General features: G+C 73.0%; 113 protein-coding genes, 2 tRNA genes and 2 pseudogenes (2 of these 117 cut by a window edge). 82 read left to right on the top strand and 35 right to left on the bottom strand.

Annotated features, from left to right (window positions below; translation table 11 throughout):
• The 6 genes from gatB to ASG94_RS03360 form a co-directional block, all read left to right on the top strand.
• Positions 1-500: the 3' portion of an Asp-tRNA(Asn)/Glu-tRNA(Gln) amidotransferase subunit GatB gene (gatB, locus tag ASG94_RS03385; protein ID WP_056924994.1), read on the top strand. The gene continues 994 nt to the left of window position 1, outside the view; only the last 500 of its 1494 coding nucleotides appear in the window; the start codon falls outside the window, past its left edge; it ends in the stop codon at positions 498-500.
• A 185-nt stretch (positions 501-685) separates the two neighbouring features.
• The gene (locus ASG94_RS03380) at positions 686-2107 is read left to right on the top strand and encodes a terpene cyclase/mutase family protein (protein WP_056924993.1); all 1422 of its coding nucleotides are present in this window, start codon (positions 686-688) and stop codon (positions 2105-2107) included.
• A gap of 11 nt (positions 2108-2118) precedes the next feature.
• Positions 2119-3075, top strand: coding sequence for a hypothetical protein (locus ASG94_RS03375; RefSeq protein ID WP_056924992.1), 957 nt, complete (start codon positions 2119-2121; stop codon positions 3073-3075).
• The gene (locus ASG94_RS03370) at positions 3072-4169 is read left to right on the top strand and encodes an energy-coupling factor transporter transmembrane component T (protein WP_056924991.1); all 1098 of its coding nucleotides are present in this window, start codon (positions 3072-3074) and stop codon (positions 4167-4169) included. The genes ASG94_RS03375 and ASG94_RS03370 overlap by 4 nt, the downstream gene beginning before the upstream one ends.
• Positions 4166-5761 carry an ABC transporter ATP-binding protein gene (locus ASG94_RS03365; protein ID WP_056924990.1) on the top strand — a complete coding sequence of 532 codons (1596 nt, stop codon included), beginning with the start codon at positions 4166-4168 and terminating at the stop codon, positions 5759-5761. The genes ASG94_RS03370 and ASG94_RS03365 overlap by 4 nt, the downstream gene beginning before the upstream one ends.
• On the top strand, positions 5758-6609 hold the full coding sequence (locus tag ASG94_RS03360) for an ECF transporter S component (protein WP_056924989.1): 852 nt from the start codon (positions 5758-5760) through the stop codon (positions 6607-6609). Before ASG94_RS03365 ends, ASG94_RS03360 begins: the two co-directional genes overlap by 4 nt.
• Here the strand turns inward: ASG94_RS03360 and ASG94_RS03355 are convergent.
• Together ASG94_RS03355 and ASG94_RS03350 are read right to left on the bottom strand one after the other, a co-directional pair.
• Positions 6593-7732, bottom strand: coding sequence for a PQQ-dependent sugar dehydrogenase (locus ASG94_RS03355; protein ID WP_056924988.1), 1140 nt, complete (start codon positions 7730-7732; stop codon positions 6593-6595). The genes ASG94_RS03360 and ASG94_RS03355 overlap by 17 nt on opposite strands.
• Positions 7732-8670: an alpha/beta fold hydrolase gene (locus tag ASG94_RS03350; protein WP_056924987.1), complete on the bottom strand. Its 939-nt coding sequence runs from the start codon at positions 8668-8670 to the stop codon at positions 7732-7734. Before ASG94_RS03350 ends, ASG94_RS03355 begins: the two co-directional genes overlap by 1 nt.
• Before the next feature lie 115 nt (positions 8671-8785).
• On the opposite strand from ASG94_RS03350, the gene ASG94_RS03345 reads away from it, so the two are divergent.
• Positions 8786-10459, top strand: coding sequence for an alkaline phosphatase D family protein (locus ASG94_RS03345; protein ID WP_056924986.1), 1674 nt, complete (start codon positions 8786-8788; stop codon positions 10457-10459).
• A gap of 20 nt (positions 10460-10479) precedes the next feature.
• Here ASG94_RS03345 and ASG94_RS03340 read toward each other — a convergent pair whose 3' ends face one another.
• Together ASG94_RS03340 and ASG94_RS03335 are read right to left on the bottom strand one after the other, a co-directional pair.
• Positions 10480-11325: an EamA family transporter gene (locus ASG94_RS03340; protein ID WP_056924985.1), complete on the bottom strand. Its 846-nt coding sequence runs from the start codon at positions 11323-11325 to the stop codon at positions 10480-10482.
• The gene (locus tag ASG94_RS03335) at positions 11322-11891 is read right to left on the bottom strand and encodes a PadR family transcriptional regulator (RefSeq protein WP_056924984.1); all 570 of its coding nucleotides are present in this window, start codon (positions 11889-11891) and stop codon (positions 11322-11324) included. Before ASG94_RS03335 ends, ASG94_RS03340 begins: the two co-directional genes overlap by 4 nt.
• 57 nt (positions 11892-11948) lie before the next feature.
• On the opposite strand from ASG94_RS03335, the gene ASG94_RS03330 reads away from it, so the two are divergent.
• Positions 11949-13058, top strand: coding sequence for a WD40/YVTN/BNR-like repeat-containing protein (locus ASG94_RS03330; RefSeq protein ID WP_056926257.1), 1110 nt, complete (start codon positions 11949-11951; stop codon positions 13056-13058).
• 15 nt (positions 13059-13073) lie between these two features.
• Positions 13074-13532, top strand: a complete 459-nt coding sequence (locus ASG94_RS03325; RefSeq protein ID WP_056924983.1) for an SRPBCC family protein — start codon at positions 13074-13076, stop codon at positions 13530-13532.
• A gap of 69 nt (positions 13533-13601) precedes the next feature.
• On the opposite strand, the gene ASG94_RS03320 is transcribed toward ASG94_RS03325, so the two are convergent.
• Positions 13602-14366 carry a nucleotidyltransferase domain-containing protein gene (locus ASG94_RS03320; protein ID WP_056924982.1) on the bottom strand — a complete coding sequence of 255 codons (765 nt, stop codon included), beginning with the start codon at positions 14364-14366 and terminating at the stop codon, positions 13602-13604.
• Positions 14367-14667: 301 nt separating this feature from the next.
• Here ASG94_RS03320 and ASG94_RS03315 point away from each other — a divergent pair, with 301 nt between their 5' ends.
• The gene (locus tag ASG94_RS03315; protein WP_156411396.1) at positions 14668-15225 is read left to right on the top strand and encodes a helix-turn-helix domain-containing protein; all 558 of its coding nucleotides are present in this window, start codon (positions 14668-14670) and stop codon (positions 15223-15225) included.
• A 43-nt stretch (positions 15226-15268) separates the two neighbouring features.
• The gene (gene ilvD / locus ASG94_RS03310; protein ID WP_056924980.1) at positions 15269-16981 is read left to right on the top strand and encodes a dihydroxy-acid dehydratase; all 1713 of its coding nucleotides are present in this window, start codon (positions 15269-15271) and stop codon (positions 16979-16981) included.
• Positions 16982-17200: 219 nt separating this feature from the next.
• Here the strand turns inward: ilvD and ASG94_RS03305 are convergent, their stop codons facing one another.
• On the bottom strand, positions 17201-17785 hold the full coding sequence (locus ASG94_RS03305; RefSeq protein WP_156411395.1) for an ABC transporter substrate-binding protein: 585 nt from the start codon (positions 17783-17785) through the stop codon (positions 17201-17203).
• A 187-nt stretch (positions 17786-17972) separates the two neighbouring features.
• Between ASG94_RS03305 and ASG94_RS03300 the strand changes: the two genes are divergently transcribed.
• Entirely contained in the window at positions 17973-19223 is a 1251-nt protein-coding gene (locus ASG94_RS03300) for a kynureninase (RefSeq protein WP_056924978.1), read from the top strand.
• On the opposite strand, the gene ASG94_RS03295 is transcribed toward ASG94_RS03300, so the two are convergent.
• On the bottom strand, positions 19210-19662 hold the full coding sequence (locus tag ASG94_RS03295) for a DUF6973 domain-containing protein (RefSeq protein ID WP_056924977.1): 453 nt from the start codon (positions 19660-19662) through the stop codon (positions 19210-19212). The two genes, ASG94_RS03300 and ASG94_RS03295, sit on opposite strands and share 14 nt — an antisense overlap.
• Before the next feature lie 48 nt (positions 19663-19710).
• Here ASG94_RS03295 and ASG94_RS03290 point away from each other — a divergent pair, with 48 nt between their 5' ends.
• From ASG94_RS03290 to ASG94_RS03260, 7 genes are all read left to right on the top strand, one after another.
• Positions 19711-20178, top strand: coding sequence for a CAP domain-containing protein (locus tag ASG94_RS03290; RefSeq protein WP_056924976.1), 468 nt, complete (start codon positions 19711-19713; stop codon positions 20176-20178).
• A gap of 33 nt (positions 20179-20211) precedes the next feature.
• Positions 20212-20625: a VOC family protein gene (locus ASG94_RS03285; RefSeq protein ID WP_056924975.1), complete on the top strand. Its 414-nt coding sequence runs from the start codon at positions 20212-20214 to the stop codon at positions 20623-20625.
• Positions 20622-21272 (top strand): 4a-hydroxytetrahydrobiopterin dehydratase, encoded by a 651-nt coding sequence (locus ASG94_RS03280; RefSeq protein ID WP_235537110.1) that lies wholly within the window; start codon positions 20622-20624, stop codon positions 21270-21272. The genes ASG94_RS03285 and ASG94_RS03280 overlap by 4 nt, the downstream gene beginning before the upstream one ends.
• A 274-nt stretch (positions 21273-21546) precedes the next feature.
• Positions 21547-23346, top strand: coding sequence for an acetolactate synthase large subunit (locus ASG94_RS03275; protein WP_056924974.1), 1800 nt, complete (start codon positions 21547-21549; stop codon positions 23344-23346).
• Entirely contained in the window at positions 23343-23885 is a 543-nt protein-coding gene (gene ilvN / locus ASG94_RS03270) for an acetolactate synthase small subunit (protein ID WP_056924973.1), read from the top strand. The genes ASG94_RS03275 and ilvN overlap by 4 nt, the downstream gene beginning before the upstream one ends.
• A 50-nt stretch (positions 23886-23935) precedes the next feature.
• Complete coding sequence (gene ilvC / locus ASG94_RS03265; protein WP_056924972.1) at positions 23936-24964, top strand: ketol-acid reductoisomerase; 1029 nt, start codon at positions 23936-23938, stop codon at positions 24962-24964.
• A gap of 63 nt (positions 24965-25027) precedes the next feature.
• A complete protein-coding gene (locus tag ASG94_RS03260; protein ID WP_235537109.1) occupies positions 25028-25777 on the top strand; it encodes a DsbA family oxidoreductase in 750 nt (249 codons plus the stop codon).
• A gap of 16 nt (positions 25778-25793) precedes the next feature.
• On the opposite strand, the gene ASG94_RS03255 is transcribed toward ASG94_RS03260, so the two are convergent.
• Positions 25794-26369, bottom strand: a complete 576-nt coding sequence (locus ASG94_RS03255) for a YdeI/OmpD-associated family protein (protein ID WP_056924970.1) — start codon at positions 26367-26369, stop codon at positions 25794-25796.
• Between the two features lie 70 nt (positions 26370-26439).
• Between ASG94_RS03255 and ASG94_RS03250 the strand changes: the two genes are divergently transcribed.
• Complete coding sequence (locus tag ASG94_RS03250) at positions 26440-27960, top strand: purine-cytosine permease family protein (RefSeq protein WP_056924969.1); 1521 nt, start codon at positions 26440-26442, stop codon at positions 27958-27960.
• A complete protein-coding gene (locus ASG94_RS03245) occupies positions 27957-28616 on the top strand; it encodes an SDR family oxidoreductase (RefSeq protein WP_056924968.1) in 660 nt (219 codons plus the stop codon). The genes ASG94_RS03250 and ASG94_RS03245 overlap by 4 nt, the downstream gene beginning before the upstream one ends.
• A 12-nt stretch (positions 28617-28628) precedes the next feature.
• On the opposite strand, the gene ASG94_RS03240 is transcribed toward ASG94_RS03245, so the two are convergent.
• A complete protein-coding gene (locus ASG94_RS03240) occupies positions 28629-29753 on the bottom strand; it encodes an MFS transporter (protein ID WP_235537108.1) in 1125 nt (374 codons plus the stop codon).
• A gap of 113 nt (positions 29754-29866) precedes the next feature.
• Here ASG94_RS03240 and ASG94_RS03235 point away from each other — a divergent pair, with 113 nt between their 5' ends.
• Positions 29867-30430, top strand: coding sequence for a CGNR zinc finger domain-containing protein (locus ASG94_RS03235; RefSeq protein WP_056924967.1), 564 nt, complete (start codon positions 29867-29869; stop codon positions 30428-30430).
• A 123-nt stretch (positions 30431-30553) separates the two neighbouring features.
• Positions 30554-32143, top strand: coding sequence for a phosphoglycerate dehydrogenase (serA, locus tag ASG94_RS03230; RefSeq protein ID WP_056924966.1), 1590 nt, complete (start codon positions 30554-30556; stop codon positions 32141-32143).
• Positions 32144-32282: 139 nt separating this feature from the next.
• Here the strand turns inward: serA and yczR are convergent, their stop codons facing one another.
• On the bottom strand, positions 32283-33725 hold the full coding sequence (gene yczR / locus ASG94_RS03225; protein WP_056924965.1) for a MocR-like transcription factor YczR: 1443 nt from the start codon (positions 33723-33725) through the stop codon (positions 32283-32285).
• A gap of 61 nt (positions 33726-33786) precedes the next feature.
• Between yczR and yczE the strand changes: the two genes are divergently transcribed.
• Positions 33787-34464 (top strand): membrane protein YczE, encoded by a 678-nt coding sequence (yczE, locus tag ASG94_RS03220; RefSeq protein WP_056924964.1) that lies wholly within the window; start codon positions 33787-33789, stop codon positions 34462-34464.
• On the opposite strand, the gene ASG94_RS03215 is transcribed toward yczE, so the two are convergent.
• Positions 34438-35004, bottom strand: a complete 567-nt coding sequence (locus ASG94_RS03215) for an O-methyltransferase (RefSeq protein ID WP_056924963.1) — start codon at positions 35002-35004, stop codon at positions 34438-34440. The two genes, yczE and ASG94_RS03215, sit on opposite strands and share 27 nt — an antisense overlap.
• Before the next feature lie 369 nt (positions 35005-35373).
• Between ASG94_RS03215 and ASG94_RS21580 the strand changes: the two genes are divergently transcribed.
• The 5 genes from ASG94_RS21580 to ASG94_RS03195 are packed head-to-tail and all read left to right on the top strand — an operon-like array spanning position 35374 to position 40231.
• A complete protein-coding gene (locus ASG94_RS21580) occupies positions 35374-35511 on the top strand; it encodes a hypothetical protein (protein ID WP_156411394.1) in 138 nt (45 codons plus the stop codon).
• Between the two features lie 9 nt (positions 35512-35520).
• Positions 35521-36624 (top strand): 3-isopropylmalate dehydrogenase, encoded by a 1104-nt coding sequence (locus tag ASG94_RS03210; RefSeq protein WP_056924962.1) that lies wholly within the window; start codon positions 35521-35523, stop codon positions 36622-36624.
• 22 nt (positions 36625-36646) lie between these two features.
• Complete coding sequence (locus ASG94_RS03205; protein ID WP_056924961.1) at positions 36647-37726, top strand: branched-chain amino acid aminotransferase; 1080 nt, start codon at positions 36647-36649, stop codon at positions 37724-37726.
• A gap of 57 nt (positions 37727-37783) precedes the next feature.
• Complete coding sequence (locus tag ASG94_RS03200) at positions 37784-38572, top strand: AMP-binding protein (RefSeq protein WP_162260780.1); 789 nt, start codon at positions 37784-37786, stop codon at positions 38570-38572.
• A gap of 9 nt (positions 38573-38581) precedes the next feature.
• On the top strand, positions 38582-40231 hold the full coding sequence (locus tag ASG94_RS03195) for a serine/threonine-protein kinase (RefSeq protein WP_156411393.1): 1650 nt from the start codon (positions 38582-38584) through the stop codon (positions 40229-40231).
• On the opposite strand, the gene ASG94_RS03190 is transcribed toward ASG94_RS03195, so the two are convergent.
• Positions 40209-41261: an FUSC family protein gene (locus ASG94_RS03190; protein ID WP_235537107.1), complete on the bottom strand. Its 1053-nt coding sequence runs from the start codon at positions 41259-41261 to the stop codon at positions 40209-40211. The two genes, ASG94_RS03195 and ASG94_RS03190, sit on opposite strands and share 23 nt — an antisense overlap.
• Before the next feature lie 205 nt (positions 41262-41466).
• Between ASG94_RS03190 and cimA the strand changes: the two genes are divergently transcribed.
• Together cimA and ASG94_RS03180 are read left to right on the top strand one after the other, a co-directional pair.
• A complete protein-coding gene (gene cimA, locus ASG94_RS03185; RefSeq protein WP_056924958.1) occupies positions 41467-43047 on the top strand; it encodes a citramalate synthase in 1581 nt (526 codons plus the stop codon).
• Positions 43048-43068: 21 nt separating this feature from the next.
• On the top strand, positions 43069-43431 hold the full coding sequence (locus tag ASG94_RS03180; protein ID WP_056924957.1) for a hypothetical protein: 363 nt from the start codon (positions 43069-43071) through the stop codon (positions 43429-43431).
• Between the two features lie 13 nt (positions 43432-43444).
• On the opposite strand, the gene ASG94_RS03175 is transcribed toward ASG94_RS03180, so the two are convergent.
• The gene (locus tag ASG94_RS03175) at positions 43445-44035 is read right to left on the bottom strand and encodes a TetR/AcrR family transcriptional regulator (protein ID WP_235537106.1); all 591 of its coding nucleotides are present in this window, start codon (positions 44033-44035) and stop codon (positions 43445-43447) included.
• A gap of 93 nt (positions 44036-44128) precedes the next feature.
• Here ASG94_RS03175 and ASG94_RS03170 point away from each other — a divergent pair, with 93 nt between their 5' ends.
• From ASG94_RS03170 to ASG94_RS03160, 3 genes are read left to right on the top strand one after another with little or no spacing between them, the layout of a single operon-like run.
• Complete coding sequence (locus tag ASG94_RS03170; protein WP_056924956.1) at positions 44129-44674, top strand: NAD(P)H-dependent oxidoreductase; 546 nt, start codon at positions 44129-44131, stop codon at positions 44672-44674.
• A gap of 24 nt (positions 44675-44698) precedes the next feature.
• Entirely contained in the window at positions 44699-46090 is a 1392-nt protein-coding gene (locus ASG94_RS03165) for an amidase (protein ID WP_056924955.1), read from the top strand.
• A 43-nt stretch (positions 46091-46133) separates the two neighbouring features.
• A complete protein-coding gene (locus ASG94_RS03160) occupies positions 46134-46520 on the top strand; it encodes a VOC family protein (protein ID WP_056924954.1) in 387 nt (128 codons plus the stop codon).
• 123 nt (positions 46521-46643) lie between these two features.
• Here the strand turns inward: ASG94_RS03160 and ASG94_RS03155 are convergent, their stop codons facing one another.
• From ASG94_RS03155 to ASG94_RS03145, 3 genes are read right to left on the bottom strand one after another with little or no spacing between them, the layout of a single operon-like run.
• Positions 46644-47252: a CbiQ family ECF transporter T component gene (locus ASG94_RS03155; protein WP_056924953.1), complete on the bottom strand. Its 609-nt coding sequence runs from the start codon at positions 47250-47252 to the stop codon at positions 46644-46646.
• Positions 47249-47938, bottom strand: a complete 690-nt coding sequence (locus ASG94_RS03150; RefSeq protein WP_056924952.1) for an energy-coupling factor ABC transporter ATP-binding protein — start codon at positions 47936-47938, stop codon at positions 47249-47251. Before ASG94_RS03150 ends, ASG94_RS03155 begins: the two co-directional genes overlap by 4 nt.
• On the bottom strand, positions 47935-48546 hold the full coding sequence (locus ASG94_RS03145) for a biotin transporter BioY (protein ID WP_056924951.1): 612 nt from the start codon (positions 48544-48546) through the stop codon (positions 47935-47937). The genes ASG94_RS03150 and ASG94_RS03145 overlap by 4 nt, the downstream gene beginning before the upstream one ends.
• Before the next feature lie 125 nt (positions 48547-48671).
• Between ASG94_RS03145 and ASG94_RS03140 the strand changes: the two genes are divergently transcribed.
• Positions 48672-49262 carry a TetR family transcriptional regulator gene (locus ASG94_RS03140; RefSeq protein WP_056924950.1) on the top strand — a complete coding sequence of 197 codons (591 nt, stop codon included), beginning with the start codon at positions 48672-48674 and terminating at the stop codon, positions 49260-49262.
• Here ASG94_RS03140 and ASG94_RS03135 read toward each other — a convergent pair.
• A complete protein-coding gene (locus ASG94_RS03135; RefSeq protein ID WP_056924949.1) occupies positions 49252-49860 on the bottom strand; it encodes a pentapeptide repeat-containing protein in 609 nt (202 codons plus the stop codon). The two genes, ASG94_RS03140 and ASG94_RS03135, sit on opposite strands and share 11 nt — an antisense overlap.
• A gap of 83 nt (positions 49861-49943) precedes the next feature.
• Between ASG94_RS03135 and ASG94_RS03130 the strand changes: the two genes are divergently transcribed.
• Positions 49944-50585 carry a hypothetical protein gene (locus ASG94_RS03130; protein ID WP_056924948.1) on the top strand — a complete coding sequence of 214 codons (642 nt, stop codon included), beginning with the start codon at positions 49944-49946 and terminating at the stop codon, positions 50583-50585.
• Here the strand turns inward: ASG94_RS03130 and ASG94_RS03125 are convergent.
• Positions 50573-51466: a 3-methyladenine DNA glycosylase gene (locus ASG94_RS03125; protein ID WP_235537105.1), complete on the bottom strand. Its 894-nt coding sequence runs from the start codon at positions 51464-51466 to the stop codon at positions 50573-50575. The two genes, ASG94_RS03130 and ASG94_RS03125, sit on opposite strands and share 13 nt — an antisense overlap.
• A gap of 66 nt (positions 51467-51532) precedes the next feature.
• Here ASG94_RS03125 and ASG94_RS03120 point away from each other — a divergent pair, with 66 nt between their 5' ends.
• The 7 genes from ASG94_RS03120 (at position 51533) to ASG94_RS03090 (ending at position 56905) form a co-directional block, all read left to right on the top strand.
• Positions 51533-51910 (top strand): nuclear transport factor 2 family protein, encoded by a 378-nt coding sequence (locus ASG94_RS03120; RefSeq protein ID WP_156411392.1) that lies wholly within the window; start codon positions 51533-51535, stop codon positions 51908-51910.
• Positions 51911-52007: 97 nt separating this feature from the next.
• Positions 52008-53372 carry a pyridoxal phosphate-dependent decarboxylase family protein gene (locus ASG94_RS03115; protein WP_056924946.1) on the top strand — a complete coding sequence of 455 codons (1365 nt, stop codon included), beginning with the start codon at positions 52008-52010 and terminating at the stop codon, positions 53370-53372.
• 9 nt (positions 53373-53381) lie between these two features.
• Entirely contained in the window at positions 53382-54191 is an 810-nt protein-coding gene (locus tag ASG94_RS03110; protein WP_056924945.1) for a fumarylacetoacetate hydrolase family protein, read from the top strand.
• The gene (gene gltX, locus ASG94_RS03105) at positions 54188-55660 is read left to right on the top strand and encodes a glutamate--tRNA ligase (RefSeq protein WP_056924944.1); all 1473 of its coding nucleotides are present in this window, start codon (positions 54188-54190) and stop codon (positions 55658-55660) included. The genes ASG94_RS03110 and gltX overlap by 4 nt, the downstream gene beginning before the upstream one ends.
• 11 nt (positions 55661-55671) lie before the next feature.
• Positions 55672-56622: a CPBP family intramembrane glutamic endopeptidase gene (locus ASG94_RS03100; RefSeq protein ID WP_056924943.1), complete on the top strand. Its 951-nt coding sequence runs from the start codon at positions 55672-55674 to the stop codon at positions 56620-56622.
• Positions 56623-56676: 54 nt separating this feature from the next.
• Positions 56677-56748, top strand: a tRNA-Gln gene (locus tag ASG94_RS03095).
• A gap of 84 nt (positions 56749-56832) precedes the next feature.
• A tRNA-Glu gene (locus ASG94_RS03090) sits at positions 56833-56905 on the top strand.
• Between the two features lie 80 nt (positions 56906-56985).
• Here ASG94_RS03090 and ASG94_RS03085 read toward each other — a convergent pair.
• Positions 56986-57438 (bottom strand): hypothetical protein, encoded by a 453-nt coding sequence (locus ASG94_RS03085; protein WP_056924942.1) that lies wholly within the window; start codon positions 57436-57438, stop codon positions 56986-56988.
• 132 nt (positions 57439-57570) lie between these two features.
• On the opposite strand from ASG94_RS03085, the gene ASG94_RS03080 reads away from it, so the two are divergent.
• Together ASG94_RS03080 and ASG94_RS03075 are read left to right on the top strand one after the other, a co-directional pair.
• Positions 57571-59055 carry an AlkA N-terminal domain-containing protein gene (locus tag ASG94_RS03080; protein ID WP_056924941.1) on the top strand — a complete coding sequence of 495 codons (1485 nt, stop codon included), beginning with the start codon at positions 57571-57573 and terminating at the stop codon, positions 59053-59055.
• A gap of 1 nt (position 59056) precedes the next feature.
• The gene (locus ASG94_RS03075; protein ID WP_056924940.1) at positions 59057-59539 is read left to right on the top strand and encodes a methylated-DNA--[protein]-cysteine S-methyltransferase; all 483 of its coding nucleotides are present in this window, start codon (positions 59057-59059) and stop codon (positions 59537-59539) included.
• Positions 59540-59551: 12 nt separating this feature from the next.
• Here ASG94_RS03075 and ASG94_RS03070 read toward each other — a convergent pair whose 3' ends face one another.
• Positions 59552-60274, bottom strand: a complete 723-nt coding sequence (locus ASG94_RS03070) for an IclR family transcriptional regulator (protein WP_056924939.1) — start codon at positions 60272-60274, stop codon at positions 59552-59554.
• A 143-nt stretch (positions 60275-60417) separates the two neighbouring features.
• Here ASG94_RS03070 and leuC point away from each other — a divergent pair, with 143 nt between their 5' ends.
• The 3 genes and pseudogenes from leuC to ASG94_RS22625 form a co-directional block, all read left to right on the top strand.
• The gene (gene leuC / locus ASG94_RS03065) at positions 60418-61827 is read left to right on the top strand and encodes a 3-isopropylmalate dehydratase large subunit (protein WP_056924938.1); all 1410 of its coding nucleotides are present in this window, start codon (positions 60418-60420) and stop codon (positions 61825-61827) included.
• Positions 61828-61930: 103 nt separating this feature from the next.
• On the top strand, positions 61931-62536 hold the full coding sequence (leuD, locus tag ASG94_RS03060) for a 3-isopropylmalate dehydratase small subunit (protein ID WP_056924937.1): 606 nt from the start codon (positions 61931-61933) through the stop codon (positions 62534-62536).
• A 107-nt stretch (positions 62537-62643) separates the two neighbouring features.
• Positions 62644-62946: pseudogene (locus ASG94_RS22625) on the top strand (HU family DNA-binding protein); the annotation flags it as partial.
• On the opposite strand, the gene ASG94_RS22620 reads toward ASG94_RS22625, so the two are convergent.
• Together ASG94_RS22620 and cofC are read right to left on the bottom strand one after the other, a co-directional pair.
• Positions 62937-63380, bottom strand: coding sequence for a hypothetical protein (locus tag ASG94_RS22620; RefSeq protein WP_442938477.1), 444 nt, complete (start codon positions 63378-63380; stop codon positions 62937-62939). The pseudogene ASG94_RS22625 and the gene ASG94_RS22620 sit on opposite strands and share 10 nt — an antisense overlap.
• Before the next feature lie 86 nt (positions 63381-63466).
• On the bottom strand, positions 63467-64123 hold the full coding sequence (gene cofC / locus ASG94_RS03050) for a 2-phospho-L-lactate guanylyltransferase (RefSeq protein WP_082623893.1): 657 nt from the start codon (positions 64121-64123) through the stop codon (positions 63467-63469).
• A gap of 61 nt (positions 64124-64184) precedes the next feature.
• Here cofC and ASG94_RS03045 point away from each other — a divergent pair, with 61 nt between their 5' ends.
• A complete protein-coding gene (locus tag ASG94_RS03045; RefSeq protein ID WP_056924935.1) occupies positions 64185-64943 on the top strand; it encodes a lysophospholipid acyltransferase family protein in 759 nt (252 codons plus the stop codon).
• Positions 64940-65941, top strand: coding sequence for an NAD(P)H-dependent glycerol-3-phosphate dehydrogenase (locus tag ASG94_RS03040; RefSeq protein ID WP_056924934.1), 1002 nt, complete (start codon positions 64940-64942; stop codon positions 65939-65941). The genes ASG94_RS03045 and ASG94_RS03040 overlap by 4 nt, the downstream gene beginning before the upstream one ends.
• A 347-nt stretch (positions 65942-66288) precedes the next feature.
• On the opposite strand, the gene ASG94_RS03035 is transcribed toward ASG94_RS03040, so the two are convergent.
• Entirely contained in the window at positions 66289-67386 is a 1098-nt protein-coding gene (locus ASG94_RS03035) for a trans-sulfuration enzyme family protein (RefSeq protein WP_056924933.1), read from the bottom strand.
• Positions 67387-67418: 32 nt separating this feature from the next.
• On the opposite strand from ASG94_RS03035, the gene ASG94_RS03030 reads away from it, so the two are divergent.
• Positions 67419-68534, top strand: coding sequence for a D-alanine--D-alanine ligase family protein (locus tag ASG94_RS03030; RefSeq protein ID WP_056924932.1), 1116 nt, complete (start codon positions 67419-67421; stop codon positions 68532-68534).
• A gap of 13 nt (positions 68535-68547) precedes the next feature.
• Here ASG94_RS03030 and ASG94_RS03025 read toward each other — a convergent pair whose 3' ends face one another.
• Positions 68548-68967 (bottom strand): DUF3515 domain-containing protein, encoded by a 420-nt coding sequence (locus ASG94_RS03025; protein WP_162260779.1) that lies wholly within the window; start codon positions 68965-68967, stop codon positions 68548-68550.
• A 71-nt stretch (positions 68968-69038) separates the two neighbouring features.
• The gene (locus tag ASG94_RS03020) at positions 69039-69275 is read right to left on the bottom strand and encodes an Lrp/AsnC ligand binding domain-containing protein (RefSeq protein WP_056885646.1); all 237 of its coding nucleotides are present in this window, start codon (positions 69273-69275) and stop codon (positions 69039-69041) included.
• A 66-nt stretch (positions 69276-69341) separates the two neighbouring features.
• On the opposite strand from ASG94_RS03020, the gene ASG94_RS03015 reads away from it, so the two are divergent.
• Positions 69342-70304: a thiamine-phosphate kinase gene (locus ASG94_RS03015; RefSeq protein ID WP_056924930.1), complete on the top strand. Its 963-nt coding sequence runs from the start codon at positions 69342-69344 to the stop codon at positions 70302-70304.
• A 77-nt stretch (positions 70305-70381) separates the two neighbouring features.
• Here the strand turns inward: ASG94_RS03015 and rpmB are convergent, their stop codons facing one another.
• Positions 70382-70567 carry a 50S ribosomal protein L28 gene (gene rpmB / locus ASG94_RS03010; protein WP_056885645.1) on the bottom strand — a complete coding sequence of 62 codons (186 nt, stop codon included), beginning with the start codon at positions 70565-70567 and terminating at the stop codon, positions 70382-70384.
• Positions 70568-70746: 179 nt separating this feature from the next.
• Here rpmB and ASG94_RS03005 point away from each other — a divergent pair, with 179 nt between their 5' ends.
• The 9 genes from ASG94_RS03005 to ASG94_RS02965 all read left to right on the top strand — a co-directional run bounded on the left by ASG94_RS03005 (position 70747) and on the right by ASG94_RS02965 (position 78568).
• A complete protein-coding gene (locus ASG94_RS03005) occupies positions 70747-72381 on the top strand; it encodes a DAK2 domain-containing protein (protein WP_056924929.1) in 1635 nt (544 codons plus the stop codon).
• A 4-nt stretch (positions 72382-72385) separates the two neighbouring features.
• Positions 72386-74593, top strand: a complete 2208-nt coding sequence (locus ASG94_RS03000) for an ATP-dependent DNA helicase RecG (protein ID WP_056924928.1) — start codon at positions 72386-72388, stop codon at positions 74591-74593.
• Positions 74590-75195, top strand: coding sequence for a 16S rRNA (guanine(966)-N(2))-methyltransferase RsmD (gene rsmD, locus ASG94_RS02995; RefSeq protein ID WP_056924927.1), 606 nt, complete (start codon positions 74590-74592; stop codon positions 75193-75195). The genes ASG94_RS03000 and rsmD overlap by 4 nt, the downstream gene beginning before the upstream one ends.
• An 8-nt stretch (positions 75196-75203) precedes the next feature.
• Entirely contained in the window at positions 75204-75692 is a 489-nt protein-coding gene (gene coaD / locus ASG94_RS02990; protein WP_056926251.1) for a pantetheine-phosphate adenylyltransferase, read from the top strand.
• Positions 75693-75784: 92 nt separating this feature from the next.
• Positions 75785-76360 carry a YceD family protein gene (locus ASG94_RS02985; RefSeq protein WP_056924926.1) on the top strand — a complete coding sequence of 192 codons (576 nt, stop codon included), beginning with the start codon at positions 75785-75787 and terminating at the stop codon, positions 76358-76360.
• Between the two features lie 43 nt (positions 76361-76403).
• The gene (gene rpmF / locus ASG94_RS02980) at positions 76404-76589 is read left to right on the top strand and encodes a 50S ribosomal protein L32 (protein WP_056924925.1); all 186 of its coding nucleotides are present in this window, start codon (positions 76404-76406) and stop codon (positions 76587-76589) included.
• Positions 76510-77325: a ribonuclease III gene (rnc, locus tag ASG94_RS02975; protein WP_082623892.1), complete on the top strand. Its 816-nt coding sequence runs from the start codon at positions 76510-76512 to the stop codon at positions 77323-77325. The genes rpmF and rnc overlap by 80 nt, the downstream gene beginning before the upstream one ends.
• Positions 77326-77334: 9 nt before the next feature.
• Positions 77335-78294, top strand: a complete 960-nt coding sequence (gene mutM / locus ASG94_RS02970) for a bifunctional DNA-formamidopyrimidine glycosylase/DNA-(apurinic or apyrimidinic site) lyase (protein WP_056924924.1) — start codon at positions 77335-77337, stop codon at positions 78292-78294.
• A gap of 70 nt (positions 78295-78364) precedes the next feature.
• Complete coding sequence (locus tag ASG94_RS02965) at positions 78365-78568, top strand: hypothetical protein (RefSeq protein WP_056924923.1); 204 nt, start codon at positions 78365-78367, stop codon at positions 78566-78568.
• A gap of 16 nt (positions 78569-78584) precedes the next feature.
• Here the strand turns inward: ASG94_RS02965 and ASG94_RS02960 are convergent, their stop codons facing one another.
• Positions 78585-79016 (bottom strand): hypothetical protein, encoded by a 432-nt coding sequence (locus ASG94_RS02960; protein WP_056924922.1) that lies wholly within the window; start codon positions 79014-79016, stop codon positions 78585-78587.
• Positions 79017-79142: 126 nt separating this feature from the next.
• Between ASG94_RS02960 and ASG94_RS02955 the strand changes: the two genes are divergently transcribed.
• The gene (locus ASG94_RS02955) at positions 79143-80399 is read left to right on the top strand and encodes an MFS transporter (protein ID WP_056924921.1); all 1257 of its coding nucleotides are present in this window, start codon (positions 79143-79145) and stop codon (positions 80397-80399) included.
• A gap of 54 nt (positions 80400-80453) precedes the next feature.
• Entirely contained in the window at positions 80454-81842 is a 1389-nt protein-coding gene (locus ASG94_RS02950; RefSeq protein WP_056924920.1) for an FAD-binding oxidoreductase, read from the top strand.
• A gap of 11 nt (positions 81843-81853) precedes the next feature.
• Here ASG94_RS02950 and ASG94_RS02945 read toward each other — a convergent pair whose 3' ends face one another.
• Positions 81854-82678, bottom strand: a complete 825-nt coding sequence (locus ASG94_RS02945; protein ID WP_056924919.1) for a class I SAM-dependent methyltransferase — start codon at positions 82676-82678, stop codon at positions 81854-81856.
• Between the two features lie 162 nt (positions 82679-82840).
• Here ASG94_RS02945 and smc point away from each other — a divergent pair, with 162 nt between their 5' ends.
• The 4 genes from smc to ftsY all read left to right on the top strand — a co-directional run bounded on the left by smc (position 82841) and on the right by ftsY (position 88529).
• On the top strand, positions 82841-86416 hold the full coding sequence (smc, locus tag ASG94_RS02940; RefSeq protein ID WP_056924918.1) for a chromosome segregation protein SMC: 3576 nt from the start codon (positions 82841-82843) through the stop codon (positions 86414-86416).
• A 192-nt stretch (positions 86417-86608) separates the two neighbouring features.
• Complete coding sequence (locus tag ASG94_RS02935) at positions 86609-87061, top strand: acyl-CoA thioesterase (protein WP_235537104.1); 453 nt, start codon at positions 86609-86611, stop codon at positions 87059-87061.
• A 96-nt stretch (positions 87062-87157) separates the two neighbouring features.
• Positions 87158-87337 (top strand): hypothetical protein, encoded by a 180-nt coding sequence (locus ASG94_RS02930; RefSeq protein WP_056924916.1) that lies wholly within the window; start codon positions 87158-87160, stop codon positions 87335-87337.
• Positions 87338-87368: 31 nt separating this feature from the next.
• Positions 87369-88529 carry a signal recognition particle-docking protein FtsY gene (ftsY, locus tag ASG94_RS02925; RefSeq protein ID WP_056924915.1) on the top strand — a complete coding sequence of 387 codons (1161 nt, stop codon included), beginning with the start codon at positions 87369-87371 and terminating at the stop codon, positions 88527-88529.
• 107 nt (positions 88530-88636) lie between these two features.
• Here the strand turns inward: ftsY and ASG94_RS02920 are convergent, their stop codons facing one another.
• The 4 genes from ASG94_RS02920 to ASG94_RS02905 are packed head-to-tail and all read right to left on the bottom strand — an operon-like array spanning position 88637 to position 95577.
• Positions 88637-91555, bottom strand: coding sequence for a glycosyltransferase (locus tag ASG94_RS02920; RefSeq protein WP_156411390.1), 2919 nt, complete (start codon positions 91553-91555; stop codon positions 88637-88639).
• Between the two features lie 7 nt (positions 91556-91562).
• Positions 91563-93680 carry a glycosyltransferase family protein gene (locus ASG94_RS02915; RefSeq protein ID WP_056924913.1) on the bottom strand — a complete coding sequence of 706 codons (2118 nt, stop codon included), beginning with the start codon at positions 93678-93680 and terminating at the stop codon, positions 91563-91565.
• A complete protein-coding gene (locus ASG94_RS02910) occupies positions 93677-94507 on the bottom strand; it encodes a hypothetical protein (protein WP_056924912.1) in 831 nt (276 codons plus the stop codon). Before ASG94_RS02910 ends, ASG94_RS02915 begins: the two co-directional genes overlap by 4 nt.
• A complete protein-coding gene (locus ASG94_RS02905; RefSeq protein WP_056924911.1) occupies positions 94504-95577 on the bottom strand; it encodes a glycosyltransferase family 2 protein in 1074 nt (357 codons plus the stop codon). Before ASG94_RS02905 ends, ASG94_RS02910 begins: the two co-directional genes overlap by 4 nt.
• Before the next feature lie 237 nt (positions 95578-95814).
• On the opposite strand from ASG94_RS02905, the gene ASG94_RS02900 reads away from it, so the two are divergent.
• The 3 genes from ASG94_RS02900 to ASG94_RS02890 all read left to right on the top strand — a co-directional run bounded on the left by ASG94_RS02900 (position 95815) and on the right by ASG94_RS02890 (position 99824).
• Entirely contained in the window at positions 95815-97143 is a 1329-nt protein-coding gene (locus tag ASG94_RS02900) for an ammonium transporter (protein WP_056924910.1), read from the top strand.
• Complete coding sequence (locus ASG94_RS02895) at positions 97140-97478, top strand: P-II family nitrogen regulator (protein WP_056924909.1); 339 nt, start codon at positions 97140-97142, stop codon at positions 97476-97478. Before ASG94_RS02900 ends, ASG94_RS02895 begins: the two co-directional genes overlap by 4 nt.
• A gap of 84 nt (positions 97479-97562) precedes the next feature.
• Positions 97563-99824, top strand: a complete 2262-nt coding sequence (locus ASG94_RS02890; RefSeq protein WP_056924908.1) for a [protein-PII] uridylyltransferase — start codon at positions 97563-97565, stop codon at positions 99822-99824.
• A gap of 72 nt (positions 99825-99896) precedes the next feature.
• Here the strand turns inward: ASG94_RS02890 and ASG94_RS02885 are convergent, their stop codons facing one another.
• The 3 genes from ASG94_RS02885 to ASG94_RS02875 form a co-directional block, all read right to left on the bottom strand.
• Positions 99897-101267 (bottom strand): MFS transporter, encoded by a 1371-nt coding sequence (locus tag ASG94_RS02885; RefSeq protein WP_056924907.1) that lies wholly within the window; start codon positions 101265-101267, stop codon positions 99897-99899.
• 54 nt (positions 101268-101321) lie between these two features.
• On the bottom strand, positions 101322-102101 hold the full coding sequence (locus tag ASG94_RS02880) for a 3-hydroxybutyrate dehydrogenase (RefSeq protein ID WP_056924906.1): 780 nt from the start codon (positions 102099-102101) through the stop codon (positions 101322-101324).
• An 86-nt stretch (positions 102102-102187) separates the two neighbouring features.
• Positions 102188-104014 (bottom strand): helix-turn-helix domain-containing protein, encoded by a 1827-nt coding sequence (locus ASG94_RS02875; RefSeq protein ID WP_082623890.1) that lies wholly within the window; start codon positions 104012-104014, stop codon positions 102188-102190.
• A 127-nt stretch (positions 104015-104141) separates the two neighbouring features.
• Between ASG94_RS02875 and ffh the strand changes: the two genes are divergently transcribed.
• The 12 genes and pseudogenes from ffh to ASG94_RS02820 form a co-directional block, all read left to right on the top strand.
• Positions 104142-105719 (top strand): signal recognition particle protein, encoded by a 1578-nt coding sequence (ffh, locus tag ASG94_RS02870; RefSeq protein WP_056924904.1) that lies wholly within the window; start codon positions 104142-104144, stop codon positions 105717-105719.
• Positions 105716-106105 (top strand): hypothetical protein, encoded by a 390-nt coding sequence (locus ASG94_RS02865; RefSeq protein ID WP_056924903.1) that lies wholly within the window; start codon positions 105716-105718, stop codon positions 106103-106105. Before ffh ends, ASG94_RS02865 begins: the two co-directional genes overlap by 4 nt.
• Before the next feature lie 34 nt (positions 106106-106139).
• On the top strand, positions 106140-107225 hold the full coding sequence (locus ASG94_RS02860; RefSeq protein ID WP_056924902.1) for an amidohydrolase family protein: 1086 nt from the start codon (positions 106140-106142) through the stop codon (positions 107223-107225).
• A gap of 43 nt (positions 107226-107268) precedes the next feature.
• Positions 107269-107925: a GNAT family N-acetyltransferase gene (locus tag ASG94_RS02855; protein ID WP_056924901.1), complete on the top strand. Its 657-nt coding sequence runs from the start codon at positions 107269-107271 to the stop codon at positions 107923-107925.
• A 185-nt stretch (positions 107926-108110) separates the two neighbouring features.
• Positions 108111-108641, top strand: a complete 531-nt coding sequence (rpsP, locus tag ASG94_RS02850; RefSeq protein ID WP_056924900.1) for a 30S ribosomal protein S16 — start codon at positions 108111-108113, stop codon at positions 108639-108641.
• Positions 108642-108646: 5 nt separating this feature from the next.
• The gene (locus ASG94_RS02845) at positions 108647-108889 is read left to right on the top strand and encodes an RNA-binding protein (RefSeq protein WP_056924899.1); all 243 of its coding nucleotides are present in this window, start codon (positions 108647-108649) and stop codon (positions 108887-108889) included.
• A 120-nt stretch (positions 108890-109009) separates the two neighbouring features.
• Positions 109010-109600, top strand: a complete 591-nt coding sequence (gene rimM / locus ASG94_RS02840; protein WP_200958005.1) for a ribosome maturation factor RimM — start codon at positions 109010-109012, stop codon at positions 109598-109600.
• Positions 109597-110265: pseudogene (gene trmD / locus ASG94_RS22520) on the top strand (tRNA (guanosine(37)-N1)-methyltransferase TrmD); the annotation flags it as partial. The gene rimM and the pseudogene trmD, both read left to right, overlap by 4 nt.
• The gene (locus ASG94_RS22515) at positions 110266-110748 is read left to right on the top strand and encodes a GNAT family N-acetyltransferase (protein ID WP_268788589.1); all 483 of its coding nucleotides are present in this window, start codon (positions 110266-110268) and stop codon (positions 110746-110748) included. It begins immediately after the preceding pseudogene.
• 207 nt (positions 110749-110955) lie between these two features.
• Positions 110956-111306: a 50S ribosomal protein L19 gene (rplS, locus tag ASG94_RS02830; RefSeq protein ID WP_056924897.1), complete on the top strand. Its 351-nt coding sequence runs from the start codon at positions 110956-110958 to the stop codon at positions 111304-111306.
• Positions 111307-111365: 59 nt separating this feature from the next.
• Complete coding sequence (gene lepB, locus ASG94_RS02825) at positions 111366-112184, top strand: signal peptidase I (RefSeq protein WP_056924896.1); 819 nt, start codon at positions 111366-111368, stop codon at positions 112182-112184.
• A gap of 29 nt (positions 112185-112213) precedes the next feature.
• Positions 112214-112813, top strand: partial view of a ribonuclease HII gene (locus tag ASG94_RS02820; RefSeq protein WP_056926248.1) — the 5' portion only. 126 nt of this gene lie beyond the right edge of the window; only the first 600 of its 726 coding nucleotides appear in the window; its start codon is at positions 112214-112216; its stop codon lies off the right edge, out of view.

Raw genomic sequence — 112813 nt, 5'->3', positions numbered from 1 at the left:
GGGGCTTCTCGGACCTGGAGATGCGCGACACCGTCGGCGCGGGGGCGTTCGGCCTGGTCGAGGAGACCATCGCCGCCGGTGCCGCCCCGCAGGTCGCGCGCAAGTGGTGGCTCTCCGAGCTGGCCCGTCGCGCCAACGACACCGGCACCGACATCGCCTCGCTCGGCGTCACCCCGGCCGACGTCGTCGCCGTCCAGCGGCTCATCGACGCGGGGAGCATCAACGACAAGCTGGCCCGCCAGGTGTTCGAGGGCCTGTACGCCGGCGAGGGCACGCCCGAGCAGATCGTCGAGGCGCGTGGGCTGGCCATCGTCTCCGACGACGGTGCGCTCGGCGCGGCGGTCGACAAGGCGATCGCGGACAACCCGGACGTCGCCGACAAGATCCGCGACGGCAAGGTCGCGGCCGCCGGTGCGCTCATCGGCTCGGTGATGAAGGAGATGCGCGGGCAGGCCGACGCCGGGCGTGTGCGCGAGCTCATCCTGGAGAAGCTCACCTGAGGGATCCCGCGGGGGCGCCGTGGCTGTAGGGTGCGCCGAGGAAACCATCATCCGTCTGCGACGGGGAAGCCGGTCCAACTCCGGCGCTGACCCGCAACCGTAGGCGTCCCGGCCCCAGGGCCGTGGCGCGAGCCGGACCGCCCGTCGCGGGCATACCTGACAACCACGCTGCGAGGAAACAGCGGGTGTCGTCCCCCGAGGGCGCCTCCCGCTTCAACAGCGGGAAGGACAGCATGTCTCACGCACTGCGCCTCCACACCCGAGGCTCCCACACCTGGCGTCGCGCCGCCGGGCTGGTGGCCGCCTCCACCCTGGCGCTCAGCGTCGTCGCCCCCTCGGCCACGGCCGCGCCGCCCGCCACGAGCGGCAGGACCGACGACGGGGCCATCACCCTCGCCGGCACCTGGCTCAAGGGCGAGCTCACCGACGGGCTCGTCGACGCCGGCGGCTTCACCGACTACGGCCTCACGCTCGACACCGGCTTCGCCCTCGACCAGGCCGGCGACAAGGCGGGCGTGGCGACGATCAACCGGGCCTTCCAGCCGGTCATCGGCGACTACATCTCCGGCGACGCCTTCGGCGACGCGGGCAGCACCTACGCCGGCGCGGTCGCCAAGGCCGCGACCTTCGCCCGGGTCGCCGGCGCCAACCCGACGTCGTACGGCGGGGTCAACCTCGTCACCCGCCTCGAGCAGCGCGTGAGCGCGACCGCCCCGATCGTGGGCCGCCTCGAGGACACCTCGACCTACGGCGACTACGCCAACACCCTGGGCCAGTCGTACGCCGCCCGGGCCCTCACCGAGGCCAAGTCGCAGCGCGCCGCCGACGCGGTCGCCTTCCTGCTCGCCCAGCAGTGCACGTCCGGCTTCTTCCGCCAGGACTTCACCAAGGACAAGGCCGCCGCCGCCCAGGGCTGCACGGAGGGCCAGGCCGGCTCCGAGCCCAGCGTCGACGCCACTGCGCTCGCCGTCGTCAACCTCGTCCAGGGGGGCGCCAAGGGCCCAGGGGTCAACGAGGCCGTCGACAACGCCACCGACTGGCTGGTGAGCCAGCAGAAGAAGAACGGCTCGTTCGCCGGCAACACCAACAGCACCGGGCTCGCCGGCTGGGCCCTCGGCCTCGTCAAGGCCCGCTCCGCCGCCGGCAAGGCCGCCACCTGGGTCCGCAGCCAGCAGCCGGTCGACAAGTTCCGCTGCCGCAGTGCGCTGACCAAGGACACTGGGGCGATCGCGTACGAGGCCAAGGCCGTCAAGGCGGCCCGCAACAGCGGCCTCACCGACGGCGACGTGCGTGGCCAGTGGCGTCGCGCCACCGCTCAGGCGATGGCCGTGCTGCAGTGGGCGCCGGCGGCGACCGCCGACCTCGGCGTGACCCTGACCCGCTCCTCCGCCGAGTCCGGCGACAAGGTCCGCGTGAAGGTCGTGGGCCTGGCCCCCGGCGAGCGTGCCTGCGTCTCCATCAAGGGCGACACCAAGCGGATCGTCGGCAAGGCCTCCACCCGGCCGGTCACCCGCAAGCTCACGATGCCGACCGGCAACAAGACGCGCACCGTGAAGGTCAAGACGGCCGACGAGTCCGCCAAGACCCGCATCTCGGTCCGCAACTGAAGGTCCCTCCCGTGACGAGAGCACCTCTCGCACGCCTCGTCGCCGCGGCCACCCTGGTGGCCGCGGCGGCGGGCGTGCTCGCCCCGGCGGCGCCGGCCTCGGCCGCGCCCTGCACGTCGGGCTCCGGCGTCACCGTGGTCGTCGACCCCGGTGCGCTCGGGGGTGCCCTCACCGCGGTGTGCGACAGCGGCTCCGGGCAGGCGGCATCGGCTCGGTACGCCGACTCCGGAGTCACGATCACCTACGTGCAGCGCCAGCCCGGCTTCGTGTGCCGGGTCGACGGCGTCCCGGCCAGCGACCCGTGCGTCAACACGCCGCCGGCCGACGCCTACTGGGGCCTGTGGTGGACCGACGGGGAGAGCGGCACCTGGACCTACTCCTCCCTCGGTGTCACCGGCCTCCAGGTGCCCGAGGGCGGAGCGGTCGCCCTGGCCTGGCAGCAGGGCAGCACGCGTCGTACGCCCGGTGTCGCCGCCCCCGTCAACGCGGCGCCCGAGCCCTCCCCGAGCCCGACGAAGACCCCCACCAAGACTCCCACCACGTCGCCGACGACCTCGCCGAAGCCGGCGCCCACCCCGGCGCCGACCGCCACGCCCACGCCCTCCAAGACACCGTCGTCGCCCGCCGCCCCGTCCTCGTCGGCCACGCCGAGCGCCGCGCCGAGTGCCTCGCCCAGCGCTTCGTCCGGCGGCTCGCCGAGTGCCTCGCCGTCGCGGTCCCCGCGTCGCGGCCCGGGCACCGGGAAGCCGAGCTCCTCGCCGTCCGAGCGCCCCGGCAGCGCCCCGTCCGGCACCGCGAACCCCGAGACTGCTCCCGACGACAGCACCTCGTCGGAAACCACCGCGGAGCCGGCGCAGGACGCCGCCCGCGTCCCGACCTGGGTGACGCTGCTCGTGCTGGTGGCGCTCGTGGCGGCGCTCGCCGTGATGACGCTCGCCGCCCGACGCCGCCGCGGCGACCGGCCGTGAGCGCGCGGCTGGCCCGCGACCTCCACCCCGTCGCCTGGTGGGTGTGGGCGATCGGCCTCGCCGCGGCGGCGACCCTCACCACCAACCCGCTCCTGCTCCTGCTGCTCGTCGCCGTGGCCGCCGTGGTCGTGCAGGCCCGGCGCTCCGACCAGCCGTGGGCGCGGTCCTTCCGGCTCTACCTGTGGCTCGGCCTGGCCATCGTCCTCATCCGGGTGGTCTTCCGGATCCTCTTCGGCGGCGTGGACGGCGGGCACGTCCTGCTCGACCTCCCGAGCGTGCCGCTGCCCGACTGGGTCGCCGGCGTCCGACTCCTCGGTCCGCTCACCCTCGAGGGCCTGCTCGCCGGCCTGTACGACGGCATGCGGCTGGCCACCATCGTCATCTGCATCGGCGCGGCCAACTCGCTGGCCAACCCCAAGCGGCTGCTCAAGTCCGTGCCGCCCGCGCTCTACGAGGTCGGCACGGCGCTGGTCGTGGCCGTCACGGTGTTCCCCCAGCTGGCCGACAGCGCCCGCCGGGTCCGGGCGGCGCAGGCGCTGCGCGGGGGAGTGGACGGCCGGGTCGGTCGGCTGCGGCGCTTCCTCGTCCCCGTGCTGGAGGACGCCCTCGAACGGTCCCTGGCCCTGGCCGCCGGCATGGACACCCGCGGCTACGGTCGCGCCGGCGACGCGACCCGTGCCGAGCGCCGCCTCAACGGTGCGCTCCTGCTCGGTGCCCTGTGCGGCATCGGTGTGGGGACCTACGCCGTGCTCGACACCACCGCCCCCCGCTGGCTGGCCACGCCGATGCTGCTCGCCGGCGTCGCGGTGGCGGCCGTGGGCCTGGTCAGCTCGGGGCGGCGGGTCCGGCGCTCCCGCTACCGACCCGACCCCTGGCGGATCGAGGAGTCGCTCGTCGCGCTCTCCGGCACCGCGGTCGGGGTCATCGTCTGGTGGATCGCGGGCCACGACCTCGCGGTGGCCCACCCCGGCGTCGAGTCGGTGCCCTACCTCGACGTGGCCGCGCTGGGCGCAGTCCTGGTCGGACTCGTGCCGGCCGTCGCGGCACCCCCGCCGCGCCTCGCCGTCGCCCCGGCCCTGGCGGTGGGTGCGTGATCGAGCTGCGCAACATCCACGTCACGTACGACGACGCGGCCGCGCCCGTCCTCGACGGCATCGACCTGACCCTCGACGAGGGCGAGCTGGTGCTCGTCTCCGGCCGCACCGGGGTCGGCAAGTCGACCCTGCTCGGCGTGCTCACCGGGCTCGTGCCCCGCTTCAGCGGGGGCACCCTCACCGGCGACGTGCTGCTCGACGGCACGAGCATCATCGACACCCCGCCCCGCGAGCGCGCCCACGTCATCGGCTACGTCGGCCAGGACCCGGCAGCCGGGTTCGTCACCGACACCGTCGAGGAGGAGCTCGCCTACGGCATGGAGCAGCTCGGGGTCGCCCCGGACACCATGCGACGTCGCGTCGAGGAGACCCTGGACCTGCTCGGCATCGCCGACCTCCGGGCCCGTGACCTGCGCACGCTGTCCGGCGGCGAGCAGCAGCGGGTCGCCATCGGCGCCGTCCTCACCACCCACCCGCGCCTGCTCGTGCTCGACGAGCCCACCTCGGCGCTCGACCCGACTGCGGCCGAGGACGTGCTCGCCACCCTGACCCGGCTGGTGCACGACCTCGGGCTCACCGTCGTGCTGGCCGAGCACCGTCTCGAACGCGTCGTGCCCTTCGCCGACCGGATCGCCCTGCTCACCGGGGACGGCGGACTCGTGGTGGACGAGCCCGCGACCGTCCTGGCCACCTCCCCGGTCGTGCCGCCCATCGTCGAGCTGGGCCGGGCGGCCGGCTGGTCGCCGCTGCCGCTCAGCGTCCGCGAGGCCCGACGCCACGCGCGCCACCTGCGCGTGCTGCCGGCACCGGAGGAGCACCCGGCCACGGGCGGCGAGATCCTGCTGACCGCCCAGGGCCTCGTCGTCACCCACGGCCGGCACGTGGCCGTCCGCGACGTCGACGTGGAGCTGCGGGCCGGTCATGTCACCGCACTGATGGGGCGCAACGGCTCCGGCAAGTCGACGCTGATCTGGACGCTCCAGGGGGCCCACGAGCGCCGCTCGGGCTCCGTCGCGGTCGACGGCGCGGACCCGGCCCGGCTGGCCGCCGACCGGCGGCGTGCCCACGTGGGGCTCGTGCCGCAGACCGCGGCGGACCTGCTCTACCTCGAGACCGTGGGCGAGGAGTGCGCGGCCGCCGACCGGGGCAGCGACGCGGGACCCGGCACCTGCCGCGCCCTGCTCGACCGGCTCGCGCCGGGCATCGACCCCCGGCACCACCCCCGCGACCTCTCGGAGGGGCAGCGCCTGGCCCTGGTGCTCGCCATCGTGCTGTCCACCAGCCCACGCGTGCTGCTCCTCGACGAGCCGACCCGCGGGCTCGACTACGCCGCCAAGCGCCAGCTCGCCGCGATCGTCCGCGACCTGGCCGACGACGGGCACGCTGTCCTCGTCGCCACCCACGACGTGGAGTTCGTCGCCTCGGTCGCCGACGACGTCGTCGTGCTCGCCGAGGGCGAGGTGGTCTCCGCCGGCCGCACCCGGGAGGTCGTGGCCGCGTCGCCGTCGTACGCCCCCCAGGTCACCAAGATCCTCGGCGCCCCGTGGCTGCGCGTCGACGAGGTCGTGGCAGCGATGGAGGCGGCCCGATGAGCATCGACGCGTCCCGTCCGACCCGCACCGCCGAGCGGCCGTCGCCGGACCCGTCACGCTCCGCCGCGGTCCCGATCCGGTTGCGGTCGGCGCTGGTGCTGACCGCCGCCTCGGTGGCCGGGATGATGATGCTCTGCTGGCCGCTGCTGCTGCGCGTGCCGGAGAGCGCCCGCGTGGACCCGCCGTTCCTCTTCCTGGTCCTGCTGCCGCTGGTGATCGTGGTCGTCCTGGCCGAGTTCGGGGAGGGCGGGATGGACGCGCGGGTGCTGGCGATCCTCGGGGTCCTCAGCGCCGTCAACGCGGTGCTACGGGGGCTCGGTGCGGGCACGGCCGGCATCGAGCTGGTCTTCTTCCTGCTGATCCTGGCCGGGCGGGTATTCGGCCCCGGCTTCGGCTTCGTGCTCGGCTGCACGTCGCTGTTCGCCAGCGCGCTGATGACCGCCGGCGTGGGGCCCTGGCTGCCGTTCCAGATGCTGCTCTCGGCGTGGATCGGGATGGGCGCCGGGCTGCTGCCGCGGCGGCTGAGCGGTCGCGCGGAGATCGCCGTGCTGGTCGCCTACGGCGTCGTCGCGTCGTACGCCTTCGGCATCTTGATGAACCTCTCCAGCTGGCCCTTCACCCTCGGCATCGCGGTGCCGGGCCACGAGGGGTCGCTGTCGTACGTCGCCGGCGCGCCGCTGGTGGAGAACCTGCACCGCTTCGGCGTCTACACGCTGCTGACCTCGACCGGCAGCTGGGACACCGGCCGGGCGATCACGACCTCGATCGCGCTGGTGGTGCTCGGGCCGGCGATCCTCACCACGCTGCGCCGCGCGTCGCGGCGCTCGGTGGTCACCCGGACGGCGTGACCCGCAGGATCCGGTCGTCCTCGTCGGCCGGCGTGCCGCGCCCGTCCCGGTTGGACGTCGTCACCCACAGGTCGCCCCCGGGCGTGGCGACGACCGTGCGGAGCCGGCCGTACTCGCCCTCGAGGTAGGGCACGGGCTCGCCGAGGCGGTTCCCGAGCACGGGCACCCGCCACAGCCGCTCGCCCCGGAGGGCACCGACCCACAGCTGCCCGTCGGCGTAGGCCATCCCCGACGGGGACGCCGCAGAGGTCGGCCACGTGACCAGTGGGTCGACGAAGTCGTCCCCGCCCCCGGGCCCCTCGACCAGCGGCCAGCCGTAGTTGGCGCCCGGCTCGATGAGGTTGATCTCGTCGTACGTCGACTCGCCGAACTCCGAGGCCCACAACCGGCCCTCGTCGTCGAACGCGAGGCCCTGCACGTTGCGGTGGCCCAGCGACCAGACGGGGGAGCCGGGGTCGGGGTTGCCGGGCGCCGGCTCCCCGTCGGTGGTGATGCGCAGGATCTTGCCGGCCAGCGAGTCCGGGTCCTGGGCGAGGTCGCGGTCGCCGGTCTCGCCGGTGGAGACGTAGAGGAAGCCGTCGGGACCGAAGACGAGACGGCCCCCGTCGTGGATGAAGCCCTTCGGGATGCCGTCGAGGACCACCTCCGCGGGCCCGAGCCGCCCCTCGTCGAGCTCGGCGCGCAGCACCCGGTTGTCGTCGGCGGTAGTGGCGTACAGGTAGACGTCGCGGCCGTCGCTGGCCGGGTCGACCGCGATCCCGAGCAGGCCACCCTCACCCTCGGGCTCGGCCTCGCTCACCTCGCCCACCTGGCTGACCTCGCCCGAGTCGTCGACCGAGAGCACCCGCCGGCTGTCCCGCTCGGTCACCAGCGCGGTCCCGTCGTCGAAGACCTCGATGCCCCACGGCACCTCCAGCCCGGACGCCACCGTCCCGGTGACGCGCGGTGCCTCGCCCCGCGCGGACCCCGACCCGGACCCGGACGGCGTGCTGGCCGGTCCGTCGGGTGTGGCGTCCGTGGGCTGGGTGACGCTGGGGATCCGCGGCTCGGCGCCGTCGTCGGCACAGCCCGACAGGACGGAGACGCCGAGCAGCGCGGACGCCGCGGCCAGCCGGGCCCGCATCAGGAGGCCCGGGCCAGCAGCTCGAGGAGCAGCCCGTGGACCGTCTCCGGGTGCTCCATGGGGACGAAGTGGCTCGCCCGCAGCTCGACGTAGGTCGCGGAGGCCATCCGGGCCGCGGCCCGGCGCATGTCGCGGGCGCCGGCCAGGACGTCGTACGACGCGGCCACGAAGGTGGTGGGGACGTGCACGCCGCTCAGGGAGACGCGGGCGTGCTCGCTGGTGCGCAGTGCCAGGTGGAAGTACCACTCGACCGGGGTGGCCAGGAACTCCTCCACCGCCCGGGCAGCCAGCACGGGGTGGCGGACCGGCCGCATGAAGCCTGAGTGGGAGAGCGCACCGATGGTCAGCGGTGTCACGGGCACCCGGGCGACCACCGGGGAGAGCAGGCGCCCGGTGCGCTTGAGGACGTGCGAGAGACCCACGGCGGCGCCGCGGGCGGCCCACCGGGGCAGGTGCAGCGGAGCGAGCATGGTGGCGAACGTGTCGCCCGGAACGCCGGCGACCGCCAGGATCCCGCTCACCCGCTCGGGGTGGGAGACCGCGAGCTCGAAGGCCGTGTTGACCCCCATCGACCAGCCGACCAGGACGGCGCGCTCGATGCCGAAGTGGTCCATCACCGACAGGCCGTCCTCGACGAACTCGTCGATGCCCACCCGGTCGGGATCGTCGGGTCGGGCGGAGCCGCCGACGCCGCGGTGGTTCCACGACACGACCCGCACCCCGCACCCCGGCTCGAAGAACGCGGGCCAAACCCAGGGCGCCGTGCCCAGGCCGTTGCACAGCACCACGGTCGGTCCCTCGATGGTGCCGTCGGGGTCGTTGGTCCAGGCCCGGATCCGGGTGCCGTCGTCGGACAGCACGTCGACGTAGCCGATCCGCGGCGGGGTGGTGACGTCGGTCGCGCCGGGGGTCGAGCCCGGCGTCAGGGTGGGGGACATGGTCCCGATTGTGCCTTCCGGGTGATGACGCGGGACCGAAGGGCCCCGGGCCGGTCATCCCGCCTTCATGCCCGCGTCGCCGGCCCGTCGACGGAGCCTGCGCACCCTTCGGGGCATGGAGACCTCTCGGCGAATCCTGCTCAAGACCGGCCTCGTGACGGGCGGTGCGGCGCTGGCCGCCACGCCCGTCCTCCTCGACCAGCGGCCCACCGCCGCTGCGCCCCCGACCCGCACCGACCCCTTCACCCTCGGCGTCGCGAGCGGCGACCCGCTGCCCGACGGCTTCGTGATCTGGACGAGGCTGGCGCCCGAACCGCTGGCCGACGACGGCGCCGGCGGCATGCCGTCGCGGCACCAGCAGGTCGCCTGGCAGGTCGCGACCGACGAGCGCTTCACCGACGTCGTCCGGGCCGGCTCGGTCCGCACCGGCCCCGAGCTCGGGCACGCGGTGCACGTCGAGGTCGGTGGCCTGCTGCCCGGTCGCGAGTACCACTACCGCTTCCGCGCCGGCTCGCACCTCTCCCCGGCCGGACGCTCGGTGACCGCGCCCGACCCCCTCTCGATGCCCGCCTCGCTGTCGATGGCGTTCGCCTCCTGCTCGCAGTTCGAGCACGGCTGGTTCACCGCCTACGGCCGGCTCGCCGAGGAGCGGCCCGACCTGGTCCTGCACCTCGGCGACTACCAGTACGAGTACAAGGCGGACAGCTACACGATCCCCGGCGGCAACATCCGGGACCACCAGGGCCCCGAGACGGTCGACCTGGCGGGCTACCGACAGCGCCTGGCGCAGTACAAGACCGACCCCGACCTGCAGGCCGCGCACGCTGCCGCCCCGTGGCTGGTGGTCTTCGACGACCACGAGGTCGACAACAACTGGGCTGACGAGATCGCCGAGAACGCCGCTTCGCAGCTCGGCTTCCTGGACCGCCGCGCCGCCGCCTTCCGTGCCTACTACGAGAACATGCCGCTGCGGCGTACCTCGATCCCCGCCGGACCGGACCTCCAGCTCTACCGCTCGGTCCAGTGGGGCCGGCTGGCGAGCTTCCACATGCTCGACACCCGCCAGTACCGCGACGACCAGGCCTGCGGCGACGGGTACGACGACTGCCCGCCCGCCGCGGCGCCGGAGCGGTCGCTGCCCGGCAGCACCCAGGAGGCGTGGCTGGCGGAGCGGTTCGCCGCGTCCACCCAGACGTGGGACGTGCTGGGCCAGCAGGTGTTCTTCGGGCGGCGCGACAGCACCGCGACCCCGGACGACACGGTGTCGATGGACGCCTGGGACGGCTACCCGGCCTCGCGGGACCGCGTGGTCCGGTCGTGGGTCGACGCCGGGGTGCGCAACCCGATCGTGCTCACCGGGGACGTGCACGCGCACTGGGCCTCCGACGTCCTGGGGGACTGGACCGACGGCTCGTCACCGGTGCTGGGATCGGAGTTCGTCTGCTCCTCGATCACCAGCGGCGGCGACGGCTACGACAAGGCCGACGGCACCCACCCGTGGGCCGCCCAGAACCCCAACCTGAGGTTCTGGACCAACCTGCGCGGCTACGTCAGCACGACCATCACCCCCACCTCGTTCACCGCCGACTACCGGTGCGTGCCGCGCGTGTCGGTGCCGGGCGAGCAGGCGTTCACCCGCGCGACGTTCGTGGTCGACGACGGGGTGCGCGGGATGCGCCAGGTGGCCGACAACCCGCTGCCCACCGCACGCCTCGACCGGTCGTTGCGCGCGCCTCGCAGCGACGCCGCGATCATCGCCGACACGATCGAGGCGGAGACGGGGCACTGACCCGACGCTCGCGGTGAGCCTCAGTCCGGGGCCGGCTCGGTGTGCACGGGCCGGCTCCGGGTGGCGCCCACGCTGGCGGCGATCACGCAGGCGATCGCGACCCCCTGCAGCGGGGTGAGCAGCTCGTCGAGCACGACGATCGCGGCCAGCGCGGCCGCGGCGGGCTCGAGGCTCATCAGGATGGAGAAGACCGAGGGCGGCAGCGTCCGCAGGGCCACCATCTCGCAGCTGTAGGGGATCACCGAGGACAGCAGCCCGATCATCGCGCCGACGAGCAGCACGTGCCCGTCCAGCAGGGTCTCGCCGCCGGTCACGATCGCGGGGACGGTCAGCAGTGCGGTGGCCAGCAGGCTGGCGACCGCCAGCCCGTCGAGGCCCGGCCACCGGGCGCCGGTGCGGGCACTGAGGAGGATGTACGCCGCCCACGCCGCCCCGGCGAGCAGGGCGAAGGCCATACCCGCCACCGTCAGGTCCGCGGGCTCGAAGCCCAGCAGCAGCACGCCGAGGGCCGCGAGGCCGACCCAGACGAGGTCGCGGGCGCGTCGCGAGCCCAGGACGGCCAGGGTGAGCGGCCCGATGAACTCGATGGTCACCGCGATGCCCAGCGGGATGCGGGCGAAGGACTGGTAGATGGCCCAGTTCATCAGCCCGAGGCTGAGGCCGAAGCCGACGACGACCGCCCAGTCGGACCGGGTCCGGCCCCGCAGGCGCGGACGGGCCAGCGCGGCCAGGACGAGCGCGCTGGTGGCCAGCCGCAGCCAGACGATCGCGGTGGGGGAGATGGTGTCGAAGAGGTCCTTGGCGAAGGCCGCTCCGACCTGGACCGAGACGATGCCGACGAGCACCAGCCAGACGGCTCGCCTCACGCGTCCCCCTCCTCCTGCAGCTCCTCCTCGTGCAAGCGCTCGATGAGGCTGGTGACGATACGGCGCTCGTTGTCGAAGTAGTCGAGCCCCCAGTCCGCCACCAGGCCGGGGTGGCGGAACCTCTGGCCCGGGGCGTCGGCGCCGCGCAGTCCCTCGCGCACCTGCACCAGCGCCTCCCGCTCCGCGTCGAGGGCGGCGACGTGGGCCTCGAGCATCGCGATGGTCGTCGGCGTGTCCACGACGTGCCCGAGCAGCAGGCGCAGGGCGACTGGGTGCTTCAGCACGGAGAAGCCCGGGTCGGTGCCCCGCATCCAGGACTCGAGCGCGCGTCGGCCCTTGGCGCTGAGGCGGTAGGTGGTGCTGCGCTCGCCCCCACCCCGGGTGAGCACCAGGCCGCGCTCGGTGAGCCGGGCCAGCTCGCTGTAGACCTGGCTCATCGCGGGGGACACCCAGTAGAACCGCAGGGTCGCGTCGGCGCGCTGCTTGAGCTCGTAGCCGGTCAGCTCGTCCCCGAAGGTCAGGAGGCCGAGCAGGGCGTACGACGTGACAGGAAGGTCTTGACCCATGGTGGGAAGAGACTACTGTCTGTTCCTATTAGGAATACGGGGACGGGAGTCGTGGACATGGCACGCACGCTGGTGATGGTCGGGACCCGCAAGGGCCTGTGGATCGGCACCTCCGACGAGGCCCGGACGGCCTGGGACTGGTCGGGGCCGCACTTCGCGATGGAGGAGGTCTACTCCGTGCTCATCGACGGCCGCGGAGGCACGCCGAGGCTGCTCGCGGGTGCCTCGTCGAGCTGGCTCGGGCCGCAGGTCTGGCGCTCCGACGACCTCGGCGCCTCGTGGCAGGAGACGCCCAACGGCGCCATCCGCTTCCCCGAGGACGCGACGCTGCCCGACGGCAGCCCGGCCACGTTGGCCCGCGTGTGGCAGCTCGCGCCGGGAGTCGAGGACGGCGTCGTGTGGGCCGGCACCGAGCCGGGGGCGATCTTCCGCTCCACCGACCGGGGGGAGACCTTCGAGCTGGTCCGTGGGCTCTGGGACCACCCGCACCGCCAGGAGTGGAACGAGGGCTTCGGTGGGCAGGCGTTCCACACGATCCTGCCGCACCCCACCGACGGCGACTCGGTCCTCGCCGCCATCTCCACCGGCGGCGTCTACCGCACCTCCGACGGGGGCACGTCCTGGACCGCGTCCAACACCGGCGTCAAGGCGGAGTTCTACCCGGGGGAGCGCAACTACCCCGAGTTCGGCCAGTGCGTGCACAAGGTCGCCCGTGACGCCACCGAGCCGGACCGGCTGTTCCTGCAGAACCACGGCGGCGTCTACCGCTCCGACGACGGCGGGGCCTCGTGGCAGGACATCGCCCCCGGGCTGCCCTCGGAGTTCGGCTTCGCGATGGTGACCCACCCGCACCGCGCCAACACGGCGTACACCTTCCCGATCGCGGACGCCGGCGCCCGGTGGCCGGTCGACGGCAAGGCCCGCGTCTGCCGTACGACGGACGGCGGCGCGACCTGGGAGGCTCTGGGCGAGGGCTCGCTCCCCGACGGCTACTACGCGGCGGTGATGCGCGACGCGATGTGCACCGACGACCACGCCGTGCCGGGCCTCTACTTCGGCGGCCGCAACGGCGGGGTCTGGTGCTCGCCGGACACGGGCGAGACGTGGCAGGAGATCCACAAGGACCTGCCCGACGTCATGTTCGTGCGCGCCGCCGCGCTCGACTGAGCCCCGAGGGCTTCGATGACCGACTTCTCGATGTCGCGCTCGACGACGGTCGACGCGCCCGCCGACCGGGTCCACCGGCTCGTCGACGACTTCCACCACTGGCCGCAGTGGTCCCCCTGGGAGGGACTCGACCCGGCCATGCAGCGCACGTACGCAGGACCCCCGTCCGGGGTCGGCTCGATCTACCGCTGGTCGGGCAACAGGAAGGCCGGAGAGGGCGCGATGGAGATCGTCGAGTCCACCCCGGCGCGGGTGGCAGTCGACCTGGAGTTCCTCAAGCCCTTCAAGGCGCGCAACCTCACGACGTTCGAGCTCGAGCAGGTCGGGGGCGGCCACACGCGCGTCGTCTGGACGATGTCGGGCCGCCGCAACCCGGTCATGGCGATCGCGGGGCGGCTGTTCTTCGACCGGGCCATCGGCAAGGACTTCGACCGGGGACTCGCCTCGCTCAAGGCCGCGGCCGAGGCCCGCTGACGAGGCGGTCGACGCGGCCGCCTCGGGTTGTGGGCCGGCCCCGCTCCCGACCTCTGCTCCCGACCGTCCTCAGGTCGCTCTGGCGCTGCGGGTCGCTCTGGCGCTGCGGATCGTGCGCACGGTGTCCCCCAGTGCGATGACGCCGCTGACCGGTGCGAGCACCACGGGGGAGCGGCCGCCCTCGCCGGTGCGGTGGGCGCGGATCGCACGCCCGAGCCAGGGGGGTGCCGCCAGGTCGTCGAGGACGGCGGTCTTGGACACGAGCTCCCCGTCGGCCAGCGCGCGGCGGGCACGGGCCATCGTGACGATGGCGAGCTCCTGGAGGTCCCGATCGAGCCACAGCCAGGGACGACGCACCGCCCAGGTCCAGTAGCCGGCCAGCTCGGACCGCACGGCACTGCGCACGGCTGCCGCGTCCGCCGGGGGCAACACGTCGGCGGGTGATCTCTCCCGCAGTCCGCGGCCGGTCAGGGCCCACCCGTGCTGAGCCAGCTCCGCGCGCGCAAGGGGCGACAGGGCGCGCTCGACCATCCGGCCGTGGGTCCATGTCGGGTGGCGCTCACCGACGACCGGCAGCACCCCCGCGTCGACGTACACGCACCCGAGCTGCAGCCCGCGTGCCACACCCGCGTCCAGGGCGACGTGCAGCGAGCGCACGGCGGCGACGCGGCCGGCGCCCATGGGCCCGTCGACCAGGGCGACGAGGTCGACGTCGCTCACACCGATGCGGTGGTCACCGGTGGAAACGGACCCCCCGACCCACACGTCGGTCACCCAGCCGAGCTCCACGAGACGGGCGGCGAGCTCGTCGATCGCCTCGCTGACCCGGGTCACGTACCCATCTTGACCTGTCCGCGCCGGGAACGCTCGGCGTCACGCCGGTCGCCCCGCACGACTGCCGGCTCCGTGCTGGCACCTGCTGCGCCCAGCGCAGCAGCTCGCACCACGCGGTGGGCCTGTCGGCGCGCTGGCACCTGCTGCGCCCTGAGCAGCAGCTCGCACCACGCGGAGGCGCCGACGTCACGGGCCGGTATCGGTGGCACACGGAACGCTGTGTCGGTGGCACGTGCTTTCGTCCAGGACCTCGGCCGAGCGACGTGGTCGACCGGGCACGGGACCTGACAGGAGTGGCGAGATGGGGGAGAGCAGGAGCATGGAGGAGCCGATCGCGACGTCGCACGACGCCGGGGTCGACCACGAGCAGGTCGGCGGCCTGGTCCGGCGGGTGCGGCGGGTGCTCGACTGCTCGCAACGCGGGCTGGCCGGTCGGCTGGGCGTCGACAGGTCCAAGGTGGCGCGGTGGGAGACCGGTGCCCTCGCCATGGGTGTCGCCGACCTGGAGTCGGTGCTCGCCCTGGCGGGGTTCAGGCTCGTGGTGGTCGACAGTGAGGGTGCGGTCGTCGGGACCATGCGTGAGGACGCCGTCCGCGACCGGGCGGGTCGGCGGTACCCGGCCCACGCGGACCCGAGGCCCGGGGGATGGTGGACCCCGCGCGACAGCTGGCTCACCGCGCGCGAGCTCGACGAGGAGCGCCGGTCGGCCGCGTTGGGAGATCCGCGGATCTTCTACGGCCTGGGGTGGCTGCGGGACCTCGAGCGTCACTTCTACGGAGTGCCGTACGACCATCCGACGCTCGCCGACGTGGTCGCCATCCTGAGGGTCCAGGACGCGGAGCACCCTCGTGCCTGCTGAGACGGGGGCGGGGTCGGTGACGCCGCCGGACTAGCCTGACGCCATGACCCAGCCGACCAGCCAGACGACGGGACAGCAGCCCGACATCAAGCCCCGATCCCGCGACGTCACCGACGGCCTCGAGAAGGCCGCGGCCCGCGGGATGCTCCGCGCCGTGGGCATGGGCGACGACGACTGGGTCAAGCCCCAGATCGGCGTCGCGTCGAGCTGGAACGAGATCACCCCGTGCAACCTGAGCCTCGACCGGCTCGCCAAGGCCGTGAAGAACGGCGTGCACGCCGGCGGCGGCTACCCGCTGGAGTTCGGCACCATCTCGGTCTCCGACGGCATCTCCATGGGTCACGAGGGGATGCACTTCAGCCTGGTGAGCCGCGAGGTCATCGCCGACTCCGTCGAGACCGTGATGATGGCCGAGCGCCTCGACGGCTCGGTGCTCCTGGCCGGCTGTGACAAGTCGCTCCCCGGCATGCTCATGGCCGCCGCGCGGCTCGACCTGGCCAGCGTCTTCCTGTACGCCGGCTCGACCATGCCGGGCCAGGTCGACGGCAACGACGTGACCATCATCGACGCCTTCGAGGCCGTCGGAGCCTGCCTGGCCGGCAAGATCACCGAGGAGGAGGTCACCCGCGTCGAGAAGGCCATCTGCCCCGGCGAGGGGGCCTGCGGCGGGATGTACACCGCCAACACCATGGCCAGCGTCGCCGAGGCCCTCGGCATGAGCCTGCCCGGCAGCGCCGCCCCGCCGGCCGTCGATCGGCGCCGCGACGGCTTCGCCCACCGCTCGGGCGAGGCCGTGGTGGAGATGCTCCGCCAGGGCATCACCGCCCGGCAGATCATGACCAGGCCCGCCTTCGAGAACGCGATCGCCATCGTGATGGCCCTCGGCGGATCGACCAACGCCGTGCTCCACCTCCTCGCGATCGCCCGCGAGGCCGAGGTCGACCTGACCCTCGACGACTTCAACCGGATCGGCGCCAAGGTGCCGCACATCGGTGACCTGAAGCCGTTCGGGCGCTTCGTGATGAACGACGTCGACAAGATCGGCGGCATCCCGGTCGTGATGAAGGCGCTGCTCGACGCCGGCCTGATGCACGGCGACACCCTCACCGTGACCGGCCGCACGATGGCCGAGAACCTCGAGGCCCTCGCCCCCCAGCACGTCGACGGCGAGGTGTTGCGCCACCTGGACCGCCCGATCCACGCCACCGGTGGCCTCACCATCCTGAAGGGCTCGCTGGCCCCCGAGGGCGCGGTCGTCAAGAGCGCCGGCTTCGACGACTCGACCTTCACCGGCACGGCGCGTGTCTTCGACGGCGAGCGCAAGGCCCTCGACGCCCTGACCGCCGGGGAGATCAAGCCCCGCGACGTCGTCGTGATCCGCTACGAGGGACCGAAGGGCGGCCCCGGGATGCGCGAGATGCTGGCCATCACCGGCGCCATCAAGGGCGCCGGACTCGGCAAGGACGTCCTGCTCATCACCGACGGGCGCTTCTCCGGTGGCACCACCGGGCTCTGCGTCGGCCACATCGCCCCCGAGGCCGTCGACGCCGGTCCGATCGCGTTCATCCGCGACGGCGACCAGATCACCCTCGACGTGGCCCACCAGACCCTGGACGTCGAGCCTGCCGAGGGGAGCGAGTCCTGGGAGGACCGCAAGGTCGGCTGGGAGCCGCTCCCGCCGAAGTACACGCGCGGTGTCCTCGGCAAGTACGCCAAGGTGGTCCAGTCCGCCGCTCACGGGGCCGTCACCAGCTGACCGCTCCGGCACGGCCGGCCACGAGCGCAAGGCGGTGAAGCCGCAAGGCGGTGAAGTCGCAGGGCCGTGAAGTCGCACGGGCCGTAAATAGGACACAGCCCCAGATCGCCGGGGGGTTGATCGGGGCTGTGGTCCAAGGCGCGTGGCGCCTCGCCTCCAACTGTAGGGCAGTGCGGGACCTGTGCAAAGGTCCCGCACTGCCCCGAGGTGCGGGTCGGCTCAGGCAGGCAGAGCCAGACGCCCGAGGATCTGGTTGAGCAGGTCGGTGATCTGACCCAGCAGGTTGCTCAGCAGGCCACCGCCGTCGAGCAGGCCGGCCACCGCGCAGAGCAGGTTGCCCAGCAGGTTGCCGGCGCCGGAGACGGCGACGATGTCGAGCAGCACGCGGTTCAGGCTGACCGTGAGGCCGAGCACGTTGAGGTCCAGCGGGCCCAGCACGAGGTTGAGGACGTCGCAGTCGGCGCGGTTGGCGGCGCGGGCGTTGAGCAGGGTGCCGTTGGCCTTCTTCACCGGGACGAGGCGCTTGACCTTGAACGTCTTGGTGGCGCCCGACTTGGTCTCGAACGCTCCGCGGATGACGCCCTTGGCGAAGACCTTGCCGTCCTTCTCGACGAAGCGCTTCGGCGTGAACGACCCGGTGACCTTGCGTCCCGTGGACGTCTCACCGACGAGCTTGCTCTTCATCTTGCCCTCGGCCGTCTTGGCGACGGTCGTCCAGTCGCCGGGTGCGGCGGTGGCGGGGGCGATGCCGACGGTGCTGAGACCGACGGCCATGGCGATGGCCGCGACGAACGTGACGGTCACGGTGCGAATGCTGGTGATCATTGAATCCCTCCCAAGATTCGGCCACGCTGACAGCGGAGCCTCCGACCGAACTTACGTACCTATTTGTGAGGAGGGACAGTGGTTCCCCTCCCTGCGGGTGGAGTCACCGCCGGGATGCCGCGGCGCGGAGCACGTCCGGTCGGGCACGTTCTGAGAAGGTGTCCGCATGAGCGACCTCGCCACCGACACCACCGCGGCGTACGCCGCAGCGCTCGACGCAGCAGATCCGCTGGCCGCCCACCGGTCGGAGTTCGTCGGCGCCGACACCTCCCTCGTCTACTTCGACGGCAACTCGCTCGGCCGTCCGCTGGCCGTCACCGGCGAACGCCTGCGCGCCTTCGTCGAGGAGGAGTGGGGCGGGCGCCTCATCCGTGGCTGGGACGAGCGCTGGTACGACCTCCCGCTCACCCTCGGCGACGAGATCGCCCGCGTCAGCCTGGGCGCCGCGCCGGGCCAGACGACCGTCGGGGACTCGACCACGGTGCTGCTCTACAAGCTCATCCGCGCGGCGGTCGACGCGCGCCCGGGCCGCAGCGAGATCGTCATCGACTCCGACAACTTCCCCACCGACCGCTACATCGTCGAGGGCATCGCCGCCGAGCGCGGCCTGACCGTGCGGTGGATCGAGGTGGACCGCGCCGCGGGCGTGACCCTCGAGCAGGTCCGGGGGGCCGTGGGGGAGCGGACCGCCGTCGTGGTGCTGAGCCAGGTCGCCTACCGGTCGAGTCACCTGGCCGACGTCGAGACGATCACCCCCGTCGTCCAGGACGCCGGCGCGCTCATGGTCTGGGACCTGTGCCACTCCGCCGGCTCCGTCCCGGTCGAGCTGGACCGCTGGGGTGTCGACCTCGCGGTCGGCTGCACCTACAAGTACCTCAACGGCGGACCCGGGTCGCCGGCCTTCGCCTACGTGGCGCAGCGCCACCTCGACGGCTCGGCGGGTGGGCCGGCCCTCCAGCAGCCGATCCAGGGCTGGATGGGCCACGCCGACCCGTTCCTCATGGGTCCCGGCTACCAGCCGTCGGGCGGCGTCCGTCGCTTCATCTCCGGCACCCCCGCCGTGGTCGGCATGCTCGCCATGCAGGACATGCTCGCCCTGCTCGAACGCACCGGTATCGACGCCGTGCGTGCCAAGTCGCAGGCGCTCACGTCGTACGCCGTCGACCTCGCCGACGTCTGGCTCGTCGAGCACGGCGTGACCCTGGCCTCTCCCCGCGACCCCGCGCTGCGCGGCGGGCACGTCACGTTGCACCACGAGCGGATGCGCGAGGTCACCGCGGCGCTGTGGGAGCGGGACGTGATCCCGGACTACCGCGACCCCGGGGGCCTGCGGATCGGGCTGTCGCCGCTGTCGACGTCGTACGCCGAGGTGCACGCCGGCATGTCGGCGATCCGCGACCTGCTCAGTGGGACCTGACCCAGATCAGCTCGTCGGCGGCCCACTTCTGCGTCGCGACGACGGCCAGCCGTCCGAGGGCGTCGGGCATCGAGCCCTGGCCGATCTCGGCGCTGTGGGCGACGCCCCAGGCCCGCCCGACAGCGTTGTTGTGCAGGTCGACCCGGGTGTCGTGCGGGGTGTCGCGACCCTCCTCGTGGGCGGCCGCGACCGCCTCGGCCACGGCTGCCCCGTGGCGCCCGGCGATGTAGGCCTGCCACACGAAGTGCCGGATCGCGTTCTGCATCCCCGGCGTCCCGTCGGTGTGCGACGCCGCCACCTGGACGGCCGCGGCGGAGGCGGCCATCACGTCGGCGGCGGCCGAGCTGCTCGCGCCGGCCGCCCGGGCGGCGTTGAAGACGTGCGGGGCGCCGGCGACGGCCTGGGCCGCCTTCTTGAGCCGGTCGAGGGGCGAGGTCATCGGACCACCGTGCCAGACGTGGCCGCTCGCCGCTCCTACGATGGCCCGATGTCCCGGATCCCCCCGCTCCTCGGCACCGCCCTGCTCGCCCTCGTCCTGGCCGTCCCCGCGACCGCCGCGACCGCCCCGGCCGCCGCCCGCGCCGACGGTGCGACGTCGTACGCCGCCGACGCGGTGCGCGCCACCAACGCCGCCCGCGCGCGTCACGACCTCCGGGCACTCCGCAGCACCCGCTGCCTGCGCCGCGCGGCCACCCGCCAGGCGCGCGCGATGGCGCGCCGTGAGTCGATCTGGCACCAGGACATCGGTGCTGTGATGAGCACCTGCGGCCTCGGCTCGGTCGGGGAGAACGTCGCCGCCGGCTACCCGAGCGGTCGCGCCGTGGTCACCGGCTGGATGGGCTCGGAGGGGCACCGGGCCAACATCCTCGAGCCCCGGTACCGACTGGTCGCGGTCGCCGCCCGGCGCGGCGGGTCCGGCACCTGGTACGCCGCGCAGGTCTTCGGTCGGCGGTAGCCAGTGTCGGTGCGCGCTGGCAGGGTGGGGCGCATGGACCAGAGGATCTCCTTCGTGACCCTCGCCGTGCGCGACCTCGGCGCCTCCCGCACGTTCTACGTGGACGGGCTCGGCTGGGAGCCGGCGGTCGACGTGCCGGGGGAGGTGCTGATGTTCAAGGCCGGCGACAGGCTGGTGCTGTCGCTGTGGGACGTCGACGCCTTCACCGCAGAGGTGGGGCAGGCGCCCGGGGGAGGGCTCGCCCCGCTGACGCTCTCCCACAACCTCGCCACCACCGACGGCGTCGACCGGGTGCTGGAGCAGGCCCGCGTGGCCGGCGCCCAGCACGTCAGCGACGCGGTCGAGCGCGAGTGGGGTGGCTACTCCGGCTACTTCGCCGACCCAGACGGCTTCCGCTGGGAGATCTGCTTCAACCCAGGACCCATCGGCCAGGAGGTGCTCCCGTGAGCGACAGCACGAGCGATCGAGTGACGTACGACGACGTGGCCGCGGCCGGCCTCGACGACTGGCGGATGCTGGTGACCGGGATCCACGCTCGGTTCCGCACCGGCAGCTTCGCGGCCGGGGTGCGCCTGGTCGACGCCATCGGTGCGGCGGCCGACGAGGCCGACCACCACCCTGACGTCACCCTGACCTACCCGCGCGTCGACGTGGCCCTCGTCAGCCACGACGTCGGCCGCGTGACGGACCGCGACCTCGCACTCGCCCGCAGGATCAGCGAGATCGCCGCCGAGCAGGGCCTCACGGCCGACCCCTCCGGGCTGCAGCAGCTCGAGCTGGGGCTCGACTCCCCGGACCAGTCGGCGGTGCTGCCCTTCTGGCGCGAGCTCCTGGCCTTCCGCGCCGGCGACGACGACATCACCGACCCCCACGGACGGCTTCCCGCGGTGTGGTTCCAGGAGTCGGGCAGCGACGAGCCGCGACAGCGCTGGCACCTCGACGTCTGGGTGCCCGGCGACCAGGTGCAGGCCCGCATCGACGCGGTCGTCGCGGGCGGGGGCCGGCTGGTCGCGGAGTATCCCGAGCACTCCTTCTGGGTGCTGGAGGACGCACAGGGCAACCGCTCGTGCGTCTGCACCGCGCAGGGACGCTGACCGCGGAACCTGCGTCAACGGGTCACATCCCGAGACGGGCGTACCAGATAGTGGGACAGGTGGCAGACTCGGTTGACGTCGGATCGACTCGACGGCGACGGTAGGCGCATGCGCTCCCAGACATCCGCACGGATTCTTGTACGCACGCGACGCGTGAGCTGACAGCCCCAGGCTGAGAGCTCCACGCGTCACCCCTCGTTGCCCACCGGGCCGAGGGGTTTTTTGTTGGCAGGACACAGTTGTTGGCCAGGATCATCACGACGAAGGAAGCACCATGAGCGAGACGGGCATCACGGGAGTCCCCACCACGGGGAAGCCCACGTCGGGCGAGGGCATGACGGGCGCGCAGAGCCTCGTGCGGTCCCTCGAGAGCGCGGGTGCCACCGACATCTTCGGCATCCCGGGCGGCGCCATCCTCCCGGCGTACGACCCGCTCATGGACTCCACCCGCATCCGCCACATCCTGGTCCGCCACGAGCAGGGCGCGGGGCACGCCGCCCAGGGCTACGCCGCGGCGACCGGCCGGGTCGGCGTCTGCATGGCCACCTCGGGTCCGGGCGCGACCAACCTAGTGACCCCCCTCGCCGACGCGCACATGGACTCCGTGCCGCTGGTGGCGGTCACCGGACAGGTCGGGGCCAGCATGATCGGTACCGACGCCTTCCAGGAGGCCGACATCCGGGGCATCACGATGCCCATCACGAAGCACAACTTCCTGGTCACCGACCCGCGCGACATCCCGCGCACGATCGCCGAGGCCTTCCACATCGCCTCGACGGGCCGCCCCGGCCCGGTGCTGGTCGACGTCGCCAAGTCGGCGCTGCAGGCGCAGACCAGCTTCACGTGGCCCACCGAGCTGCAGCTGCCCGGCTACCGGCCCGTCACCCGCCCGCACAGCAAGCAGATCCGCGAGGCCGCGCGGCTGATCCTCGAGGCGCGCCGCCCGGTCCTGTACGTCGGCGGCGGCGTGATCCGGGCCCGCGCCTCGCAGGCGCTGCGCACGCTGGCCGAGGCCACCGGGATGCCGGTGGTGACCACCCTGATGGCCCGCGGCGCCTTCCCCGACAGCCACCCCCAGCACCTCGGCATGCCGGGCATGCACGGCACCGTGGCCGCCGTCGCGGGCCTGCAGAAGAGCGACCTCATCATCAGCCTCGGGGCCCGTTTCGACGACCGGGTGACCGGCAACCTCGACTCCTTCGCGCCGGGCGCCAAGGTCATCCACGCCGACATCGACCCCGCAGAGATCGGCAAGAACCGGCACGCCGACGTGCCGATCGTGGGGGACTGCCACGAGGTGATCGCCGATCTCGTCGCGCTGCTGGCCACCGAGGCCGACGCGGGGCACACGGGCGACTACGAGGCGTGGGTGGAGTTCCTGGCGGGGGTCAAGAAGCGCTACCCGCTCGGCTACGACACCCCGGCCACCGGCCTCGCCCCGCAGTACGTCATCGAGCGGCTCGGCGCCATCTCCGGGTCCGACACGATCTTCACCTCGGGCGTGGGCCAGCACCAGATGTGGGCGGCGCAGTTCATCGGCTACGAGAAGCCCAACACCTGGCTCAACTCCGGCGGCCTCGGGACGATGGGGTACGCCGTCCCGGCCGCGATGGGCGCCAAGGTCGGCATGCCCGACAGCGTGGTGTGGGCGGTCGACGGCGACGGCTGCTTCCAGATGACCAACCAGGAGCTGGCCACCTGCGCGATCAACGACATCCCGATCAAGGTCGCCATCATCAACAACGAGTCCCTCGGCATGGTCCGGCAGTGGCAGACGCTCTTCTACAACGAGCGCTACTCCAACACCGACCTGCACACCGGACCCGACCGACGCATCCCCGACTTCGTCAAGCTCGCCGACGCCTACGGCTGCGTGGGCCTGTCGTGCGAGTCGCCCGAGCAGGTCGACGCCACCATCGAGAAGGCCATGGCCATCGACGACCAGCCCGTGGTCGTGGACTTCCGCGTCCACCGCGACGCCATGGTGTGGCCGATGGTCGCCGCCGGGACCAGCAACGACGAGATCAAGTACGCGCGCGACCTCGCGCCCGAGTTCGACGAGGACGACCTGTGACCAGCACGCACACCCTCTCGGTCCTGGTGGAGAACAAGCCGGGCGTCCTGGCCCGCATCGCCGGGCTCTTCAGCCGCCGCGGCTTCAACATCGACAGCCTCGCGGTCGGCCCCACCGAGCACCCCGAGGTCTCCCGGATGACCATCGTGGTCAACGTCGACGAGTCCCCGCTCGAGCAGGTGACCAAGCAGCTCAACAAGCTCGTGGAGGTCATCAAGATCGTCGAGCTCGACCAGGCCGGCTCGATCGACCGGGAGCTGATGCTGGTCAAGGTCCGCGCCGACGCGGCCACCCGCGGCGCCGTCCTCGACGCCGTCCAGCTGTTCCGGGCCAAGGTCGTCGACGTGGCCCCGGACGCCATCACCATCCAGGTCACCGGCAACTCCGACAAGCTCGGCGACTTCCTGCGGGTGCTGGAGCCCTTCGGCATCCGCGAGCTCGTCCAGTCGGGCATGGTCGCCATCGGCCGCGGCTCCCGCTCGATCAGCGAGCGCAGCCTCCGCCCGGTGCCGGTCCCGGCGCCCGTCGCGGCACCCTGATCCACCAGACACGACCTGCGCACCACCCAACCCATGAAGGAGAGCCACCAGTGGCTGAGATGTTCTACGACGACGACGCCGACCTGTCCCTGATCCAGGGCAAGAACGTCGCCGTCATCGGTTACGGCAGCCAGGGCCACGCGCACGCGCTGAGCCTGCGCGACTCGGGCGTCGACGTCCGCATCGGCCTCGCGCCCGACTCGAAGAGCCGCGCCAAGGCCGAGGCCGAGGGCCTGCGCGTCCTCGACGTCGCCGAGGCGGTGGAGGAGGCCGACGTCATCGTCATCCTCACCCCCGACCAGGTGCAGCGCCACGTCTACGCCGAGTCGATCGAGCCGCACCTGACCCCGGGCGACACCCTCGTCTTCGGCCACGGCTTCAACATCCGTTTCGGCTACATCACCCCGCCCGAGGGCGTCGACGTCTTCATGGTCGCCCCCAAGGGCCCCGGCCACCTCGTGCGTCGTGAGTACGTCGACGGCCGCGGCGTCCCCGTCCTCGTCGCCGTGGAGGAGGACGCGTCCGGCACCGCCTGGGACCTCGCCCTCTCCTACGCCAAGGGCATCGGCGGCCTGCGCGCCGGCGGCATCCGGACGACCTTCGCCGAGGAGACCGAGACCGACCTCTTCGGTGAGCAGGCCGTGCTGTGCGGCGGCGCCTCCCAGCTGGTGATGTACGGCTTCGAGACCCTCATCGAGGCCGGCTACCAGCCCGAGGTCGCCTACTTCGAGTGCCTGCACGAGCTCAAGCTCATCGTCGACCTCATGTACGAGGGCGGCATCGCCAAGCAGCGCTGGTCGGTCTCCGACACGGCGGAGTACGGCGACTACGTCTCCGGGCCGCGGGTCATCACCCCGCAGGTCAAGGAGAACATGCAGGCCGTCCTCGAGGACATCAAGAACGGCGCCTTCGCCAAGCGCTTCATCGACGACCAGGACGCCGGCGCCCCGGAGTTCAAGGAGCTGCGCGCCAAGGGCGAGCAGCACCCCATCGAGTCGACCGGTCGCGAGCTGCGCAAGCTCATGGCCTGGGTGAAGTCGCACGACTCCGACTACGTCGAGGGCACCGCGACCCGCTGACGGACGATGTGACGTGACGGACCCCCGGGAACATCCGGGGGTCCGTCGCGCGTTCGGGCCACCATGACATCCCCCGCCCCCACGCCCGTGCGCATCGACATCTGGTCCGACGTGGTCTGCCCCTGGTGCTTCATCGGCAAGCGCCGACTCGAGACGGCCCTGGCCGGCTTCGAGCACGCCGACGACGTCGAGGTCGTCTGGCACTCCTTCCAGCTCGACCCGGGCGCACCCGACGTACCCGTCGAGACGGTCGCCGAGGCGCTCGGCCGCAAGTACGGCGGCGGGGCCGCCGCCGGCAACGACATGATCGACCGGGTGGAGGCCGTCGCCGCCGAGGAGGGCATGGTCTGGCGCCACCACGACTCGTTGCGGGTCGGCACGATGGACGCCCACCGGCTGCTGCACCTGGCCCACCACGAGGGCGGCTCCGCCCTCCAGGGCGTGCTCAAGGAGGCGTTGCTGACGGCGTACTTCGTCGAGGCGCGCAACGTCGCCGACCACACCGTGCTCCGCGAGGTCGCCGTGGGCGCCGGCCTGGACGCGACCGCGGTCGAGCGGGTGCTCGGCAGCGACGAGCTCGCCGACGAGGTCTGGGCCGACATCGAGCAGGCGCAGCGCTTCGGCGCCACCGGCGTCCCGTTCTTCGTCATCGACGAGAAGTACGGCGTCAGCGGTGCCCAGCCGGCCGACACCTTCACCCAGGTGCTGGAGCGGGCCTGGTCGGAGCGGACGCCGGCTGTGCAGATGGTGGCCGGCGCCGGGGAGTCGGGCGACGCGTGCGGGCCCGACGGCTGCGCCGTGCCCCAGCCGTAGGTCCGGCTCTGCCGGATCAGCCGAGGGCCTTCTCCCCGAGGGCGGCGGCCTCGGCGATCGCGGCGATGCGCTGGGCGCGCGTCGCCGGACGCTTGGCCATGACGACCCAGGCCAGCATCTGCTTCTGTGCCGAGGGCGAGAAGCCGTCCCAGTGCTCGCGCGACCCCGGGTGGGCGGCGAGGGCCGCTGCCAGGTCGTCGGGCACGATCCGGTCGTCGACGGCGTCCATGAGGGTCCAGTTGCCGTTCGCCCGGGCCGCCTCCACGGCCGCCCGGCCCGGTGCCTCGAGACGTCCCTCGGCCTCCAGGCGGGCGATCCGCGCCTTGTTGGGGCGGGTCCAGATGCTCCCCGGCCGCCGGGGTGCGAACCACATCCGTGAGTGCTCGTCGTCGACCGGCCTCTGGGTCGAGTCGACCCATCCCCACCGCAGCGCCTCGATGACGCTGTCCTCGTAGGAGAAGGCCCGGTCGGCGGCCCGCCGGCGGGAGACCAGCCACACGCCGGCGCCACGGTCGTGGTGCTCGTCGAGCCACGCCGACCACTCCTCGACGGTCTGCGGCTCGACGTCCTCCGCCTCGTCCTGCACGCCCATCCGGGCAGCCTCGCATCGGCCGTGGGTCGGCGTCGAGGCCCGACGCCGCGGCGTACGGCACGATGAGCACATGAGCGACCGCACGCTGCAGCAGACCCGCGCCCTCGGAGTCGAGACGACGGGCATCGAGATCATCGACGAGGCGGACCGCACGGCGCGTCCGGCCGACCTCTTCTGGCCGTGGTTCGCGGCCAACGTCAGCGTCTTCGGCATCAGCTACGGCTCGTTCGTGCTGGGCTTCGGCATCTCCTTCTGGCAGGCGGCGGTCGTCACGGTCGTCGGCATCGTGGTCTCGTTCGCGCTCTGCGGCGTCATCGCGATCGCCGGCAAGCGCGGCTCGGCGCCGACCATGGTCCTGAGCCGGGCGGCGTTCGGGGTCAACGGGCAGAAGGTGCCCGGCGTCGTCTCGTGGCTGGTCTCGATCGGCTGGGAGACGTTCCTCGCCATCCTCGCCGTGCTCGCCACGGCCACGATCTTCGACCAGCTCGGCTGGTCGGGAGGCACCCTCACCAAGGTGGTGGCCACCCTCGTCGTGGCCCTGCTGATCGTCTCCGCCAGCGTGGCGGGCTACCACGTCATCATGCGGATGCAGTCGTGGCTGACGTGGATCACCGGCATCGCGACGATCGTCTACGTCGCCCTCACGCTCGACGAGATCGACTGGGCGGCCGTGAGCGACCTGCCCAGCGGCAGCACCCAGCAGATGGTGGGCGCCCTGGTCATGGTGATGACCGGCTTCGGCCTCGGCTGGATCAACATCGCCGCCGACTGGTCGCGCTACCAGCGCCGTGACGCCAAGGGCTCGGCCATCGTCGCGTGGAACACCTTCGGTGGCGCGATCGCCCCCGTGCTCCTCGTCGTCTTCGGGCTGCTGCTCGCCGGCTCGTCGGAGGAGCTCTCCGCGGGCATCGTCTCCGACCCGATCGGCACCCTCGGCACGCTGCTGCCGACGTGGTTCCTCGTGCCGTTCCTGCTCGCCGCGATCCTCGCCCTGGTCAGCGGCGCGGTGCTGGGCATCTACTCCAGCGGTCTCACCCTGCTCAGCCTGGGGGTCAGGATCCCGCGCCCCGCCGCCGCCGGGGTCGACGGCATCATCCTGACCCTGGGCACGATCTACGTCGTCTTCGTCGCGACCAGCTTCATCGAGCCGTTCCAGAGCTTCCTGATCACGCTGGGCGTGCCGCTGGCCGCGTGGGCGGGGGTCATGATCGCCGACATCGCGCTGCGCAAGCGCGACTACGACGACGAGTCCCTCTTCGACGCCTCGGGCCGCTACGGCTCCGTCGACTGGGTCTCCCTCGGCACCATGGTCGTGGCGTCGGTGCTCGGCTGGGGGCTGGTCGTCAACAACTTCGCCACCTCCGCCTCGTGGAACAACTGGCAGGGCTACCTGCTCGAGCCCCTCGGCCTCGGCACCTGGATGGAGGCCGACGGCTACTGGGAGGGCAACTGGCCCTACGCCAACCTCGGCGTCCTGCTCGCCCTGGTCCTCGGCTTCGCCGTGACGTACGTCGCGCGCCGGGGGACCGTCGCGCGCCAGGAGGCCCAGCCGGCCGGTGCCCTTGACCCCTCTGGCACGGTGGACGCATGAGTCGCATCGCCGTCGTCGGAGGCAACGGGCAGATCGCCCGGTTGCTGCACCCCCTGCTCGTGGAGCGGGGCCACACGCCCATCGCCCTGGTGCGCTCGGAGTCCTACCGCGCCGACCTCGAGGAGGCCGGCGCCGAGGTGCGCCTGCTGGACATCGAGCAGAGTGACGAGGCGACCTTCGCGGCCGCGTTCGAGGGTGCCCACGCGGTGGTCTTCGCCGCCGGCGGCGGTGCGGACGGCAACATCGAGCGCAAGCGCACCGTCGACCTCGAGGGCTCGCTCAAGTCCATCGCGGGGGCGAAGGTGGCCGGCATCACGCGCTTCGTCCAGGTGTCGGCGATCAACGTCGACGAGCCGCTCCCCGACGACACCGCGCCCGTCTGGGCGGCGTACGTCGAGGCCAAGCGCGACGCCGACGCCGCGCTGCGCGACAGCGGGCTCGACTGGACGATCATCCGTCCCGGCCGCCTCACCGACGACGAGCCCACCGGCCGCGTCGAGCTGGGGGAGGACGTCGCCCGCAGCGAGGTGCCCCGCGCCGACGTCGCCGCCGTGCTCGCCGAGGTCATCGACTCGGGCGCCGGGATCGGTGCCCAGTGGGACCTCGTCTCCGGCGACACCCCGGTCGCCGACGAGGTCGCCCGCCTCGGCGCCTGACACCGCGGGGCGTCATGCCCGGGTCGATCCCTGCGTCTCCTGGCCCATGGCGTCCGCCAGCAGCGGCTGGACCGCGGCCAGCACGAGGGCCAGGCCGGCGGAGCACCCCCACAACCACGCCGGGTCCACCGCCAGCAGCCGCGTCCCCACCACGGGCGCCAGCACCGCCGCGACACCCCAGCACGTGCCGTACGCCGCGAGGTAGCGCGCGCTCCCGCCCGGGGGCGCCAGCCCCGCGACCACCGCGAACGGGTGCCCGAGCAGGAGCAGGTCGCCGACGCTCCACACGGCCACGGCGAGGACGAAGCCGCCGGTGCTGCCGGCCGCCCCGGCGATCCCCATCCCGACGGCCAGCAGGACGTAGCCGATCGCCATCGCCCGGAACGGGCTCGGTGACCAGTCCCGGGTGAGGCGCTGGACGAGGACCATGACCAGGGCGGAGACCGCGAGCAGCCAGCCCATCCGGCTCGCCGGCAGGCCCCGCTCGAGCAGCGTCAGCGGGAGGCCGACCATCGCCTGCAGGTAGAGGCTTGCGAAGGCCGTCCCGGCCACCCACATGAGCAGCAGCCGCCTGTCCCGCCACGGGCTCCCGGTGTGCCTCTCGTCGACCGGGGCGGGTCGGTCCGCGGGCACCACCAGGGCCACGACGACGGCGGCGGCGAGGCAGGACGCCGCATCGGCCACGAGCAGCCAGCGCAGGTCGAGGGTCGCCAGCACCGCCGCGAGGAGGCCGGCCACGACACCGGCCACCGCCAGCGCCGTCCCCAGCAGCGAGTAGGCGCTGGGGCGCTGGTCGGGCGGGCACAGGTCGGCGACGATGGCCTGGCTGGGTGGCTCGTACAGCTCGAAGGCCAGGCCCAGCAGCGTCACCGACACCGCGGCCACGAGCAGCGTGGGCGAGGCGGCGAACGCCAGCAGGGCGACCGCGCACCCGACGAGCCCCAGCAGCATCGTCGGCCGCCGGCCCCAGCGGTCGGCGAGTGCTCCGCCGGCCAGGCGGGAGGGGATGGAGGCCACGCCGAAGGAGGCCACGACGAGCCCCGCCGTCGTCACCGACGTGCCGAAGTCCTCCACGAGGATGGCGGCGGTGAAGGGCAGGGCGAAGGCGCCGAGCCGGTTGACGGCCCGTGCGGCCACCAGGGCTCGGACCGCACGGGGGAGTGGGGGCGTCAGTCGTGTTGCGTGACTGGTGTCTGCGCTATCGTCAGTGATCACCGGACGACCGTACGACGACAGGAGTGACTGGTCAAATGTTGTTCGACAGTCATGTCTCGATCTTGCTGGACACCGGCGCGGCCCTGGTCAACGCGACCACGCCCGGCCACGACGGCACCGAGCCGGTCGGTGCGCCGACCGGGCGAGCCCTCCAGGACGCGGTCCGCGAGGCGATCTCCCGCGACGACTACGAGGCCACCGTCTCCCCGGCGACCGCCCGCGCCCTGGCCCAGGTCGGGACCGACGTCCGCGCGGTGTACGCCGCCACCGACGCGGGCGACCTCGACCGGGCAGCCGGGCTGGTCAACGAGCTGCTCGAGCGCACCGGGGCCCGCCCGCGGCTCACCCACACCGAGACCGGGTGGGACCTGCACTTCCACGGTCCCGACCAGACCGTCGCCCGCGGTTGGGCCGCCGGCCTCGCCGCGGGCCTCGCCCTCGCGCTGGGCAGTGACCGGGGAGGACGGCTGGGCGTGTGTGCGGCCGATCCGTGCGACCGGGTCTTCGTCGACACCTCCCGCAACGGAGGGCGCCGATTCTGCTCCACGCGGTGCCAGAACCGCGTCAAGGCCGCCGCTCACCGCCACCGCGAGCGATGAGCCCGGCGGGTCGTCCCGACCGGCTCCGAGACGATGTCCGGGGCTCACCGGAGGTGGGCTAGGGTCGGGGGCGCACAGCGTCGTGCAGGCCCTCACCGCACCCGATCCACGAGGAACACAGCTGTGACTTCACGACCCGTCGTACTCATCGCCGAAGAGCTGAGCCCCGCCACCGTCGAGGCGCTCGGCCCGGACTTCGAGATCCGCCACTGCAACGGCGCCGACCGCGCCGAGCTCATCCCCGCCATCGCCGACGTCGACGCGATCCTGGTGCGCTCCGCGACCAAGGTCGACGCCGAGGCGCTCGCCGCCGCGCGCAACCTCAAGGTCGTCGCCCGCGCCGGGGTGGGCCTCGACAACGTCGACGTCAAGGCCTCCACCCAGGCCGGCGTCATGGTGGTCAACGCGCCGACCTCCAACATCGTCTCGGCCGCCGAGCTCGCCGTCGCGCTGATGCTCGCCGCCGCCCGCCACGTGAGCCCCGCGCACGCGGCGCTGAAGAACGGCGAGTGGAAGCGCTCGAAGTACACCGGCATCGAGCTCTACGAGAAGACCGTCGGCATCGTCGGCCTCGGCCGCATCGGCGTCCTCGTGGCCCAGCGGCTCTCGGCCTTCGGCATGAAGGTCATCGCCTACGACCCCTACGTCCAGGCCGGTCGCGCCGCGCAGATGGGGGTCCGCCTCGTCGACCTCGACACCCTGCTCGCCGAGGCCGACTTCATGAGCGTCCACCTCCCCAAGACCCCCGAGACGGTGGGCCTCATCGGCGCCGAGCAGCTCGCCAAGGCCAAGGGCTCGCTCGTGCTCGTCAACGCCGCCCGCGGCGGGATCGTCGACGAGGCGGCGCTGTACGACGCCCTCAAGACCGGGCAGATCGCGGCCGCCGGGCTCGACGTGTTCGCCCAGGAGCCGTGCACCGACAGCCCGCTCTTCGAGCTCGAGAACGTCGTGGCCACCCCGCACCTCGGCGCCTCGACCGACGAGGCCCAGGAGAAGGCCGGCATCGCCGTGGCCCGGTCGGTGCGCCTCGCGCTCTCCGGCGAGCTCGTCCCCGACGCGGTCAACGTCCAGGGCGGCGTGATCGCCGAGGACGTGCGTCCCGGCATCCCCCTCACCGAGAAGCTCGGCCGCGTGTTCACCGCGCTCGCCGGCGAGGTCGCCCAGCAGATCGACGTCGAGGTCCGCGGCGAGATCACCGAGTACGACGTCAAGGTGCTCGAGCTGGCCGCCCTCAAGGGCGTCTTCTCCGACATCGTCGAGGACCAGGTCTCCTACGTGAACGCGCCGCTGCTGGCGGCCGAGCGCGGCACCGCCGTACGCCTCGTGACCGAGGCCGAGAGCCCCGACCACCGCAACCTCATCACCATCCGCGGCACCCTGGCCGACGGGTCGCAGGTCTCCGCGAGCGGCACGCTCGTCGGGATCAACCAGAAGGAGCGGATCGTCGAGGTCAACGGCTTCGACATCGACATCGAGCCGACGGACCACCTGGCGTTCTTCACCTACGCCGACCGCCCCGGGATGATCGGCACCGTCGGCCGCATCCTCGGCGACGCCTCGGTCAACATCGCCGGCATGCAGGTCTCGCGCACCGACAAGGGCGGCGAGGCCCTGGTCGCGCTGTCGGTCGACACCGCGATCCCCGCCGAGACGCTGACCGAGATCGGCTCCGCGATCGACGCGGTCTCGGTCCGCGCCGTCGACCTGGACTGAGCCCGCACCCGGTGTAGTCCGTGACGATCGGACCCCTCGGACAGCCGTTCCGGGGTCCCTTCGTCACGGACTACGCCAGTCCGCGGCCGGGTCCTCCGCCGGCTCGGCCGGTCACCGGCCCGCCGGATCGCCGGGCGGGTCAGGCGACCGTGAGGCGGTCGGCGGCCCCGCCGTCCCCCCCACGACCGCGGGCCACCGCGTCCCAGGCGTCACGGAGCCGGTCCACGGCGGTCCCCAGCTCGTCGGGGGAACGGGTCCAGGGGATCCGCACGTGGTGCTCGAGGCCGCCCGCGACAGCGAAGACGCGACCCGCGGCCACGACCACGCCCCGGCGCTCCGCCTCCGCCACCAGCGCCGAGGCCCGGGGCTGGGGGAGGCGGCACCAGACCGCCAGCCCGCCGCCGGGTCGCACGAAGTCCCACGTCGGCAGGCGGGCGGTGAGCCCGTCGAGCAGCGCCTCGCGCTGGGTCCTCAGCCGCGCCCGGTTGGTCGCCCACACCGTGTGCCGGTGCTCGAGCAGGTGCAGCAGGGCCAGCTGCTCGACCAGGGGCGCCCCGAGGTCGAGGCTCATCCGGGCGTGCAGCAGCTGCGGCACCATGGTCTCCGGCACCCGCAGCCAGCCGAGCCGCAGGCCGCCCCAGAACTGCTTGCTCGCGCTGCCGATCGTCACCGTTCCCGGCAGGTGCGCCGCGAACGGCGCCGGCATCTCCTGGCCGTCGAGGGCCAGGGCCTGGTGCGCCTCGTCGACGACCGGGACGACCCGGGCGCGGCGCAGCGCGGCGGCGTACTCCTCGCGCTGGGCGTCGGACATCAGGTTGCCCGTGGGGTTCTGGAAGTCCGGGACCAGGTAGGCCAGCCGGGGGGCGGCCTGCCGGATGATCGCCGCGGTCGCGGCGATGTCCCACCCGTCGGGGTCGACCGGCGCCGGCACGAGCCGGGCACTGCGGTGGCTCAGCGCCTGGGTGGCGTTGGGGTAGACCGGGTCCTCGACGACGACGCGGTCGCCCGGGGCGGTGAGCGCCTGCGCCACGATCGCTGCGGCACCGAGCGCGCCCGCGGTGATGATGACCTGGCCCGGGGAGGTGGGCAGTCCTCGCTCCTCGTACGTCGCCGCGACGGCGGCCTGGAGGCGCGGGAGCCCGGCGGGGTAGTAGCCGTGGCTGGAGAGGTACGCCGGCAGCTCGCCCACCGCCGCGTCGTACGCCGCCGCGACTCCGGCCGGGGCGCTCGGCGCGGCGCAGTTGAGGTCGATGACGTCGGGGTCCTGCGACCACGGGGCGAAGGCGCGGTCGGTGACCGACTCGGCCCGCAGCGGGAGCCGGGTGATCGTCCCGGAGCCGCGCCGCGACTCGGCGTACTCGCGCTCGCGCAGCTCGGCGTAGGCCCGGGTGACGGTGGTGCGGCTGACCCCCAGCGCGGTGGTCAGGTCCCGCTCGCTGGGCAGGCGGGTCGCCGCGGGGATCCGTCCCTCGCCGATGAGCAGGCGCAGCTGCTCGGCGAGCTCGCGGTACAGCGGGCGGCCGTCCGCGCGGAGGTCGCCGACGAGCGTGGCCACACGGGCGGCGGTGACGGTGCGGCTCATGCAGGCCACTGTCCCACGATTGGCTATCGAGGAGAAGGCCAATTCTGGGCAGACTGGAACCATGAGCAGCACCACCACGCCCCGTCCCCGTCCCGCCCTCCTCGACCTCGGCCCCCTCGCCCAGCTCCGTGCCGGACGGCTCGGCCGGCGGCTGACGCAGCTCCTGGTGGGTCTCGCGCTGTACGGCGCGTCGCTGGCGATGATGGTCCGTGGCGCGCTAGGGCTGGCCCCGTGGGACGTCCTGCACTCCGGCTTCATCCGCCACGTGCCCATGACGATCGGTCAGGCCGTCGTGCTCTTCAGCTTCCTCGTGCTGCTGCTGTGGATCCCGCTGCGGGAGAAGCCGGGCATCGGCACGGTGGCCAACGCCCTGCTGGTCGGGGTGGCCGCCGACGCGACGCTGACGGTCCTCGCCGAGCCCGACTCGCTGGCGCTGCGGCTCGCCCTGATGCTCGGCGGCCTCGTCCTCAACGGCCTGGCCACCGCGCTCTACATCGGCTCGCAGTTCGGCCGCGGACCGCGCGACGGGCTGATGACCGGCCTCGCGCGCCGTACCGGCCTCTCGCTGCGCCTCGTCCGCACCGGGCTGGAGGTCACTGTCGTGGTGATCGGCCTGATGCTCGGGGGAGCGCTCGGCGTCGGGACGGTGCTCTACGCGCTCGCCATCGGGCCGCTGGCCCAGCACATGCTGCCCTGGTGCACGGTCGAGGTGTCAGCGGCGCGTGGCGATCAACGCTGACGCGTCCGGCGCGATCATCACCTCGACGGCGGTGAACCGCTCGTCGGTGAGCCACTCCTCACGCAGGGTGTCGACGCGGCCGTAGGTGATCGGCGGCCACATCTCGCAGGGGGTGAAGTCGTCGAGGACGACGATCCCGCCCGGCTCCAGGAGGTCGACGACCGCGTCCACGCGGACCGCCTCCGGCTCGCCGCTGTCGAGGAAGACGAGCGAGTAGGGGCCTCGCTCGTGCAGGAGCGACCAGTCCGCCTCGAGCACCTCGACGTGGTCGTCGTCGCGGAAGATCTCGGCGGCCGCGGTGGCCAGGCGGGCGTCGCGCTCGGCGGTGAGGATGTGCGCGCCGTTGCGCACGCCGCTGCGCAGCCAGGCGGTGCCGACGCCGCAGCCCGTCCCGAACTCGGCCATCGTGCCGCCCCGGGTCGCGGCCAGGGTCGCCAGCAGGCGACCGGTCTCGTTGCGGCAGAAGGAGACGTAGCCCGCCTTGCGGGACACGTCGAAGGCGCGGGACACGATCTCGGGCAGCTCGGGTGGGGCACTCATGAGGTCGCCGAGTCTTCCATGGCGAACCGCTCGTCTCGCATCGTGAGCGATTTCCGGTGACCCGGTGCGCCGCCGCGGGACGCGGCGTACCGTCGGTCTCACCATGCGGAGCCAGCTCGTACTCATCGACTGCCGCGGCGAGGCCTGACCGAGGCCACCTCGCCGCGGTGTTCGGCGTTGCAGTGGCCTCGGAGCAGAAGTTCCAGGCCCAGACGCCCCGCGGCGGTCCCGCTCCCAGCTCCATCTCGCGCGATCCGCAGTCCGCTGGTTCCCCGCTTCGTGTGATCCACGAGTCGTCGCCGCCCCGTCCCGGGGCGTCGGGCCGCACCACCCGACCCTGACGACTCTCACACGACCACGGAGACAGCCATGTACGACATGTACCCCGACTGGGGACCTGCCAGCCACCACCCCGACAACCCGCGCAGCCTCGAGGCCACCGCGGCGGCCGTCCAGGCCTCGCTTGACCTGCGAGACAACGGCGGGCAGCGGCCCGAGGACAACTAGATTCGCGCCATGAGCACCGACACCAGCAGCACGCCGTCCGACTCCGTCGCCGGGTCCGGCACCGTCGCCCTCGCCGTCATCCCCGGCGACGGCATCGGCCAGGAGGTGACCCCCGAGGCCCTCAAGGTCCTCGAGGCGGTCGACGTGCCGGTGAAGTTCGAGCAGACCCACTACTCCCTGGGCGCGGAGAACTACCTCGCGACCGGCGAGGTGCTCCCGGACACCGTGCTGGCGGAGATCCGCCAGCACGACGCGATCCTGCTGGGTGCCGTCGGCGGCAGGCCCAACGACCCGAACCTGCCGCCCGGCATCCTCGAGCGCGGCCTGCTGCTCAAGCTCCGCTTCGAGCTCGACCACTACGTCAACCTGCGTCCGTCGCGGCTCTTCCCGGGCACACCCAGCCCGCTCGCCCGCTACCGGTCCGAGGACGGCGGCGAGATCGACTTCGTCGTGGTGCGCGAGGGCACCGAGGGCCCCTACACGGGCAACGGCGGCGCCCTGCGGGTCGGCACCCCGGCCGAGGTCGCCACCGAGGTCAGCGTCAACACGGCGTACGGCGTGGAGCGGGTCGTGCGCGACGCGTTCGCACGCGCCCGGCGCCGCCCACGCCAGCACCTCACCCTGGTCCACAAGACCAACGTGCTCGTCCACGCCGGATCGGTGTGGTGGCGGGTCTTCGAGGCCGTGGCCGCCGAGTTCCCCGACGTGACGACCGACTACATGCACGTCGACGCCGCGATGATCCACCTGACGGTCGACCCGAGCCGCTTCGACGTGATCGTCACCGACAACCTCTTCGGCGACATCATCACCGACCTGGCCGCTGCCATCACCGGTGGCATCGGCCTGGCCGCCTCCGGCAACGTCAACCCCGACCGCACGGCACCGTCGATGTTCGAGCCCGTGCACGGCTCCGCGCCTGACATCGCGGGCCAGCAGAAGGCCGACCCCACCGCCGCCATCCTCTCGACGTCGCTGCTGCTGGACCACCTCGGCCACCCCGGGGCCGCAGCGGCCGTCGAGGCGGCCGTGCTCGCCGACCTGGCCGAGCGCACGCCCGGCACCACGCGGCGTACCAGCGAGGTCGGCGACGCCATCGCCGCGCGGCTCTGATCGCTGCGGCTAGCCTGACGCCATGGACATCAGCACCACCGCCACCGACCGGCCCGTCGACGACGCGCGACTGGCCGAGATCCTCGCCAACCCGGGCTTCGGCACGCACTTCACCGACCACATGTTCACGGTCGAGTGGACGCCGGGGGAGGGCTGGCACGCCGCCCGGGTGACGCCGTACGGCCCCCTGAGCCTCGACCCGGCCACCGCCGTCCTGCACTACGCGCAGGAGACGTTCGAGGGGATGAAGGCCTACCGCCACCCCGACGGGACGATCTGGACCTTCCGCCCCGAGGAGAACGCCAAGCGGATGGCGCGCTCCAGCGACCGGCTGGCCTTCCCGGTGCTCGACCCCGACGACTTCGTGGCCGCCGTCGACGCGCTCGTCACCGTCGACCAGCGGTGGGTGCCCGACAACCCCGACGGCGGGGAGAAGAGCCTCTACCTGCGACCGTTCATGTTCGCCTCCGAGGTCTTCCTCGGGGTCCGGCCCGCCCAGCACGTGACCTTCATGGTCATCGCCTCGCCGGCCGGCGCGTACTTCAAGGGTGGCGTCAAGCCGGTCACGCTGTGGCTGACCGAGGACTACACCCGCGCCGGCCGCGGCGGCATGGGCGCGGCCAAGACCGGTGGCAACTACGCCAGCTCGCTGGTCGCCCAGCAGCAGGCGACGGCCCAGGGCTGCGACCAGGTCGTGTTCCTCGACGCCCAGGAGGGCAGGTACGTCGAGGAGCTCGGCGGCATGAACCTCTACTTCGTGCACGCCGACGGCCGCATCGTGACCCCCGCGACCGGCACGATCCTCGAGGGCATCACGCGGGCGTCCATCATCGAGCTCGCGGGCAAGCTCGGACACCAGGTCGAGGAGCGCAGGTTCTCCATCGACGAGTGGCGCGACGGCGTCTCCAGCGGCGACATCGTCGAGATCTTCGCCTGCGGCACGGCTGCGGTCGTGACGCCGGTGGGCTCGCTGAAGTGGGACGGCGGCGAGGTGGCGGCTCCGGCGTCCACCGAGCTGACGATGCGGATCCGCAAGGAGCTGGTCGACATCCAGCTCGGCCGGGCGGACGATGCCTTCGGGTGGATGCACCAGGTCTGCTGACGACCCGGCCCGGACCCGGGCCAGGTGACGTGCCGGGGGCACGAGGGGGACTCGACCGTGGACGAGGTGGCGCAGGGGACCACCGAGGCGACGACGCTCGCGAGCCTGCTGTGGGCGCGCGCGCACGCGGCGCCGGACGCCGTGGCCTACCACCACCTCGTCCGCACCCGTGCGCGGGAGGCCACCGAGCAGGTGACCTGGGCCGAGACCCGGGCGCTGGTCGAGCCGCTCGCCGCGGGGCTCGTCGGGCTCGGGGTCGAGCCGGGTGACCGGGTCGCGATCCTGTCCTCGACCCGCGCCGACGCGGTGCTGGGCCACCTCGCCGTCCTGTGCGCGGGCGCGGCGACGACCGTCCTCGATCCCGCGAGCGCGCCCGCCGACGTCGCGCGGCTCGTCCACGGGTCGGGGTCCGTGGTCGTCCTGGCCGAGGACGTCGAGCAGGTGGACAAGCTGCGGGTGGTCCGCGGTGACATCCGCGGCGTCCGCAAGGTCGTGCAGCTCGACGGGGACTACCCCGACCGTCGGGTGATGACGCTCGAGGCGCTGCTGGCCCACGGCGAGGACGTGCTCGCCCGCGACGCCGCGACCGTCGTACGGCGCGTGGCCGCCGTGCGCCCCGACACGCTCGCCACCGTGCTGCACCCGCCCGGGTCGCCCGCGGGCGGCATCCCCGGCACGCACGGCGACTGGGTCGTCGAGGGGGCGGCCGCCGAGCCGGGGGGCGGCGACGCCGTGCGGACCCTCGACGCGTCCCTCAGCCTGCCGGCCGCGCACGGGCTGCTCGCCGCCCAGCTGGCCAGGGGTTTCGGCGTCGTCCTCGACGCGGGCAGGGGTGGGTCCGGGTAATCTCCGTGCGTGACCACGTCCCGCCCCGAGCAGGCGCCTCCCGGTCTCCGGGTGGGCGGCTACGAGCTGCTGACCCGCCTCGGTGAGGGCGGCATGGGGGTGGTCCACCTGGCCAGGCGTCCGGGAGGGGAGCGGGTGGCCCTCAAGGTCCTGCGCCCCCACATCGTCGGCGACGACGAGGCCCGCCAGCGGCTGGCGAGGGAGGTCAACAGCCTCAGCCGGATCACCAACCGGCGGGTCGCGGAGATCGTGGACGCCGACCCGTGGGGCGACATCCCGTTCGTGGCCACCCGCTACGTGCCGGGCCTCTCGCTGCACGACCACGTCCACGAGGAGGGCCCGCTGACCGGCGCCGACCTCGTGTGGGCCGCGAGCTGCCTGGCCGAGGCGCTGGCCGCGGTGCACGCCGTCGGGGTGCTGCACCGCGACATCAAGCCCTCCAACGTGCTGATGGAGGGCCGCACCCCGATCCTCATCGACTTCGGCCTCGCCCGCGTCGCCGACGACCCCAAGCTCACCCACACCGGGTGGCTGCTGGGCACGCCGGGCTACCTTGCGCCCGAGATCCTGCACGGCGACGACGCCACGGCGGCCTCCGACGTCCACTCGTGGGCCGCGACGGTGGCCTTCGCCGGCCTCGGCCGCGCGCCCTTCGGCCGGGGCCCGTCGGTCGCGGTGATGGACCGGGTGCGCCGCGGCGAGCACGACCTCTCCGGTCTCGACCCCGTGCTGGGGCCCGCGATCGAGGAGGCCCTGGACCCCGACCCCGCCCGCCGTCCGTCCCTGCCGGAGCTGCGGGAGTGGCTCGACCGGCTGCTGCCCTCCGCGGTCGAGCGCGAGCCCGACCCCTTCACCGTGCCGATGGCCGTCGCCTCGCTCGCCCCGGCGTACGACACCACCGAGGTGGTCGCCCGCGACGCCGGTCCGGGCCCCGGCCCGGGAGGCGGGTTCGACCCGCGCCCGCAGGGCGGGTTCGATCCGGCGCCCCGGCCCACCCGTGTCCTGCCCGAGGACGGCGACACCGAGGCGCTCCGTGAGCCGGGAGCCGGTGCGCCGCCCTGGGCGCCACCGCCACGGGTCGGCGGGCTCGAGCGGTTCCGGCGCGCCGTCCTGGTCCTCGCCGGCGCCGGCGTCGTCGGCGCGGGCGTCGCCGTCGCGCCGTACCTCACCACCCTCCTGCTCGCCGTCGTCGCCTTTCTGCTGCGCAGTGGCTCGCTGGCCGCCAGCGCGGCCGGTGCCCGTCGCCGGGTGCGCGGCGTCAAGTGGTACGACGCGCCCCAGCTGCTGCTCGCCACCCCCTGGCACGTGCTGGCCGCGGTCCCGGGCACGCTCCTGCTGGTGACGTGGAGCCTCGGCCTCGCGCTGGCCGCGGCGCTGCTGTGCTTCGCCGCCGGGGTCGCGATGACGCCGAGCCTGGCCGCCATCGGGGTCGTGCTCGCCCTCGCGATGTGGTGGGGGCCGGGGAGCTCACGGCTGCGCGGCCCGCTGCAACGGCTGAGCCACCCCGTCGCGGCCCGGGGCGTCCCGTGGCTGCTCACCACCGTGGTGCTGCTGGCCGGGGCCACCGGTCTCGCCGCGATCGTCACCAGCGACGGCACGTCCTGGGCGCCCGCCGCGGACCGGCCCTTCGCGGACGTCAGCCTGCCGAGCTGGCTCTGAGCGCCGGTCCGGAGCGGTCCCGGGTGAGGTAGCCGATCGCGAGACCGACGGCCACGCCGATCACGGTCTCGACGCCGCGGTCCTCCAGCAGCACGCGGGCCGGGGTCGGCGCCGCGAGGTGCACCATCAGCAGGGCCAGGGGCGTGATGGCGACCAGGGCCAGGGCGTAGTTGCGCCCCACCAGCAGCTCGGCGGCGCACTGCAGCGCCACCACCACCAGGATCAGGACGAGGCCGCCCGGGTCGAGGGCGAGGAGCACCGCGGCCGCCGCCAGCCCGACGAAGGTGCCGATGACCCGGTGCACGCCGCGCACCACCTGCGCCGAGGGACGGGTGGCCGCCAGTGGCACCACGGCAGAGACCATCGCCCAGTAGGGGTGCCCGATCCCGGCCGCGGTCGAGATCGACCCGGCGAGCACGACTCCGCCCACGTTGCGGGCCAGGTGCCGGCGCGCGACGTCCCTGAACGCCGTACGCCGCCACGTCGTCCGCGGCGCGCCCGGCACGCGGATCGAGCGCCAGGCCGACCCGGCGTACCCGATCAGCGCGGCGAACGCCGCACTTGCGAGCGCGACGCCCGCCGCGACCGCCACGTCGACGGGATGGCTGGGGATGGACGCGCAGGCGGCGAAGGCGAAGACGAGGAACAGCGGGCCGGGCGGGTGCCAGTCCATGGCGTCGGAGAACAGCGAGCCGATCGCGGCGACCACCCCGGCGACCGGCACGGCCAGCCAGGCCCGGTGCGAGGACGTGCCGACGACGACGCCGAGGACGGTGACCGAGACGAGCAGCGCGCCGGCGGCAGCCTGCATCTGCAGGCGGGACAGGTGCACGTGGGTGCGCCCGTACAACGCGGTGAACGCGCCGAAGGCGGCATAGATGGACCACTCGACCCGGTCCACGGACCACAGCAGCAGCAGGGGAACCGCGACCGACACCGCGGCCCGGACAGCCACCCGGTGCGCTCCGGCGGCGGGGTTGACCCGGACCAGCTCCGCAGCGAGCCCGGATGCGATCGAGGGGCGTCTCACCGGTCCATCCTCGCCCACCCACCGGCCGCGGCCGGATCGCGAGACACACGACCTCCCCGCCCGGCGCCGTGGCACAGTGGAGGCGTGACGACGAGCACGATCATCATTTCCTAGCGCGACGGGACCCCCGCCGCGCCGACCTCCTGCACCCCGGGAGGTTTTTTTGTACCCCGACACAGCTGCTCCCGCCCGAGAGAAGAGATCGATGGACCTGCAGGGCTCCTTCCACGTCTACGACACGACGCTGCGCGACGGCGCGCAGCAGGAGGGGCTCAACCTCTCCGTGGCCGACAAGCTGACCATCGCGCGCCAGCTCGACGGGCTGGGCGTCGGCTACATCGAGGGCGGCTGGCCCGGGGCCAACCCCAAGGACACCGAGTTCTTCCGCCGCGCCTCCCAGGAGCTCGACCTGCGGCACGCCCGGCTCGCGGCGTTCGGGGCGACCCGGCGCGCCGGCGTCGCGGCGGCCGACGACCCGCTCGTCGCGGCCCTGCGCGACAGCGGCGCCTCGGTGGTCACGCTGGTCGCCAAGTCGCACGAGCGCCACGTCGAGCTCGCCCTGCGCACCACGCTCGAGGAGAACCTCGCGATGGTCCGCGACACGATCACCCACCTGCGCGAGTCCGGCCAGACGGTCTTCCTCGACGCCGAGCACTTCTTCGACGGCTACCGGTCCAACCGCGACTACGCCCTCGAGGTGCTGCGCACCGCGGCCGAGGCGGGTGCCGAGGTGGTCGCGTTGTGCGACACCAACGGCGGCATGCTGCCGGACTGGGTGGGCGACGTCGTGCACGACGTGATCGAGACCACCGGCGCACGGGTGGGCATCCACTGCCACAACGACACCGGCTGCGCGGTGGCCAACACCCTGGCCGCCGTCGACGCCGGCGCCACCCACGTGCAGGGCACCATCAACGGGTACGGCGAGCGCACCGGCAACGCCGACCTCGTCTCGGTGGTCGCCAACCTCGAGCTCAAGCTGGACCGCACGGTCCTGCCGCCCGGGCTGCTCGGCGAGGCGACCCGGATCGCGCACGCCGTCGCCGAGGTCACGAACGTCCCGCCGGCGTCGCGGCAGCCGTACGTCGGCACGTCCGCCTTCGCGCACAAGGCCGGCCTGCACGCCTCGGCCATCAAGGTCGACCCCGACCTCTACCAGCACATGGACCCCACGGGCGTCGGCAACGACATGCGACTGCTGGTCTCCGACATGGCGGGCCGGGCCTCGATCGAGCTCAAGGGCCGCGAGCTGGGCTTCGACCTCTCCGGCGACCGCGAGCTCGTCACCCGGGTCACCGACCGGGTCAAGCGGCTCGAGCAGGGCGGCTACACCTTCGAGGCCGCGGACGCCTCCTTCGAGCTGCTGCTCGTCGAGGAGGTCGAGGGCGTGCGTCCGTCGTACTTCGACATCGAGTCGTGGCGGGTGATCACCGAGACCTCCCCTGCGGCCGAGGCGGTCTCGGAGGCGACGGTCAAGCTCCGGGCCGAGGGCGTGCGGTACGTCGTGACGGGGGAGGGCAACGGGCCGGTCAACGCGCTCGACGCCGCACTCCGCAGCGCGATCGGGCAGGCGTTCCCCGAGGTCGCCAAGTTCGAGCTCATCGACTACAAGGTGCGGATCCTCGACCAGGGGCACGGCACCGACGCGATCACCCGGGTGCTCATCGAGACCACCGACGGGGAGTCCTCGTGGGTCACCGTGGGAGTCGGCCACAACGTCATCGAGGCGTCGTGGGGCGCCCTGGTCGACGGGCTCACCTTCGGTCTGCGGCGCCACCACCGGTAGGGCGTGCCCTAGGTTCGTGCCGTGACCGAGCCCGTGACGTACGACGACCTCCCGCGCCAGACCTCGACCGTCGAGCGCGGCGTGACCGCGCTGCTCATGGTCGGGCTGGCCGTGCTCGTGCCGGTCGCGTCGTTCCTCGGGCTGTTCTTCGCGATGGTCTCGGACGGGTGCACGGGCGACACGGAGTGCAACGGGGGCCAGATCGGGCTGGGGGTCCTGGTGGCCGCCGGATCGCCGGTGGTGGTGTTCGTGGTCGCCCTGGTGGTCGTGATCGTCCGCATCGTGCGACGGCTGCCCGCCTGGTGGGTGCCGCTGGTGGCCCTCGTGGCGGGTGCCGCGCTGTGGGGCCTCGGCGCCGTGATCGCCGCCTCCGCCGTGGGCTGAGCCCGGGGCCCTCTCAGTGCCCGACGACCCGGCGGACCAGGTCGTCCCAGGCCGCCTCCAGGCGCTCGACGGGGATCCGCTCCCGCTCGACCTGCTGCTCCAGCACGACCAGCTCGAGGGGAGCGAGGATCGCGGTGGCGAGCAGGGGCAGGTCGCCTTCGACGCCGAGCTCCCGGAGGAGGTAGCGCACGTGCATGTTGGCGAACGACATCGCCGCGACCGACCGCTGGCCCGCCCGCCCGGCCGCCTCGATGAGCGAGGCGGACACCAGGTTGGCGCGCAGCCGTGAGTGCCCGAAGGCCAGCAGCCGCTCCATCGGTGGCGCCCCCGGCCCGAGGGGAGGCGGGCCACCGATCACCGAGGCCTGCCACTGGGTCTCCGAGGTGTTGAGGACCGCGGCCATGAGCCCTTCACGACTCTCGAAGCGCCGGAACAGCGTGCCCTTGCCGACGCCGGCCTCGGAGGCGACCGTGTCCATGGTCACGCAGTCGACCCCCCGGGTCTCCACCAGGCGCAGCGCAGCGGCGAGGATGATCTCGCGGTTGCGCGCGGCGTCGGCCCGCTCGGGAGGCGGGGAGTCCGCCATCGGGAGGCTGATCGGCACGGGGTCAAGGCTAGTGGGGAGGCCACACGCGATCACCCGGAAATGTGCGACACCCACGGGAATACAACCGGACCACGGTCCGTTTGATCCTGCATGACTGACACCCGTGTTCTCGTCCTCGTCGGCAGCCTGCGCGCCGACTCCGTCAACCGCCGTCTCGCCGAGACGCTGCAGGCCTCCGCGCCCGAGGGCGTCTCGCTGCAGATCGCCGAGGGCCTCGGCGCGATCCCGTTCTACAACGAGGAGATCGACGGCGACACCCCGCCCGCCGCCGCCGTCGCCCTGCGCGAGCAGGTCGCCGCCGCCGACCGCGTGCTCGTGATCACTCCCGAGTACAACGGCACCATGCCTGCCGTGCTCAACAACGCCATCGACTGGCTCTCGCGTCCCTACGGCGCCGGCGCCATCGTGGGCAAGCCGTTCGCCGCGGTCGGTACCACCCCCACGCCGTACGGCGGCAAGTGGTCGCACGAGCACGCCCGTCACTCCGCGACCATCGCCGGCGCGAAGGTCATCGACACCGTGGTGCTCTCCCAGCCGGGCGTCGAGGTCGACGTGCTCAACGACGACGAGGTGCTGGCCAAGTTCCGCGCCGCCGTCGCCGACCTCGCCGCCTGGAGCGACGACGCCGCTGCCTGACCCGGTCGGGGTACGGTCGCCTGCGTGGCCGCACTCCACGACCTGACCGCCCTCGAGCAGGGTGACCTCGTCCGCCGCGGCGAGGTCACCCCCCTCGAGCTGGTCGAGCACTACCTCGCACGCGCCGACACCGTCGGCGCGTTCGTCACGTCCACCCCCGAGCGGGCGCGCGAGCACGCGCGGCGCCTCGGGGCCCGCCCCGGGGACGCCGGACCGCTCTGGGGCGTGCCGACCGCCATCAAGGACCTGCACCCGACGGCGGGGGTCCGCACGACGTTCGGGTCGGCGGCCTACGCCGACCACGTCCCGGACTTCTCCGACAATGTCGTGCTCACCGTCGAGGGCGCGGGCATGCCGAGCCTGGGCAAGACCAACACCCCGGAGTTCGGATCGCCCTGCTACACCGAGCCGGACGTCGCGCCGCCGGCCGTGACGCCGTGGGACCCGACGCGGACCGCCGGTGGGTCGAGCGGTGGTGCGGCCGCGGCGGTCGCGGCCGGCCTGGTGCCCCTCGCCCCGGGCTCGGACGGCGGCGGCTCGATCCGCATCCCGGCCTCGTGCTGCGGCCTCGTCGGCCTCAAGCCCACGCGCGGGCGGATCAGCGCCGCCCCGATGTACGGCGACCCGACCGGCCTGGCGACGGCCGGTCCGCTCGCCCGGACCGTGCGCGACGCCGCCGCCCTGCTCGACGTGCTGGCCGGCCGACGCCCCGGCGACCACTCCTGGGCGCCACCTCCTCCGATGCCCTTCCTCGGCGCCTGCGACCGCGACCCCGGGCGTCTCCGGGTCGCGCGCTTCATCGCCCCCGTCATCACCGACAGCGACGTCGACGCCAGCAGCCGCGACGCCTGGGAGGCCACCTCGGCCCTGCTCGCCGACCTCGGCCACGAGGTCGACGACGTCGCCGTCCCGCTGCCCCGCGAGGCGGTCGCGACCTTCGAGACCTGCTGGGCGGTGCTGACCGCGATGTCGCCGGCCCCGCCCGGGACCGAGCACCTGCTCCGGCCGCTCACCCGGTGGCTGGCCGACCGGGGCCGCGCGGTCAGCGGACCCGAGTTCGGCTCGGCCATCGCCCGGATGCGCCAGTACGCCGCGGACGCCCTCGTCGCCCTCGCGCCGTACGACCTGGTCCTCACCCCGACGCTGGCGACCCCGCCGCCCCTCGTGGGTGCGCTGCGCGACGACGCCGACCCGGCGGCGGACTTCGAGGCCCAGAAGCGGTTCACGCCGTGGACCAGTGCCTGGAACGTCACCGGCATGCCCGCCGTCTCGCTGCCCCTGCACCAGACCGCGGAGGGCCTGCCCGTGGGAGTCATGCTGGCCGCCCGGCCCGCCGAGGAGCACGTGCTGCTGGCCGCCTCGGCCCAGCTGGAGGCGGTACGGCCGTGGGCGGACCGGCGGCCACCGGGCTGGTGAGTGACCCGTGGACAACCGGCGTCCCGCGTGGTCCGGTGGTCCCATGAGCGAGCTGACGCCGTACCTCTGCGTGTCCGACGCCCGCGCGGCCATCGACTGGTACGTCGACGTGCTGGGCGCCGAGGTGACCTACGAGCCGATCGTCATGGACGACGGGCGCGTCGGGCACGTCGAGCTGGCCGTGGACGGGGCCGGCTGGATGATGTCGGAGGAGTTCGAGACCGCCGGGGTGGCCGCCCCCGACCCCTCGCGGGGAGCCGCCGTCTCCTTGCACCTGACCGTCGGCGACGTGGACGCGGTCTGCGAGCGGGTGCGCGCTGCCGGTACGCCGCTGGACCGGGGCCCCGAGGACTCACCGCCGGCCGGCAGGGTGGCGGTCTTCCGCGACCCCTTCGGCCACCGCTGGTTCCTCGACCAGCCGCTCGGCTGACGAGTGTGCGTGGATGCACCGGTCCGTCGACCGTTCCGGTGCATCCACGCACACTCGACGTCGCTCGCCGGCTCCGCTCCCGCGTGCCGCGTGCCGCGTGCCGCGTGCCGCGTGCCGCCGGCGTCAGTCGCCGACCCCGCGCGCGTGCAGCGCGTCACCGGTCTCGCGGGCCCGGGCCACCACGCGGATCACGAGCGGGGTGAGCCGCGCACGCGGTGACCGCTCCAGGCCCCGGGCCACCGCGGCGTCGCGGGCCTCGGCGGCGAGGCTGAGGGTCGAGGGGATCGCTCGCAGCATCAGGGAGAACGCGAGCCCGACCGACTCCGGGTCGACGCCGAGCCGTCGGAAGGGACGCAGCCCGTGGACCACGGCGTCCATCACCTCGTCGACGGGGGTCGTCACCGTGAGCGTGGTGGCGAGGAGGACCAGGGCGACCAGGTCACCCACCACCTCCACCGAGCGCGGCCACCCGCTCTGCCAGGCCGTCCAGGCACCCAGCACGGCGGCCATGACCAGCAGGCCGCGCATCGCCCGCAGCGTCACGCCCAGCCGGGCGCCGGACCACACCAGCAGCGCGGCCGCCGCGATCACGAACACCACGGCGGACATCGGTCCGCTGGCGACGACCACGACGACGCTGGCCAGCATCAGCGCCAGCAGCTTGGTCCCGGCCCGCTGTCGGTGGAGGAAGGTGTCCCCGGGCCGGTGGATCCCGAGCAGGTCGGCGTTCATGCGGTCGCCCGGTAGCTGGAGACGACGTCCTCGGCGGCGCCGTCGTGCTCGATCCGCCCGTTCCGCACCAGCAGCGCACGGTCGCAACGCGCCGCCAGCTCGAGGTCGTGGGTGACCAGTACGAGCTGCTGGGGGAGGGCGAGCAGCAGGTCGCCGATGCGGCGGCTGTTGCCCAGGTCGAGCAGGGTCGTCGGCTCGTCGGCGACCAGCACGCTCGGGGCGGTGGCGAGCACCCCGGCCAGCGCCAGCAGCTGGCGCTCGCCGCCGGACAGGCCGTGCACGCTGCGGTCCCCGAAGCCCGCGAGCCCGAAGTCGGCCAGCACCGCGTCGGCCGCGGCCAGCCGGTCGACCTTGTCGCGATGGGTACGCCGCAGCGACAGCGCCACGTCCTCGCGCGCGGTCGGCATCACCAGCTGCGCGGCGGGATCGGTGAAGACGAAGCCGACGCGGCGGCGCACCTCGCGACCGGACCGGGCGACGTCGAGGCCGTCGACGAGAACGCGGCCGGTGGTCGGCGTCACCAGGCCGTTGAGCAGCCGCGCCAGGGTCGACTTGCCGGAGCCGTTGGGCCCGACGAGCGCGATCCGCTGCTCGGTGAGCGACAGCGACGTCTCGTGGAGGACCGGGACGTCGCCGTCGTGCGTGGGGAACCGGACGGTGACCTGCTCCAGGGAGATCGCACTCACGTGGCGAGCGTGCCCTCCGGCTGCTCCTGCGTCGAGTCCGCGCGCGTCGGGCGGCCGAGGAGGTCGGGGAAGGCGCGGTGGACGGCGGTGGCGACCAGGGCCATGGCGACGTTCTTGATGATGTCGCCGATCCAGAAGATCTTGTCGACGTCGAAGGCCTGCGCCCACGTCAGGTCGGCCCGCAGCACGAGACCGGCCATGCCGAGCGTGTGGATGCAGACCGCGGAGCTGAAGAGCCCCGCCGCGAAGATCGCCGGCACGCTGACCAGCGAGCGCCGGGGGAGCCGCTCGACGATGAAGCCGCAGAGCGCCGCGGCCAACGGGAAGCCGACCAGGTAGCCGGCGGACGGGCCGGTCAGCACCGCGAGGCCGGCCGCGCCGCCGGAGAAGACCGGCAGTCCGGCCGCACCCGCGACGACGTACAGCAGGACGGCCAGGAAACCGCGTCGCATGCCGAGCACGGCTCCCGAGAGGAGCACGGCGAAGGTCTGGAGGGTGATCGGCACCGGGGTGCCGACCGAGAGGGCGGGGAGGAGGGCGCAGACGGCGATGAGGGCGGCGAAGGCCGCGATCAGGGCGATGTCGGTGCCGGCGCGGCGAGTCTGCATGGGGGTTCCTTCGGCGTACCTGAACGGTGGTCAGTTGAACGGTGTTCAGGTTAGGGTGACACGTGTACGACGTCAACGCGGTCCCGCGACGGGTCCGTCCGACCAGGCGAGGAGGGGGAGCGTCCTTGCGCCACCATCGGGACGACATCGTCGAGCGGGCCGTCCGGGTGCTCGACGACTACGGACTCGCCTCCCTCACGATGCGCCGGCTCGGCTCGGAGCTCGGCCTGCAGGCGAGCGCGATCTACCACCACTTCCCGAGCAAGCAGGCTCTGCTGGCCGCCGTGGCCGACGAGATCCTCGCCCGTGGCCGCCGTCCCCGCGCGGGCGGCGCGTGGGACGACCTCCTCGTCGAGGCCTGCTACGAGCTGCGGGACGCGATGCTGGCCTACCGCGACGGCGCCGACCTGGTGGCGACGGTCTACGCCTTCGGCCTCGGTGCGCAGGGGCCGGCCGACGAGCTCGAGGACATCCTGGAGACGGCCGGCTTCGACGAGTCGCTGGTGGGGGTGGGCGCGCGCACGCTGCTGCACTTCGTCTTCGGCCACACCTTCGAGGAGCAGACGGCGTTGCAGGCCGAGAGCGCCGGCGCCGTCGCCGGGGCGGCGGCCGACGACCGGAGCGCTGACCGCACGGGCGACTTCGACCTCGGTCTCGGTCTCGTGCTCGACGGTCTCGGCGTGCACGCGCCGGCGAGCCGGCGCGTCAGGGGCTGAGGTCCACCTCGGCGCCGTGCAGCTCCGCGAGCAGCACCGCGCCGGCGAGGTCGAGCCGGGTCCGCTGCAGCCGGGCGGAGGCCAGGTCGACGCCGTCCAGCGACGCGCCGCGCAGGTCCGCCTTCGCCAGGTTCGCCTCCCGCAGCGTCGCCCGATCGAGCCGGGCGTTCCTCAGCGAGGTGCCGGTGAGGTCGCTCAGCGACAGGTCGGCCTCGCGCAGGTCGACGCCCGCGAGGTCGAGGCGGGCGAGGTTGGTGCCCCGGATCGTGACGCCCTGCCACTGACCGCCCCGCACCGTCATCGGTCGCATGACGCACTCGGAGAACACGGTGCCGACCAGCTTGCACCCGTCGAACGTGACGTCGAAGAACTTCGAGCGGCGCACGTCGCACGCCACGAACGCCGTGGACGTGTGGGTGGACGAGCTGAAGAGGCACTGGTGGAAGGTGCACCGGTCGAAGACGGCCCCGGAGGTCGTGGCCTCGCTGAGGTCGACGCCGGTGAACGTGCACTCGGTGAAGCGCGCGGCGCCCAGCTCGTCGCCGTACCAGTCGTCGTCGCGGAAGTCGCGGCCACTGGCCTGCATCGGCTCAGGCATCGTGGACCGCGGCGGCAGTGGGACTCGTCACCCGCGCCACGCTAGCCCGCTGCCGGCACGGGCGGCGCCGGTAGGGTCGGGGCGTGATCGCGTCCCATGCCCACCGCTTCATCTTCCTCAAGACTCGCAAGACGGCGGGCACGAGCGTCGAGATCGCGTTGTCGAAGGTCTGCGGCCCGGACGACGTGATCACCCTGATCAGCCCCGAGGACGAGCAGCTGCGTGCGGCCGCCGGGGGCCGGGGCCCGCAGAACTTCCAGTCCCCACCGCTGCCGCGCAAGGCCTTCAACCACATGAGTGCCCGCCTGGCCCGTGACGTCGTCGGCCTCGACGCGTGGCGCGACTACTACACGTTCGCGATCGAGCGGAACCCGTGGGACGCGGTCGTCTCGCTCTACTACTGGAAGTACAAGGACCGCGACGAGCTGCCGGACTTCGACACCTACGTCTCGGAGGAGTGGATCGAGCAGCTGGCCAACAACCGCCGCATGTACCGCATCCGCGGGCGCCTCGCCGTCGACCGGGTGCTGCGCTACGAGCACCTCGCCACCGAGCTCGCCGAGGTCTGGGACCACCTCGGCCTCCCCGGCGAGCCCGACCTCCCACGCGCGAAGGGCCACGCACGTCCGGCCGGGCACTACCGCGAGCTCTACTCCGACACCTCCCGCGAGCGCGTCGGGCTCGTCTTCGCCGACGCGATCGAGGCCTTCGGCTACGAGTTCTGAGCCCGGGCCTCACCCTCGACGACGGCGAGCAGCCGCTCGCACTCCTCGACGAGTGCGCGCCGCAGGGGAGCGCCCCGCTCGGCGAACGAGCGCTGCTCCCGCACGTAGGCCGCCTTGCCCTCCGGGGTCTCGATGCGCACCGGCTCGAAGCCGAGGTCCGCGAGGTCGTACGGCGCGGCCCGCATGTCGAGCTCGCGGATGTCGCGGGCGAGCTCGAAGCAGTCGGCGACCAGGTCCGAGCTGATCATCGGCGTGAGCCGGAAGGCGTGCTTGTAGAGGTCCATCCCCGCGTGCAGGCACCCCGGCTGCTCGTACGACGCACGGTCGTCGCGCCCGGGCTGGAGCGCGTTGAGCGGTCGTGCCGCGTCCGTGAAGAAGCGGAATGCGTCGAAGTGGGAGCACTGGACCTTGTGCGACTCGACCACGGTGTCGGTGCCCGTCGACCCGAGCCGCAGGGGCCAGTCGTTGTGGCGCACCTCGTCGGGCGACTGCCGGTAGACCATGGCCCACTCGTGGAGGCCGAAGCAGCCGGTGTGCGCCGGCCTCGACTCGGTGGCCCGCAGGAGGTTGGCCAGCCCGCGCAGCAGCGGCGCCTGCGAGGCGACGTACGCACCGGTCACGGCGCCCGCCTCGTAGCCGCGCAGCCCGTCGTACTCCGGCGCGTCGGCCAGCCGCACGCCGTACCCGGGGTGCCAGCGCCGCAGCTGGGCGGGGCGCTGGGAGTAGTAGGTGAAGAGGAAGTCGTGGACCGGGTGCTTCACGCCGCCGGCCCGGCGGGACAGGTGCGGCCTCAGGTGGGCGTCGACGCGAGCGGCATGGGCGTCCACGCGCGGGAGCCACGTTCCCCGCTCCAGCACCTGCTCCTGATCCACGACCTGCACGCAGGACAGGGTAGGTCGCTCGGTGGCACACTCGAGAACCGACGGCAGGCCATCACGGGAGGCGCCATGACGGGCTCGACATCCGTGGGCGAACAGCTCGCCCGCGCGGTCGCGGCGAAGGACCGCGCCGCCTTCGCCCGCATCCTCGCCGACGACGTGGACTTCCTGGGCCTGACCCCGCGCCGGGCGTGGGAGGCGACCGGACCGGCGGCCGTGGCCGCGGTGTACTTCGACCACTGGTTCGAGCCGAGCGACACCATCCAGGCACTCGTCGAGGTCACGACCGGGGACGACGTCGCCGACACCCAGCACGTCTCGTACCGTCTCGACCTCGTCAACGACGACGGCGAGCAGGTCGCCGAGCAGCAGGCCTACTTCCGCACGACCGCTGGTCGGATCAGTCATCTGCGGGTCCTCTGCTCCGGCTTCCGCCCGCGCACCTGACGCCGCGCACCTGACACCGCGCGCCGAGCGGCGTGCCCCGGGAGGACTGGCCCGTCCGGGCCTTACCGGGAGGCGCCGCCGCGAGGAGACTGGGGCGATGGAGGACCACGGGGTCGCGCTGGAGCGCGCCCACACGCACGCCCTGGCCTGGCTAGTCTCCCTCGGCACGCGTCCGGTGCCGGCGAGCGCCTCGATCGAGGACGTGGTGGCTCGGCTCGGCCCGGACCTCCCGGACGGCCCCAGCGATCCCGCGGAGGTCGTCGACCTGCTCGCGGTCGCCTGCGAGCCGGGGCTCACGGCGATGCCGTCGGGACGGTTCTTCGGGTTCGTCATCGGCGGCACCCACCCGGCGGCCCTGGCGGCGGACTGGTTGACCAGCGCCTGGGACCAGAACTCGGGCCTGCGGCGGATCACGCCCGCGCACAGTGCGGTCGAGGACGTCGCCGAGCGGTGGCTGGTCGACCTGCTGGGGCTGCCGGAGGGCAGCGCGGTCGGCTTCGTCACGGGCGGGACGATGGCCAACTTCACCTGCCTCGCCGCCGGCCGGGACGCCGTCCTGCGTGAAGCGGGGTGGGACGTGGCCGAGCGCGGCCTGGTCGGGGGTCCGGGCGTGCGGGTGCTGGTCGGTGCCGAGCGGCACGACACGGTCGACCTCGCCCTGCGCTACCTCGGGCTCGGCGCGCCGGAGCCGGTGGCGGTCGACGGCGAGGGGCGCATCGACCCGACCGCCCTCGCGAGTGCCCTCGAGGACGGGGACGAGCGGCCCACGATGGTCGTGCTCCAGGCGGGCAACGTCCACTCGGGTGCGTTCGACCCCTTCGCCGAGGCGGTCCCGCTCGCCCACGAGCACGGCGCGTGGGTGCACGTCGACGGCGCCTTCGGCCTCTTCGCGGCCGCCTCGGGCACCCACCGCCACCTCGTGGCGGGCTTCGAGGCCGCCGACTCGTGGGCCACCGACGCCCACAAGACCCTCAACGTCCCCTACGACTGCGGGCTCGCGATCGTGCGGGACCGCGCCGCGCTGCGCGCCTCCATGGGCATGCACGGCGACTACCTCATCCACGACGAGGCGGGGGAGCCGTTCGACAAGGTGCCCGAGATCAGCCGCCGGGGCCGGGCGTTCCCGGTGTGGGCGGTGCTGCGTGCGCTGGGCCGCGACGGCGTCGCCGACCTGGTCGACCGGCTCTGCACCCACGCGACCGCGCTGGCCAAGGGCATCGGCGACATCGAGGGTGCCGAGGTCCTCAACGACGTGGTCTTCACCCAGGTGTGCGCCGCCTTCGGCGACGACGACCACACGCAGGCCGTGGTGCAGGCGATGCTGGACGACGGCACCGCCTGGATGACCGGCTCGCGCTGGCACGACCGGGCCGTGCTCCGGGTGTCGGTCAGCAACTGGTCCACGAGCGAGGACGACGTGGAGCGCAGCCTCGCTGCGTTGCGGGAGGCGGCCGGCCGTTAGGCTCGCCGCGTGCGCATCGCCAGATTCACCACCGGAGAAGAGCCCATGTACGGCGTCGTCACGGGGGAGGTCGACGAGTACGGCCAGCCGGCCGACGACACCGTCGTCGTGGCCCTCGCCGGGGACCCTCTGTACGTCGGCGTCAAGCTGCTGGACCAGCAGTACCGGCTCGAGGACGTCCGCCTCCTCGCGCCCGTGCTGCCGCGCAGCAAGGTCGTCGGCATCGGTCGCAACTACGCGGCCCACGCCGCCGAGATGGGCAACGACCTGCCCGCCGAGCCCCTGATGTTCCTGAAGCCCAACACCAGCGTGGTGGGCCCGGGTGACCCGATCTTCTACCCGCGCCAGACGCAGGACCTGCACTACGAGGGCGAGCTCGCGGTGGTCATCGGGCGCATCTGCCGCGACGTCCCGCCGGAGCAGGCCACCGACGTCATCCACGGCTACACGATCGCCAACGACGTCACCGCCCGTGACCTGCAGAAGAGCGACGTGCAGTTCACCCGTGCCAAGGGCTTCGACTCCTTCTGCCCGCTCGGCCCGTGGATCGAGACCGACCTGGACCCGCAGGCCTTCGTCGACGGCGTCCGGATCCAGACCCACGTCAACGGCGACGTGCGCCAGGACGGCACCACGGCCGACCTGATCTTCGACATCCCGACGCTGATCGCGCACGTGTCCAGCGTCATGACGTTGCTGCCCGGCGACGTCATTCTCACCGGCACCCCGGAGGGTGTCGGTCCCATGGAGGTCGGCGACGAGGTCGAGGTCTCGATCGCCGGCATCGGCACCCTCGTCAACAAGGTGGCACAGCGATGAGCAACCAGACCCCCGTCCGCGTCCGCATGGCGCCGTCCCCGACCGGCAGCCCGCACGTCGGCCTGGCCCGCACCGCGCTCTACAACTGGGCGTTCGCGCGTCACCACCAGCGCCACGGTGCCGGCGGCACGTTCGTGTTCCGCATCGAGGACACCGACAAGGAGCGCAACACCGCCGAGTCCTACGACTCGCTGCTCGACCTCATGCAGTGGCTCGGCCTCGACTGGGACGAGGGCCCGCTCAAGGGCGGCGACCTCGGCCCCTACCGCCAGTCCGAGCGCGGCGACATCTACGCCGACGTGCTCGCCCGGCTGCGGGCGTCGTCGTACACCTACGACTGCTTCTGCACGACCGACGAGGTCACCGCACGCCGCAAGGCCTCCGGCTCCAAGGTCATGGGGTACGACGGCTTCTGCCGCGAGCTGACCGACGAGCAGGTCGACGCCTTCCGCAGCGAGGGCCGCGAGCCGGTCGTCCGCTTCCGGATGCCCGACGGCGAGATCACCTTCACCGACCTGGTCCGCGGTGACATCACCTTCCAGACCGAGTTCGTGCCCGACTACGCCCTGGCCCGCGCCAACGGCGACCCGCTCTACACCCTGACCGCGCCGGTCGACGACGCGACGATGCGCATCACCCACGTCCTGCGCGGCGAGGACCTGCTGTCCAGCACGCCGCGCCAGGTGGCGCTGTTCGCGGCGTTCAAGGCGATCGGGCTCGCCGAGGAGACCCCGCAGTACGGTCACCTGCCCTACGTCATGGGGCAGGGCAACAAGAAGCTCTCCAAGCGCGACCCCGAGGCGCACATGGAGCTCTACCGGGAGCAGGGCTTCCTGCCCGAGGGACTGCTCAACTACCTCGCCCTGCTCGGCTGGTCGATCGCGCCCGACCGCGACGTCTTCACCCTCGACGAGATGGTGGACGCGTTCGACATCAAGGACGTCAACCCCAACCCGGCGCGCTTCGACCTCAAGAAGGCCGAGGCCATCAACACCTCGCAGCTGCGGCTGCTGCCGCTCGACGAGATCACCGAGCGCTGCCTGCCCTTCCTCGAGAGGGCCGGCGTCCTCGACCCCGCGAACCTGCCTGACCGGCAGCTGCTCGACCAGGCCATGCCGCTGGTGGGGGAGCGCATCAACAAGCTCACCGAGGTCGTCGACATGCTCGGCTTCCTGTTCGTCGACGACGCGGACTTCACCCGCACCGACGACCTCGACGACGCAGGCCGCGACGTCGTGCAGGCGGCGTACGACGCCCTGTCGGCCATCGAGTCCTGGAGCACCGCCGAGATCGACGAGGCGCTGCGCAAGGCCCTGGTCGAGGACCGGGGACTCAAGCCGCGGGTCGCGTTCGGCCCGGTCCGGATCGCCGCGACCGGCCGCAAGGTCAGCCCGCCGCTGTTCGAGTCCCTGGAGCTGCTGGGCCGCGAGCGTGCGCTGGCCCGGCTGCGCGACGCGCTGCCCGCCTGACGGACACAGCCGTGCCCGAGGAGCGCCCGGACGAGCTGGGCTACCACCTGGTCCACCGGCTCGGCCGCCGCGGCGCGTGGCGCCCCATCCTCGGCGTCGTGCTGCTCGTCGTGGGGCTCTTCGTGCTCTCCCCGCTGCTGTGGCAGCTGCCGTACGTCGCGTGGATGCTCGCCACGGGACGGTCCGTGGGGGAGGGCATGGACCGCCTCCTCGACCTCGAGAACCCGACCCCGGCGGGACTGGCCTACGTCAACGTCGTGCTGGCCTCCGCCATCCCGATCACCTGGCTGCTGACCCGGTGGCTGCACGGGCTGCGGCCGGGCTGGCTGGCATCCGTGGCGGGGCGGATCCGCTGGCGCTTCCTGCTGGCCTGCGTCGGCATCTCGGTGGTGGCGCTCGTCGCCACCGTCGTGGTGAGCGCCTTCGTGCCGCAACCGGCCGGCGCCGAGATCGGCGCCGAGCCCAACCCGTTCACCAGCACCACCCGCGACTTCCTGCTCGTGATCCTGCTGCTCACGCCCCTGCAGGCAGCGGGGGAGGAGTACGCCTTCCGCGGTTACCTCCAGCAGGCGTTCGGCGGGCTGTTCGGCTCCCGCGTGTTCGCCGTCGGACTGTCCTCCCTGCTCTTCGCGCTGGCCCACGGCCTCGGCCAGAGCTGGCCGGTCTTCGTGGACCGGCTGGCGTTCGGCCTGGTCGCCGGCGCGCTGGTCATCCTCACCGGGGGCCTCGAGGCCGGCATCGCCATGCACGTGCTCAACAACTGGCTGGCCTTCGGCCTCGCCCTGGCCTTCACCGACATGGCCAGCACCCTCAACCCCACCGGCGGCACCTGGTGGAGCCTGCCCGGGACCCTCACCCAGTCGCTCGTCTACCTCGTCCTGGCGACCTGGACGGCCCGCCGGATGGGGCTGTCGAGCACGGTGTCGAGGGGCGTTTTGGAGGGGCCGCGCCGATCCGTGTAAGGTCTCTTCTCGGTCCGGATGACTCGTCGGAAGGGCCCAGAAGTAGTAAGTCAGTGGGATATGGTGTAATTGGCAACACGACTGGTTCTGGTCCAGTTATTCTAGGTTCGAGTCCTAGTATCCCAGCGGATTCCGGCCGTCAGGCAGGGATTTGGAACCGATCCGCAAGTGTGGATAGAGTTCCGATCGCTTCGCAAGAAGCGTGCGTTTGCCCCCGTTGTGTAGCGGCCTAGCACGGCGCCCTCTCACGGCGTTAGCGCCGGTTCGAATCCGGTCGGGGGTACAACACCGAAGGGCCCTTCCCGCAGAGATGCGGGGAGGGCCCTTCTGCATGTGCGGGTGCGCGTCAGCGGATGCCGTCGCTCAGCAGTCCGTCACCGCTCCGGTGAGTGCCGTGACGGCCGAGGTCAGCGCCTGCCGGGCCGTGCGTACGTCGGACAGCGTCGCGGCCGACGGGTCCTCCGCCGCGGCCTCGAGGCTCTTCGTGAGCCCCGACACCGCCTGGTCGACATCCGAGACCTCCGGGCCGTACGCGTCCTGCGCGTCGTCGATGAGCGTGCTCACGTCCGTGCGGACCTGGTCGACCTGGTCCTGCAGCGAGGTGAGCACGTCGGCGTCGACAGTCACCTCGGTGATGCCGGCGACCGACGTGCGCAGGGCGTCGACGTCCGAGCAGACCTGGGCGTTGTTGTTGCTCCCGTCCCCGCCGCCCTCGTCGCCGTCGTCGCCGCAGGCACCCACGAGCAGGGTCGCCAGCACCGCGGAGGCGACGGCCAGCTGGTGGGCAGGGTGGCGGGAGCGGCGGCGACGGATCATGTCCCGAGGGTCCACGCGGGGCTGCGGCGGTGCATCACCCGTCACGGGTGAGCTGCCGGGGATGGGTGCCATGCCGCAGCGGTGTCCGATTCCCGCTGGATCGCGGACGCCGTCTCGGCCAGACTCGACCCTGTGAACACCGCGACCCGCCTGGCCCTCCTCGACCCGGAGTCCTGCTACCGCGCGGTCAAGAGCCGGGACCGTCGCTTCGACGGGGTGTTCTACACCGCGGTGCGTACGACGGGCATCTACTGCCGGCCCAGCTGCCCGGCCCGGACCCCGGCGCTGGCCAACGTCACCTTCCACCCGACCGCCGCGGCGGCGCAGTCGGCCGGCCACCGGGCGTGCAAGCGCTGCCTGCCCGACGCCACCCCCGGGAGCCCGGACTGGGACGTCGCCGCCGACGTCGCCGGACGGGCGATGCGGCTCATCAGCGACGGGGTCGTCGACCGCGAGGGCGTGGAGGGCCTCGCCCGGCGCATCGGCTACACCTCCCGCCACCTCGGTCGCCTGCTGACCCGGGAGCTCGGCGCCCCGCCCCTCGCCCTGGCCCGGGCGCGGCGGGCCCAGACCGCCCGGGTCCTGATCGAGACGAGCGAGATGTCGCTGACCGACGTGGCCTTCGCGGCCGGGTTCTCCAGCGTCCGCCAGTTCAACGAGACGGTGCGCGAGGTCTACGCCCAGAGCCCCAGCGAGCTGCGGGGGCGGCGTACCCGCTCCACCACCCGCGGTGCCGTGACGATGCGCCTGGCCGTCCGCACCCCCTTCGCCGGACGCCGCCTCCTGGACTTCCTCGCCTACCACCTCGTGCCGGGCGTGGAGGTGGCCGGACCCGGGTGGTACGCCCGCACCCTCGACCTCCCGCACGGTCCGGGGACCGTGCGCCTCCAGCTCGCCGACGCCACGGTCGCCGGGCAGACGGCCTTCGTCACCGCCCTGTTCTCGCTGCACGACCTGCGCGACACCACGGCAGCCGTGGAGCGCGTACGCCGCCTGCTCGACGCCGACTGCGACCCGGTGGCCGTCGACGACCACCTCGCCGACGACCCGGTCATCGGTCGCCTCGTGCGAGCCACCCCGGGCCTGCGGGTGCCGGGACAGGTCGACGGGGACGAGACCGCCGTGCGCACCGTGATCGGGCAGCAGGTCAGCGTGACCGGCGCCCGCACCGTCACCGGTCGCATCGTGGCCGAGCACGGCCGTCGCATCGAGACCGACGTCCCCGGGCTGACGCACCTGTTCCCGGACGCGGTCACGCTGGCGCAGGTCGACCCGGAGGTCCTGCCGATGCCGCGCGCGCGGGGTCGGGCCCTGGTCGGCCTGGCCGCCGCGCTCGCCTCCGGACACGTGGCCCTCGACCGCGGACCCGATCGCGACGACGTGCGCCGTGCCCTCCTCGAGCTGCCCGGCATCGGCCCCTGGACCGCGGACTACGTGGCCATGCGGGCGCTGGGACATCCCGACGTCTTCCTGCCCACCGACCTTGCGGTGCGCAACGTCCTGCGCGACCTCGGTGGCACTGCCGACGTCGGGCAGTGGCGGCCGTGGCGCTCCTACGCCCTCATGCACCTGTGGAACACCCTGATGCCCGACACCCCCGCTCCGGAGGAGACCTGACATGTGGACCGTGATGTCCTCGCCCATCGGCGACCTGCGCATCATCGAGCGCGACGGTGCGATCAGCGCCATCGAGTTCACACCGTTCCGCCCACCCGCGGACGGGCGTCCCCTCGGCGCGCGCGGTGACGACCAGCCGTTGCTGGCCGAGGCGGTGCGCCAGCTCACGGCGTACTTCGAGCGCGACCTCACCGAGTTCGACCTGCCGCTCGACCCGCAGGGCAGCGACTTCCAGCGACGGGTCTGGGACCAGCTGCGCACCATCGGCTACGGCGACACCGCATCGTACGGCGAGGTCGCCGGCCGGCTGGGGATGACCAACGCCGCGTCGCGCGCCGTCGGGCTGGCCAACGGGCGCAACCCGATCCCGATCGTCATCCCGTGCCACCGCGTGATCGGGGCCAACGGCACCCTCACCGGCTACGCCGGGGGGCTGGAGCGCAAGCAGACCCTGCTCAGCCTCGAGCAGGCCGCGCTCTTCTGACGCGGACGGACCTCACTCCGCGGCGGCTCGCCGCAGGGACTCCGAGAGGCGCTCGGCCGCGGCGAGCACCGCGGGCGCGTGCATGCGACCGGGCTGCCGGGAGAGCCGCTCGAGCGGACCGGAGACGGAGACCGCGGCGATGATCTTGCCGCCGGGGGAGCGGACCGGGGCGGACACCGACGCGACGCCCTGCTCGCGCTCGCCGATCGACTGGGCCCAGCCCCGGCGCCGGATGCCGGACAGGGCGGTGGCGGAGAAGGCGGCGTTCTGCAGGCCGCGGTGCATGCGCTCGGGGTCCTCCCACGCGAGCAGCACCTGGGCGGCCGAGCCCGCGCGCATGGTCAGCTGGGAGCCGACCGGGATGGTGTCGCGCAGCCCGGAGGGACGTTCGGCCGCGGCGACGCACACGCGGTGCTCGCCCTGGCGGCGCCAGAGCTGGGCGGACTCGCCGGTGATGTCGCGCAGTCGTGCGAGCACGGGACCGGCGGAGGCGAGCAGGCGGTCCTCGCCCGCGGCGGCCGACAGCTCGGCCAGCCGCGGTCCGAGCACGAAGCGGCCCTGCATGTCGCGGGCCACCAGTCGGTGGTGCTCGAGGGCCACCGCGAGGCGGTGGGCCGTGGGGCGGGCGAGACCGGTGCCGGCGACCAGGCCGGCGAGGGTGGCCGGCCCCGACTCGAGGGCCGAGAGCACGAGGGCCGCCTTGTCGAGCACGCCGACTCCGCTAGAGTTGTCCATATGGCAATACTGCCGTCTCAGATCATGGGACGCAAGCGGTAGTGTCGGAGACCACCACCGGGAGCCCCACCCAGGACCCCGGACCACCCCACGTGTCGCGAGCACCCACCGCCGTACGCGATCACCACGAAGGAGAGCACGTCATGGGCAAGACCTTGGCCGAGAAGGTGTGGGACGAGCACGTCGTCCGCAGTGCCGAGGGAGAGCCTGATCTCCTCTTCATCGACCTGCACCTCATCCACGAGGTGACCTCGCCGCAGGCCTTCGACGGGTTGCGTCTCGCCGGGAGGCAGGTGCGTCGCCCGGACCTCACGCTGGCCACCGAGGACCACAACGTCCCCACCCTCGACTGGGACAAGCCGATCGCCGACCCGGTGAGCAAGACCCAGGTCGACACGCTGCGCAGGAACGCCGCCGAGTTCGGCGTGCGCCTGCACCCGCTCGGTGACGTGGAGCAGGGCATCGTGCACGTCGTCGGCCCCCAGCTCGGCCTGACCCAGCCCGGCATGACGATCGTGTGCGGCGACTCGCACACCTCGACCCACGGCGCCTTCGGCGCGATCGCGTTCGGCATCGGCACCTCCGAGGTCGAGCACGTGCTCGCCACCCAGACGCTGATGCAGGCGAAGCCGAAGACGATGGCCGTCACCGTCAACGGCTCGCTGCCCGAGGGCGTGACCGCCAAGGACCTCGTGCTGACCCTCATCGCCCACACCGGCACGGGCGGGGGACAGGGCTACATCGTGGAGTACCGCGGACCGGCCATCGAGGAGCTCTCCATGGAGGGCCGGATGACCGTGTGCAACATGTCCATCGAGTGGGGCGCCAAGGCCGGCATGATCGCGCCCGACCAGACGACCTTCGACTACATCGAGGGCAAGCCCGAGGCCCCGACGGGCGCGGACTGGGACGCGGCGCTCGAGCACTGGCGCAGCCTGCGCACCGACGACGACGCCGAGTTCGACAAGGAGATCGTGCTCGACGCGAGCGAGATGACCCCGTTCGTCACGTGGGGCACCAACCCCGGCCAGGGCGTGCCGCTCGGCGCGAGCGTCCCCAGCCCCGACGACTTCGACGAGCCCAACGACAAGGTCGCCACCGAGAAGGCCCTGGAGTACATGGGCCTCGAGGCCGGCACCCCCATGCGCGACATCAAGGTCGACACCGTCTTCGTCGGCTCCTGCACCAACGGGCGCATCGAGGACCTCCGGCTGGCCGCCGAGATCCTCCAGGGCCACACCGTCGCCGACGGCACCCGCCTGCTCGTCGTACCCGGCTCGGTGCGGGTGCGGCTCCAGGCGCAGGAGGAGGGACTCGACCGGGTCTTCCTCGACGCCGGCGCGGAGTGGCGCGGTGCGGGCTGCTCGATGTGCCTGGGCATGAACCCCGACCAGCTCGCCCCGCAGGAGCGCAGCGCGTCCACGTCCAACCGCAACTTCGAGGGCCGTCAGGGCAAGGGGGGACGCACCCACCTCGTCTCGGTCCCCGTCGCCGCGGCCACCGCGATCCGCGGGACCCTGTCGTCCCCCGCCGATCTCACGCCGATCGGGTGAGGGACGAACCCGATCGGAAGGCGGGAGATTGAGCAGCGGGACGGCTGAGCCCGCGAAGCCGTCACCCGCGTGTCGAAATCCTCATATCCAGGAGTCAGATCACATGGAGCCCTTCACCACCCACACCGGCGTCGGCGTGCCGCTGCGACGCAGCAACGTGGACACCGACCAGATCATCCCGGCCGTCTACCTCAAGCGGGTCACGCGCACCGGCTTCGAGGACGGCCTGTTCGCGGCCTGGCGCGGCGACGAGTCGTTCGTCCTCAACCAGCCGGAGTACGCCGCGGGCACCGTGCTCGTCGCCGGCCCTGACTTCGGCACCGGGTCGTCACGCGAGCACGCCGTGTGGGCCCTGCAGAACTACGGCTTCAAGGCGGTCATCTCGGCCCGCTTCGCCGACATCTTCCGCGGCAACTCCGGCAAGTCCGGCCTGCTCGCCGCGCAGGTGGACGAGAAGGTCGTGCAGCGGCTGTGGGACCACCTCGAGCAGCACCCGGGAGCCACGGTCACGGTGGACCTGGAGTCGCGCACCGTGCGTGCCGGTGAGGGTCCGGAGGCGATCGAGGACTCCTTCGACATCGACGACTACACGCGGTGGCGGCTGCTCGAGGGCCTCGACGACATCGGCATCACGCTCGGGCACGACGCCGACATCGCGGCGTACGAAGCGACGCGGCCGAGCTGGAAGCCGGCGACGCAGCACGCCTGATCGACACTGCTTCCTGCACGCCACGGGCCGGAATCCCCCAAAAAACAAGGGGAAAACCGGCCCGTGGTGATTGTGACGCACGCCACGTGTGCCTAGCGTGCCAAGCAATGGGTCGGGCACGGGCTCGGCGCTGGAGTTCATTGGAAGGGAAGACAGTGAACAAGACTCAGCTCATCGACGCGCTGGCCGCGCGTTACGAGGGGAACCGCAAGCAGGCGGCGCACGCGCTCGACTCCGTGCTCGACACGATCACGCGCGAGGTCGCCAAGGGGGAGAAGGTCGCCATCACCGGCTTCGGCTCCTTCGAGAAGGCCGTGCGCAACGCGCGCTGGGTCCGCAACCCGCAGACCGGTGAGCGGATGAAGTCCAAGAAGAAGGCCGTGCCGAAGTTCTCGCCGGGTCAGGACCTCAAGAACATCGTCTCGGGCGCCAAGAAGCTCCCCAAGCTGACGGCGGCCACCATGCCCAAGCCGCCGTCGGTGCGCACGGTCGCCGCGGTCGCGACCGGCACGGCCGCGGCCGCTGCCAAGCGCGCGACGCCCGGCTCGAGGTCGACGTCCTCGAAGTCGGCTGCGTCCAAGACCGCTGCCAAGACCACTGCCAAGAAGGCTCCAGCCACGAGGTCGACCGCCACCAAGGCCCCGGCCAAGAAGTCCTCGACGAGGTCCACGTCGTCGACGGCCACCAAGGCGCCCGCCAAGAAGGCCGCCACGAAGAAGAGCACCACCAAGGCGACAGCGGCCAAGAAGAGCACGCCCGCGAAGTCGACGGCCTCGAAGTCGACGGCGTCCAAGTCGGCCGCGTCGAAGTCGACGGCGTCCAAGTCGGCCGCGTCGAAGTCCACCGCTTCGAAGTCGACCGCGTCGAAGTCCACCGCGAAGAAGACGGCGGCCAAGAAGTCCTAGCCGCTCCTCCTCGTGCGGCGGCGGGTCACCCCAAGGGTGGCCCGCCGTCGGCGTCCCCGGGCTGTGGCTGCGTCGACATCGCGTCCTCGGTGTGGGCGCCGACGCCCAGCACCAGCGCGCCCCCGAGGTCGCCGAGGTCGTCGACGTCCAGTCGCAGCGTCCGCACGGGTGCCACCACCTCGCGGGCACCGGCCCGGAGGTGCCGCGCGGCCGAGTCGGGCCCGAAGTGCGGCTCGAAGCGGTCGGGGGGAGCGGCGTACGTCGTGGTGCCCGTGCCGGCGGCGTCGCGGACGAAGGTCGGTCCGGAGACCTCCTGCAGCGCCGAGGCCAGCTCGTCCGGCACCAGCGCAGGGAGGTCGGCGCACAGGGCCACCGGCGTGGCGCCGGGCCAGCGCCGGTCGGCCTCGGCAGCGGCCTGGCGCAGGGTGGCGTTGAGGTCCTCGCCCGCCCCGTCGGGGATCACCTCGCACCCGTCCTGCGCCAGCTCCCGGGCGAAGCGGAAGTCGTCGGTGACGGCGAGGACGGCGACGACGCCCGGCGTACGACGCGCGGCGGCCGCCGTGTCGCGTGCGAAGGCGGCCGCGAGGTCGCGGCGCTGGGCGTCGGGGAGGCCGCGCAGGCGGGACTTCCCCAGGGCCGGCGGCTTGACCGGGAGGATGACGACGAAGGAGGCGGCAGACATCGCCGTGATCCTGTCACGGGGCGAGTAGCCTGCGGGTCGACGATCAGAGAGGTGGACGAGGGTGTCGGTCAGGAAGCTGCAGTCGCGGCGTGGTTGGGCGGTCGCGTTCGCGGCCTCCGTGATCAAGCCGACACTGCTGGGCGCGACGTCCCGGACGTGGATCGACGGCACCCGGATCCCGGCCGAGGGCGGGTGCATCGTCGTCGCCAACCACCTTTCCCACCTCGACCCGCTGCTCACGGCGCACTTCGTCTACGACCACGGACGCATCCCGCGCTACCTCGCCAAGTCGAGCCTGTTCCGCACCCGCTTTGTCGGCACCGTGCTGACGTCCGCGCAGCAGATCCCGGTGGAGCGCCTGACCCGCAACGCCATCGGTGCGTACGACGCCGCGGTGCGCGCCGTCCACGACGGCGAGTGCGTCGTCGTCTACCCGGAGGGGACGCTGACGCGCGACCCCGACCTGTGGCCGATGAAGGGCAAGTCCGGGGCCGCCCGCATCGCGCTGGCCACAGGGGCGCCGGTGATCCCGATCGGGCACTGGGGTGCGCAGGACGTGCTGGCGCCGTACTCCAAGCATCCGCACCTCGTGCCGCGCAGGCACGTGGTGATGAAGGCCGGGGGCCCCGTCCAGATCGACGACCTGCGAGCCCGCCCCCAGACCGCCGAGGTCGTCACCGAGACGACCGAGCGCATCATGACCGCCATCACCGACATCGTCGCCGAGCTGCGCGGCGAGCAGCCGCCGGCCGAGCGGTTCGACCCCCGTGCCAAGGGCGTCCGCCCGATCGGCGACCCCAACAAGAAGGATCGTGGATGACCAAGGTCGCAGTCTTCAGTGCCGGCTCGTGGGGGACCGCCTTCTCGGTCGTGCTCGGCGACGCGGGCAACGAGGTGGTGCTGTGGGCACGCCGGGACGAGGTCGCGGAGGCGATCAACACCAAGCGCGAGAACACCGGCTACCTGCCCGGCATCGAGCTCCCGGCCAGCGTGCGCGCCACGACCGACGCGGCCGACGCGGCGGCCGACGCGGACGTCGTCGTGCTCACGGTCCCGTCGCAGACCCTGCGCGCCAACCTCACCGAGTGGGCACCGCTCATCCCCGAGAAGGCCGTGCTCGTCTCGTTGATGAAGGGGGTGGAGCTCGGCACGCTGGACCGGATGAGCGAGGTCATCGCCGAGGTCACCGGCGCCGGTCCGGAGCGCATCGCGGTCGTCAGCGGCCCCAACCTGGCCAAGGAGATCGCTCGTCGCGAGCCCGCCGCCTCGGTGGTCGCGTGCGCCGACGAGGACGTCGCCCGACGGCTCCAGGGGCTGTTCCACACCGCGGCGTTCCGGCCCTACACCTCCACCGACGTGCTGGGCTGCGAGATCGGCGGTGCCTACAAGAACGTCGTCGGCCTCGCGGTCGGCATGGCTGTCGGGCTGGGCTTCGGCGACAACACCACCGCGTCCGTCATCACCCGCGGCCTGGCTGAGACGGCCCGGCTCGCGATGGCCCAGGGCGCCAACCCGCTGACCCTGATGGGCCTCGCCGGGCTCGGTGACCTCGTGGCCACCTGCTCGTCGCCGCTCTCGCGCAACCGCACGTTCGGCGAGAACCTCGGCAAGGGCATGACCGCCGAGGAGATCTACGCCTCCACGAGCCAGGTGGCCGAGGGCGCCAAGTCCTGCAAGTCGTTGCTCGCCCTGGCCCGCGAGAGCGGCATCGACGCGCCGATCGCCGAGCACGTCGACGCGGTCATCGACGGTCGGATCACGGCGCTGGAGATGATGAACGCCTTCATCGCCCGCGACACCAAGGCCGAGACGGACTGACCGAGCGGGCACTTCCTTACAGCTGGGATGTACCGAGCGGGCACTTTCTTGCACGTGGCGTACGCCGACCGGGCACTTACGTGCGGCTGGGATGCGCCGAGCGGGCACTTCAGTGCAGGTAGGAAGTGCCGAGCGGGCACCTTCATGCACGTGGCGTACGCCGACCGGGCACTTCCTTGAGCTGGGATGTACCGAGCGGGCACTTCCGTGCACCTGAGGTACGCCGACCGGGCACGTCGGTGCGCTTTGCCCTCAGGCCTGCGGTCAGGAAGTGCCCGGTGGGCGGTGTGCAGGTGTCACGAAGTGCCCGGTGGGCGGTGTGCAGGTGCCAGGAAGTGCCCGGTCGGTCAGCCGACGCAGCCGTCCAGCGCGACCCGCAGGTCGTTCCAGAGGTCCTCGACGTCCTCGACGCCGACAGAAAGCCGGACCAGCCCCTCGGGCACGGTGGCCGACTCGGTCTTCCAGCGGCGTCTGCGCTCGAAGGTGGACTCCACCCCGCCGAGCGAGGTGGCGTGCACCCAGAGCTTCGTCTTGTGGGTGAGCAGGTCGGCGGCCATCGCACCCTGGGCGAGCACGATCGAGACGATCGCCCCGAAGCCGGGGTAGCGGACCTCACCGACGGCAGGGTGCTCGCCGAGGCGGCGGACCAGCTCCTGGGCGTTGGCCTGCGCGCGCTCGACGCGCAGGTGCAGGGTGCGCAGGCCGCGCAGCACCAGCCAGGCCTCCAGGGTGCCGGGTACGGCGCCGAGCAGGTCGCGGCGGCCCTTGAGGACGGCGAAGAGCTCGTCGTCGCGGGTGCAGATGGCTCCGAGCAGCACGTCGCTGTGCCCGGCGAGGAACTTGGTGGCCGAGTGGACGACCAGGTCGACGTCGTCGGCCAGCGGGGTCTGCAGCAGGGGAGTGGCGAAGGTGTTGTCGACGACGACGTACGCCCCCGCCTCGTGCGCGGCGGCCCGGATGGTCGGGATGTCGGCGAGCTCGAGGCCCGGGTTGGTGGGGGACTCCAGCCACACCAGGGCCGCGTCGTCGCAGGCCGCGACGACGGCCTCGGTGTCGGTGATGTCGACCAGCTCGGCGCGGATGCGACCGCGGGACTCGAGGTCGGCGAGCTGCATGATCGTGCCGTTGTAGGCGCCCCGCGGGGCGACGACCTTGGCGCCGTTGCCGACCAGGTCGAGCACCGTCGAGACGGCCGCGAGGCCGGAGGAGAAGGTGAGGCAACGCCCGCCCTCGAGGGCTCCGATCGCCTCCTCGAGCGCGGTCCACGTGGGGTTGCCGTAGCGGCCGTACTCGAGGTCGCCGCCCGCGACGTACGTGCTCGCCATCGTGATCGGCGTGTTGAGCGGAGCGTCCGGGACGTGCGCCGGACGCCCGGCCGTCACGGCGATCGTGGCGGGACTGAGGATGGGCTCGGGGCTGGTCGGGGTGGGCGGGTCGAGTGCCATGCGGGCCAGCGTAGGCCGATAGGGTCAGCACAATGAACGAGCCCCGCAAGCCCCGCGTCGCCGTCGTCTTCGGCGGTCGGTCCAGTGAGCACGGCATCTCCTGCGTCACGGCCGGCAGCGTCCTGGCGGCCATCGACCGGGAGCGGTACGACGTGGTGCCGGTCGGCATCGCCACGGACGGTCGCTGGGTGCTCGAGGCCGACGACCCGGCCCGCCTCGCCATCGACGGCAAGGACCTGCCCGAGGTCGACGGCAGCCGGGCCATGGTCGCGATGCTGGGCGCCGAGGGCGAGACCGACCTGGTGATCACCCGGGCCGCCCAGGTCCCCGAGGTCGTCGGCGAGGTCGACGTCGTCTTCCCGCTCCTTCACGGTCCGTGGGGCGAGGACGGCACCCTCCAAGGGATGCTGGAGATGGCCGGCGTGCGCTACGTCGGCTCCGGCGTGCTCGCCTCCGCCGTCGGCATGGACAAGGCCTTCATGAAGGTCGTCCTGGCCTCTGCGGGGCTGCCCGTCACCCCCGGCACCACCGTCACCCGCAGCGAGTGGGAGACCGACCCGGCCGGCGTGCTGGCCCGGGTCGAGGCGCTGGGCTTCCCGGCGTTCGCCAAGCCGGCCCGTGGCGGCTCCAGCATCGGGATCAGCAAGATCCACGACGCCTCCGAGGTGGGCGAGAGCCTCGAGCTGGCCTTCGAGCACGACCCCAAGGTCCTCGTCGAGCAGGCGATGGTCGAGGCCCGCGAGGTCGAGTGCGGGGTGCTGGGCACGCGCGACGGCGCGCCCGAGACGAGTCGTCCCGCCGAGGTCCGCACCGGCGGCGACCACGAGTTCTACGACTTCGAGGCCAAGTACCTCGCCGACCAGCAGACCGAGATCGACCTGCCCGCCGACCTGCCCCCCGAGGTCGAGCAGGAGCTGCGACGCCTCGCCGTCCGCGCCTTCGACGCCCTGTCGTGCGAGGGTCTGGCGCGCGTCGACTTCTTCGTGATGCCCGACCACTCGCTGGTCATCAACGAGCTCAACACCATGCCCGGCTTCACCCCGACCTCGATGTTCCCGCAGATGTGGGCCGAGTCGGGCGTGGACTACGCGGCCCTGGTGGACCGGCTGATCACCCTGGCGCTGGAGCGCGACACCGGCCTGCGCTGAGCGTCGACAGGGCTCACTTGCAGGGCTCGGTCGGCTCCAGCTCGGAACGCACCGGCTGCGCGAGCTCGGTGAGCATCTGGTCGACCCCCGCGTCACGCTCGGCCGCGGGCACGTGCAGCGCGACGTACGGCGTGTGCGTCAGCGCCGTCGCGGTGGCGTCGCCGCCGAGGTCCTCGAGCTCGGCGTCGGGGACGAACCACCCGACGTTGCGGATCTCGAGGCACGGCGCGTACTCGTCGTACTCCTCGGGCCGGTCCACCCCGCAGGTCAGCTCGATCTCGCCCCACGCGGCGGTGCGCTCGTCACTGTCGGTCATCGCCACGCCGGCCAGCGTGTCGGGCAGGGCGTCGACGAGGTCGGCACAGGCGGATGCCTCGCCTCCGCTGAGGTCGCGCAGGTCGGGCTGGTCGGAGCAGCCGGCTGCGGATGCCACCAGGACGCAGGCCATCGCGAACGCAGCTGCGCCCCGCGTCCGGAGGGACGCGGGGCGCACGGTCTGCGGTGTCAGATGTGGACGACGGGGCACGTGAGCGTGCGCGTGATGCCGTCGAGGCTCTGCACCTTGGAGACGACCAGCTTGCCGAGCTCGTCGACGTTGCGCGCCTCGGCGCGGACGATGACGTCGTAGGGGCCGGTGACGTCCTCGGCAAGGGTGACGCCCTTGACCTGGGCGATCGCCGCGGCGACCTCCGCGGCCTTGCCGACGTCGGTCTGGATGAGGATGTAGGCCTGGACGACCATCTGGACTCCTTGCTGCTCGGATGTGTCGTCGGCCAACCTACCGCGTCGTCTGATGTGATGGGAGGCATGTCATCCCCCGCCTCGAACCCGCCCGACACGACCATCGCCGATGCCGGTGAGTTCGGCCTGATCGAGCAGCTCTCGGGCATCTTCGCGCAGGGCGAGCACGTGCTGATCGGACCCGGGGACGACGCCGCGGTGCTGCGCATCCGCAACGGCCACGTCGTCGTCTCGACGGACCTGATGGTCGAGGGACGGCACTTCCGCCGCGACTGGGCCAGCGCGGAGGACGTGGGCCACCGCGCGGCCGCGCAGAACCTCTCCGACGTCAACGCGATGGGTGGGCGGGCGCACTCGCTGACCATCGGGATGGCCATGCCGGCCGACCTCCCGGTCCAGTGGGCGCTCGACTTCGCCCGCGGCTTCGCCGACGAGGCCGCCCTGGTCGGTGCGAGCGTCGTCGGGGGGGACGTCACGCGGGCCGACGAGGTCGTCATCGCCGTCACCGTGATCGGGGCCTGCACGCAGGCGCCCGTGGTCCGCAGCGGCGCCGAGCCCGGCGACGTGCTCGCGCTGCACGGCCGCCAGGGCTGGGCCGCCGGGGGACTGGCCGTGCTCGGCCGCGGGTTCCGCTCCCCGCGGGTGCTGGTCGAGGCCTACCGCCGTCCCGAGCCGCCGTACGACGCTGGACGCATCGCCGCCGAGGCCGGCGCGACGGCCATGATCGACATCTCCGACGGCCTGCTGGCCGAGGCCGGGCACCTGGCCCACGAGAGCGGTGTCGCGATCGACGTGCGCAGCGACGCCTTCGAGATCGCCGAGCCGCTGACCGCCGTCGGCGCGGCGCTCGGCGCGGACCCGCTCGGCTTCATCCTCGGCGGCGGGGACGACCACGCCCTGCTGGCGACCTTCTCCGACCGTGCGTCCGTGCCCGACGGCTGGCTCGTCGTGGGCGAGGTCAGCGACGGCGAGGGCGTGACGGTCGACGGGGCGGCGTACGACGGCCCCACCGGCTGGACCCACTTCTGACGGCGGGCGTCGCCCGCACGGACGACGAAGGCCCCGTCCCAGCAGGGACGGGGCCTTCGACGACGATTGTCAGCAGGTCAGCGCGAGACCTTGCCGGCCTTGAGGCAGCCGGTGCAGACGTTCATCCGCTTGGGCGTGCCGTTGACGGTCGCCCGGACGCGCTGGATGTTGGGGTTGAAACGACGCTTGGTGATCTTGCGCGACCAGGGACGGTTGTTGCCGAAGCCCGGCTTCTTGGCGCAGATGTCGCAGACGGCAGCCACCGTGCACTCCGATCAGTTCGAGGATTCTCCAGATGGGGCCCGCGGAGATGTCAGCGGGCAACCTCGCCAGACTATCCGACGACCACGGATGGCATGAAATCGAAGCTGTCGGTGACTGGCACTACCCTGTGGCACTCGCACCGATCGGCACAGGGCCAGCACAGGGGAGGCACGCAGGGATGGAGACCGTACCCCACGGCATCTCGACCTCCTCGATCCTGCGTTTCGTCGACATCGCCTCGGACGCGCTCGGAGGGGCACGTGAGGAGATCGACGCCCTCAACGTCTACCCCGTGCCCGACGGCGACACCGGCACCAACATGTTCCTCACCGTCTCCGCGGCCCGCGACGCCCTGCGCGAGGCGGTCGGGAGGCAGCCCGACCTCCCCCTCGGTGACGCGCTGGCCGTGCTGTCCCGGGGAGCCCTGCTGGGCGCGCGCGGCAACTCCGGCGTCATCCTGAGCCAGATGCTCGGTGCGTACGCCGCCCGGTTGCGGCAGGCGTCCGCCGGCGAGCGCAACGCCCGCATCGTCGCGGAGGCCATGCAGCAGGCGACGGACGCGAGCTACGCCGCGGTCGGCCGTCCGGTGGAGGGCACCATCCTCACCGTGGCCCGGGCCGCCTCGGACGCCGCGATGGGGCGTGCCGGCGACGACGGAGCCCGGGCTCGCGACGTGTTCGTCGCCGCCGCGGCCGCGGCGCGGGAGGCGCTGCTCCACACCCCCGAGCAGCTCCAGCAGCTGGCGGACGCCGGCGTCGTCGATGCCGGGGGGCGCGGCCTGTGCGTGGTGCTCGACGCCGCGGAGACCGTCTCGACCGGCCGTCGGCCCGAGCCCGTCACCCTTACCGGCCACCGCATCCCGGTCCCGCATCCCATCCCCGGCGACCACCTCACCGAGGACGGCCCGGCATACGAGGTGATGTACCTCCTCGACGCCCAGGACGACGCGATCGGGCCGCTGCGTGCCGCCCTCGACGGCCTCGGCGACAGCCTCGTCGTGGTCGGCGGGGGAGGCCTGTGGAACGTCCACGTCCACGTGGACGACGTGGGTGCGGCCATCGAGGCCGGCATCGAGGCCGGCCGCCCGCACCGCGTCCGCGTCACCCACTTCGCCGAGCAGGTCGCCGACGCGCGCCGGGTGCCGGCCACCCGGCAGCGGGCGGTGGTAGCGGTGGCCGCCGGTCCCGGCCTGGCCGCGCTCTTCGAGGGAGCCGGGGCGGTCGTCGTGCACGGCGGCCCCGGTCGCCGCCCCTCGACCGGTCAGCTCCTCGAGGCGATCCACTCCTGCGGTGCCGGCGAGGTCGTGCTGCTGCCCAACGACGCCGACTCGGTGCGGGTGGCCGAGATCGCGGCTCGCACCGCCGAGCAGGAGGGCGAGGTCCGCGTCGAGGTGATCCCCAGTCTCGCCCAGGTGCAGGGGCTGGCCGCGCTGGCCGTCCACGAGCCCGGCCGCACCTTCGACCAGGACGTCCGCGAGATGACCGCCACCGCCCGCCACGCGCGGCACGGGGCGGTGACCGTGGCCGCCCGGCAGGCGATGACCATGGCCGGACCCTGCGAGCCCGGCGACGTGCTCGGCGTGATCGCCGGCGACTTCGCCGTGGTGGGCACCGACCTCGACGCGGTGGCGGCCGACGTCGTGGAGCGGCTGCTCGGCGGCGGCGGCGAGCTCGTGACGCTGGTGGCCGGCGAGGGCGGGGCCGACGTCGCGGCCCGCGCCGCGGCGTACGTCGAGAAGGCCCACCCGCACGTCGACGTCACGGTCTACGACGGGGGCCAGGAGCGTTACCCGCTCCTGGTCAGCGTGGAGTAGCCCCATGGTCGCGATCACCCCGGACTCGCCCGTCGCGGCGGTCTTCGGGCGCAGCCACGCCAAGCGCAAGCTCGTCGAGGAGGGTCTCGGCATCCGCACGATCGGCGAGCTGCTGCACCACCTGCCCCGGCGCTACGTCGCGTCCACCGAGCTGTCCGAGGTCGCCGAGCCGGTCGTGGGCCAGATGATGTCGGTCGTCGGCGAGGTGGCGTCGTCCCGGGTCACCGAGTTCTGGGCCCACAAGAAGAAGCAGTTCCGCACCGAGGTCCGCATCCGCACCAACGGGCTGGACTTCACGCTGTCCTTCTTCAGCCCGTACGCCGCGCAGGCCGAGAAGTACGCCGCCGAGATGCGCCCGGGCAGCCGGGGGCTCTTCACCGGCAAGGCCAAGCTCTTCCACCACACCTGGCAGCTCGAGCAGCCGCACCAGCTGATGTTCGGCGAGGACGGGGAGGCCGCCTCGCTGCCGAGGCTGCTGCCGGTCTACCCGCTGACGCACCGGCTCTACGTCTGGGACCTCATCCGCGTCATGGCCATCGCCCTCGACCTGGTCACCGGGGTGACCGACGTGCTGACCCCCGAGCTGCGTCGCGAGCACGACGTGCTCGACATCATGACCGCCCTGCGCCTGGCGCACCGCCCCGACGACTACGCGCAGGTCGGCGCCGCCCAGAAGCGGTTCCGCTTCGAGGAGGCGCTGGTCCTCCAGCTGGTGCTCGCCCGTCGCCGGGCGGCGCAGCGCGCGCTGGGGGCCCGTGCCCGCACGGGCGGGGGGAGCCTGCTGGAGCGCTTCGACGCACGCCTGCCCTTCGAGCTGACCGCGGGCCAGCGCGAGATCGGCGACCTCGTCGAGGAGGAGCTGGGCCGCGACCACCCGATGAACCGCCTCCTCCAGGGCGAGGTGGGCTCCGGCAAGACCCTGGTCGCGCTGCGCGCGATGCTGCGGGTGGTCGACTCCGGCGGTCAGGCCGTGCTGCTGGCGCCCACCGAGGTGCTGGCCCAGCAGCACCACCGCTCGATCAGCGCGATGCTGGGCGACCTCGCCCAGGGCGGCATGCTCGGCGGGGCCGCCGACGGCACGTCAGTGGTGTTGCTCACGGGCTCGATGGGTAAGACTGCGCGAGACAGGGCACTGCAGCAGATGTCATCGGGGGAGGCGGGGATCGTGATCGGCACCCATGCCTTGCTCGAGCAGTCCGTGGACCTCGCCGACCTGGGCCTCGTGGTCGTCGACGAGCAGCACCGCTTCGGCGTCGAGCAGCGCGCAGCCCTCACCGACAAGGCCGGCACCCCGCCGCACGTCCTGGTCATGACCGCCACGCCGATCCCGCGCACCGTCGCGATGACCGTCTTCGGCGACCTCGAGACGTCCGTGCTGTCCGAGCTGCCCGCCGGCCGGGCCCCCATCCAGACCAACGTCGTCCCGCTCGCCGAGCAGCCGACCTGGATCTCGCGGGTCTGGGAGCGGGTCCGCGAGGAGGTCGCCGCCGGCCATCAGGTGTACGTCGTGTGCCCCCGCATCAGCGGCGACACCTCGGAGGAGGGCGAGCGCGACCAGGTCGACGTCGACGAGGACGGCGAGGTCGTCACCACGCGCCGCGCGCTCGCCGCGGTCGAGGACGTGCACGCCGAGCTCACCGCGGGTCCGCTCGCCGGGCTCCGGGTCGCCGTGCTCCACGGTCGGCTGGGCGCCGACGACAAGGACCGCACCATGCGCGCCTTCGCCGCCGGTGACATCGACGTGCTGGTCTCCACGACCGTCATCGAGGTGGGTGTCGACGTCCACAACGCCACCACGATGGTGCTCCTCGACGCCGACCGCTTCGGCGTGTCCCAGCTCCACCAGCTGCGCGGTCGCGTCGGGCGAGGCGGCCTGCCCGGACTGTGCCTGCTGGTCTCGCGCGCGGAGGCGGGCTCACCGGCCCGCGACCGCCTGGACGCGGTCGCGGGGACCACCGACGGCTTCGAGCTCAGCCGCATCGACCTCGAGCAACGCCGCGAGGGCGACGTGCTCGGCGCCAACCAGTCCGGCTTCCGCTCCAGCCTCGTCAGCCTGCGCGTGCTGCGCGACGCCGCCACGATCGACCGGGCCCGGGACGCGGCGGAGTCCCTCCTGGCCGCCGATCCCGACCTCGCCGCCACCCCCGACCTCGCCGCCGCGGTGCAGGCGATCGAGCTCTCGAGCGCGTCAGGGTTCCTGGAGAAGTCGTGACGCGGATCATCGGGGGCAGTGCCGGGGGACGCCGGCTGGCGACACCGCGCGGGTCGCAGACGCGTCCGACCAGCGACCGGGTGCGCGAGGCGCTCTTCTCGGCGGTGGAGGCGTGGTGCGGCTCCCTCGACGGCCTGCGCTTCCTCGACCTGTACGCCGGCTCGGGCGCGGTGGGGCTCGAGGCCTGGTCGCGAGGGGCCGGGGTGGTCACGCTCGTCGAGCAGGACCGTCGTACCGCCGCCCTGATCTCCCGCAACGCCGCGACCCTGGGCTTCACCCGCGCCGACGTGCTCAGCCAGACGGTCGCGGCGGTGCTGCGCAAGCAGCCGACCGCGCCCTACGACGTGGTCTTCATGGACCCTCCCTACCCGCTGCACGACGACGAGGTGGTCGCGGTGCTCACCGCGCTGGTCGAGGGCCGGTGGCTGGTGCCGGGCGCCCTGGTGGTCGTGGAGCGCGCCTCGCGCGGTCCGGCGCTCGCCTGGCCCGAGGGGCTGGTGGGGGAGCGGTCGAAGAAGTACGGCGAGACGATGCTTTGGTACGGTCACCGCGCCTCGAGGGACCCCGGTCCGGAGGCGACACCAGCGCCGACGGAAGGCTGATCGTGCCCCTGCACCGAGCCGTGTGCCCCGGGTCGTTCGACCCGGTCACCAACGGCCACCTCGACATCGTGGAGCGAGCCGCCGGCCTCTTCGACGAGGTGGTCGTCGCCGTGGGGGTCAACGCCTCCAAGAACCGCCTCTTCTCCGCCGACGAACGCATCGCCATGCTCACCGAGGCGTGCGCCGGGTGGGACAACGTCCGCGTCGACGGCTTCACCGGCCTGCTCACCGACTTCTGCCTGGCCCACGACGTCCACGCGATCGTCAAGGGGCTGCGCGCGGTCAGCGACTTCGACTACGAGCTCCAGATGGCCCAGATGAACTCGTCCCTGGCCCCGATCGAGACGGTCTTCGTGCCCACCAGCCCGGAGTGGTCCTTCCTCGCGTCCTCGCTGGTCAAGGAGGTCGCGACCTTCGGCGGCGACGTGTCCGGGCTGGTCCCCGACTTCGTGCTGGAACGGCTGACCGCCAGACTGGCCGAGCGCGAGCAGGGCTGACTCGGCTCCGTGACCGGCCGTTTTGCCCGACCAGACACGCGGCGGCTACGATTCCGAGGTTCTGTTTGTGTCCGGACACCGGAAGTGACTTCATGACCAGCCTGGACCCGAGAGCGCCGCTCGTGCTCGATACTCGCGAGCTCGGCCGCCGCCCGGGGTCCCAGCGGGACGTCGTCATCACGGTGCCGGCGCCGGCAGAGCTCGGTATCGAAGTCCTGCGTGTCCCCGAGGGGTCGCCGGTCCAGTTGGACCTGCGCCTCGAGGCGGTCATGGAGGGAGTGCTGGTCACGGGCACGGCAACCGCCGCGCTCGAGGGTGAGTGCGCACGGTGCCTGGAGCCGATCGACGACGAGGTCGACGTGACGCTGCAGGAGCTGTTCGTGTACGCCGACCAGCACGACAAGGCCGTGGAGCACGACGACCACGACCTCGACGACGAGACCAGCAGGCTCGAGGACGACCTGCTCGACCTCGAGCCCCTGCTGCGGGACGCGGTGGTGCTCGCACTACCGTTCACCCCGTTGTGCGAGGACGACTGCCCCGGACTGTGCGCCGAGTGTGGGGCGCGGCTGGCGGACGACCCCGACCACTCGCACGAGGAACCGATCGACCCGCGCTGGGCCGGGCTCACCGCCCTGACGCAGGACCAGAGCACCACCACAGACTGACCAACCGGACGTCCGTCCGGCTCGAAGCAAACAGGAGATAACAGTGGCTGTCCCGAAGCGGAAGATGTCGCGCAGCAACACGCGCCACCGCCGGTCGCAGTGGAAGGCCGTGGCCCCCACCCTGGTGACCTGCGCCAACCCCGCCTGCGGTGCCAAGCACCTCCCGCACCGCGCGTGCGGCACCTGCGGTCAGTACGGCGCGCGCGCCGACCGTCGCCAGGTCCTCTGAGACCACCTCTCATCAGAGAACTGACGGTTCACTGACCACCGAGGACCTGCGCCGAGCGCTCGGTGATCCGATCCTGGATCCCGGGCTGCTCGACCGCGCCCTGACGCACCGGTCCTTCGCCTACGAGAACGGCGGCATCCCCACCAACGAGCGCCTGGAGTTCCTGGGCGACTCGGTGCTGGGGGTCGTCGTGACCGAGACGCTCTACACCACGCACCCGGACCTCTCCGAGGGCCGGCTGGCCAAGCTGCGCGCCGCGGTCGTCAACGCGCGCGCCCTCGCGGGCGTGGCCCGCGACCTCGACCTCGGCCGGCACATCAAGCTGGGCCGCGGCGAGGAGACAACCGGCGGTCGTGACAAGGCCTCGATCCTGTCCGACACCGTCGAGGCGGTCATCGGGGCCATCCACCTCTCCGGGGGCATCGAGGCCTCCGCCGAGGTGGTGCACCGCCTGTTCGACCCGCTCATGGAGGAGGCCGCCTCGATGGGCGCCGGGCTCGACTGGAAGACCTCCCTCCAGGAGCTGTCGGCCACCTTGGGCCTCGGAGTGCCGGAGTACGTCATCGAGGACGACGGCCCCGATCACATGAAGACCTTCGTCGCCCGGGTCCGGGTCGGTGAGGAGCACTACGGCCACGGCACCGGGCGCTCCAAGAAGGAGGCCGAGCAGGGTGCGGCCAAGACGGCGTACGGCGAGCTGACCGACGCCCACCCCGAGCTCGTCGCGCAGCCCTGACGCCCGCCCGTGCCTGAGCTGCCCGAGGTCGAGGTCGTCCGCGCCGGCCTCCAGCGCCACGTCACCGGCGCGCGCATCGACGGCGTCGAGGTCTTGCACCCGCGCCCGCTGCGCCGCGATCCCCGGGGGAGCGACGGGTTCGTCGCCGCCCTGGTGGGCCACCGGATCGAGGCCGTCCGCCGCCGGGGCAAGTACTTCTGGCTCGCCCTCGACGCCGACGGCGACGCCCGCGCCGACGGCGCGGCCACCGACGGCGCGGCCCCCGGCGACGCGCTGCTCGCGCACCTGGGGATGAGCGGCCAGATGCTGCTGCACCACCCGGGCGCACCCGACGAGCGGCACCTGCGGGTGCGCTTCACACTGGGCACCGACGACGGCCCGCTCGAGATGCGCTTCGTGGACCAGCGGATGTTCGGCGGCCTGCTGGTCTCCGACGGGGGCGCCGAGCTGCCCACCGAGATCGCCCACATCGGCCGCGACCCGCTCGACCCGGAGTTCGACGAGGCCGACTTCGTACGCCGCGTGCGTCGACGCGCCAGTGCGATCAAGCGCCAGCTGCTCGACCAGTCCCTGGTCTCCGGGGTCGGCAACATCTACGCCGACGAGGCGCTGTGGCGCGCCCGCATCCACGGTGAGCGGCCCGGCGACAGGCTCACCGCCGCCCAGGTGCGCGAGCTCGTCGGCCACGCGCGCGAGGTGATGACCGACGCCCTCGCGCAGGGCGGTACGTCGTTCGACGCGCTCTACGTCAACGTCAACGGCGAGTCCGGCTACTTCGACCGCTCGCTGCACGCCTACGGGCGCGAGGGGGAGCCCTGCGAGCGCTGTGGCACCCCGATCCGCCGATCCGCCTTCATGAACCGCTCGTCGTACTCCTGCCCGACCTGCCAGCGCCCCCCGCGGCGTGCCTCGAGTCGGGCCTCGGATCGGGCCTCGGGTCGTCCGCCGCGACGCGCCGACGCCCGTTGACCCCCCGCCACCTCGGTGGGACTCTTGTAGATGGCCCGGTTCCGGGCGTCCCCACCGAAAGGGCTGATCCATGGCCAAGGCGTTGATCGGCCACCTGGCCGGCGACCCGCGCACGACCGCCCGCCTCGCGTCCGACAACCGTCGGCTGCGCGCACGCGTCACCGAGCTGGAGACCCTGGTCCTCCGGCTGCAGGCCGAGAACGACCAGCTCGAAGCACGCCTCCAGGGCGCGCGGACGGCGGCCGCCCTCGACCCGGAGATGCTCCCGGCCTGAGGGCGACCCCCGGCCCTCAGACCCGCTTGGCGCGCATCGTGGCGCTGTCGCCGCTGCGCGGCTCCGTCCAGGTGACCTTCAGCCGCGCCCCGTCGCGGCGGGCCTTGACGTTGACCGGCGACACGCAGGTCTCGCCGCCGGCGGGGTCGCGGGTGATCCGCTCGCGGAACCGGTACGCGCCGCCCGAGCGGCCCTTGAAGGTCCACCGTCCCGAGCAGGTGCCCGGGTAGGTGACGCGGCCGACCCAGCGGCCGCGGTCGTTCTTCCTCAGCGTCACCTTGGCGGCGTACCCGGCGGCGGCGCCGTTGTCGCCGTACACCGAGCCCTTCCAGGTGCCGGCGATGGACGTGCCGCGCTCGGCGGTCCCGGGCAACGTCGCGTCGGCCGCGCCGACGGGAACGAGCAGGGCGATGGCGGTCGTGGCGACCACCCCTGTGGTGCGGATCATCGAGTCCCCCTTGACTGATGTCGGCCGGCCTGTCCGGCCCGGCTCAGTATCACCGCGGACGTCGACCTCGGGAAGGGCGGAATATCCGTGGGGGTGAGGGCGCGTCCCGACTAGGCTCCTGCTCTTGTGAGCCCCGCCAGCCGCGTCGTCGAGACGGTCTTCCCGCAGCGCCTCGGCACGTCGTTCCGCTGGCTGGTCGCCTCGTCGTGGACCACCAACCTCGGCGACGGGCTGATGATGGCCGCCGGGCCGTTGCTCGTGGCCTCCCAGACGCGCAACCCGGTGCTGGTGGCGGCCGCCGCGATGTCGTTCCAGCTGCCGTGGCTCGTCTTCGGGCTCGTGGCCGGGGCGATGGCCGATCGCCTCGACCGGCGGGTGCTGGTGATGGCCATGGACGCAGCGCGCGCGATCGTGCTCGCGGGGCTCTGCGCCGTGATCCTGACCGGCGAGGTCAACATCTGGCTGGTCATGGGCGCGATGTTCCTCGTCGGGTTGGCCGAGGTGTTCGCGGACTCCGCGACCGGCACCCTGCTGCCGATGCTGGTCGACAAGCCCGACCTCGGCATCGCCAACGCGCGCATCCAGGTCGGCTTCCTCACCGCCAACCAGCTCGCCGGTCCGGCGCTGGGCGCGGTGATCTTCGCGGCCGGGATGGCGCTGCCCTTCATGATCCAGACCGTGTGCGTCGCGCTGGGCGTCGTGCTGGTCTCCCGCATCGGTACGACGCGTGGCGCGGTGCGCGAGCACGTCGAGACCCACGTCCGCCAGGACATCGCCGAGGGGGTGCGCTGGCTGGCCGGCAACAAGCCGGTGCGCACCCTGGCCCTGGTCATCGTGGCCTTCAACATCACCTGGGCGGCCCCGTGGTCTGTCCTGGTGCTCTGGTCCCTGGAGCGGGTCGGCATGGACGAGGCCGGCTTCGGCCTGCTCACCACGGCGTCGGCACTGGGCGGACTGCTGGGGACGGCGCTGTACGGGCGCGTGGAGCGGCGGGTGCCGCTGGCCACCCTGATGCGCACGGTGCTGGCGTGCGAGGTGGTCTTCCACCTCGCGATGGCGCTGACGACCTCGCCGTGGGCGGCGTACCCGCTGATGTTCTTCTTCGGGGCCTACGCCTTCATCTGGGGCACGCTGTCGCAGGCCGTCAGGCAGCGGGCGGTGCCCCGGGAGTTCCAGGGCCGGGTCGGCTCGGTCTACATGCTGTGCGTGATGGGCGGCATGCTCGGCGGCTCGCTGCTCGGCGGCCTGATCGCCCACCGGTGGGGGGTCACCGCTCCCTGGTGGTTCGCGTTCGTGGGCTCCGGGCTGACGCTGGCGCTGGTCTGGCGGCAGCTCGGGCACATCGCGCACGCAGACGAGGAGACGGTGCGGGCGGTGGCCTGAGCCTCGTCGCGCGGTCACCCGCAGGGTGGTTGCCGGTCGTGGTTGCATGGCGCCATGGCCGTCGCACCCCCCGAAGTCCTGTCCGAGGCACTCGCAGCGCTGGTCGCCGCGCTGCCCGACGCGGTCGTGGTGACCGATCCCGCGCGCACCGAGAAGTACCGCCGGGACCGGTCGCAGGACCCGGACGCCGGCACCCCGCTGGCCGTGGTCCGGGCCGAGGACGCGGGCCAGGTGCAGACCGCGGTGCGGTGGGCGGCCGAGCACCGGGTCCCGGTCGTGCCGCGCGGGGCGGGCACCGGGCTGTCGGGCGGGGCCAGCGCCCTCGACGGCGGCATCGTGCTCAGCCTCGAGCGGATGACCGCGGTCGAGGTGGACACCGACTGCCAGGTCGCGGTCGTCGAGCCGGGCGCGCTCAACCAGGCGGTCAAGGCGGCCGCCGCCGCGGAGGGGCTCTGGTACCCGCCGGACCCGGCGTCGTACGAGATCTGCTCGATCGGCGGCAACATCGCCACCAACGCCGGTGGGCTCTGCTGCGTCAAGTACGGCGTCACCACCGACTACGTGCTCGGGCTCGACGTGGTCCTGGCCGACGGCACGCTCGTCACCCTCGGCGGACCACGGATCAAGGACGTGGCCGGGCTGCCGCTCCTCAAGCTGTTCGTCGGCAGCGAGGGGACCCTCGGCATCGTCACCCGGGCGATCCTGCGGCTGGAGCCCGCCCAGGTCGTCGGCGCCACGATGGTCGCCGCTTTCCCCACGATGACCTCCGCGGCACAGGCCGTCGTCGCGATCCGCGGCCGGCTGCGGCCCTCCATGCTCGAGCTGATGGACCAGCCGTCGATCCGGGCCGTCGAGTCCTTCCGACCGATGGGGCTGGACACCGACGCGGGTGCGCTCCTCGTCGCCCAGAGCGACGCGCCGGGTACGGCGTGCGCCGCCGAGGTGGACGCGATGCGGGTCGCCTGCGAGGCAGCAGGGGCCTCCGACGTCTTCGTCACCGACGACGCGGAGGAGGGCGAGCTCTTCGTCCGGGCCCGGCGGACGGTGGTCCCGGCGGTCGAGCCGCTGGGCGAGCTGATGCTGGAGGACGTCGGGGTGCCCGTGCCGCGGCTGCCCGAGCTGGTCGACGCGGTGGCCGGGATCGCCGCCCGTCACGACCTGCTGATCCCGGTGGTCGCGCACGCCGGGGACGGCAACACCCACCCGCTCATCATCGTCCCGCGCGGCGACGACGACGCCCGGCTGCGGGCTCTCGCGGCGTTCGACGAGATCATGGACGCCGCCATCGCCCTCGGCGGGACGATCACGGGCGAGCACGGCGTCGGGCGCACCAAGAAGCAGGCGCTCCCCGCCCAGCTGGGCGACGACGTGATGGCGCTGACCCGTCGGGTGAAGGACGCGCTGGACCCGAGCGGGATCCTCAACCCCGGCGCGATCCTCTAGCTCCCGGTCCGTCAGGGACGGGCGATCGTGCAGCGCACGTCGGTCCACCAGCGCAGCTGGTCCCGCTCGGACCGCTCCTCGAGGAGCGGATCGACGGACTCACGCAGGGTGTGGAGGGTGCCGTGGCGCTCGTGCGCCTCGAGCAGCACCCGCTGGCCCTGCGACCACGTCCAGGCCCACCACTGCTCGACGTCCTCGAAGACGACCTCGACCCGGACCTCGGTGGTGACGACGTCGCCGTACCCGTGCGCGCCGAGGAGCCTCTCGAGCGAGGCAGGCGACTCGAAGGGGCCCGACGTCGTGACGTTGCGCGGGGGCCGGTCCTCCTCGGGCAACCCGCCGACGAGGGCGGCGTACACGGGGGCCCACGACTCGTCGGCGGCACCGAACCACGTCAGTCCGAGCCGTCCGCGGGGTGCGAGCGCGACGCGGTAGCGGTCGACGGCGGACGCGAGGTCGGGCAGGAAGAAGAGGACGAGGCTGGCCTGGATGACGTCCCACGGCCCGACCGGGGGGTGCTCGGCGTCGCCGACCTCGGCGCTCAGCCACGGGAGGTCGCCGGACCGGCTGTGGAGTCCCGCCACCATCCGCGGGGCCAGGTCGGTGGCATGCACGCACCCGCTCGGGCCCACGGCGCGGGCTGCGAGGAGCGCGCTCGCTCCCCGGCCGCAGCCGAGGTCGAGGACGCGTTCGCCGTGCCGGGGCGCGGTCCGGTCGACGAGGGAGCGGGCGACCGTCCCGAAGAACGTCACGCCGACCTGGTCGTACGTCTCGGCGGCACGGTCGAACACTCCGATCATGCCGGTCGGAGGATCCCCGGCGGTGGGCTCGCTCACCGGATCACTGTGACAGGTGCGGACGGTGGCGGTCGAGGTCCCCGGAAGGACGTCCGTCGCCACATAGTCTGAGGTGGCCGTCGCTTCCCCCGGTGTCTGAGAGGATGCCGCGATCGCCGTACCACCCGACCACGCGCCGACGCCGAGAGCCAGGGGAGCACGTTGTACCTCAAGAGCCTGACGCTCAAGGGCTTCAAGTCCTTCGCGTCCTCCACGACGCTGCAGCTCGAGCCCGGCATCACGTGCATCGTGGGACCCAACGGCTCCGGGAAGTCCAACGTCGTGGACGCGCTCGCGTGGGTGATGGGTGAGCAGGGTGCCAAGTCCCTGCGCGGCGGCAAGATGGAGGACGTCATCTTCGCCGGCACGTCCGGTCGTCCGCCGCTGGGCCGCGCCGAGGTGCAGCTGACGATCGACAACTCCGACGGGGCGCTGCCGATCGACTACTCCGAGGTGACGATCAGCCGCACGATGTTCCGCAACGGCGGGTCGGAGTACGCCATCAACGGCAGCTCGTGCCGCCTCCTGGACGTGCAGGACCTGCTCAGCGACTCCGGGATCGGCCGCGAGATGCACGTCATCGTCGGGCAGGGCCAGCTCGACACGATCCTGCACGCGACGCCGGAGGACCGGCGCGGCTTCATCGAGGAGGCCGCGGGCGTCCTCAAGCACCGCAAGCGCAAGGAGAAGGCGCTCCGCAAGCTCGACTCGACCGACGGCAACCTCACCCGGCTCAACGACCTCCTCACCGAGATCCGCCGCCAGCTCAAGCCGTTGGGACGCCAGGCCGAGGTCGCCCGCAAGGCCGCCACCGTGCAGGCCGACGTCCGCGACGCCCGCGCGCGGCTCATCGCCGACGACCTCGTCACCGCCCGGACCGCGCTCGAGCAGGAGATGGCCGACGAGAGCGTGCTGGTGGAGCGCCGCGAGCACGTCGAGGCCGAGCTGGCCCGCGGCCGCGAGCGCGAGGCGGCGCTGGAGGCCGCCCTGCGGGAGGACCTGCCCGCGCTGTCCGCCGCCCAGGAGACGTGGTTCGCGCTCTCCGGGCTCAAGGAGCGGCTGCGCGGCACCCAGTCGCTGGCCGGCGAGCGGATGCGCAACGCGGCCGGTGCGGCCGACGACACCGTCGACTCCGGGCGCGACCCGGACCGCCTCGAGGCCGAGGCCGAGAAGGTCCGGCGGCAGGAGGCCGAGATCGGCGCGGAGGTCGAGCAGTCGCGTGCGGCCCTCGAGGCCGCGGTCGCCGCACGGCGTACGGCGGAGGACGCGGCCGCCGAGGAGGACCGGCGGATCGCGGGGCTCCAGCGCGCCGCCGCCGACCGCCGCGAGGGACTGGCCCGCCTGCACGGCCAGGTCAACGCGCTGAAGTCCCGCTCCGCCGCGGCGGACGAGGAGATCGGTCGCCTCGAGCAGGCCCGCGAGGAGGCCGTCGCCCGGGCCGATCGCGCCCAACGCGACTTCACCGCCCTCGAGACCAAGGTCGCGGGCCTCGACGCCGGCGAGGAGGGGCTCGACGCCGAGCACGAGGACGCGGTCGCCGCGCTCGACGACATCGACGAGCGGCTGGCCCAGGCCCGCGAGGAGGCCCAGCAGGCCGACCGGGACAGGGCCGGGCTCGTCGCCCGCCGGGACGCCCTCGAGATCGGTCTCAACCGCAAGGACGGCGCCGGCGCCCTGCTCGCCGCCACCGACCGGGTCTCCGGGCTGCTCGGGTCGGTCGCCGCCGTGCTGTCGGTGAAGGCCGGCCACGAGGCCGCCGTGGCCGCGGCGCTCGGCTCGGTCGCCGACGCCGTCGTCGTGACCGGCCCGGACGCCGCCGTCGACGCCATCACCCACCTCAAGGACGACGACCTCGGGCGCGCCGGGCTGCTGCTCGGGGGTGCCCCCGCACAGGCCCGCGACTGGCCCGCCCTGCCGGGCGGGGCGACGTACGCCGTCGACGTGGTGGAGGCCCCCGACGACCTCGCCGGGGCGCTGACCCGTCTGCTGCACCAGGTCGTCGTGGTCGCCGACCTCGACGCCGCCCGCGCCCTCGTCGCCGACCTGCCCGACCTCACCGCCGTCACCCTCGACGGCGACCTCATGGGCGCGCACTACGCCGCAGGCGGGTCCTCCGCGCAGCCCAGCCTGCTCGAGGTCCAGGCGGCCGTGGACGAGGCGACCCTGGCCCTGGGCGAGGCCACGGCGCGCACCGAGCGGCTCGGCTTCGTGATCTCCGGGCTGGAGGCCGAGCGTCACGACGCCCTCAAGCGGGCCGACGTGGCGCTGGCCAAGCTGCACGAGTCGGACGCCACCCTCGCTGCGGTCGCCGAGGAGCTGGGACAGTACGGCTCGCTCGCCCGGTCCGCCCGCGGCGAGGCCGAGCGCCTCGAACGTGCCATCGTCACGGCCCGGGAGGCCCGCGACAAGGACCTGGCGGGCCTCAGCGAGCTCGAGACCCGGCTCGCCACCGCCGAGGACGCCCCCGACCCTTCGACGGGGCTCAGGACGGGCGAGGAGCCGGACGCGACCGAGCGCGAGCGCCTCGTCGAGGCCGCCCGGGCCGCGCGCCAGGGGGAGATGGACGCCCGCCTCGCCCTGCGCACCGCCGAGGAGCGGGCCCGGGCGCTGCACGGGCGCGCCGACTCCCTGACCCGGGCCGCTCGCGCGGAGCGCGAGTCCCGGGCCAAGGCCGCCGAGCGGCGCGAACGGCTGCTCCGCGAGGGCCGGGCCGCCGAGGCGGTCGTGGCCGCGGTCGGCGTGGTGCTCCACTCCCTCGAGCGCTCGGTGATGCTGGCCGCGGACCGGCGCGCGGAGGTCGAGCAGTCCCGGCAGGAGCGCGAGCAGCAGCTGCTCGCCGTACGCACGACCCTGCGCGACCTCGGCCGGGAGCACGACGAGCTGGTCAACTCGGTGCACCGCGACGAGATGGCGCGCGCCCAGCAGCGGATGCGCATCGAGCAGCTCGAGGAGCGGGCGCTCGAGGAGCTCGGCATGGACGTCGACGGCCTCGTCGCCGACTACGGTCCGCAGACCCTCGTGCCCTTCAGCGGCGAGGTGGCCGAGGGGGAGGAGGCGCCCGAGCCGGTCCCGTTCGTCCGCGAGGAGCAGCAGAAGCGGCTCAAGGCGGCCGAGCGCCAGCTCGCCATGCTGGGCCGGGTCAACCCCCTCGCGCTGGAGGAGTTCAACGCGATGGAGGAGCGGCACAAGTTCCTCACCGAGCAGCTCGAGGACCTGCGGCGCACCCGCAAGGACCTCCTCGACATCGTCCGCGAGGTCGACCAGCGGGTCGAGCAGGTCTTCACCGAGGCGTACGCCGACGTGTCCAAGGCGTTCGACGCGACCTTCGCGCGACTCTTCCCCGGCGGCGAGGGGCGCCTCGTGCTCACCGACCCGTCCGACATGCTCTCGACCGGGGTCGAGGTCGAGGCCCGCCCCCCCGGCAAGAAGGTCAAGCGCCTCTCGCTGCTCTCGGGCGGCGAGCGCTCGCTGGTGGCGGTGGCCTTCCTGGTGGCCCTGTTCAAGGCCCGGCCGTCGCCCTTCTACATCCTCGACGAGGTCGAGGCGGCCCTCGACGACACCAACCTGGGCCGGCTGCTGCAGATCTACGAGGAGCTGCGCGAGAACTCCCAGCTCCTGGTCATCACCCACCAGAAGCGCACCATGGAGGTCGGCGACGCGCTCTACGGCGTCACCATGCGCGGCGACGGGGTCTCCGCCGTGATCTCGCAGCGGCTCGAGAGGTCCGCGACCGCCTGACCGGCCGCCGACCGGGCGCTTCCTGGCGCGTAGGACGTGCCGAGCGGGCACTTCGTGGCGCGTAGGACGTGCCGAGCGGGCGGTTTCGTGCAGCTCGGACCGCGACTTCGGGGGAGTGCGAGCCAGCGACCCCGTACGGGCAGCGCGGACCACCCCATGGCCCGGACGGTCCGAGCACCTAGGGTGGCCGCCGTGAGCGAGCGAGCCCCCCTGCCGACCCGTGCCGACTACGTCGCGTGGCGCACCGTGACCACCCGCTGGCGCGACGACGACGCCTACGGCCACCTCAACAACGCGACGTACTACGAGCTCTTCGACACCGCGGTGAACGCGCACCTCTTCGAGGCCACCGGCACCAACGTGCGGCACCTGCCGCAGATCGGCGTCGTGGCCGAGACGTCGTGCCGCTACTTCCGCGAGATCGGCTTCCCCGACCCGATCGAGATGGGCCTGGTCGTCGACAAGGTCGGCACGTCCTCGATCGTCTACCGGATCGGCCTCTTCCAGGGCGACTCCGAGGAGGCCGCGGCCGAGGGGCGCTTCGTGCACGTGTACGTCGACAACGAGCACGGCGCCGGCCAGCGCCCCGTCGTACCGATGCCCGACGTGATCCGCGCCGCCGTCGAGCCGCTGCTGCGTGCCTGACCCAGTGCGACACGTGGAGGACCCGCCGCAAATGGGGATCGGTGCGCCGCTGTGCCACGCTGGAGGCCAGGTCCGCCGTACTCGGGAGATGAATACATGCTCGTGATCACCTTGGTGATGCTGTTCGTGCTCGTCGCGGCCGTCGCCGTCGTCGCGTACGTCGCCTACCCGCACCGCGGCGAGGAGCTGCCGGTCGTGCCCCAGGTCGGCAGCGCCATGCGCAAGGGCGTCGACGCCCTGCCGACGATCGGCGAGTACGAGGACATCCGCGCCTGAGCGCATCCGCACCGTCTGGTTGGATTGCCCCATGGGTGACTGGCTGTATCTGATCATCGGCATCGCCGTCGTCGGCGTACTCACGCTCGTCGGGCTCGTCACGTCGGCGGGTCGCCGCCGCAGGGGCGTGCCCCCGGGCGGTGGCACCGACGTCATCACGCGCCCGGAGGCGCCGACCGAGGCGCCACCGACCGAGGCACCGCCGGCCGAGGCGGGCGTGGAGACCGCACCGCCGGTCGAGGCCGCGCCCGAGGCCCCCACCCTCGAACGGCCCGAGAGCACCGCCAGCCGCCTGGTGCGGCTGCGTCAGCGGCTCTCGCGGTCGCAGGGCACCCTGGGTCGCGGACTGCTCGCCCTGCTGAGCCGTGACCGGCTCGACGAGGACACGTGGGAGTCGATCGAGGACACCCTCCTCACCGCCGACATCGGCGTCGCCCCCACCCAGCAGCTGGTGGACCGCCTCCGCACCCGGCTGCGGGTCGAGGGCAACACCGCCAGCGACGCCCGCGAGGTGCTCCGTGAGGAGCTCATCGCGCTCGTCGACCCCGACATGGACCGCCGCCTGCAGGTGAGCGGCACCGACGGCCGGCCCGGCGTGGTGCTCGTGGTCGGCGTCAACGGCGCCGGCAAGACCACCACCGTCGGCAAGATCGCCCGGATCCTGGTCGCCGAGGACCGCACCGTCACGCTCGGTGCGGCCGACACGTTCCGCGCAGCCGCCGTCGACCAGCTCGCCACGTGGGGTGAGCGCGTCGGCGTCGAGGTGGTGCGCGGCCCGGAGGGCTCCGACCCCGCGAGCGTCGCCTTCGAGGCCGTCAAGCAGGGCGTCGAGCAGGGCGTCGACACCGTGATCGTCGACACCGCCGGACGCCTCCAGAACAAGGCCGGCCTCATGGACGAGCTCGGCAAGGTCAAGCGCGTCATCGAGAAGCAGGCCCCCGTCACCGAGGTGCTGCTCGTCCTGGACGCGACGACGGGTCAGAACGGAATGATCCAGGCCCGCGTCTTCTCCGAGATCGTGGACGTGACCGGCATCGTGCTGACCAAGCTGGACGGCTCGGCCAAGGGCGGCATCGTGGTCGCCGTCCAGCGTGAGCTGGGCGTGCCGGTCAAGCTCGTCGGGCTCGGCGAGGGCGCCGACGACCTGGCGCCCTTCGACTCCGGGGCCTTCGTCGACGCACTCCTCGGCTGACACCACCGCCCCCGCATGTAACGCTCCGTTACGAGAGCTCCACACCCCATCGACGGGGGGTGGAGCGTGTGTGACGGAGCGTTACACGTGTCGGGCGGCGTCCGACCTCAGCGCTCGCGGGCCCGCAGGGCCCTGACCGCGTCCTCGACCAGCGTCGCGGCGCGCTGGTCGAAGGTGTGCTCGGCGATGACCCGCCGGGCCAGCTCGCGCCGGGTCTCGTGGTCCGGGAAGGCGGCGTACGGCGGTCGCACGAGGCGGGCGAGGTCGTGCTCGTCGGCGAACGGCTGCACGAGGGCGCCGAACGTCTCGTCCAGCCCCGACACCTCGTCGGTGGCGATCCGGGCGCCACAGGCGGCCGCGTCGAAGAGCCGGTTGGACAGGAACGAGTCCCGCCGCATGTCGACGTGGTGGTCGTTGAGCACCACGCCCGCCGTGGCGTAGAGGACTCCGACCTCGTCGTTGGGCACCCCGCTGGAGGCGACCATCTGGGGGTCGAGGTACTCGTCCCAGTCGGCGCCGTGGACGGTGAGGTCGGTCTCGGCGGCCAGCGCGGTCCGCACCGCGTGCCGGAAGACACCACGGGAGTTGCCGACGAACAGCACCGCCGGCCCGGTGTCGGGCACCCCGCGGTCGGGGTGGAAGTAGCGGGGGTCGGTGCACTGGAGCAGCGGCGCCACGTGCAGCCCCCAGTCGCGGCGCACCTGCGCGGGCCAGCTCACGCTGGCGGCGTACACGAGGTCGAAGCCCTTGACCTCCGCGGCCGTCACCAGGTCGGGGTGGCTGATGATCCACTCCATGTTGAGGGCGTGGGGGTGCGGCGGGACGAGGTCGAGCCCGCGCAGCACCAGGACGACGTCGTCGTGGTCGCGGGTCGCGCGGTCCCGCGCGTCGCGGGAGTCGACGGACACGTCCTGGCCGCACCGCTCGAGCGCGGCGGCGAGCGAGCGGGCGAAGTGGGTGTCGCCCCACCGCTCGCCCCGGGGACCGGCGGGCGCCGCGGTGTCGATGGTCCAGCGCAGCCGGGGCGGGCTCTCGTCGATCCCGCGCACCGCGCGCACCACCTGCTCCTGCAGCAGGACCGAGTCGGACTCGGGGTCGTCCGGGTCGGCAGCCACCCGCCGGGTGCGGACGCCGGTCACGTCGAAGCCGACGGCACGCCACAGCTCGGGGGTGTGGTCCTCGGGCACCTGGTGGCGTCGCGAGCGCAGGGCGGAGAGGGCGACCTTGAGGTCGGCCGGGTCGGCGTACGCCGTCCGCGAGGTGACCGTGACGTCCGGCACGAGCACGCTCGCGCCGGCGCCCGACGCGAGGGCGCGCAGCCCCAGGTCGGTCTCGGCGAGGACGTCCTCGAAGAGCGGGTCGAGCCCTCGCAGGGCGGTGAGCCGGTCGGCCTGCAGCGCGACGACGGGGGAGGCCGGGGCCGGGATCTCGGTACGCCCGAGCCGGCGCGCGTCCGAGGCGGGATAGCCGGTGAGCAGCAGCCCGAGCCGTTCGTCGCCGCGCGGGAAGGTGGCACCGGCCGACAGGACCAGCCCGCGCCGGTCGAGGACCAGCGGCTGGACGAGGGCCACCCCGTCGTCGTGGACCGCATCGGCCAGGGCGCGGACGATGCCGGGCGCCGGCTGCGCCTCGGGACGCACCAGCACGACCGCGTCACCGGTGCTGTGGGCGATCCCGATGTCCATGGCCGAGGTGATCGACGTGCCGGCGGGGACCGAGACGGCGGTGACGCCGGGCAGGAGCGCGGCGAGGGCCGAGGTGAGCAGGTGGGGTCCGCGACGGTCGCGCGCGGTCACGACGACGATGTCGACGTCCGGCCCGCCCGCGAGCAGCCAGTCGATCGTCCCGCGGCTGCCCGCCCCCATGGGGAGCACGACGCTCGTCTGCCCGACGACGCGTGCCGTGGCCTGGGCGGCCTCCCAGTTGACCGTCTGCGGGGTGTCCTCGGTGACGCCGCGCAGCAGGACGAGGGGGTTGGCCCAGTCGAGGTCGCCGGCGCGCAGGCGGCGTACGAGGTCGGCGACCGTCTCCTCCGAGTCGCCCTCGTCGAAGCCGTCGAGGGCGGTCAGCACCGAGCGACGCAGCAGCGTGGTGCCGAGGTCGAACTGGGAGGCGGTGACCAGCTCGCCGGACAGCCGCGTCTCGCGGCCCGGGAAGGCGTGCACGGCCGAGCGGTCGCCGGCGCGCAGCACCCCGACCGCACGGGCGAGGAACTCGGGGTGCCACAGGTGGCCCGGCTCGAGGAAGGCGACGAACTCGCCGCGGGCGCGCTGCAGGCCGCGGTTGAACGTGCGGCCCAGCTGGGTCCGCGAGCCCATGATCACGCGTACGCGGGCGTCGCCCGCGGCGACGTCGGAGGCGATGGATCCGGTGGCGTCGATCGAGCCCCGGTCGAGGACCAGCAGCTCCCACTGGTCGAGGGTCTGCGCCTGGAGCGCGGCCACGGTGGGGCCGAGCAGCGGCCCGACGTCCTGGGCGCTCATCAGCACGCTGACGACCGGTCCGGGCGTCTCGGGTGAGTGCTGGTGGGCGCCGGGGTTGGCGTCCAGGTAGGACAGCACCTGCCACTCGCGCGCGGCGCGCAGCGCGTTGTCGCGGAACTCGCCCCACGAGATGTGCGGGTAGCCCCGGCGCACCGGCAGCGGGGTGTCGCGGGTGGCGTGGGCCGCCCACCAGGCCAGCGGGCCGAACTCGTGGTCCCGGGCGGCGGAGTTCTCCTCGTGGATGCGCTCGGTGTTGATGAGGGGGTGCGGCGCCAGCCGGTTGCGGCGGGGTCCCTCGGTGACGTACCAGAGCGACGGCGGGAGGTCGCCGGCCTGCCACACGCCCTTGCCGGGGAGCCAGGTGGCCTCGAAGAGCGGGTGCGGAGAGATGTCCGGGGTGTTGATGACCGCGCGGGCGGCGTCCTCGGGGGTACCGGGCTCGGTGCCGAGCTGGGCGGCGATCCAGTCGAGGTCCAGCAGCCCCGAGGCCACCAGGTCGCGGGCCGAGTGCCGGGCCGCCGAGCTCATGGGGGGTTCGATCACGGCGCGCTCACCCCGTCGCCCGACGGGCGGGTCGCTCGCTGCCGAGCAGGGGCTCGATGAAGGTCGCGAAGTCCGCGGCCATCTGCTGCGGCGGGCGGGCGTGGGCGGTCGCGAGCGAGGAGGCGCGCGCGGCGGCGGCGCGCTCCGGGTCGTCGACGAGCTCGCGCACCGCGGCGCGCAGGGTCTCCTTGAGGGAGCGGTCGTCGCGCGGGTTGAACAGGCGCACGTGGGGCTCGTCGGCGAGGTCGAGCAGGGCCCCCGTGCGCGGGCCCACGATGGGCAGCCCGAACGTCTGCGCGAGCCAGAAGACACCCGAGTTGAGGATGCGCGAGTACGGCAGCACGGCCAGGTCGGCGGCCCCGAACCAGACCTGGAGCTGGTCGTCGGGGACGTGGGAGAACTCCGAGATGACGCGCGGCGACTGCTCGCACCGGCGCTCGAGGCCGGCGGTCTCCTGCGTCTGCGCCGGCTTGCCCGCCACCAGCAGCGAGAGCGAGAGGTCGTCGTCGGCCAGCTCGTGGAACACGTCGAGCAGCCGTCCCAGCCCCTTGTAGGGCCGGATGCCGCCGAGCGCCACGAGCACCTTGTCGTCGGGGCCGAAGCCGAGCTGGGCGCGCGCGGCCTCACGGCTGATCCACTGCGGGTAGCGGCCCAGGTAGCTCGAGTGCTCGATCACGACCACCTTGCGCGGGTCGAGGCGCAGCACCTCGGACGCCTGCCGCGCGGTGATCTCGGCGAGGGCGTGGATCGTGTCGGCACGGTCGGCCAGCAGCTGGGCCAGCTGCGTCTCGGCCCACACGTGCTTGGCCTCGTGCGGCAGCACGTTGTGCAACGTCCACACCAGTCGTCCACCCGCGGCACGAAACTTGTGCAGGGCCGCGCTGAAGCGGTCGAGCTCGATCGCCGCGCGGTAGGGGCCCTCGGCGTACTGGAGGATCGGGGTGGTCCAGTGGATGTTGAGGGTGCCCGGGACGGCCGAGACGGCGTGGTTCTCCAGGTGGCTGATGACGTCGGCCACCGCCACGGGATAGGCGTCGACGGCGTCGAGGCCGGCGAACAGCATGCCCTGGTAGGGGTTGGCCCGGTTGTAGTCGGGGAAGTAGTGCAGCGCCTTGGTGGGCGGGGCAGCCACCTCGATGCGCGGGCGGGTCCGGACGAGGTGGTCCAGCTCGGCCGCCCGGTGACCCCACGTGTGCCCGTCCAGCACCAGCTCGCGCAGCGCCGCGGCGCGGGCGGCGGTCGCGTCGGGATCGGCGAGGTGCGCGTCGATCACCTCGCCGAGCTCCTCGGGGGTGGTGTACGTCGGGAGGTCCAGGCCGACCTCGACCGCACCGAGGCGCGAGTTGAGGACCGGCAGGGCGCCGGAGGCCAGGCTCTCGAACACGAGGGCCGGCACGGTGCCGTTGCTGACCGCCGAGACCGGCATCTCGATCACGCTGAGCAGCGCGCGGCCGAGCACGTCGGGAGACCGCAGCCACGCCACCGGGGCCTCGAGCCGGCCCAGCAGGCCGCTGCGCATGGTGCGCACCGGCTCGGCGTACACGGTGAGCGGCGCCTCGAGGGGCAGGTCGGTCAGCAGCGGCTGGACGGGACGGCCCCGGTCCACGTGCACGCCGAGGCTGGCGACCTCGTCACGCTCCGCACCCGCGGGGACGAAGAGCTCGGCGTCGACGCCGGTGCGCAGGACGACGTCGGCGCGCGGGGTGCGCCGCCGCAGCGTGACCCGGCCGATCTCGGAGCCCGCCAGCACCCGGTCGAAGGCGACGAGGTGGTCCAGGACCGCCCACTCGTCGATGCCGGAGTGGGCCCAGGCCACCTTCCACGCGTCGGCGGGGGCCAGCGACGGGTCGACCTCGGGGGTCGCGGCGACCCACACGTCGGTCGAGCCGCCGAGGTGCCAGCGGTGCTGGGGCACGAGGCGTACGCCGTGGCCGCGCTCGACGAGGGCCAGGCCGATGCCGGCAGCGGCGACCAGGTCGGGGCCGGGGTTGCGCAGGTCGACCGAGCGCACCAGGAACGTGTAGCGGTCCCCGTCGCCCGACGCCAGCTCGCCGTCGACGAGCTGGCGGTAGCCGGCCCGGCGCCGGTCCAGGGCGCTCTGCTCCTCGCCCTCGCCGGCCGTCACGAGGACCGCCTGCGGCGGGCACGCTCCACCAGGGAGGCCACGGCCCGGACGGCGCGGGAGTCGTGGGTGAGGAAGAGCTCGTCGGCGAGCTCGGCGGCGCGGGCCTCGGCGAGGTCGCGCTCGCGGGCCACCTGCGCGACGCGGGCGCGGAGCAGGACGTTCTTGTGCCGCAGCCGCTGGAGCCGGTCCTGGAGCTCGGCGACCTGGCGGTCCATGGCCAGCAGCTCGTCCTTGCCCAGCTGCATCTCGCGGGCGATGGTGGCGCGCTCGCGCCCCAGCAGCTCGCGGGTGCGCTCCAGCTCGTGCGCCAGGCGCCGGTTCTCGGCGGCGCTCGCCCCGTCGGCCTCCGGCGACCGGGGGCGCGCGGTGGTGAAGGAGGGGAAGCGTGCCACCGTGACGTGACGGCCGTCCTCGGTCGCGGACTCGCTCTCGAGCGTGAATCCCGCGGACTGCAGGGGGTGCGCGAGGTCTCGGGCGCCCGACACGACGACGAGGCCACCGGGCACCAGCGCCCCGGAGCCCAGGGTGCGCAGGAAGTCGTCCGGAGCCGGACCGTCGTCCAGCACGTCCTCCACCACCACGACGTCCACCGGGGCCATCAGGAAGGGCTGCACCCACGCGTCGGCGCGGCGGGCGAGGTCCACCTCGGGTCCCCACTGCTCGGCGGCGCCCTGGTCGAGCGGCCAGCGCAGGCACTCGACCTCGCGGTCGTGCTCCTGGGCGAGGCGACGCGGCACGGTCGAGGGCTGCACGCCGATGTGCAGCACCCGCGGACCGCCGGCCAGCGTGCTGTCGATGACCGCGGTGGTGTCGTCCTTGGCCCTCATCGAGCGTCCCCCTGATCGTCGGTCCCGGCGTCGCCGCCCGTGGACGGGCCGTTCGCGCCGGCCGTCACCGCGTGCTCGCGTGACCTGTCCTCGGGCCACGGCACGTGCGAGACCTCGTCGTTGCGTCCGTCGCGCCCCGCCCTGGCGTCGGTGGCGGCCCGCTCGACGAGGGCGTCGAACTCGTCGAGCCACTCCGGCGCGGCGCGGCGCACGGTACGTCGCCAGGTGCGCACCCACTTGCCGCGCAGGTGGGTCAGTGCCGCCTCGGGGTCGCCACCGAGGGAGCGCTCGACGAAGAGGTAGCGGTTCCGGGTCATGTAGTAGAGATGGTAGGGCGACGGGAGCGCCCCGCTCGACCGCTTGTGGTGCACCATGCGGGCGCGCTGGTCGACGATGACCCGCCAGCCGGCCCGGTGGGCCCGCCTGCACCAGTCGGTCTCCTCGAAGTAGAGGAAGTACTCCTCGGGCAGCGGTCCCACGGTCTCGAGGGTGGCGCGTCGGGCCAGCAGCGACGCCCCGGTCACGTAGTCGACCTCGATCCGGCTCGGCGGCTCGGTGTCGTCGAGCGGCCGGCCCTGGTGGAGGTGCCGCGTCTCGCCGTGCTTGGTCTCGTCCACGAAGCCGCCGTCGAACCAGATCGTGGCCGGCTCGCCGGGGTGGACGATCCGCGGGCCGACCACACCGCAGTCGGGGACGTCCTCGAAGACCTGCAGCAGGCGGGGGAGGGTCTCGGGCTCGACCCGGGTGTCGGGGTTGAGCAGCCACACGTACTCGTTGCCGCGCTCCAGGCACCGCGCGATCCCGATGTTGCTGCCGCCGGCGTACCCGAGGTTGCCGCCGCTGCTGATCACCTCGGCCCGGTGCCCCAGCAGGGTGCGCAGCTCCTCGGCCGAGGCGGGGGAGTCGGCGTTGTCCACGACCACGATGTCCAGGTCGAGGTCGCGGGAGGTCTCCAGCGAGGCGACGCAGGCGACGGTGTCGTCCGCGCTGTCGTGGTTGACGAGCACGACGCCGGTGCGACCGGGCTGGCGCTCGGGCGCGGACGACGCGTCCCGTGGGCTCCCGGTCATGAGCCGGAGTGTAGACGGCACCACGCCCCGTGCCCGCCCTCGCCCGGGTCGCCCGCGCCCGCCCGGCTCGTTCACACCGACGTAACACAACGGGCACATCCGTTGCGTGCCCGCAACACGAGGCGGCGGGCGAGGAAACCTCGCCCGAGCAGGGTTCAGGCCAACAGGTTGGACCGCTGCGTGACACCGTCGTCATGCCGACGCGGGCCACCCCCTCGAACGTTCCCTGGAGGTTCTGTGGACGGCTACTACGCCTTCATGCTGGTGGCGACTGCCTTCGTCCTGATGATGACGGTGCCCGCGCTGGCCCTGTTCTACGGCGGCATGTCGCGATCCAAGTCCGTGCTCAACATGATGATGATGTCGTTCATCGCGGCGGCCATCGTCGGCATCCTGTACGTCGCGATCGGCTGGTCGATGGGCTTCGGCGGGGACGGCACGTTCTTCGCCAACCCGTTCGAGCTGCTCTGGCTCGACGGTGTCACCACCGACAACTACATCTACGTGATGTTCCAGATGACCTTCGCGATTATCACCGTCGCGCTGATCAGCGGCGCCGTCGCGGACCGGCTCAAGTTCTCGGCGTGGCTGGTGTTCGTCCCCCTCTGGGCGGTCATCGTCTACTTCCCGATGGCCCACATGGTCTTCAGCTGCACCCCCGACTCGCTCATCTGCGGGCGCATCGGCGCCCAGGACTACGCCGGCGGTACCGCGGTCCACATCAACGCCGGTGTCGCCGCCCTGGTGCTGGTCCTGCTGCTCGGCAAGCGCATCGGCTGGCCCAAGGACCAGATGCGCCCGCACAACCTGACCCTCACCATGCTCGGCGCGGGCATGCTGTGGCTGGGCTGGTACGGCTTCAACGTCGGCTCCATCGTCTTCGGCACCACCTTCGACGAGGACCCCGACGCCTTCCTCGCGCAGTTCTACTCCGAGACCGGCCGCACCTTCGCCAACACCACCCTGGCCACGCTCGCCGCGATCCTCGGCTGGCTGCTCGTCGAGCGGCTGCTGCACGGCAAGGCCACCTCGCTCGGTGCCGCCTCCGGCATCGTGGCGGGCCTGGTCGCCATCACCCCGGCGGCGGGCGCGGTCAACCTCAGCGGCGCCGTCGCCATCGGCGTCATCGCCGGCGGCGTGTGCTCGTGGGCGGTCGGCCTGAAGTACAAGCTCGGGTACGACGACTCGCTCGACGTCGTGGGTGTCCACCTGGTCGGCGGCGTCATCGGCACCGTGCTGATCGGCGTGTTCTCCACCTCGGCAGGGGCCGGCGGCATCGACGGCCTGCTCTACGGTGGCGGCTGGGGCTCGCTGGGCGACCAGACCCTCGGAGTCCTGGTGGCCGTCGTGTTCTCGGGCGTGCTGACCGCGGTCATCGGCCTGGCCATCAAGTACACGATCGGGCTGCGCCTCGACGAGGAGGACGAGGTCAACGGCATCGACCTCGCCGCCCACGGCGAGTCCGCCTACGACCTGCACAGCGGCAGCAGCGGCGGTGGCACCGGCATCCTGGCCGGGAGCACTGCCACTGCCAGCACCTCGCGCACCGAAGGAGCCAACGCATGAAGCTCGTGACCGCAGTCATCAAGCCCCACAAGTGGGAGGACGTCCGCGAGGCGCTGGAGACCTTCGGGGTCACCGGCATGACCGTCTCGGAGGTCAGCGGCTACGGCCGCCAGAAGGGCCACACCGAGGTATACCGCGGGGCCGAGTACGACATCGCGCTCGTCCCCAAGATCCGGATCGAGATCGTCGTCGACGACGCGGACGCCGAGGACGTGGTCGGCATCGTCGTCAAGACGGCGCAGACCGGCCGGATCGGCGACGGGAAGGTCTGGGTCAGCCCGGTCGAGACCGTCGTGCGGGTCCGCACCGGGGACACCGACGAAGCTGCCCTCTGAGCGGACCCCTCACTGGCCCGTCGGGACTCGTCCCGGCGGGCCAGTGGCGTACCCGGGCGACCCCCGGGGAGGATCGGAGCCACGATGACTGCCCCTGAGAGAGCCGCCCGGACCGAGGCCGCCGACCAGCTGTGCCGCGCGGCGTACGACGCGTGCGACGGCCCGGACGTCGGCGTCGCCCTCGTCGCGGTCGGCGGCTACGGCCGCGGCGAGCTCGCCCCCCACTCCGACCTGGACGTGGTGCTCGTGCACGACGCGGACGTCGACGCCGGCAGCGTGGCCGAGCAGGTCTGGTACCCGCTGTGGGACTCCGGCTCCCGCCTCGACCACTCGGTGCGCTCGCTGCCGCAGATGGTGGCGGCGGCCGAGGAGGACCTCAAGGTGGCGCTGGGGCTGCTCGACGTACGCCACCTGGCCGGCGACCCCAACCTCACGCTGCGGTTGCGGACGACGATGCTGGCCGCGTGGCGGCGCGAGGCACGCGACCGGCTCCCCGAGCTGCGCGCACTGGTCGACAAGCGCCACCAGGTCGTCGGCGAGCTCGCCCACGTCTCGGTGCCCGACGTCAAGGAGGCCGAGGGCGGGCTGCGGGACGCCACCGTCCTCAAGGCCCTCGAGACCACCTGGCTCGTGGACGTGTCCGGCCCGGAGCTCGAGCGGTCCCGGCAGGCGCTGCTCGACTTCCGCGACCTGCTGCACGCCGAGACGCGGCGTCCCACCGACCGGGTGGCCCCCGAGCTGTGGGACGTGCTCGCCACCAGCATGGAGCTGGAGGACGCGGCCGCGGCCCAGCGCCACGTGCGCGAGATCGGTCGACGGGTCACCCACCTGTCGCGCCTCACCTGGCGCCGCGTGGACTCGGTGCTGGCCAGGCCCACGTCGGTGCGCCAGGCCCGTCGTCCCGCCCTGGAGCCGATCGCGCCCGGCGTCGCGCTCTCCCGCGGCGAGGTGGTGCTCGACGCCCGCGCCCGTCCCGACCGCGACCCGGTCCTGCTGCTGCGGGCGGCGGCGGAGGCGGCCGAGCGCGACGTCGTGCTGGCCCCGGCGACCGCCGCGCGGCTGGTGCGCGAGTGCGCACCGCTCCCGGTCCCGTGGCCCGCCGAGGCCCGCGACGCGCTCGTGAGCCTGCTCGCGTCGGGCGAGGGCCTGCTCGGGGTCTGGGAGACCCTCGAGGAGACCGGCGCGCTCGCCGGCTTCCTGCCGGAGTGGGAGCGGATCCGGCTGCTGCCGCACGCCTCGGCGATCCACCGCTTCACCGTCGACCGGCACGTGGTGGAGACCTGCGTGGAGGCCTCCCGGCTCATCCGCAGCGTCGCGCGCCCCGACGTCCTGCTGGTCGCCGCGCTGCTGCACGACATCGGCAAGGGCGGCCTCACCGAGCACTCGGTGGCCGGGGAGCCGATCGCCCGCGAGGTCGCCCGGCGGATGGGCTTCGACGTCGAGGCCGTGGACCTCGTCGCCCTGCTCGTGCGCTGGCACCTGCTGCTGTCCGAGACCGCCACCTCGCGCGACCCCGACGACCCCGCCACCGTCGACGCGCTGCTCGACAAGGTCCCGTCGTCGGAGGCGCTGACGCTGCTGCTGGCCCTGACCGAGGCCGACGGGCGCGCCGCGTCGGCGAAGGCGTGGTCGACGTGGCGGGCCGGGCTCGTCACCCGGCTGGCCACCCACGCGCTGGCCCGGGCCGCCGGTGGGGACACCCTTCCCGAGGTCGAGCAGCCCGTGGCCGTGCCCGACGTCGTACGCCGCGGCGGGGCCTGGGTGGGCGTCGAGCCCGACGAGGGGGGCGCCCGGGTGACGGTCCTGGCCCCGGACCGGATCGGCCTGCTCGCCGACGCGGCCGCGGTGCTGGCGCTGCAGCGGGTGTCCGTGCGCTCCGCGCGGGCCTGGGCCCAGGACCCCGACCCCACCGGCGACGCCGGCGCCGGGCCGGTGGGCGTCTCGGTGTGGGAGGTCGCCGACCCCGACCTGGACCCGGCCGTGCTGCGCGAGCGCCTGGTCGCGATCGGCGAGGGACGCCTCGACGCCTCGGCGCGGCTGTCCCGGCCGGCACCCAGCCGGCTCGAGCCGGTCGTCGTGGTGCGGTACGGCGAGTCGCGGCGCGCCACCGTGCTCGAGGTGCGGATGGACGACCGCCCAGGGGTGGTGCACCTCGTGTGCGCGGCCCTGGCCGCCCGCGACATCTCGGTGCGCTCCGCGCACGTGTCCACGGTGGGACCGCAGGCCGTCGACGTGTTCTACCTGCAGGAGCAGGGGGCCGGCCGGCTCTCGGACGAGCGGGCCGCCGAGGCCGCCCACGCCGTCCGCGGCGCGCTCCTCGGAACCGTGGCCGAGCCGGCACGGTGAGACGCCACGGACGCCCTGCTCGGCGCGTGGCCGAGCAGGGCGTCCGTGGGGAGTGCTACCGCTGCGCGGAGGTCACTTCCGGGCCTCGTCGAGCACCCGGTCGTGACGCAGGGACGTGCGGGCCGTCTCCTTGGCGAAGAACACCGCGACCAGCGTGATCACCGAGGCGATCGTCATGTAGATCGCGACGCTGTCGACGTTCGCCGCCCCGTTGGTGGCCGGGCCGAGCAGCTCGATGGCGATGATCGGGGCCAGCGCGCCGGCGAAGATCGAGGCCAGCTGGTAGCCCACCGAGGCGCCGGTGTAGCGCACCGAGGTGCCGAAGAGCTCGGAGAAGAACGCCGCCTGCGGGGAGTACATCAGCGCGTGCAGGACCAGGCCGACGACCACGGCGAGCAGGATCTTGGACTCGGACTTGCTGGCGATCAGGTCGAAGAAGATCCACGACCAGGCCGCGACGCCGATGGCACCGGCGATGTAGAGCGGACGTCGTCCGACCTTGTCGCTGAGCGCCCCGATGAGCGGGATGGTCACGAAGTGCACGACGGCACCGATGAGCAGCGCCTTGAGGATGATGCCCTTGTCGCCGGTGGTGCCGACGTACGTCGTCAGGAAGGTGATCGAGATGACCGTGAACAGGTAGTAGGAGATGTTCTCCGCCATCCGCATGCCCATGGCGACGAGGACCTCGCGGGGGTACTTCTTGATGACCTCGAAGAGCGGGACGTGCTGCTTCTCGGAGGTGGAGAGCTCGGTCTGGTTCTCCTTGAAGACCGGCGACTCCTCGATGGAGAGGCGCACCCACAGGCCGATGATCACGAGGACCGCGCTGAGGAGGAACGGGATGCGCCAGCCCCACGCGTTGAACGCGTCGTCGGACTGGACGGCCGCGAGGATCCACAGCACGCCGGTGGCGAACAGGTTGCCCAGCGCCACGCCGGCCTGCGGCCACGACGACCAGAACCCGCGTCGCGAGTCCTCGCCGTGCTCGGCGGCCATCAGCACCGCGCCGCCCCACTCGCCGCCGACCGCGAAGCCCTGGACCAGGCGGCACACCAGGAGCAGGATCGGGGCGCCGATCCCGATGCTGGCGTACGTCGGGAGCAGGCCGATCGCGAAGGTCGCCAGGCCCATGAGGAGCAGGGAGGTGACGAGCATCTTCTTGCGGCCGACCCGGTCACCGAAGTGGCCGAAGACGATCCCGCCGAGCGGACGGGCCACGAAGCCCAGCGCGTAGGTGCCGAACGCCAGCAGCGTGGCCATGGCCGGCTCGCTGTCGGGGAAGAACAGGGTGCCGAAGACGAGCGCCGCGGCCGATCCGTAGAGGAAGAAGTCGTACCACTCGACGGCCGTGCCGATCAGGGACGCGAAGACGACCTTGACGATGTTGGTGTCGCCGGGTCCCTGCTCCGCTTCGGTGGGGTGGGTGACGGGGGATGTCATGTGCTGGTGTTCCTTTCACGGGCGATCACTCGGGGCGATACGCGGGGGGCGTGCTCAGGCGGCGGTCCAGCCGCCGTCGATGAGGAGGGAGGACCCGGTCATGGAGTCGCTCCCGGGGAGGCAGAAGCCGGCGACGGCGCGCGCGACCTCGTCGGGCTCGACGAGGCGGCGTACCGGCGTGCGGGCGAGCAGGACGGTGTCGAGGACCTCCGACTCGTCGATGCCGTGGGCCTTGGCCTGGTCGGCGACCTGGCCCTCCACCAGGGGTGTGCGGACGTAGCCCGGGCACACCGTGTTGCTCGTGACGCCCTTGCCGGCGGCCTCGAGCGCGATCACCTTGGACAGCCCCTCGAGGCCGTGCTTGGCGCTGACGTAGGCCGCCTTGTACGGCGAGGCGCGATGGCCGTGGACGCTCGAGACGTGGACGATCCGGCCCCACCCGCGCTCGTACATGCCCGGCAGCAGCCGGCGGGCGAGCAGGAACGGGGCCTCGAGCATGAGCCGCTGGATGAGCCGGAACTGCTCGGGGTCGAACTCCTCGATCGGCGCGACGTGCTGGACGCCGGCGTTGTTGACGAGGATGTCGGCGTCGAGGGCGGCAGCGTCGATGGCGTCGGAGTTGGTGAGGTCGAGACCGAGGGCGTCGCCGCCGAGGGCCGAGGCGACCTCCTTGGCGGCGGTCTCGTCCCGGTCGAGGACGGTGACGTGGGCACCGAGGCCGGCGAGGTGGCCGGCGACGGCGGCACCGATGCCGCTGGCGCCTCCGGTGACCAGCGCGCGGCGGCCCTCGAGCGGCGTCGGCCCGGGGGAGAGCACAGGGGTGGTCGTGGACATGGCCCCGAGGCTAGGGCGCCGTGTGACGGCCGGCACATGTCTGGCGGCGACACAACTCGGTCCGGTGAGTGTGTTCGGGGGCTACTTCACGCCTGCAGGCGAGCCACCCGGAGCGCGAGCTGGAGGTCCAGCGCACGCTCCGGCGCGCGCCAGGCCTCGCCCAGCAGGCCGGTCACCCGGTCCAGCCGCTGGGTGACCGTGTTGGGGTGCACGTGCAGGGTCGCGGCGGTGTCCTTGAGGCTGCCCCCGCTCGCGAACCAGGCATCGAGGGTGTCCACCAGGCTGGTGCCCCGCTGCTCGTCGTAGGCCGACACCGGACCCAGCTCCCGCTCCACGAACTCGGCCAGCTGCGCGGGTCCGTTGCCGCCGAGCAGCAGCCGGGCCACGCCGAGCCCGGCGGGGTCGGTGACCTCGCCGACCCGGCCGAGGGTCAGCAGGGTCTCGAGGCAGCCGAGCGCCTCGGCGTAGGTCGCCGACACCTGGGGCGTCGGAGCCGGTCCGGCCACCCCGACCGTGGCGGACGCGCCGGCTCGCTCGACGGCCGCGGCGAGCTGGTGGCCCACGTGCCGGGCGTCGGTGTGTGGAACCACGAGCACCACGGCGCCGTCGTGCTCGCCGGCCACGCCGTGCAGCCCCTCGGCCAGCCGTGACGCCGCCCGGGCGGTGGCCTGGCGGGCGCCGTCGGCGGGGCCGGCGACCGCCACGACCAGCGGCGCGTCGAGCTGGGCGCCGTGCCGGCGCGCGCGCTCGCGCACCAGCGCCGCGTCGTACGGCGTGGGGGAGAGCAGGTCGCGCAGCAGCTCGCCGCCGATGCGCTCCTCGGCCTCGGCCACGCTGCGCGCCAGCAGCACCACCAGCGCGGTGACGAGGGCGCCGCGCTCGAGGGTGCGCTGCTCGGCGCTGCGCAGGGGCGGTCCCTCGAGCACCACGGTCGAGACGTGCTCGCTCCCGGCCAGGGCCGCCGCGACGTAGCCCTGCGGCGTGGGCACGCAGTGGCCGGAGGCCACCGACTCGGCGATCGCGTCGGGCCAGGTGGCCAGGTCGGGGTCGCCGGCCACCCGTTCGCCCGACGGGTCGAGCACGGCGACGCGCCCGTCCAGCAGGTCGCCGAGGACCAGGGCGATCTCGGCGGTGCCGCCGCCGTGCAGCAGCAGGTCGGTCAGTCGGTCGTGCGCGGTCGCGGCGGCCTCCACCGCCCGGGTGTGCTCGGTGAGGTTGCGGTTGGCGGCGTCCAGCTCGGCGAAGAGCCGGGCGTTCTCCAGGGCCACCGACGCGTGGGCCGCGAAGGACGTCAGCAAGGAGACCTCCGACGCCGGGAACTTGCGCACCGTCCGGTGCACGGCCAGCAGCGCGCCGATCACCCGCCCGTCGAGCACCAGCGGCACGCCCAGGATCGCGCGGATCCGCTCGCCGTCGACGGCCTCGTCGATGTAGGTGCGGTGCACGAAGCGCTCGTCCGCCTGGTAGTCCTCGGTGAAGTACGGCGCCCCGGTCTGGGCGACCAGCCCGAGCAGCCCGGTGCCCAGGGGGAGCCGCAGCCGTCGGAACTCCGGGGTCAGCGCTCCGTCGGTCACCTTCATGTACGACGCCCCGTCGAGCTCGTCGTTGAGCGACAGGTAGGTCATGTCGGCGTTGAGGAGCTGACGTGCGCGGCGCACGATGGCGGCCAGGATGGCGTCGACGTCGCGGATGGCCGTCAGGTCGCTCGCGGTCTCGTAGAGCGCGGAGAGCTCCGCCTCGCGGGAGCGCTGGCGCGAGATGAGGTCGCGCAGCCGCAGGGCCACGTCGTAGTCGCTCCGCAGCCGCTCCCGCTCCTCGTCGCCGGCAGCGCCCGCGGTGGCCGAGGCGAGCAGCTCGTCGAAGTGCGAGCGGGCCGCCTCGTCGTACAGCAGGTCGAGGAAGGAGCGGGACACGCGCACATCATGGCCCAGCCGCGCGGGGGCGACGTCGCCGACGACCCGGGCGCGGGGGGCGACCGTTAGGCTGGGCCCTCGTTCGACACCCACCGATTCCGCCTCCGATCTCAGGGGATCTCCCACCGTGTTCGCCACTCTCTCCGACCGGCTCGCCGACACCTTCAAGAACCTCCGCGGCAAGGGCAAGCTGTCCGAGGCCGACATCGACGCCACCGCGCGCGAGATCCGCATCGCGCTGCTCGAGGCCGACGTCGCCCTGCCGGTGGTGAAGGAGTTCGTGGCCGCGGTCAAGGACCGCGCCCGCGGCGAGGAGGTCAGCGGGGCCCTCAACCCGGCCCAGCAGGTCGTCAAGATCGTCAACGACGAGCTCGTCTCGATCCTCGGTGGCGAGACCCGCCGGCTGCGCTACGCCAAGACCGGCCCGACGGTGATCATGCTCGCCGGCCTCCAGGGGGCCGGCAAGACGACGCTGGCCGCCAAGCTCGCGCTGTGGCTCAAGGAGCAGGGCAAGACCCCGATCCTCGTCGCCGCCGACCTCCAGCGCCCCAACGCCGTCCAGCAGCTCCAGGTCAACGGCGAGCGGGTCGGCGTACCCGTCTTCGCCCCCGAGGCCGGCAACGGCGTCGGCGACCCGGTCGCCGTCGCCCGCGCGTCGGTCGAGGAGGCGAAGCGCAAGGTCCACGACGTCGTCATCATCGACACGGCCGGTCGCCTCGGCGTCGACGCCGAGCTGATGCGCCAGGCCGCCGACATCCGCGACGCCGTCCAGCCCGACGAGGTGCTCTTCGTCGTGGACGCCATGATCGGCCAGGACGCGGTGACCACCGCGCAGATGTTCCTCGACGGCGTCGGGTACGACGGCGTGGTCCTGACCAAGCTCGACGGCGACGCCCGCGGTGGTGCCGCGCTCTCCATCGCCTCGATCACCGGCAAGCCGGTCATGTTCGCCTCCGCCGGCGAGAAGATGACCGACTTCGACCTCTTCCACCCCGACCGGATGGCCTCGCGCATCCTCGACATGGGCGACATGCTCACCCTGATCGAGCAGGCCGAGAAGGCCTTCGACCAGGAGGAGGCGCTCAAGGCCGCCGAGAAGCTCGGCACCAAGGGAGGCTTCACGCTGGAGGACTTCCTCCAGCAGATGCAGCAGATCCGCAAGCTCGGCTCGATGTCGAAGATCATGGGGATGCTGCCCGGGATGGGGCAGTTCCGCGACCAGCTCGAGAACTTCGACGAGCGCGAGATCGACCGCATCCAGGCGATCATCCAGTCGATGACGCCCGCCGAGCGCGACAACCCCAAGATCATCGACGGCTCCCGTCGGGCCCGCATCGCCCGCGGCTCCGGACGCCAGGTCTCCGACGTCAACCAGCTCGTCGACCGCTTCTTCGAGGCGCGCAAGATGATGGAGCAGATGGCTCGCGGCGGAGGGATGCCGGGGATGCCGGGGATGCCGGGCATGCCCGGGATGCCGGGGCTGCCCGGTGCCGGCAAGCGCGGCAAGACCAAGCCGCAGCCCAAGAAGGCCAAGGGCAAGCGCACCTCGGGCAACCCCGCCAAGGCCGCCCAGCAGGCGGCGGCGCAGAAGGCCGCGGCCTCCGAGCGCCCGGCCAACCCGTTCGGCAGCGGCGAGGACGTCGACTACGAGAAGGCCGCTGCCGCGCTCGACCTGCCCCAGGACTTCTCCAAGTTCCTGAAGTGAGCCGACCCCGGTCTCCCCGGTCGGTCCTGGTCGTCGACGCCGCCAACGTCGTCGGCTCCGTGCCCGACGGCTGGTGGAAGGACCGCGCCGGCGCCGCCCGGCGGCTGCACGAGCGGCTGCTGGTGGGGGACACGTCGTACGACGACATCGTGCTGGTGCTGGAGGGTGGCGCCAAGGCCGGTGTGCGCCCCGGACGGGACCAGCACGTCCTCACCGTGCACGCGCCCAGGGACGGCGACTCCACGATCATCGCCGAGGTGGCCCGCTGCCGGGACAAGGGCGACACGGTGGTCCTCATCAGCGCCGACCACGTGCTGCGGGGGCGCTGCGAGGGCCTGGGTGCCCGGGCGATGAGCCCGTCCTGGTTGCTCGACCAGATCGGCTGAGCGGACCCAGCGGCGGGCCGCTACGGTCTGGGCCATGACTGCGCTGCGCTTCACGGGACCGGTCCTGCCCGACGGGGAGGCGCGCGACCTCTACGTCGTCGGCGACACGATCACCTACGAGCCGCAGCCCGGTGCGACCACCGAGGCCCGGGGCTGGATCGTGCCGGGGCTGGTCGACGCGCACTGCCACATCGGCCTCGACGACCACGGCGCCGTGGGGCGGCCCGAGGCGGAGGCCCAGGCCGTCGAGGACCGCGACGCCGGGGCCCTGCTCATCCGCGACTGCGGCTCGGCGGCCGACACGTCCTGGGTCCATGACCGCGAGGACTTGCCGCGGCTGATCCGGGCCGGGCGCCACATCGCGCGCACCCGCCGCTACATCCGCAACTACGCCCACGAGGTGGAGCCGGAGTCCCTGGTCGAGACCGTCGCCCGCGAGGCGCGCGCCGGGGACGGCTGGGTCAAGCTGGTGGGCGACTGGATCTCGCGCGACGCGGGCGACCTGGCCCCCAGCTTCGCCGCCGACGACTTCGCCGCCGCCATCGCCACCGCCCACGAGCACGGCGCCAAGGTCACCGCGCACTGCTTCGGCGAGCAGGTGCTGCCCGGGCTGGTCGAGGCGGGCATCGACTGCATCGAGCACGGCACCGGCCTGTCCACGGAGCTGGCGCAGACGATGGCCGAGCGGGGGATCGCCCTGGTGCCGACCGTCATGCAGATCGACAAGTTCCCGCAGTACGCCGACGCCGGGCGCGACAAGTTCCCGCGCTACGCCGACCACATGACCGACCTGCACGCCCGCCAGCGCGCCACGATCATGGCGGCGTACGAGCTCGGCGTGGCGCTCTACGCCGGCTCCGACGGCGGGGGAGTGAGCCGGCACGGCAACATCGCCGGCGAGGTGGTCGCGATGGCCGGGCTGGGCCTGCCGGCCGACTACGCGCTGGGCGCCGCCTCGTGGCGCGCCCGCGAGTGGCTCGGGTGGAACCCGACGCTCGCCGAGGGCGCGCCGGCGGACTTCGTGGTCTACCCGCGCGACCCGCTGGACGACCTCACGGTGCTGCACGAGCCGTCGTACGTCGTGCTGCGCGGCCGCGTCGTGGCCGGACGCGCAGCCTGAAAGGCATTTGCCGTGGTGCCCGTGTGGCGTGTGGGATGACGCCATGAGCACCGTCGCCGACGCCCTGCCCGCCCTCGGCCTCCGCGTGGTGGCCGGCGACGTCGAGCTGCGCGGCGTCACCGACGACCTTGTCGCGGAGCTGGGCGCCCTGGCCGCCCGCGGGGTCCACGACCCGGCACGGATGCCGTTCTCCTTCCCCTGGACCGACACGGCGCCCGAGGACTTCCAGCGCAGCTTCGCGCAGTACCACTGGCGCTGCCGTGCCGACTTCTCGCCGGCCGGGTGGGACCTCAACCTGGCGGTGCTGCACCGGGGCGAGGTGGTCGGCGTGCAGGGTGTCGGCACCAAGGACTTCCTGGCGACGCGGACGGGGGAGACCGGGTCGTGGCTCGGTCGCCAGCACCAGGGGCGCGGGCTCGGCACCGCGATGCGCCAGGTGATGTGCGCGTTCCTCTTCGACCACGTCGGGTTCACCGAGATCACCTCGGGGGCCTTCACCGACAACCCGGCGTCGCTCACGGTCAGCGCCAAGGTCGGGTACGTCGCCAACGGCACGGTCCGCTACAGCCGGCGCGGCGAGCGGGCGGACATGACCCAGCTGCTGCTGACGCCGGAGGCCTTCCGGCGGGGCCCGCACACCCTGCAGGTGGAGGGGGTGGAGGCGTTCCGCCGCTCCATCGGGCTCGACACCGAGGGGTGAGTGCGGGCCCTCCGCAGCCGGATTGGGCGACGTACCCCTGCTCTGGCACAATGTCTCGCTGAGTCGCGCCAGCGGACGGACCCTCTATCCCGGTCGTCGGTGCGCCCCCCGAGGAAGTCCGACCCGGTCCCCACCTGGTCTGCGGGCTCCTCACCACCTTCCACTCGCAAGGAGACACCACAGACGTGGCCGTCAAGATCCGTTTGAAGCGCCTGGGCAAGATCCGGGTGCCGCAGTACCGCATCGTCGTCGTCGACTCGCGCAAGAAGCGCGACGGTCGAGTGATCGAGGAGATCGGCAAGTACCACCCCAAGGAGGACCCCTCGTACATCGAGGTCGTCTCCGAGCGGGCGCAGTACTGGCTCGGTGTGGGCGCGCAGCCCAGCGACGCCGTGGCCGCGATCCTGAAGGTCACCGGCGACATGCAGAAGTTCAAGGGCGAGCCGGGCGCCGAGGGCACCTTGAAGGTCAAGGAGCCCAAGCGCGACAAGCTCGAGATCTTCAACGAGGCCCTCAAGGAGGCCGCCAAGGAGCCCAAGGGCGCCGCGACGACCTCCAAGAAGAAGGCCGACAAGGCCGACAAGGTCGAGGAGCCCAAGGCCGAGGCCGCCGCTCCCGCCGAGGTCCCCGCCTCCGAGACCCCCGAGGGTGCCGCGGAGCAGGCTGAGGCGGCCGAGACCGTCACGGCCGAGGACGCCGGCAAGAGCGAGGCCTGAGCGCCATGCTCGCCGAGGCGCTCGAGCACCTGGTCCGTGGTGTCGTCGACAACCCCGACGACGTCTCGGTGCGCGACAAGCAGCTGCGTCGCGGGTCGATCCTCGAGGTCCGGGTGCACCCCGACGACCTCGGCAAGGTGATCGGCCGCAACGGCCGCACCGCCACGGCGTTCCGCACCGTGGTCTCGGCCCTCGCGGGTCGCGACGGCGCGCGGATCGACTTCGTGGACGTCGACCGCCGACGCTGAGCAACGCACTGGCAACGCACTGGCAGGCGCTCCTCCCCTCGGGGAGGGGCGCCTCCTGCATTTCCTGGGCCTTCTCAGGGTGCTCCGAGTGTTTCCTGCAGCCCCCGATACCCTGACGCCGTGGAAGACATCGAGCTCGTCGTGGGTCGCATCGGCAAGCCGCACGGCATCCGCGGCGACGTCACGATCGACGTACGCACCGACGAGCCCCAGCGACGCTTCGCCCCCGGTACGACGCTGCGCGCCCAGCCGCCGCAGGGGTCGCACAGCCCGCTGCGAGCGTTGACCGTGGTGCGCGCCAAGTGGCACCAGAACGTCCTGCTGGCGACCTTCGAGGAGATCGGCGATCGCAACGCCGCCGAGGCCGCTCGCGGCATCGTGCTGCACACCAGGATCTCCGCCGACGAGGTGCCGGAGGACCCCGACGAGTACTACGACCACCAGCTGGTCGGCCTCGCGGCCTACGACCTCGACGGGACGCACCTCGGTGAGCTGACCGCCGTCCAGCACGGGTCGGCGCAGGACCTGCTGACGATCCGCACCCCCGACGGCCGCGACACGCTGGTGCCCTTCGTGGCCGCGCTGGTCCCCGAGGTGGACGTGCCCGGCGGGCGGGTCGTGATCGCCGACCGCCCCGGCCTGGTCGCGCCGTACCCGGACGAGGACGGCACCGGCGAGGGCGGGGCCGGCGAGGACGAGGCGGCGCAGTGAGGATCGACGTCCTCACCATCTTCCCCGACTACCTCGCGCCGCTGTCGCTGAGCCTGCCCGGCAAGGCGCGCGACAAGGGCCTGCTCGACCTCCACGTCCACGACCTGCGGTCATGGACCACCGACCGGCACCACACCGTCGACGACACGCCGTACGGCGGCGGCGCCGGGATGGTGATGAAGCCCGGACCGTGGGGGGAGGCCCTCGACGAGGTCGCCACCGACCGGCCCACCATCGTCTTCACCACGCCCAGCGGCCAGCCCTTCACCCAGGCGCTGGCGCGCGAGCTGTCGACCCGCGAGCACCTGGTCTTCGCGTGCGGTCGCTACGAGGGCATCGACCAGCGCGTGATCGAGCACGCCGCCACCCTCGGCGAGGTCCGCGAGATATCCCTGGGCGACTACGTGCTCAACGGGGGAGAGGTCGCGGCGCTCGCGATCACCGAGGCCGTCGTGCGGCTCGTCCCGGGGTTCATGGGCAACGCCGAGTCGCTCGTGGAGGAGTCGCACGAGGACGGCCTGCTGGAGTACCCCGTCTACACCAAGCCGGCCGCCTGGCGCGGCCGCGAGGTCCCCGAGGTGCTGCTGTCCGGGGACCACGGCCGGATCGCGGCGTGGCGTCGCGAGCAGGCCGTACGCCGCACCGCCGAGCGCCGACCCGACCTGGTGGCGCCGTCGTCCGTGCCGGGGGCCGAGGAGGTCTCGGCGGCCACGGTCGCCGACGCGGGGGAGCTCTACACCCTGCAGCGCGCCTGCTGGCTCCAGGAGCTCGAGGCCAACCCGGGAGTCGTGATACCGGCCCTCACCGAGTCGCTGGACGACGTGGTGGCCGGTCTCGCGGAGCACCGGACCTGGGTCGTACGCCGCGCCGGCCGGCTGGTCGGCTCCGTCCGGGCCCGGCTGACCAGCCGTGGCGGCTGGGACATCGGCCGGCTCATGGTCGCGCCGGACCTCCAGGGCCAGGGGCTGGGCCGGCTCCTGCTGGAGCACGCCGAGGCGGCGGCGCCCCCGGAGGCGACGACGTACCTCCTCTTCACCGGTGCCCGCAGCACGGCCAACCTGCGGATGTACAAGAAGGCCGGCTACCGCCTGCGCCCGGACCTTGAGGCGCCGCCCGGTGCGGTGGTCCTGACCAAGCGTCGCCCGTAGTCGACCCGATTTCCCGGACGGCTCGATCCTCTGGCAAACTCGTCCCTTGGTCTCGCCGGCCAAACGATCGCCCCGACGCACGCACCCGGGGGATCCGCGACGAACACCTGCCACAGGGGGTGCGCGACGCCGCCGGCCAGCACGGCGCGACCATCCGATCAACCATCCGATTCCGCGGTTGGCCTGTGGCACTCGTGAGGAGCAAGCATGACCAACGTTCTCAATGAGCTCGTCAGCGACACGCTGCGCAGCGACGTCCCCGACTTCCGCGCCGGCGACACCATCAAGGTCCACGTGAAGGTCGTCGAGGGCAGCCGCTCGCGCGTCCAGATCTTCCAGGGCGTCGTCATCCGCGTCCACGGCTCGGGCGTCGGTCGCACGTTCACCGTCCGCAAGATCTCGTTCGGTGTCGGCGTCGAGCGCACCTTCCCCCTGCACTCCCCGATCTTCGAGACCATCGAGGTCGTCACCCGCGGTGACGTGCGTCGCGCCAAGCTCTACTACCTGCGCAACCTGCGCGGCAAGAAGGCGAAGATCAAGGAGCGCCGCGAGAGCTGAGTGCTCCGCTCCGCAGTGCGGACGCAGGAGATCAGCCAACCTCTGGTTAGTCTCTGCGAGTGACTTCACCCGACCGCGGCTCCACCCCGACCGACATGGGCGAGGAGGAGCCGCGGTCGTCGTCCGTCCAGGGCTCGTCGCAGGCCGGGACGGGCCGCAAGGGCCGCCGCCAGCTCCCGTTGTGGCAGGAGACGATCCTGCTCCTCGGCGTCGCGCTGGTGCTTGCGATCGTCATCAAGGCGCTCTTCCTCCAGGCGTTCTACATCCCCTCGGAGTCGATGGAGCCCGGTCTGGTCCGCAACGACCGGATCCTCGTGCAGAAGGTCTCCTACTGGGGCGGCGGGACCCCCCAGCGCGGCGACGTGGTCGTGTTCAAGGACCCGGGCGGCTGGCTGCCGCCCTCCGAGGCCGCGGGGCCGACGGGCGCCGTCCCGAAGGTGATGGCCAAGATCGGGCTCTACCCCACCGGCGGGCACCTGGTGAAGCGGGTGATCGGCGTCGCGGGCGACGTGATCAGCTGCTGCGACGCCCAGGGCCGCCTGATGGTCAACGGGCATCCCCTCGACGAGTCCGGCTACGTCCAGCAGGACAAGTCCGTGGAGTGCGCGGGACCGATGGTCAACCAGTGCTCGAAGGACTGGACCTCCGAGCCCGTCCCCGAGGGTCACGTCTTCGTGATGGGCGACAACCGCGCCCACTCGGCCGACTCCAGCATGCGGATGTGCAACGTGGAGAAGGAGACCGACTGCGTCCCCGGACCCGAGTTCGTCCCCGTCGACCTGGTCGTCGGCAAGGTCTTCGTGCTGCTCTGGCCGCGCGACCGCTTCGAGTGGGTCACCCGCCCGGACACGTTCGAGGACGTGCCCGACGCGCAGTGAGCGCCTGGACGGACAGCACCGTGGACGCCGTGCCGCACCTGCCCAGCGGGCCCGCCGTACGCCGTGACGCCGGGCTCTACGGCTACGAGCGCGCCCTGCGCCGCGCCGGCATCGACCCCATCGCCGGGGTCGACGAGGCCGGGCGCGGCGCCTGCGCCGGACCGCTGGTGGCCGGCGCCTGCATCCTCCCGGCCGGCAGGGCGGGCATCGTGCCGGGGTTGGCCGACTCCAAGCTGCTGACCGAGGCCGCCCGCGAGCGGGTGTACGCCCAGGTCGTGCGCCGGGCCGTCGCCTGGTCCGTGGTGGTCATCGACAACGAGGAGTGCGACCGGCTCGGGATGCACGTCGCCAACGTCGAGGCACTGCGGCGCGCGGTCGCCCTCCTGGAGACCCGCCCCTCCTACGTGCTCACCGACGGCTTCCCGGTCGACGGCCTCGAGGTGCCCGGCCTGGCGGTCTGGAAGGGCGACCGGGTCGCGGCCTGCATCGCGGCCGCCTCGGTGCTGGCCAAGGTGACCCGGGACCGCCTCATGGTCGCGATGGACGCCGAGCACCCGGCGTACGACTTCAAGACCCACAAGGGCTACATCACCGACGTCCACACCGCCGCCCTGACCGAGCACGGACCC

The organism is Nocardioides sp. Soil805, from assembly GCF_001429625.1.
In the GTDB taxonomy this organism is placed as follows: Bacteria; Actinomycetota; Actinomycetes; order Propionibacteriales; family Nocardioidaceae; genus Nocardioides.
Note: the sequence above shows the minus strand (reverse complement) of the source record. Positions and strands in the feature narration are given on the sequence as shown.

Coding starts and splice junctions, on each gene's coding strand:
- ASG94_RS03360 (WP_056924989.1), top strand. CDS start 5,758: ATGAGCATCGACGCGTCCCGTCCGACCCGCACCGCCGAGCGGCCGTCG.
- ASG94_RS03355 (WP_056924988.1), bottom strand. CDS start 7,732: ATGCGGGCCCGGCTGGCCGCGGCGTCCGCGCTGCTCGGCGTCTCCGTC.
- ASG94_RS03350 (WP_056924987.1), bottom strand. CDS start 8,670: ATGTCCCCCACCCTGACGCCGGGCTCGACCCCCGGCGCGACCGACGTC.
- ASG94_RS03345 (WP_056924986.1), top strand. CDS start 8,786: ATGGAGACCTCTCGGCGAATCCTGCTCAAGACCGGCCTCGTGACGGGC.
- ASG94_RS03335 (WP_056924984.1), bottom strand. CDS start 11,891: ATGGGTCAAGACCTTCCTGTCACGTCGTACGCCCTGCTCGGCCTCCTG.
- ASG94_RS03330 (WP_056926257.1), top strand. CDS start 11,949: ATGGCACGCACGCTGGTGATGGTCGGGACCCGCAAGGGCCTGTGGATC.
- ASG94_RS03325 (WP_056924983.1), top strand. CDS start 13,074: ATGACCGACTTCTCGATGTCGCGCTCGACGACGGTCGACGCGCCCGCC.
- ASG94_RS03315 (WP_156411396.1), top strand. CDS start 14,668: ATGGGGGAGAGCAGGAGCATGGAGGAGCCGATCGCGACGTCGCACGAC.
- ilvD (WP_056924980.1), top strand. CDS start 15,269: ATGACCCAGCCGACCAGCCAGACGACGGGACAGCAGCCCGACATCAAG.
- ASG94_RS03300 (WP_056924978.1), top strand. CDS start 17,973: ATGAGCGACCTCGCCACCGACACCACCGCGGCGTACGCCGCAGCGCTC.
- ASG94_RS03295 (WP_056924977.1), bottom strand. CDS start 19,662: ATGACCTCGCCCCTCGACCGGCTCAAGAAGGCGGCCCAGGCCGTCGCC.
- ASG94_RS03290 (WP_056924976.1), top strand. CDS start 19,711: ATGTCCCGGATCCCCCCGCTCCTCGGCACCGCCCTGCTCGCCCTCGTC.
- ASG94_RS03285 (WP_056924975.1), top strand. CDS start 20,212: ATGGACCAGAGGATCTCCTTCGTGACCCTCGCCGTGCGCGACCTCGGC.
- ASG94_RS03275 (WP_056924974.1), top strand. CDS start 21,547: ATGAGCGAGACGGGCATCACGGGAGTCCCCACCACGGGGAAGCCCACG.
- ASG94_RS03260 (WP_235537109.1), top strand. CDS start 25,028: ATGACATCCCCCGCCCCCACGCCCGTGCGCATCGACATCTGGTCCGAC.
- ASG94_RS03255 (WP_056924970.1), bottom strand. CDS start 26,369: ATGGGCGTGCAGGACGAGGCGGAGGACGTCGAGCCGCAGACCGTCGAG.
- ASG94_RS03250 (WP_056924969.1), top strand. CDS start 26,440: ATGAGCGACCGCACGCTGCAGCAGACCCGCGCCCTCGGAGTCGAGACG.
- ASG94_RS03245 (WP_056924968.1), top strand. CDS start 27,957: ATGAGTCGCATCGCCGTCGTCGGAGGCAACGGGCAGATCGCCCGGTTG.
- ASG94_RS03235 (WP_056924967.1), top strand. CDS start 29,867: ATGTTGTTCGACAGTCATGTCTCGATCTTGCTGGACACCGGCGCGGCC.
- yczR (WP_056924965.1), bottom strand. CDS start 33,725: ATGAGCCGCACCGTCACCGCCGCCCGTGTGGCCACGCTCGTCGGCGAC.
- yczE (WP_056924964.1), top strand. CDS start 33,787: ATGAGCAGCACCACCACGCCCCGTCCCCGTCCCGCCCTCCTCGACCTC.
- ASG94_RS03215 (WP_056924963.1), bottom strand. CDS start 35,004: ATGAGTGCCCCACCCGAGCTGCCCGAGATCGTGTCCCGCGCCTTCGAC.
- ASG94_RS21580 (WP_156411394.1), top strand. CDS start 35,374: ATGTACGACATGTACCCCGACTGGGGACCTGCCAGCCACCACCCCGAC.
- ASG94_RS03210 (WP_056924962.1), top strand. CDS start 35,521: ATGAGCACCGACACCAGCAGCACGCCGTCCGACTCCGTCGCCGGGTCC.
- ASG94_RS03205 (WP_056924961.1), top strand. CDS start 36,647: ATGGACATCAGCACCACCGCCACCGACCGGCCCGTCGACGACGCGCGA.
- cimA (WP_056924958.1), top strand. CDS start 41,467: ATGGACCTGCAGGGCTCCTTCCACGTCTACGACACGACGCTGCGCGAC.
- ASG94_RS03170 (WP_056924956.1), top strand. CDS start 44,129: ATGACTGACACCCGTGTTCTCGTCCTCGTCGGCAGCCTGCGCGCCGAC.
- ASG94_RS03160 (WP_056924954.1), top strand. CDS start 46,134: ATGAGCGAGCTGACGCCGTACCTCTGCGTGTCCGACGCCCGCGCGGCC.
- ASG94_RS03155 (WP_056924953.1), bottom strand. CDS start 47,252: ATGAACGCCGACCTGCTCGGGATCCACCGGCCCGGGGACACCTTCCTC.
- ASG94_RS03145 (WP_056924951.1), bottom strand. CDS start 48,546: ATGCAGACTCGCCGCGCCGGCACCGACATCGCCCTGATCGCGGCCTTC.
- ASG94_RS03135 (WP_056924949.1), bottom strand. CDS start 49,860: ATGCCTGAGCCGATGCAGGCCAGTGGCCGCGACTTCCGCGACGACGAC.
- ASG94_RS03120 (WP_156411392.1), top strand. CDS start 51,533: ATGACGGGCTCGACATCCGTGGGCGAACAGCTCGCCCGCGCGGTCGCG.
- ASG94_RS03115 (WP_056924946.1), top strand. CDS start 52,008: ATGGAGGACCACGGGGTCGCGCTGGAGCGCGCCCACACGCACGCCCTG.
- gltX (WP_056924944.1), top strand. CDS start 54,188: ATGAGCAACCAGACCCCCGTCCGCGTCCGCATGGCGCCGTCCCCGACC.
- ASG94_RS03085 (WP_056924942.1), bottom strand. CDS start 57,438: ATGATCCGTCGCCGCCGCTCCCGCCACCCTGCCCACCAGCTGGCCGTC.
- ASG94_RS03075 (WP_056924940.1), top strand. CDS start 59,057: ATGTGGACCGTGATGTCCTCGCCCATCGGCGACCTGCGCATCATCGAG.
- ASG94_RS03070 (WP_056924939.1), bottom strand. CDS start 60,274: ATGGACAACTCTAGCGGAGTCGGCGTGCTCGACAAGGCGGCCCTCGTG.
- leuC (WP_056924938.1), top strand. CDS start 60,418: ATGGGCAAGACCTTGGCCGAGAAGGTGTGGGACGAGCACGTCGTCCGC.
- leuD (WP_056924937.1), top strand. CDS start 61,931: ATGGAGCCCTTCACCACCCACACCGGCGTCGGCGTGCCGCTGCGACGC.
- cofC (WP_082623893.1), bottom strand. CDS start 64,123: ATGTCTGCCGCCTCCTTCGTCGTCATCCTCCCGGTCAAGCCGCCGGCC.
- ASG94_RS03040 (WP_056924934.1), top strand. CDS start 64,940: ATGACCAAGGTCGCAGTCTTCAGTGCCGGCTCGTGGGGGACCGCCTTC.
- ASG94_RS03035 (WP_056924933.1), bottom strand. CDS start 67,386: ATGGCACTCGACCCGCCCACCCCGACCAGCCCCGAGCCCATCCTCAGT.
- ASG94_RS03030 (WP_056924932.1), top strand. CDS start 67,419: ATGAACGAGCCCCGCAAGCCCCGCGTCGCCGTCGTCTTCGGCGGTCGG.
- ASG94_RS03020 (WP_056885646.1), bottom strand. CDS start 69,275: ATGGTCGTCCAGGCCTACATCCTCATCCAGACCGACGTCGGCAAGGCC.
- ASG94_RS03015 (WP_056924930.1), top strand. CDS start 69,342: ATGTCATCCCCCGCCTCGAACCCGCCCGACACGACCATCGCCGATGCC.
- ASG94_RS03005 (WP_056924929.1), top strand. CDS start 70,747: ATGGAGACCGTACCCCACGGCATCTCGACCTCCTCGATCCTGCGTTTC.
- ASG94_RS03000 (WP_056924928.1), top strand. CDS start 72,386: ATGGTCGCGATCACCCCGGACTCGCCCGTCGCGGCGGTCTTCGGGCGC.
- ASG94_RS02985 (WP_056924926.1), top strand. CDS start 75,785: ATGACCAGCCTGGACCCGAGAGCGCCGCTCGTGCTCGATACTCGCGAG.
- ASG94_RS02965 (WP_056924923.1), top strand. CDS start 78,365: ATGGCCAAGGCGTTGATCGGCCACCTGGCCGGCGACCCGCGCACGACC.
- ASG94_RS02960 (WP_056924922.1), bottom strand. CDS start 79,016: ATGATCCGCACCACAGGGGTGGTCGCCACGACCGCCATCGCCCTGCTC.
- ASG94_RS02950 (WP_056924920.1), top strand. CDS start 80,454: ATGGCCGTCGCACCCCCCGAAGTCCTGTCCGAGGCACTCGCAGCGCTG.
- ASG94_RS02930 (WP_056924916.1), top strand. CDS start 87,158: ATGCTCGTGATCACCTTGGTGATGCTGTTCGTGCTCGTCGCGGCCGTC.
- ftsY (WP_056924915.1), top strand. CDS start 87,369: ATGGGTGACTGGCTGTATCTGATCATCGGCATCGCCGTCGTCGGCGTA.
- ASG94_RS02910 (WP_056924912.1), bottom strand. CDS start 94,507: ATGAGGGCCAAGGACGACACCACCGCGGTCATCGACAGCACGCTGGCC.
- ASG94_RS02905 (WP_056924911.1), bottom strand. CDS start 95,577: ATGACCGGGAGCCCACGGGACGCGTCGTCCGCGCCCGAGCGCCAGCCC.
- ASG94_RS02895 (WP_056924909.1), top strand. CDS start 97,140: ATGAAGCTCGTGACCGCAGTCATCAAGCCCCACAAGTGGGAGGACGTC.
- ASG94_RS02890 (WP_056924908.1), top strand. CDS start 97,563: ATGACTGCCCCTGAGAGAGCCGCCCGGACCGAGGCCGCCGACCAGCTG.
- ASG94_RS02885 (WP_056924907.1), bottom strand. CDS start 101,267: ATGACATCCCCCGTCACCCACCCCACCGAAGCGGAGCAGGGACCCGGC.
- ASG94_RS02880 (WP_056924906.1), bottom strand. CDS start 102,101: ATGTCCACGACCACCCCTGTGCTCTCCCCCGGGCCGACGCCGCTCGAG.
- ASG94_RS02860 (WP_056924902.1), top strand. CDS start 106,140: ATGACTGCGCTGCGCTTCACGGGACCGGTCCTGCCCGACGGGGAGGCG.
- ASG94_RS02855 (WP_056924901.1), top strand. CDS start 107,269: ATGAGCACCGTCGCCGACGCCCTGCCCGCCCTCGGCCTCCGCGTGGTG.
- ASG94_RS02845 (WP_056924899.1), top strand. CDS start 108,647: ATGCTCGCCGAGGCGCTCGAGCACCTGGTCCGTGGTGTCGTCGACAAC.
- rplS (WP_056924897.1), top strand. CDS start 110,956: ATGACCAACGTTCTCAATGAGCTCGTCAGCGACACGCTGCGCAGCGAC.